This is a genomic window from Salegentibacter maritimus (assembly GCF_016236915.1).
Taxonomy (GTDB): Bacteria; Bacteroidota; Bacteroidia; order Flavobacteriales; family Flavobacteriaceae; genus Salegentibacter; species Salegentibacter maritimus.
Window position 1 is genome coordinate 1 of sequence record NZ_JAEHOK010000012.1, and the last position, 115343, is coordinate 115343.

Sequence of the window (115343 nt, forward strand, 5' to 3'; positions counted from 1 at the left end):
TAGAGGTCAGTATTTAAATACATATCTTTATTACCAGTAAATATATAAAAATATGGATATTTTTAAGGGTCAAAACCTTCTGGAGTTCTCTGATCGGTTCAAAACCGATGAGGATTGCAAGAAATACCTTGCTTCAATCAAGTCCAAAACCGGCTTTAAATGTACAAGATGTAATCACACTGCTTGCCAAGTACGGAAGGATTTTGCCAGGCAGTGCAATATTTGCCACCATATTGAATCCGCTACCGCAAACACCCTTTTTCACAAGGTTAAATTTGGTGTTCGCAAAGCATTTTTTATTTGTTTTGAGATGGCCACGACAACCAAAAGTTTATCAGCAAGTTATATGGCCGTGCGCTATGGGGTTACTGAAAAAACGGCGAGATTATTTATGTTGAAAGTTAGAGAAGCTATGGCTTCGAGTGGGAATGACCCTATGGATGGCGATGTTCACGTGGATGAATTTGTTATGGGCGGCAGGGACGAGGGGAAAATAGGAAGAAGTTATGATGGTAAGAAAAAGAAAGCAATCACGGCAGTGCAGTTGACCGAAGATGGAAAGGTAAAGCGGATGTATACCATGAAAATTGAAGATTTTTCAGCCCAGTCCCTTCAGTACATCTTTATCAACCATATAAGCCGCAAAGCTAAGGTAACCACTGATAAATGGCGTGGTTATAGGCCAATTTCCAAAGCATATGACATTACACAAATAGAAAGCAATAAGGGATTGAACTTTAAGGCAATTCACACCATGATACACCAAGTGAAATCTTGGATTAGAACCACTTATTCCTGGGTAAGCGATAAAAACCTGAACAGGTATTTTAACGAATTCTGTTTCAGGATCAACCGATCTCAGAGCAAAGCTACTATATTCAATAAGCTGATTACAAAAATGGTTCAGGGCAATGTCATATATCAATCCCAAATTATAAGTAACTAACTACTGACCTCTGTAAAAGTTTTTAAATACCAGGTTAAATTCCAAAAACTAAGAATTAGCCTTTTAAGTACTGAATATTTCTCTTTAGACCTTCAAATTTTGTTCGTTTAACAGCTGATTTCCTGAAAATCTCATTAAAGGTTTCTTTGGTTAGTTCTTCCCAGCCCTTTTTATCTTTTTCCAGCAATTGGGGGTGTGGGTTAAACAAAGGTTCGTTATGAGGTTTTGAGAATCTATTCCAGGGGCAAACATCCTGGCAAATATCGCAGCCAAACATCCAATCTTCAAACTGGTTTTTATAAGAATTGGGCAATTCGTCTTTAAGCTCTATGGTAAAATAAGAAATACATTTGCTGCCATCTACCTTATAAGGGGCTACAATAGCATCAGTAGGGCAGGCATCTATACAGGCGGTGCAACTTCCGCAATGATCGGTAACCGGGGTATCGTATTCCAACTCAATATCTACAATAAGTTCTGCGATAAAATAAAAAGAACCTGTTTGTTTAGAGAGTAAGTTAGAGTGCTTTCCTATCCAGCCCAATCCGCTTTTGGCCGCCCATACCTTATCCATAACCGGGGCAGAATCTACAAAAGCCCTTCCGTCTACCTCTCCTATTTCATCCCGCATAAACTGTAAAAGTTGCTTAAGCTTATCTTTAATCACAAAATGATAATCTCTACCGTAAGCATATTTACTTATTTTATAAGAGCCTTCTTTTTGTTTTTCTTCAGGATAATAATTAAGCAGTAACGAAATAACACTCTTAGACCCCTCCACAAGTTTGGTGGGATCCAGGCGCTTATCAAAGTTATTCTCCATCCAGCGCATTTCACCATGCCGATTTTCATTAAGGAATTCTTCTAAGCGCGGTGCTTCTTTTTCTAAAAATTCTGCTTTAGAAATCCCGCAAGATAAAAACCCGAGGCGTTTGGCCTCCTCTTTAATTAAACTCGTGTATTTAGAGCTATTTTGAATCAAATTTATCGGGATAAAAACTTTAAGAATGCATTTTTAGGCTTAAGTGTAATTAATGGTTGTATTTCAATTTCAGAAGTTTTGGGCTCAATCTTATAGCGAGAGATAAGTTCTGCAATTGCAATAATCATCTCGAACATAGCAAAATTATTTCCGATACATTTCCGGGGTCCGGCACCGAAAGGAAAGTATTGGGAGGAATATTTTCTCCCTCCTTCGGCAAATCGTTCCGGTTTAAATTCATCTGGATGTTCCCATAGGTCTGGATGGCGATGAACCTCGTAAAGGGAGAACAACAAATTTGAACCGGGTTCGAAATATTTTCCTTCGAATTTATCTTCTTCCAGGTTAACACGATCTATAAAATATGCCGGCGGATATAGTCTCATAGACTCTTCAATCACCTGCTGAATAATCTCGCATTTGCCTACATAGCTCATTAAATCCAGATCCTGTTTCTTTAAGGCAGATATTTCTTCGTAGATTTTCTCCTGCCATTTAGGATTAAATGCAAGCAATTGGGTGGTAAAGCTTAGGGCATTGGAGGTAGTCTCGTGACCGGCCGTAAAAAGAATCAGTATCTCATCGATAAGCTGTTCTTCGTCCATGTAATTACCATCATCATATTTTGCGTCCAACAGCATGTCTAAAAGATCGTCATATCCTTCTTTTGAATTCCTTCTTTCCTGAACAATTTTACTTAGAATGCTCCGGGCTTCAGCGGTAAGCTTAAGATAACTATCTATCTTCCCGCTTGCTTTAAACCACCATCCCAAATAGGGTTGTCGTAGTTCTTTTACAAGCATTTTTTGAGTTTCCTCGGTAATGTATTGAAGCCTATTGATTTCATTCTGATTGGCAGCACTACTAAACAAAGATTTGACCACAGTTTGAAAAGCAAGGTCATTAAAAACAGGAAAAATATCCAGTTCTTTATTTACTGTTATCTTTTCATATTCCAGTAATATTGCCTGTTTTATAGAATCAAGCAGATTGGCAAGTTGCTTTTTATGAAAAGCAGGTTGAATTAATTTTCGCTGTTTTTTCCAATGCTCCCCTTCTGAGGTAAGCAATCCTTTCCCAACATATTTAACCAGATCCCTAGTTTGGATCTCAGATTTTACGAAATTCTTCTGATTCTTTTGAAGTACATATTCCACCAGTCCGGCATCTCTGGAAAATATTACCGATTTTCTGAATCCTATGTTCAATCGAAAAGTATCTCCTTTCTCTTTAAAATTATTATGATGAAAAGGCAAAGGATTCTTTAAAATATTCGTAGAATGTTTCAGGAATTTCAGAAGAGAAACTTCAGGTATTTTGGCAGAATCTTTCATAAGTTTTGTTTAAAAAAGTCCGCCCTGAATATCTCCTTTTGTCCTTCCCAAATGTTTATATGCTGCCTGGGTAACTTCCCGTCCTCTTGGAGTTCTATATATAAATCCCTGTTGAATTAGAAAAGGTTCATAAACTTCTTCAATGGTTTCTGCACTTTCACTAACAGCGGTAGCCAAAGTGGTTAAGCCTACAGGGCCTCCTTTAAATTTATCGATAATAGTTTCCAGGATTTTGTTGTCCATTTCGTCCAAGCCGTGTGCATCTACATTTAAAGCCTTAAGCCCATATTTTGCAATCTCCATATCTATTTTGCCATTACCTTTAATTTGCGCAAAATCCCTAACTCTTCTTAGTAAAGCATTAGCAATTCTAGGAGTACCCCTACTTCTTCCGGCAATTTCTATTGCCGCGTCAAGATTAATAGGCACCCGAAGAATTTCTGCACTACGTTGTACAATATCTGAAAGTAACTCGGTTGAATAATATTGTAAGCGACTGGAAATACCAAAACGCGCTCGCATAGGTGCGGTAAGCAAACCTGAACGGGTAGTAGCACCAATAAGGGTAAATGGGTTTAAATTAATTTGTACGGTTCTGGCATTAGGCCCGGATTCTATCATAATATCTATTCGGTAATCTTCCATTGCCGAATAGAGGTATTCTTCTACCACCGGACTTAACCTATGAATCTCATCTATAAATAAAATATCCCTATCCTCTAGATTGGTAAGCAAACCGGCCAGATCTCCGGGTTTATCCAAAACAGGACCCGAAGTTACTTTTATCCCCACACCAAGTTCACTGGAAAGAATATGAGCTAAGGTGGTTTTACCAAGACCGGGTGGCCCATGAAAAAGGGTATGATCTAAAGCTTCTTCTCTCTGATTTGCCGCCTGTACAAATACTTTAAGATTCTCCAAAACCTGATCCTGGCCTGCAAAATCATCAAAGCTAAGGGGGCGCAAAGCTCTCTCTATATCAAACTCTTCGGGCGTGAAATTCTCTCCGGAAGGATCAAGGTTTTCATTCATAAATCATTAAAGTTATATCGCTATTTATTCAGCAAAGATAATTAAAATACCTTGGAGGAGTTTCAATAGAGGTCGTTCTATAAGCAAGGCTTCAAACAGGCCTAAAAACGAAAAACCTCTCGTGAAACGGAGAGGTTTTTTATTGATATTCTATTAAGTTCAGTGGTTCAATTCTTCCTCATGATCCTGAAGCGGAACCGTTTGAGGAACAAAATCCTGACCAGGAATCACATAATCTGTACCATCAAGATTCATCTTACTATAGTCATAAGACCAACGATAAACCGAAGGAATTGCACCAGGCCAGTTTCCGTGAATATGCTCTACCGGAGTAGTCCATTCCAAAGTAGTGGCATTCCACGGGTTTTGTGTAGCCTTCTTACCAAAGAAAATAGAGCTAAAGAAGTTATATAAAAATACAACCTGTATCCCTGCAGTTATAATTGCGAAAATGGTAATAATAACATTTACATCTGCAAGGTCATCGAAGTATGGAAATGCCGTGTTTGTATAATAACGTCTTGGTAAACCTGCAAGGCCTATAAAATGCATCGGGAAAAACACACCATAAGCACCTACAGCAGTAATCCAAAAGTGAACATAGCCCAGATTTTTATTCATCATTCTACCAAACATTTTTGGGAACCAATGATAAACACCCGCTAAAAGTCCATAGATCGCAGATATACCCATTACCAGGTGGAAGTGAGCAATTACGAAGTAAGTATCGTGAACGTTAATATCTAATGTTGAATCTCCTAAAATGATACCTGTTAAACCACCGGTAATAAATGTTGATACAAAACCAATTGAGAACAACATAGCGGGATTCATTTGCAAGTTACCCTTCCAGAGAGTGGTAATCCAGTTAAATGCTTTTACTGCAGAAGGAATAGCAATTAATAGGGTTGTAAATGTAAATACAGAACCTAAGAACGGGTTCATTCCCGAAACGAACATATGGTGCCCCCATACAATTGTTGAAAGGAATGCAATTGCCAAAATAGAAGCAACCATGGCACGGTAACCAAAAATTGGTTTACGTGCATTTGTAGCCATAACTTCAGAGACAATACCCATTGCAGGTAAAATTACAATATAAACTTCGGGGTGACCAAGGAACCAGAATAAATGTTCAAACAAAACTGGCGAACCTCCCTGGTGACTCAATACTTCACCCTGAATATAAATATCACTAAGAAAGAAAGAAGTACCAAAACTTCTATCCATAATAAGTAAAAGTGCTGCAGAAAGTAAAACCGGGAATGAAACTACTCCAATAATAGCAGTAATAAAAAACGCCCAAATAGTAAGCGGCAGCCTCATCATAGACATCCCTTTGGTTCTAAGATTCAATACAGTAACAATATAGTTAAGCGAACCTAAAAGCGATGAAGCAATAAAAATAGCCATTGAAATCAACCAAAGGGTCATACCCATTCCGGAACCTCCAATAGCCTGTGGCAAGGCACTTAGTGGCGGATATATTGTCCAACCGGCAGAAGCAGGACCAGACTCTATAAACAATGAGCTAATCATAATTACACAAGAAATAAAGAACAACCAATAAGAAAGCATGTTCATAAATCCTGAAGCCATATCCCTTGCACCAATTTGAAGCGGAATAAGCAAGTTACTAAAGGTACCACTCAAACCAGCAGTTAACACGAAGAAAACCATAATGGTTCCGTGTATAGTAACCAATGCAAGGTAAATTGAAGGAGTCATAACCCCTTCAGGAGCCCATTTATCTCCTAAAAGCCACTCAAAAATCATAAACGACTGCTCTGGCCAGGCTATTTGCAAACGGAAAAGTACGGACATCATAATCCCTACAATACCCATTAAAATACCTGTTATAAGATATTGCTTGGCAATCATCTTATGGTCTGTACTAAATATGTATTTAGTAATAAAAGTTTCTTTATGATGATGTCCGTGATCTTCGTGGTGATCGTGAGCCGGTGCTGTTGCTATTGCTGACATATCTAAATTATATTCTTTTTAGTTCTGTTATTCTTGTGATTCCATAACGGTAGCAAACTCATCCTGTTCGCTTAACCATTGGTTATATTCTTCTTCGCTTTCTACTACAATCTTCATTTGCATATTATAGTGTGCGTCCCCGCAAATCTTATTACAAAGCAAGAAGTAATCGAATTCATATGAGTCTAATGGTGCTTCGCCTTCAGCCATTAAAGCTTCGCTATTCTCTTTTCTTATCTCATTAATGGTTTTAACCTTATCTACCATATACTCTGAGTTTCTCATTTCTTCGGTAGTAATATCCGGGGTAAAGGCAAATTGTGTCACCATTCCGGGAACAACGTTCATTTGCGCCCTAAAATGTGGGAAGTAAGCAGAGTGCAATACATCTTGCGACCTAAATTTAAAAAGAACCTTCTTTCCTACAGGAAGGTGAAGCTCTGTAGTTATCTTATCATCATCTGCATAGCTATCGTTCACATTAAGACCAACCGTATTTATACCTTCGATAAAGCGAACATTGGCCTCTCCAAGCGTATTGTCTTCACCTGCATATCTAGCCTGCCAGCTAAATTGCTTTGCATATATTTCAATTACAATAGGGTCTTCATCTTCCCCAATATTCATAATATCACTCCAGGTAAACAGACCATAAATAATTAAACCTGCAAGGGTAATTACCGGAATAATGGTCCAAATAAATTCCAGTTTGTCGTTATCGGCAAAGAACAGTGCTCGATTGCCCTTTTTTCCTTGATATTTATAAGCGAACCAATGCAGTAATGCCTGTGTAATTACCTGCACTACCATAATGAGCCCAATAGATATAAACATTAAAGTATCTACCTCATTACCATGTTCAGAGGCCGATTCGGGAAGATATAATTTACTCCAGTGCCAAAAACTATATGCCATCCCAATATAAAGGAATATCATAAACCAAAGCATAAGCTTTGCTTGCTGCCTATTATCATTATCATTAGCTATCGCCGAACTTTCGGCACCAGGGCCTTTGGAAAGCTCAAAAATCTTAGACATTTGCCAACCGGTAACGGCCAATAGGGCTAGTACAATTATTACTAAAAATACGGTCATTTTATAATTTCTTCTTTAAACAATCTTTTATTAATAATGGAAATGTTCACTTTCCTTAATATATGGGTTACGTTTAGCCAGCAATGGAGCTTTGGTAAGCGCATTAAAGATTACAAAAGTAAACAATCCTCCAAAGAAAAACACTGCACTAATTTCAGGCAAACCTATAAACCAGGATTCTCCTACCGTTGCCGGCATTACCATTGTAAAAACATCTAAATAATGTCCAACAAGTATAATAATACCCGTCATTACAACAAACCAGTTCATTCTCTTGAAATCGCTGTTCATTAATACTAATAGTGGGAAAAGAAAGTTTAAAGCTACCATACCAAAAAAAGGCAAGCTATAGTTCTCAATTCTACTAATAAAGTACACTACTTCTTCAGGAATATTAGAGTACCAGATAAGCATAAATTGTGAAAACCAAAGGTAAGTCCAGAAAATACTTATTCCGAACATAAATTTAGCTAAATCGTGAATATGACTATTATTCACAAAAGGCAGATAGCCTCTAGACTTAAGGTAAATACTAACCAAAGCAATAACAGTAATTCCAGAAACAAACATACTTGAGAATACATACCATCCAAATAAAGTACTAAACCAGTGCGGATCTAAACTCATAATCCAGTCCCAGCTCATCATAGATTCAGAAACAAGGAAGAAAACAAGAAATCCTGCAGAAAGTTTGAAGTTCTTTTTGAAGTAAGCATTATCTGTAGCTTCATCAAGCTTTCGTGAATTTTTAACAAGAAAATGTCTAAACAAAAACCAACCTCCAAGGAATATAGCAGCTCTTATAAGAAAGAAAGGTACATTTAAGTAAGCCGTTTTGTTCTGAATAATTTCGTCGTGTGCCACTACTTCCGGATCCATCCAAACGAATAAATGGTTTAAGTGGAAACCTGAAAGTGCCAAAAGAACAAACATAATAATACCACCAGGAACAATATAAGCTGAGATAGCTTCCATTACCCTAAACAATACCGGAGACCAACCTGCTTGTGAAGCATACTGCAAGGCATAAAATGCCAGGGCTCCCAATGAGATCATAAAGAAAAAGAAAGCAGCTACATAAACAGCGGCCCAGGGTTTATTTTGCAATTGATGCAACTTATGCTCCAAATGTTCTGCATCGTGTGAATCGGCAGCGTGCGCATCATTTACCACCCCTTGCTCGGCATCAGCAAAATTTGCTTCAGCTTCTTCATGGTGAGATGTTTCACCGTGATGCCCTTCAGCGGCTATTATTTCCTTAACATCATCCAAATTTGATGGCGCCTGTAGAAACCCAATTACAAGTCCAATAGCACCAACAATCATAAAAATAATTGCTGTTAATTTTAATTTACTGGATAGCGTATACATATTTATAGATCTAAATGCTTTGTTCTTAATTATTGTTTTCTTCCTCTACGGTTAGCGCAGCTCCTTCGCCCTGAGCTTCCTGTGCATTTTGCTGTGCTCTATCTACCTCTACCGGATTTGCTTCAGCAACCGAGGCTTCTTTTACTTCTTCAAACGGGATTTCCTCGCCACCTTCCAGCTCATTTTTTAAGTTCATTACATAATGGGTAATTTTCCAACGTTCCTCTTCACTGGTTTGTACAGCATAAGAACCCATAGAGTTTAACCCGTAGTAAATTACATGATAAACACTTCCTTCTGTAATGGCACGTCCTACATCATCATACGAAGGAACCCCCAGAATTTTTTCACGTTCTGTTAAAATTCCTTTACCGTCACCATTATCCCCGTGGCATACGGCACAATAAATAGTGTATAACGCCTTCCCTTCGTTAAGGTTATCTTCAGTATATGGTAGAGGATTATTTAAGTTGGCTTTAGCATTAGCCAGTCCTTCTGGCGAATCCTCATAATCATAAGGCATCCATCCCCTTGGAATAGTTCCCTCTACCGGAAGTTTGGCTTCCTGGCCATTTTCAAAAATATCATACTCCCCATAAGTCTCGTATCCTACCGGCTTGTACATATCTGGCATGTATTGATAATTAGGTTTGTCGCTATCTGCACAAGACATAACAACTCCTCCCACTAAGAACAATACTATCGCTTTATAGAACAAATTTTTCATTCTGTCTATTTATTATCTATTAATTTAATTTCTGCAGCCCCGGTATCATAAAGAAATTTAGTTAATTCCTCTACATTGTTATTTGCAACATCAACTTCCATTAGGAACATATCATCAGTTGTTCTAACGTCTGGGTTCTCTGCCTTTTTAAATGGCCAAAGTTTACTTCTCATATAAAAAGTAATCACCATAAGGTGTGCTGCAAAAAACACAGTAAGCTCAAACATAATCGGCACGAAGGCAGGTAAATTTTCTAAAAAACTAAAACTAGGTTTTCCTCCAATATCCTGAGGCCAATCCTCTATCATGATAAAATTCATCATAGCAATCGATACCGCAAAACCTACAAGCCCGTAAAGGAAAGAGGTAATTGCCAATCGTGTAGGTGCCAACCCCATGGCTTTATCCAAACCGTGAACCGGCATTGGGGTGTAAATTTCACCAATATGATAACGAGCTTCTCTCACCTGCTTCACACCTTGTAAAAGCAAGTCATCATCATTATAAATAGCGTGTATAACTTTTGATGCCATCTTAATTACTTATTTTTTAGTTCAGTTGCCTGTGCTACCCAGTCTCCTCTCATAGAAGCATTAGGGAAGTTCTCTATTACTTCATCAAGCAATTCAAAATCGTCTTTGGCAAGTTTACTTACCTGAACATAGGTATAAAGCCCCAATTGATGCAAACGCTGTTCAAGGAAAGGACCTACTGCTTTTAGTTTTTGTAAGTTATCTGCAGTTTGATTCTCAGGATTAAAAGAGCCTGTTCTACCTAACATTGCATCTATTCTGTCTTTTTGTACTTCAGTAAGTACTAAAGCATCAGCATTCACGGTATCATTATGCTCAGTATTACCTTCTGCATTAGGCGAATCGCCATTTTCAATTTTCTTATCAAGCTTGGTAGCGATATTTTTCTTAGGCTCACCAATATTAACCGGAGTATAGTGCTTTACATCGTCTCCGTGCTCAGCTCTTAGTTTCTTATACTTATCTCCGGAAGATTTAAGTATGGTTTTAACCTCTGCTTGCGCAATAACCGGGAAAGATCTTGCATACAAAAGAAACAACACAAAAAAGAATCCTATTGTTCCAATAAAAATACCAATATCAACGAAAGTTGGAGAGAACATTGTCCAGGAAGATGGAAGGTAATCACGATGTAGTGAAGTAACAATAATCACAAAACGCTCAAACCACATTCCAATATTCACAACAATAGAGATAAAAAAGGAGAACATGATACTGGTTCGCAATTTCTTAAACCACATAAACTGTGGAGAAAATACATTACAGGTCATCATGGCCCAATATGCCCATGCATAAGGTCCGGTTGCCCTGTTAAGAAAAGCATATTGTTCATATTCTACACCAGAGTACCAGGCTATAACCAGCTCTGTAATATAAGCTACCCCAACAATAGAACCTGTAATCATAATTACAATGTTCATCAATTCAATATGTTGTACGGTAATATAGTCTTCAAGATTAGATACCTTTCTCATTATTATAAGAAGAGTATTCACCATAGCAAACCCGGAGAATACCGCTCCTGCAACGAAATAAGGAGGAAAGATAGTGGTATGCCAACCAGGAATTACCGATGTAGCAAAGTCAAAAGATACAATAGTATGCACCGAAAGTACTAAAGGCGTCGCCAAACCGGCAAGAACCAAAGAAACTTCCTCAAAACGCTGCCAATCTTTTGCACGTCCACTCCAACCAAAACTTAAAATACCGTAGATCTTTTTATTGAAAGGAGTAATTGCACGGTCACGAATCATTGCGAAATCAGGTAGCAATCCTGTCCACCAGAAAACTAATGAAACAGAAAGATAGGTTGAAATAGCAAATACATCCCAAAGCAGGGGTGAGTTAAAGTTTACCCACAATGAACCAAATTGATTTGGAATTGGAAGTACCCAATAAGCCAACCAGGGTCTTCCCATGTGAATTAAAGGGAACAAACCGGCCTGCATCACAGAGAAGATAGTCATCGCCTCTGCAGAACGGTTAATTGCCATTCTCCATTTTTGCCTAAACAACAATAGTACAGCAGAGATTAGCGTACCGGCGTGACCAATACCTACCCACCAAACAAAGTTGGTAATATCCCAGGCCCAGCCAACAGTTTTGTTAAGTCCCCAGGTTCCAATACCTGTGGAAATAGTATAAATTATACAACCTACACCCCAAAGAAAGGCAATAAGGGCAATTGAAAAGACAATCCACCAGGATTTATTCGCCCTTCCTTCTACCGGTGCCGCCACATCCACAGTAACATCGTGGTAGGTCTTATCCCCGGTAACTAAAGGCTTTCGTATAGGTGCTTCGTAATGAGACATATCCTTATTAATTGATTTCTTTATTAATTTATTAAGCTTCTGTGGTATTTCTAATTTTCGTCTGGTACATCACATTTGGCTTTGTACCTAAATATTCCAATAAATGATACATTCTATCATCTTCCTTCTTATCTCTAATCACAGCACCTTCATTGTTAATATCACCAAATGTCATAGCCCCCTTATCACAAGCTGCAGAACAAGCAGTTTGGAATTCACCATCTTCAACTTCACGTCCTTCGCGTTTAGCATCAAGAATGGTCTTTTGAGTTTTCTGGATACACATAGAACACTTCTCCATAACCCCTCTAGAACGCACAGTTACATCAGGATTAATAACCATTCTACCAAGATCGTTGTTCATATGATAGTCAAACTCCTCATTTTCGGCATAGTTAAACCAGTTAAAACGGCGTACCTTATAAGGGCAGTTGTTTGCACAATATCTAGTACCCACACAACGGTTATAAATCATTTGATTTTGCCCCTGTCTTCCGTGAGAAGTTGCCGCAACAGGACATACAGTTTCACACGGAGCGTGATTACAGTGTTGACACATTACAGGCTGGAATATCACCTGAGGATTATCTGCAGGCTCCTCCAACTCCCCAAATTCAGATAACGAACTACCTAAACCAGATATATTCTCTTTCTTATCTAGATCGTCTATAAAACTATCTTCAGAAGAATAATACCTATCAATACGCAACCAATGCATATCCCGGGAACGTCTAACTTCACTTTTCCCTACAACCGGAACATTATTTTCTGCATGACAGGCTATAACACACGCACCACAACCGGTACAAGCATTAAGATCTATAGAGAGGTTAAAATGATGACCAACACTACGATCAAAACTATCCCACATGTCAACTTCAGGAGAAGTTACAGGCTTTTCAACGTGATCTAACGAAACCTGCGGAACAACATTCCATTCCTTTGCATCTTTCGTATTAAAAATCTCTAAAGTAGTTTCTTTAATAATATCTCCACGCCCCATTAAAGTACTATGAAGCTGAACACAAGCAAATTCATGAATTCCAGGAGCTTTCTCAATGCTTACAGATTGAACTGCGCTTAAGTTTTTATATAAAGAATAGGCATTTACACCTACCTGCATTTCCTTTTGTATTGCAGCTTTCTTTCCATAGCCAAGAGCAAGTCCTACCGAACCTTTAGCCTGACCAGGCTGAATCATCACAGGCACATTTTTAACTACAATACCGTCTAAAGTTACATTAGCGTAACTTCCATTTAAGCCACCATTAGCTACATTCTCATTCTCAAGCCCCATTGCATCTGCATCGGCTTTTGAAACAGTAAGGTAGTTATCCCAGGAAGCCCTTGTTAACGGATCTGGCATTTCTTGCAACCACGGGTTGTTGGCTTGCTGCCCATCACCCATAGAAGGCTTAGTGTAAAGCGTTAACTCCATTCCACTAGCCTCAGAATCACTAGAAAGCTCAATTACAGCTCTAGAAATATCTACAGATTCAGATTGCAAAACCCCTGCTTCAACAGGAGAATTAGCTTTAAAAACACCATCGTGCAACGCAGTATTCCAGGAAGAAATACTACCGCTCCAGGTTTCTTTTATATACTCGTGATAAGATTTATCATTTCCAGACCATTTTAACAAACAATCCTGAAACTGCCTTGTATCAAATAATGGTCTAATAGTAGGCTGCATCAAAGCAAAATCTGAAGCAGTATACTGGATATCCTGCCAACTCTCTAAATAATGAGGAGTTGCCGCCACAAATTTACAAAGCTCAGCGGTTTCATCAGGTTTCATACTAAAAGCTAAAGAAACATCCACACCAGCTAATGCCTCAGTGAATTCCTTAGCGTTCGGCAAAGAATAAGCCGGGTTTACACCCGCCATCAATACCGCTCCAACAGCACCAGACTTCATATCTTCAACTGCCTGCATCACCTCTTCAGCATCACCCTGACGAATCATACGAGGATTATCAGTATCCATCACACGACTTCCAAGCGCCTCGTTAATAGCCAGCACTATAGCCTGAGCATTCACATCTGGAATACCAGAAACAACTACAGCCCCACTTCCAGCTTTTCTCAATTGACTGGCTGCTTTCACAACCGCATCATCTATTTTGGCCGGTAAATTACTGGTAGAAGAACTTCCAGAAACATAACCATATAAAGCCGCCAACACAGCTTTTTGCTGCGAAGGGGTAACAGGGTAACGCTTATCAGCATTCGCACCTGTTAAACTCATATTAGATTCAAATTGGATATGCCTTGACATCTTACCATTCTCAGGAATACGCCCCTTTGCATATCCAGCATCATAACCACCCCCCTGCCAATCACCAAGGAAATCAGCACCAACAGAAACAATGGTTTCCGCTTTAGAAAAATCATAATTCGGTAATGCACGCATCCCAAATTTAGCCTGATAAGCATTTAAAGCATCACTTTCAGAAACAGTATCATAAACTACATGGCGTACATTAGGATACTTTTCCGAAAATTCATTAATCAATTTTGTAGTTGAAGGACTTGCAAAAGTTTGAGTTAACAACAAGATATCTCCAGAAACATTATCAAGAGCAGATCCGACCTGGCGATCAAACTCCTCCCAAGACACATTCTTCCCTTCAATCATTGGGCGTCTAACCCTATTAGAATCATACATTGACAATACCGATGCCTGTACACGGGCATTCACCCCTCCTTTAGCTTTCGACAAGTCATTATTTTCAATTTTTATAGGCCTACCTTCCCTTGTTTTTACTAACACACTCGCAAAATCAAAACCATCTGCAATTGTAGAGGCATAGTAATTAGCAACCCCGGGAACAATACGCTCCGGCTGCACAACGTAAGGTATAGATTTAATAACAGGCCCTTCACATGCAGCCAGTGAAGCTGCTGCCGTACTAAACCCAACATATTTCAAGAAATCCCTTCGTGAGGTTTTTGAACTCTCAAGCGAATCTTTATCCCCAAGGAATTCATTAACCGGAATTTCTTCAGCAAATTCTTTTTGTTGGAGCGTCTCAACAACAGAGCTGTTTTCATTTAGCTCTTCAACACTTTTCCAGTATTTTTTGTTTGATGACATATATATCTAGATATTAACTTCTTTATTAACCCCGAACAACCGGGAAAAAATTTTTAGTAATGGCATTTAGCACATTCAAGACCTCCCATTTGAGCAACAGTAAGTTCTTCTACACCGTATTTCTTAGATAACTCTTCGTGAATTTTCTCGTAATACTCATTGCCTTCCATTCTAACTTTGGTATCACGATGACACTCTATACACCAACCCATAGTTAGCGGCGCATCCTGATAAACCACTTCCATCTCCTCGATAGGACCGTGACATTTTTGACATTGTATCCCACCAACAGTCACGTGTTGTGAGTGATTAAAGTAAGCAAAGTCTGGCAAATTATGAATTCTAACCCATTTCACAGGCTTTTCTTCCCCTGTATAATCTTGCTGGGCAGGATCCCAACCAACAGCATCATACAGCTTAGCTATTTCACCATCATAAAACTCCTTTGAATACTCAGCAGTAGCAGTCTCCGGAGAAACCTCTGAGATAGTCACATGGCAATTCATACACACATTTAAAGATGGGATTCCAGCATTTTTAGAGGTTCTAGCCGATGAATGACAATACTTACAATCAATCTGGTTATCCCCAGCATGTATCTTATGAGAATAATGAATAGGCTGAATTGGCTGATACCCCTGATCTACTCCAACCTGCATAAAGAAACCATAAGCAAACCATCCAATTACCAGCAAGCCAAAAACAGCACTCACCAGAACCAGAAATTGGTTCTCAACAAAAGACTTCCAAATTGGCTTCCCTTTTGTTTTTTCTGGAATCACAACCCCACTTGCCTGAGCAAAGTTCCTTAGCGTCTTGTTTACCAAAAACAACACAGTAAGCAACATTATCAAAACAAAAACCAGGATACCTAAAATAACATCTACCGAAACACCACCACCTGAAGACTGCCCTCCAGCACTTTCAGCACCAGCCTGCGCAGCTTTAGGCTCCGGCTTAGGCTGCTCTACATAAGCAAGTATATCATCAATATCTGCATCTGACAGTTGAGGGAACGCCGGCATAGCCGTTTGATTATACTCTTCGTATATCGCAACAGCCTCATCATCTCCAGAAGCGATTAACTCCTGACTGTTCTTAATCCACCGGTACAACCAATCCATATCCCTCTTTTCGGTAATCCCATGAAGGGCCGGACCAATAGAAGCAGAGTAAGGCTTGTGACATGCTGCACAAAGTGAATTAAACAGGGATTTCCCATTCGCGGGATCCCCAAGGTCTGACATAGCAGACGAATCTCCTGAAGATTCATCAGTTTGCTCCTGGCCTTCAGAAGAAGCCTCTTGTGTAGCTTCCTCCTGTGCAATTCCCAAAACACTGAATGAGATAAAAAATGCTACACTTAAGAGCAATAGTCGCGAAGTTGAATGGCGGTATTTCACCTTTTTCATATTATAAGTTGAATTAACGTCTTAACTTTGGTACGATTTTTAAAGGCTCAAGCCTTAATAATATTAACATTTCGCACCTTTAAATTCGGCAACAAAAGTAATACTTAAAGTCGATTTTAGGAATGTTACATAAGTGTTAATCGGTAATTTATACTAGTTCTAAATAATAAAACACATCTTGTTTAAGTTATTAAATTATACTTTTGCCATAAATAAATAACTATGAGAAAATTAAGCTTAAACAAACTTCTATTAAGTTGTTTTGTCTCAGGCATTTCTTTGCTAAATTTAACAGCACAAGAGGGCCAGGTGAATATTACTGAAGACAACAAAATAACTAAACTCTTAGAGTTAAAATCTGAAATGAGCAGTGATAATGAAATTGGAGACCGCTATAAAATCCAACTTTTCTATGGTAATAATGGCGAAGCTAATGAAGTGATTAAAGAGTATCGCAGCAAATTTGAATATCCTTCTATTATAGCCTATGAAGCCCCCAACTACAAAGTATGGGTTGGAAATTTCAGAAACAGGCTGGAGGCAGACAGAGCCCTTTTAAAGATAAAAGAAAATTTTCCCTCTGCATTTATACCAAAACCCAGACGAAAATAAGCCAACCAACCAGGTTTCAACAAAACCAGATATAAAAAAAGCGGCTCAGAGCCGCTTTTTTTATTAAAGATTAAAACCAAGTTTATCTCAGTTTCTTTTTAACCTCTACTTCTCGGAAGGATTCTACTACATCCCCTTCTTTAATATCATTGTAATTCTTAATCTGAAGACCACAATCATATCCTTTAGAAACTTCTTTCACATCATCCTTAAAGCGCTTCAAAGAAGCAAGCTCCCCGGTATAAATAACAACACCATCTCTAATTAAGCGTACACCAGAGTTTCTATAGATTTTCCCTGAAGTAACCATACATCCTGCGATGGTTCCAACCTTAGAAATTTTAAAAGTCTCTCTAATCTCTGCCGTACCCGTAATCTCTTCTTTCAGCTCTGGAGAAAGCATTCCTTCCATCGCATCTTTTAGATCATTAATAGCATCGTATATAATAGAATAAGTTCTGATATCAATTTCTTCCTTATCAGCTACCTGCCTTGCGTTTCCGGCAGGACGAACATTAAACCCAATGATTACCGCATCTGATGCCGAAGCAAGCAACACATCACTTTCTGTGATAGCCCCAACTCCCTTATGGATTATATTTACCTGAATTTCTTCAGTAGACAATTTAAGGAAACTATCGGTTAAAGCTTCTACAGAACCATCAACATCACCTTTAAGGATAATATTAAGCTCTTTAAAGTCACCTAAAGCAATCCTACGTCCAATTTCATCAAGGGTAATGTGACGCTGAGTCCTAACAGTTTGCTCACGCTGCAACTGAGTTCGTTTAGCTGCGATATCCTTAGCCTCACGCTCATCTGTCATCACCTTAAACTTATCTCCTGCCTGAGGCGCACCATCCAGACCCAAAATAGAGACTGGTGTTGAAGGTCCTGCCTCCTTCACCTCATGACCACGCTCGTCGTGCATAGCTTTCACCTTACCGCTGTGGCGACCTGCCAATACATAATCTCCAATTTTTAGAGTACCTGCCTGCACAAGAATAGTAGCTACATACCCCCTTCCTTTATCAAGGAAGGCTTCCACTACAGTACCAGTGGCTATTTTATTAGGGTTAGCTTTTAATTCAAGGATCTCAGACTCCAATAGAACCTTCTCCAAAAGATCTTCAACCCCCATTCCTGTTTTAGCTGATATATCGTGAGACTGAACTTTACCACCCCAATCTTCCACGAGCAAGTTCATACTTGCCAGCTTTTCTTTAATCTTTTCTGGATTCGCCGTAGGCAAATCGGCCTTATTAATTGCAAAAACAATAGGAACACCTGCAGCCTGGGCATGTGAAATAGCCTCTTTGGTTTGCGGCATCACATCATCATCGGCAGCAATAACAATAATTGCTATATCAGTCACCTGAGCTCCACGCGCACGCATTGCCGTAAAGGCTTCGTGCCCCGGAGTATCCAGGAAAGTCATTTTTTGACCATTCTTAAGCTTTACACCGTAAGCTCCAATATGCTGTGTTATACCACCGCTTTCCCCTGCAATAACATTTTCTTTACGAATATGATCTAACAAAGATGTCTTACCGTGGTCTACGTGCCCCATTACAGTAACAATTGGCGCCCTAGTTTCAAGATCTTCCGGATTCTCAGGAACCTCTTCTACAACCTCATCAATATCTGCTGTCACAAAGTCAACTTCATAACCAAATTCATCTGCCACAATAGAAAGGGTCTCAGCATCTAAACGCTGATTCATCGTTACCATCATTCCAAGAGACATACAAGCCGAAATTACTTTCGTTACCGGCACATCCATCATCGTAGCAACTTCACTAACGGTTACAAATTCCGTAACCTTTAAAGTTTTACTATCTGTCTCCTGCTGAGCAAGATCGTCTTCTGAACGTTGACGGTGTTGATCCCTTTTATCTCTTCTATATTTAGCTCCCTTACCCTTACCGGATTTACCCTGAAGTTTTTCAAGGGTTTCACGAACCTGCTTTTGCACTTCTTCTTCGCTAGGCTCTTCTTTAGCAATAGGTTTAGATCTTTTCCTTGGATTTTTCTTACCTCCCTGGTGAGCCCCTCCGGGCTTCACATCTTTACTAATTCTACGCCTACGTTTCTTGCGCTTATCTTTTTCCTTTTTATCCTCGGCAGCCTTCTTGTCATCTTTTTTCTTTTCCGGCTTTTTAAATTGAGAAAGGTCAATTTTCTTCCCGGTAAAATTAGGACCATCAAGCTTAGTGTAATTGGTCTTATGAGTGGTAGACTCAACCTCTTTCACTTCTTCCTTTTCAGAAGATCCGGCTTCGGTCTTCCCAGGCGCCTGAGGCTTTTGCTCTTCTTTAGGAGAGGTCTCTTCTTTTGGTTTTACAGCATCAGGCTTATCTTTCCTGACTTCTGCTTTCTTTACTTCAGGGGTTTTGGCTTCAGGCTTCTTGGCTTCCTTGGGCTGTTCAGGTTGCACTGGCTTTGGCTTTTCTTCTTCTTTTTTAGCTTTTGGCTTTGACTTAGGCTCCAAGTCAATCTTGCCTACTTTTTTCGGACCAGCCAATTTTGTTCTTGAAGAAACTTCTGTTTCTTCTTTACGCCGCTCATCTTCTTTCTTCTCCTCGGCCTTGCGCTTTTCTTCAAGCTCTTTTTCTCTTGCTAAACGCAATTCTTCCTTCTCCTTTCTCTTTTCTTCACCCACCTCTTTAGACTCAACTTTCTTGGATTTGTCGGTCTCAAATTCATCAGAAAGCACCTGATAAACTTCGGATGAGATTTTAGTAGTAGGACGTGCTTCTATATCGTGACCTTTAGAATTTAAAAATTCTACAGCCCGGTCTAACGAAATATTGAATTCACGTAATACTTTGTTTAGTCGCATTGTTTTTGCTTCAGCCATAAATTGCCCTCTAAATTAACCTCTTTTAATTATTTATATTCTAATGAATATTTTACTACTCCTCAAATTCTTCTCTTAAAACCTTCACCACTTCACGAATGGTTTCTTCTTCTAAGTCGGTAAGCCTAATAAGGTCTTCCAATTCCTGTTCCAAAACACTTTTCGCAGTGTCCAGTCCAACTCTTGAAAACTCCTTAATCACCCAACTTTCAATTTCATCAGAGAATTCTTTTAACTCTACATCTTCTTCAACTCCTTCTCTGAAAACATCTATTTCATAACCGGTTAGCTGCCCGGCCAATCTAATATTATGCCCTCCACGACCAATAGCTTTAGACACCTCTTCAGGCTTAAGCATTACCTCAGCGGTTTTATTTTCTTCATCTAGTTTAATAGATGTTATTTTCGCAGGACTTAAAGCCCTGGTAATATATAATTGGTCATTATTGGTGAAATTAATCACATCTATATTCTCATTCCCCAGTTCACGCACAATACTATGAATTCTAGATCCTTTCATCCCTACACAAGCTCCAACCGGATCTATTCTATCATCATAAGTATCTACCGCTACTTTTGCCTTTTCACCAGGGACACGAACTACATTCTGTATAGTGATTAAGCCATCAAATACCTCAGGGATTTCCTGTTCAAACAATTTCTCAAGAAAAACCGGAGCGGTACGCGAAAGTATAATGGTTGGCTTATTCCCTTTAAGCTCAACGCTTTCTATTATTCCTTTAACATTATCTCCTTTTCTGAAAAAATCTGAAGGAATTTGCCGGTCTTTTGGTAAAACAATCTCATTCCCCTCGTCGTCTAACAAGATAATCGCCCTATGTCTAATATGGTGAACCTCTGCAGTGTATATCTCACCTTCAAGCTCTTTAAAATGCTTAAAAATATTAGTGTTATCATGTTCGTGAATTTTAGAAATAAGGTTTTGCCTTAAAGCTAAAATAGCACGACGCCCTAAATCTACAAGTTTCACTTCTTCTGAAACGTCCTCTCCAACTTCAAAATCAGGCTCAATTTTCCTGGCCTCGGTAAGAGAAATTTCCTGATTAGGATCTTCTACCTCTCCATCGGCAACCACAACCCTATTTCTCCAAATCTCGAGATCTCCTTTATCTGGGTTTACAATAATATCAAAATTATCGTCTTCACCATACTTTTTCTTCAACGCACTTCTAAACACATCTTCAAGGATGGCCATAAGCGTTACACGATCTATCAATTTGTCATCCTTAAACTCCGAAAATGACTCAATCAAGGCGATATTTTCCATATCAATTTTGAGGTTAAAATGTTATCATGACTTTAGCACTGGTAATTTCAGAATAAGGCAAAACCAACTCTTTTTGAACGGTATGTTTTCCTTTTCCTACAGGTTTTGGCTCTCTGGCTTTCCAGTTAAGCTTAATCCCATTCTGATCTACTTCAGTTAAAGTCGCTTCAATTTTTTCGTTATTGGTAGTCACCTCTAGCTTTCTGCCAAGGTTTTTCCGATACTGCCGCTCCAGGTGTAAAGGCTCAGAAACTCCCGCCGAGCTAACTTCCAAAGAAAAATCTTCTTCATCCCTGTCTAGATTATGCTCAACCTTTCGGCTTACTGCTATACAATCGTTAACAGAAACGCCATTATCACCATCTATCACTACAGAAATCTTGTTGTCTTTAGAGACATTAAGGTCTATTAAAAATAATGAATTATTTTCCTGAAAAGCTTCCTTCAACAAATTTTCTACTTTATCCTGCAACATAGCTTATAAAAAGAGGGGACTTTATGTCCCCTCGCTGTACTTTTTTAGTTTCAACGCTGCAAATATAATAATAATTTCAGAGAAAGAAAACCAGACTTTAAATGAAATTTTATTCTTAACTTTAATAAAGCAATCATTTTTAATCTCTTAGAAACATTTATGAAAAAGATCCTCGTTCCAACCGACTTCTCGGATACCGCTGAATATGCCTTAAAAATTGCCGCTCAATTGGCAAAAAAGCACCATAGTGAAATCTATCTTTTACATATGCTAGAGCTACCTATGCAGCTTATAGACCCAGTAGGTAGCGGCAATAACCAAAATTTACCGGAATCGTTGTTTTTTATGAAGTTAGCCCACCAACGGTTTGCCAAGCTAATGGCTAAACCTTTTTTAAAAGATATAAAAGTTCACGAAACGGTAATGTTTCACCAGGCTTTTGATGGTATTATGGAAGTAAGCGAAGAATACAAATGTGATATTATTATAATGGGTTCCCACGGCGCAAGCGGATTTAAAGAAATGTTTATTGGGAGCAATACAGAAAAGGTGGTTCGCTCTTCTAAAATCCCTGTTCTTGTTATAAAAAACGAACACGAAAAGTTTGAAATACAAAACTTTATTTTTGCTACCGATGCAGACACTTACAGCCGAAGCACCCTGGAAGCCGCTTACGATTTTGCAACATTGGCCGAAGCTAAATTTCACATACTTTTTATAAACACTCCTAATAATTTTATTACAAGTAACGAAGTTAGGAAGCGAATAGAAAACTTCGTTTCAGGCACCAGGGTAAAGGACTACAAAATACATATTTACAACGATATAAGTGTAGAGAAAGGAATCCTAAATTTTGCTTTAAAAAAACCAAAAACCTTAATTGGAATTGGCACTCATGGCCGCAAAGGTTTGGCCCATTTTTTTAATGGCAGCATTAGCGAAGATTTGGTAAATCACGCAAACATGCCTGTGCTAACTCTCAAAATTTAGATAAAAGATTTTAAAGCACCATTTCTAATATTTTTCCACAAATAATTCCAAAAAGACCTGGTTTGATCCCGTTGGGTTTTAATATCTCTCTGCTCTTTCTCTGCTGAAGTAGCCTTGTTATTAACAATTAGGTTTGCTAAAGCAGAAAGGAGCTTATTTTTTTCTTTTCCGTCTTCCCGAAGCACCTCAACTTTAAAATCGTTGTAAATCAATTTCATGTCACCTGTGGCACTTTTATTATCTCCCGCGAAATTAAATCGCATATTGTTAATTCCCCCCTGCGCCTTTACGTTTAAAGCCGGCTGTAAAAATTTATTAATCCCTTCACTTGAGATATTATCTAACTGCCCAGAAATTGCAAATGCATCTACAGCACTGGAAATATCAAAATTCCAGTTTACAGTAAGATTAGCCTCCCCCATAAATTGAGTTTTCACATCAATAACTGTTTCAGGAAAATCATTTGCATCCATCCCCATATTGGTAATATTATAAATACTGCCATCTAAATTTTTAAAACTAACCTTGCCAGCCCCCCTTTTTGCACTTACCAATTCTTCATATTCTACATTCAAATTCCGCACTTTAACAGTATCAAGTTTTAATTTAAAAGGCAACTCCCTAATCATTTTACTATACATAGGTTTTCGCCGGGTATCATCCTCAATTCGTTTATCGCGATAAATTTTTATATCGCTATCTTCTATTACAAGTTTATCACTAAGAAGGCTTAGAGAATCATTTTTAAGGTTCCAGTTAAAAGAATGAAAAGTAAATTCATTCAAAATTAAATTGAACCTATCCTTCTCATACGGAATTTGCTGTTGAAATTCCTGCTTACTATATAGAGGCTTAATCCTTAATTTACCAAAATTAAGCGAGTCTCCCTGCATTTCTATTTTCTCTACAAAAAGGTCATGTTCTTCATTAAGATTAAAGAATAAACTATCTGAGACCAACTGAAGGGATTCATAATCAAAAGGAAGCCCCGTTTTTAAAGATTTTCTATCTACGCTCACACCACTCATTTCAAGTGATGTGATGCGAGAAAAAAACTGCTCCTTAAGCGAATTTTCCTTAGTCATTTTAAAGCTACCATCAACAATCTTCAGGGATTTAATAAGCAATTGCTGTTTTACCGAACGTCCTTCCTCCAAACTATCTTCTTCTTTCCCGCTAATTGCGTCTGTAAAAATTGTTACTTCGGGCTTTATAATTTCTAAGCTAGTAACTTCTACATTTTTATTGCTTAGGTACTCCAGAATATCCACGCCCTCTATTCGCACCTCCCTGGCAGTGATTATTACTTCTTCATCGCGATAAACCGCCTTGTTTAAGGAAACACTTCTACTCAGCATACTCGCATTCAAGTCCTTATAATTAAAGGTAGCTTTTTTAAGACTTTCTTCTAGTAATGTTTTTATTTTATGCTCTATAAATAAATTACCTCCAATAATAATGGCCAGGAACATTAAAAGAACACTACTAACACCAAGAACTATTTTAAACCTTTTCTTCAAATTATCATTTTTTTATAATTGAAATTTACAATTTCAAAACACGCAGCGTCCCTGTTTAAGAGTTTTTAACTTAAAAATTTAACCCCAAAGTTTTCTTTGCGTTAAATTTTAGTAAAAGGCCATAAACATCAAATTTTCAATGGTTTTTGATTGTATATTTGCTCTTCAATCCAGTAAAACTCATGATTTTAAAACTAAGCATCAAAGTAATATTTATAGCCGTAGAAATATTTCTGGCGGTGTACAGCTTTACGCTTAGCGATAGTCTGCTTATTAAATTTTTATTTTTTGCAGTAACAGCAGTAATTATAGCTTTTTCTCTAACTAAAATAACTAATAAATTACTCCCTTTGGATAAGGATTATATTTCTTCTGAAGAAAAAAATAATTAGAGCATTTCGGTTATTGCCGATTAAAAAGTTTTTAAATAAATTAGTTGTTTTTCAGGCCACTCCCATTACTACTAACATAAAGCTTTTGCTGAATTAGAATCTAAAGCCTGGAATTAGAATACAAATTTTAAAATCTTTCTAAACAGCTTCTTTTCATTATATTCATTTTTATGAAGCTAATTTGTATTTCAGACACCCATAACAAACACGAACAAATTTCAATTCCCGATGGCGATATATTAATTCACGCAGGAGATATTACCGAAGGTGGTACCGAAAGAGAGGTTCGTAACTTTCTGGAATGGTTTGCTTCCCAACCACATAAACATAAAATATTTATAGCTGGAAATCACGACTTTTATTTTGAAAAAACCTCAGATAAGGAAATTAAAGAAATCATACCAAAAAATGTATCTTATTTAAATGATAATACCGTAAGTATTAACAACATTAAATTTTGGGGCTCACCCATAACTCCCGGAGACGGCACCTGGGCTTTTAATAATAAACAAACGCAGAGTATAAACAAACATTGGGAACAAATTCCAGAAGACACTCAAATTCTCATCACCCACACTCCCCCCTACAAGATTAAGGATATTTTAAAGAATGGGCAGCATGCGGGTTGCGCCTCTCTTTTAAAAATCCTGCAAAAACGCCAAATAAAGATTCATATTTTTGGACATGTTCACGATTCTTACGGTGTCACTTCTATTACAGGAACCAAATTCATTAATGCATCTTGCCTGGACAATAAGGACAGGCATCTACATAAACCTATAGATATCTTAATTTAAGCAAACTACCTTGAAACAAGCTCACGGGGCATTCGTTACAAACAATGTTTAATTTCGAGGCTAGCCATGGGTTATTACACCCCTTTTCGCTGCCAAGAAACACAAAAACTTCTTTTAATCGCTATAGAGAAAGATCTTCAATTCATATGTAAGGCAATTCTTTCATTTGAAACTATTTAAGGTTTAATTAAAAGTAAAAAACCTACTTTAGTCGTTAAATATTTGCTAATCACAGGATTATTAAATGTTTTTTAACAGAGATAAAGAAATCTAAGTGTAATTTAGCCAACGCTAACACCTATAATACCAATAACTATGAAATTAAATCCTAATCCTGATACAACTCTAGATGATTTTAAGAGCTTAATTTCCCATAGTATCTTTCACCTTAAATCAGAAAAAAATTCAAATTACACAATATTGCACCGTGCCATTATTAAAAAATATTTTGACGCCAAAAATGTTCAAATTAATTATAAAAAACACACGGTAGATTTACAGATACCTGTAGGAAAAAGAAAATATACAGGAATTACTTTCGAATGCCAGGATTTAGAACGTTTTCTAAAATCCTGCCTAAAGAAAGATAAGAAAAGTATTCTATTTTATCAGGAGGCGTTAAGTCATTACAACATATACCGGGCAGCTTAGCATTATAAGCTCCCACACTCCATAAGCCGTCTAAAACGTGTATACCTGTCAAACTGAACCGAATTCAGGATGACAATTATAAAATCTTTTAGACGGCTTTTTTATTCGGTTATTATTAGCCACATAGCTTAGGCCTGTCTCACATAAATTGGTTAATTTTGAACTTTTTCAGTAAAAAGCCACAATTCAAACACTTTTGCAGCGTTAATCAGATATTATGAGCAAAAATCAACAACCTACAGATCATAAGAAGTACTTCATTTTTGAAAAAAAGAATTATAAATTTATGTTTATTGGGCTAGCAGTTATTAGCCTGGGGTTTATATTAATGGCAGGTGGCGGTAGCCAAGACCCCAATACCTTTAACCCCGATATCTATAACTTTCAACGCATTAGATTGGCACCAGCCTTAGTGCTTCTTGGCTTCGCCATAGAAGTATATGCAATTCTTTTAAATCCAAAAAAATAATACATTGAACGAATTAGACGCTGCCATTCTTGGAGTTATCCAGGGGCTAACCGAATTTTTACCTGTTTCCTCAAGCGGGCACCTGGAGCTCGGTAAAGCATTGTTAGGCGATAATAGCATACCTAGCGAATCTCTACTATTTACTGTAATTCTCCACGCCGCAACTGCTTTGAGTACCATAGTGGTATTTAGAAAAGATGTGATGGAAATTTTAAGGGGATTTCTAAAATTTAAATGGAACGAAGAGTTTCAGTTTTCGCTCAAAATTGTACTTTCTATGATTCCCGCAGCCCTGGTTGGACTTTTCTTTGAGGAGCAATTAGAAGGTTTATTTGGCGGAAATATAATTTTTGTTGGTTTCATGCTTATCGTTACGGCACTCCTACTATGGCTGGCAGACAAAGCCAAAAACACCAACAAACCGGTAAGCTACAATAATGCCTTTGTAATTGGTGTAGCCCAGGCCATTGCAATTTTACCCGGTATATCCAGAAGTGGTGCTACCATCTCCACATCGGTGCTATTAGGTAACGATAAAACCAAAGCCGCAAGATTTTCTTTTTTAATGGTGGTACCATTAATATTAGGTAAAATTGCCAAAGACCTTCTAGACGGTAATTTAATGGAAAGCACTACCTCTTTTCCGGTACTCGCAATAGGTTTTGCAACTTCATTTATAGCAGGACTTGCAGCTTGCACGTGGATGATTAGCATTGTAAGAAAAAGCAAACTTTCCTATTTTGCGATTTATTGTTTTATAGCAGGAATTGTTTCTATAGCCGTTGCATATTATAATTAGAAACCTCAAACAGCCTTTATGACTACCGCAAGTAAAAAATTTACTCCCGATGATTTTAAGAACGGCCAGATTCTCGTTTTTAATAAACCCCTGGAGTGGACTTCCTTTCAACTGGTAAATAAAGTACGTTGGTTAATTAGAAAAAGTTGCGACATAAAAAAAATTAAGGTAGGTCACGCCGGCACGTTAGATCCCCTGGCAGATGGGGTTTTGGTAATCTGCACCGGAAAATTTACAAAAAAAATTCCCGAATTACAGGGAACCGAAAAGGAATATACCGGCACTTTTACCCTGGGAGCCACCACGCCATCTTTTGATATGGAAACCGAAATTGACAAAACTTTTGAAACCAAGCATATTTCTAAAGAAAACATAGAAGCGGCTGCTCTCCAGCTAACCGGAGAAATTGAACAGGTACCTCCTGTTTTTTCAGCTTTAAAAAAGGATGGCAAACGCCTTTACGAATATGCCAGAAAGGGAGAAGAAGTTAAGGTTAATAGCCGACCTGTCACAATAAAAGAATTTGAGGTTGATGCCTCAAGGTTCCCTCAAGTAGATTTCAGGATAGTTTGCAGCAAAGGCACTTATATAAGAAGCATAGCAAACGATTTTGGCAGGGCACTTCATTCCGGTGCTTATCTTTCGGCATTAAAAAGGACCCGGGTTGGAGAGTTCAACATAAAAAGTGCTTTAGACCTTGAGTCTTTTGAAAAATTATTACCTTCAGCATAAAATAAACCAACTCAGGTTTTGTTTTATAGCAATGGATTTTTTTGAAAAACATAAAGCACTTATTCTTACCCTACTTTTTTGTTCGGTTCTAATCCTTGGACTTTATAATTTCAACCTCTCTCAAAAGAAAGATTTTGAACAACAAATGTTAGTAGACCTGGAAGAATATATTAAAACCAAAGAATCTAAAGAAGAAAACCCAAAAGAAGATCCCGAGCCAAAAACCAACCAGAAATCACCAGAAACTCATAGAGCTTTTAACGAAAATCAAAAGGCTAGAGAAGAAAATTTTAACCGGGAACTGGACAAGATTTTAGAGAAAAACAGCCGCAACCAGGAAGAAAGTTCAGAAAAAGAATCTTCATCCAACACAGAAGGAAGCATAGCTACCGGAGAAAAAAAGGAAAACAAAAAACGATCAGACGGGGATGATTCTTCCAGAAACATTTCAAGCCAATCGGGAAGTTTAAGAAATAGTTCTATCTCGTTTTCCCTTCGTGGTCGAAACGCGGTTTCTATTCCAAACCCTATATATACCTGCGATACCCCTGGGAAAATTGTAGTAAATATCACTGTAAATACCCAGGGAAGGGTAACCAGCACTGCTATAAACAAAGCAAGTTCTAACTCAAACAATGAATGCTTAACCGAAAAGGCATTATCCTATGCTAAAAATGCTGTATTTTCGAAGTTAGCGGGCCGAAATGCACAACCCGGCACAATCACCTATAATTTTAAACCCTAATAATGAAAAAACTAAACCGCTGCGGATGGTGTGAAGGCGATGCTCTTTATGAAGCATATCACGATGAGGAATGGGGCGTACCCATATATGACGATGCTACTATTTTTGAATTTCTTATACTCGAAACCTTTCAGGCCGGTTTAAGTTGGATTACCATTTTACGAAAACGCCAAAATTTCAGGAAGGCATTTGATGATTTTGATTATAAAAAAATTGCAAACTATTCCGAAGAAAAAATTCAGGAATTACTTCAAAACCCCGGAATTATACGGAATAAACTAAAGATTAGGGCTACCGTAACCAATGCTAAGGCTTTTATAGAAGTTAAAAAAGAATACGGAAGTTTCAGCAAGTATATTTGGGGGTTTGTTAATGAAAAACCTATTCAGAATACACTAGAAAATTACAAAGAAGCCCCCGCAACTACCCAAATTAGTGATAAATTAAGTAAAGATCTAAAAAAGAAGGGGTTTAAGTTTACAGGACCTACCGTAATATATGCACATATGCAGGCTACGGGAATGGTGAACGATCACGAAACCTCTTGTTTTAGGCATTCAGAGGTAAAAAAACTGGGGAAATGACTCTATATCTTTATCACTCTTATCTCAATTCGTTGGTAACAGTATAGCTATAGTCTACTAAAACAATTTCTCCTGAACCATCTGGGTAAACCGCTTCTTCATATTCTTCATCAATTTCCTGAATATCTTCAAATTCTTCCACACAGGTTCCACCTGCTACAATTACAGGGCAGTGAGCATCTTCCCCATACTCAAGAATACTCCAGGTCATTTCATCTTCCTGCCCTTTATAAGCTAAATTTACCCGAGAATAACCTTCCACATCAAAAGAAGAATTATTAGTATGGGTAACCCTATAACTTAAGGTTATTGTACCTTCGTATTCATCTCTTTTATACTCAAAATAATCTAATTCAGATATAATATTAACCTGTTCAGGTTCTTTAGGCTCATTATTAGAAGGTTCACAGGCCAATATTGTTATTAGAAATAGGCAGCCAAATATTTTTTTCATTTAGATATCTTTTTATCTATAAATTTATGAAGAAAAACCTAAATAGCTAAGAAATTCATCTCGCGGAATTTCTTCGGCACCCAGGCTTTCTAAATGCCTTGTATAAACCTGGCAGTCTATAAGTTTTATTCCCTCTTCTTTTAACTTATTAACCAATGTAATAAAGCCGTATTTAGAGGCATTGCTCACCCTGGTAAACATACTTTCACCACAAAACACATTTTTATCTTTCAGATAAATCCCATAAAGACCGCCAACTAAATCCCCGTTCTCCCAAACTTCTACAGATTGCGCTATATTAAGTTTGTGCAAACTGTTATAACTTGCTATCATCTCCCGGGTAATCCAGGTACCATGCTGACCATCACGCCTTATTTGAGCGCAGGCTTCTATTACCGCGTTAAAGTGTGTATTAAAGCTTACTGTAAACTTCTTTTTTCTAAGCAACTGTTTCATGCTTTTAGAGACTTTTAATTTTTCAGGAAAAAGCACCATTCTAGGATCCGGGCTCCACCACAGCAATGGCTGTGAGGCATCATACCAGGGAAAAATACCATGATTATATGCATAGATTAATCTTGAAATACTTAGGTCTCCCCCAATAGCCAATAAGCCCTGTTCATCTGCTTCAGTAATGGGTGGAAATTTTTCGTTTGGCTCTAAATAATGCAATTAAATGGTTTTATAGGTTTGTGAGGAAATGTACAAAAAGAAAAAGCTTAGCCCTCTTAATAGGATGCTAAGCTTTTTATAATTGGAATTGTTTTCTGCTTTGATGTTAAACCTTAAAAAATAGAATTTTTTAAGATAACCTCATTAATTTTCTTTGAAGAAAATCTCTAGAATGGAAGATCGTCATAATCTTCTTCATTTAGATTATTTGCCGGTTCAAAATTATCTGGTGGTGGCACATTTTGCCCTCCGGTTGGCTGCTCTGCCTGTAAATTCTCTATTCTCCACCCCTGAATAGAATTAAAATATTTTGTTTCTCCTTGTGGGCTCACCCATTCTCTACCTCTTAGGTTAATTCCAATTTTTACAGGCTGCCCCACCTGAAAATTGTTAAGCAAGTCTGTCTTGTCCTGTACAAACTCCACCATAAGATGTTGCGGATATTGCTCCTCGGTAGTCACTACCATTTCTCTTTTTCTAAAACCGTTATTCCCAAAGGTTTTGGTTTCCCCTATCAATTTAATTTTACCTTGTACTTCCATCTTAATCTGTTTTTGCTAATAATAATTTCCAGGCAGCATCAACATTGTTCTTTTCTAAAAACAACTGTGCCTGTGTATGAATATCTTCTTTGTTGCTAGTTTTTACCAAATCTGCCAAATCTTTATTTTCGGCTATAAAACTGTTAATTTGTTTTCTTTGAGGGAGGGCTTCTACATTACCCAGTTTCCCTAAATCGTTCCCGGTTAGTATTTTACTTTCCCTAATTTCAGCCGGGATCGCATCTACTCCTATCCCGAGGCTTGAAAGTGGTTTTGGTACCTCGAACATTCCCGGGTTGGCACGGGTATACCAGTTACCACCCATTCTTGCTACGAGATCTATTTTATGCTGATCTATAAAACCATCTTCATCTAGAATGTGTTCATTAATATGCATTTTAAGAACCTCACAAATCACCAGGTTTCCGGCACCTCCTTCCTGGCCGGTCTCAATAACCTGCTTTACTTTACATTCAAATTGCACCGGAGACTCCGCTACTCGAAATGGCCGTACCAGCTCAGACTTCAACATTGAAAAGCCAGCTTTTTCAAATTCATTTACACCTTCAGCATACTCGGTACTTGAAAGGGACATTTGCTGAACAATATCATAATTCACAATATTGATCACCACCTCATCTATATCTTTTACATTGTTGTAAGTATGCTTTACCGTATTATCACGACCTCTTCTGGCAGGAGAAAAAATTAGCGTAGGTGGATTAGATCCAAAAACATTAAAAAAACTAAATGGCGATAGGTTAGGACGGCCTTGAGCATCTATAGTACTGGCAAAGGCAATGGGCCTTGGCCCAATAGCTCCCAACAAATAACGATGAAGTTTTCCTGTACTAACCTCCTTAGGATCTATAGTAAGCATACTTATTTTTTGGCAAAGGTAACGAAACCATTAGGGAATGAAAAGCCGGGTTATGCAATAAAATTCGTTTAAAAACGCTTATCTTTAAATCTTTCAAAGCTTAAAGGCCTTTATGAACTTTACAGACGAACGTAGCTTTAATCGCTGGTTTATTATTATTTCTTGTTTTATTGTTGTGGGTCTGGTATTATGGAACACCAGTATTTTTTTTCAACGTTTAAAAGAAGACGAAAGGGCAAAAATGAGCGTGTGGGCTAAAGCACAGGAAGCCCTGGACAGGGAGCCCCCTCCTGAAGATGCCGATTTAGATCTTATTCTTGAAATTTTAAACAACAATACATCCATACCCATTATCCATACTGATGCCGATGGAAAAATTGCCTATACCACTAATATAGACCCCGGTAAGCTGGAAGATACAGCACGTGCAAAGAAATTATTAGCCGACCTGAAAGATGAAAACGAGCCCATAATTATCAATCTTGGAAATGGAGAGAAACAATATATCTACTATGGGAACTCTCCCGTTTTAAACAGCCTTAAATATTATCCCGTAGGCCTTGTACTTATAGGGTTCCTGTTTATTGGTGTAGTCTATTTCTTTTATACCACTACTAAAAGTAGCGAGCAGAATAAGCTTTGGGCCGGGATGGCAAAAGAAACGGCACACCAAATTGGCACCCCCTTATCCTCCCTTATTGGCTGGACAGAAATCCTGAAGCAGGAGAATGTAAATACTACCTACATAGTAGAAATGGAAAAAGATATTTCGCGTCTGGAAACCATTACAGAGCGATTTTCTAAAATAGGCTCTGCCCCCATTTTGGAAGAAACAAATATCATTGCAGCCACCCAACATAGTTTTGATTATTTGAAAAGCAGAAGTTCAAAACTTATAGCGTTTAGCATTGATGTTCCCGAAGGAAGCATACCTGTAATGCTAAATCAGCAGCTTTATAGTTGGACTATAGAGAACCTTGTAAAAAACGCTATAGATGCTATGCGCGGAAAAGGAAAATTAAACATCAGCATTCAGGAAGATCAAAAATGGGCACATATTTTCATTAAAGATACAGGCAAAGGGGTAGAAAAAAATAAATTCAATCTCATTTTTGAACCCGGCCATACAACCAAAAAACGAGGTTGGGGCCTTGGTTTATCTTTGGCAAAAAGAATTATTGAAAGCTACCACCACGGTAGGATTAAAGTAGCAGAAAGCGAAATCAACAAAGGCACTACTTTTAAAATTTCGCTTAGAAAAATTTAGAATCCAGAAAGCTTTTCCCGGAGATTTGTGGGAATTGCGCAACTCCTGTTTTTATTAAAATCGTAACATACCACCACATCTTTAGCCTCGGCACAAACAGCGTCTTCTTCATCTAGAATTAAATGTTTTAAGCCGAAACTGCTATTCTTAATAAAATCCAGTTTAGTTTTTACAATGGCCTTACCGGGATAATACAGCGACTTTTTAAAATCACATTGGGTTGAAACCAACATAGTCCCCATATTGGTTTCTTCATACATTTTGTAAATCCCCGACGCTTCCCAGAAATTTACCCGGCCAGATTGCAGATAACGCATAAACGAAATATTATTTACATGCTTATACATATCTAAATCGCTCCAATCTATTCTTAATTGGAGCGTTAATTTATAGTCTTCAATCTTCATTACAGGTTCACGTGAATAGAAGATGCCAATTTTTTAAACTCCTCGTCTTCCATTTTAATACTTTTAGAGAAATCCATATCGCTCATCGAGTTAAGCGGAATAAGGTGTACGTGTACGTGCGGCACTTCCAGGCCAACCACTGCCATTCCAACGCGTTTACATTCTATTGTTTTCTCTAAAGCAATAGCTACTTTTCGGGAAAAACGCATCAATTCCTGGTACACCTCTTCTTCCAGGTCAAAAATCTTATCTACCTCTTTCTTAGGAATACAAAGAACATGGCCTTTTGCATTAGGGTTTATATCCAGGAAAGCCAAAAACTGACTATCTTCTGCTACTTTATAGGCAGGGACTTCACCTTTTACAATTTTTGTAAATAAACTAGACATAATACATATTGAATTAGTTGGTTATTTTATTAAATATAAAATCCTTTTCACAAAAACCTGGTTAAAGGTATTGGAAAAGGATTTTTAAAACTGTTAAAACTGAAAATCTACTCTCTCCAGATCTCCAGAACCTTAAATTTCATGGTACCACTTGGCACGTCAATCTCTGCGATATCACCAACTTCCTTGCCCAATAAACCTTTTCCTATAGGGGAGTCTACTGAAATCTTACCCGCTTTAAGATCGGCCTCACTTTGAGCTACCAATTTATATTTTACTTCCGCACCATTGGTTTGGTTCTTTATTTTTACATGGGAATGTACCAGCACTTTCGAGGTGTCTAATTGAGACTCGTCTATAACCCTTGCATTTGCAACCACTTCTTCCATTTTAGAAATCTTCATTTCTAAAAGGCCCTGTGCTTCTTTTGCTGCATCATATTCGGCATTTTCACTCAAATCTCCTTTATCCCGGGCTTCGGCAATAGCTTCTGAAGCTCTTGGCCTTTCTACATCACGTAAATGGTTTAGTTCGTCTTTCAATTTTTTAAGCCCCTCTTTCGTATAATAAGATACTTTGCTCATAACTACATCGTTTATATAAATAGAAAAAATCCCATAACGCGACGGGATTTAATTAACAAATATAATAAATTTACACCTTGAAAACAATAATATTATTTAGCGAAATATTTATCGATCTCATGAAAAAAAGGCTTATTTTACTTCTATTTTCAATATTTTTTAGCGCGTGCTCCCCAAATGATGATAATTCGCATAACAACCCTAACCTTATCAATTTAAATTTTAGGCTTCAGCTAAATTTAGATTTCCCAGAATATAATGATCTTCAATATCCCGGTAATAGCTTTGTAACTTATAACCAGGGCATACGTGGTGTTGTGGTTTACAACATAAACAATACGCAGTACACTGCTTTCGAGCTAAGCGACCCTAATCATCCGCCAAACAATTGTTCGGCCATGACTGTTGAAGGGGTAGTTGCTACCTGTAATTGTGAAGATGCCAATGCTTATAATATAATTACGGGCGAATTACTGGAAGGTGATGGAAAGTATTCTATGAAGCCTTACCGAATTGAACGCCGCGGAAACAACATAGAGGTTTATAATTAAAAACCTCTCCCCTCCCATAAAAAAGAAGGAGAGAGGCGACAAACAAATTAAAATTTCAAGGTAATTCCACCTAAAAGGTTAGTGGTAGCTTGCGGATAATATCCGGCACCATCAAGGGTTTGCACCCCGGTAGCAGTATCTGGGTTTTCTATATTAAATGTATAGTAATAGCCGTTAGACACATATTCTTCTCCAAAAATATTATTAACCAATCCTGTAAAAACCACTTCTTTAAAGAATGGTGCATTTCTCCAGGTATACTGAATATTAAAATCGTTCACAAAATAAGCATCTAGCTTAGATGTTTCAACTTCAATATTACTCATATATTGCTCGCCTACATATTTTGAAAGAAGGCTTAATTCAAGCCCGTTTACCGGTAAATAGCTAATTCTGTTACCCCCTACTACAGAAGGAGAGAAAGAGATATCTGTATTGCCATAGTCTACGAGTTCCCCATCCCAGGTAGCTACAAAATCTTTATTTTTATTTTGACTTAATGCCAGGTTTGGCCTTAGCACTACTTTTTCTGAAAGCCTAATTACCGCATCTATTTCCAGGCCTAAACGATAGCTATTTCCACTATTTTCCCGAATAAAAGCACCTACATCATCAATACCACCGGTAAGCACCAATTGGTTTTGATAATCCATATAATATAAATTGGTATTTAATTGAACCTTCGGGCTATTATATCTCCAACCTAATTCATAATCGTTTAATTCCTCATGTTCCGGATCTCCGTTTTCATAATCGCTTCTTCTTGGCTCTCTATTGGCACGGGCATAAGAAAAGTAGAATTGATTTTGACTGTTCAATGCATAGGTTAAACCTGCCTTAGGGTTAAAGAAGGTAAAAGAATCGTCTATAAGAAATTCGGTTCCTTCAGATAACATTCCCTCAGTTTCATAGTCTATGGTCCTAATTTGCATATCTAAATATCCGGCCAACTTCTCTGAAATTGCATAGGTTGCCTTTCCGTAAAGGTTGAAATCTGTTTTTGTTCCCACGTTTTCATAATACGGCTCATAAGGGTCCTTATTTTGGGCAAAACGAGTATAGATTACTTCGCCAAAGTGATCGCCGATATATCTATTCCAGGCACCACCAAAATTAACATCCCAATCTGCATCCTTATAATTTAACCCAAAAGTGGTTCCATAGAAATCATTATCCAGCCATTTAGTCCCTACAAGGTCCGATGTACTAACCTCCTCACCATTAGCCTGAAAATTTGGAAGTCCAAATTCATTTAAAGTGGCATCTTCCTCATATTCTTCATAATAACCACGACCATAGGTATAGTGGAAAGCCAGGTTAGAAGACCAGTTACTGCTATATTCCTGGTTCCATAATAGCTGATAATGATCTTGTTTATAATTATCGGTTTGATTCTCGTAAAATTTAGTATTTCCTTCCTCATCGGTATATATTCCGGCAGGATTATAGGTTCGGTCGTTTTCAAGGGTTTCCCCATCTATACCGTACCAGGCCTGGTAAGTTCTTTCACTTCCGCCGAAAGTTATAGCCTTAACCAGTGTATTTTCGTCTACATACGTGGCTTGTAAAAAGTAGGATTTTAAATCGCTGCTGGCTCTATCTATATAGCCATCGCTCTTAATTTGTGAAGCACGGCCGGCAATTTCCCAGTGATCGTTTAATAAACCTGTACTAAATTTAAGTGTATGTTTATGGGTATTAAAAGAACCATAACTATTAGAAATTTCGGCATTTGCTTCTTCGCTATAAGCATCGGTTAAAATATTAAGACTGGCGCCAAAAGCTCCTGCACCATTGGTAGAGGTTCCTACTCCTCGCTGCAATTGTAAATTTTCTACAGAAGAAGCAAAATCTCCCAGGTTCACCCAAAAAGATCCAAGGCTTTCAGCATCATTATAAGGAATACCATTTATAGTTACGTTTGTACTCGTCGTTCCACTTCCCCGTACTCTAAGTCCGGTGTATCCAACACCGGCACCAGCATCACTGGTAGTAACCACATTGGGCATATAGTTCATAAGAATAGGAATATCCTGTCCCAGGTTTCTGTCTTCAATCTCCTCATTGCTAAGGTTACTATAAGTTATGGGGGATTGTGCGTTCACCCTTAAAGAAGATAGGAAAACCTCATCCAGAACTTCCTGTACGTCTGCAAGGTCTACATTTAGGGTTTGATCTTGATTGAGTTCTACGTTTAAACTTTTTTGGTTTCCGTAAGAAAATACAAGCTGGTAAGCACCTTCTTTAAGCTCCAGGCTATATTTCCCATTTTCGTCGGTAGCGGTTCCTTTGCCCGATTCTACGGCATAAACGGCAACACCCTCTACCGGGGTTTCCCCACGGGTAACCTTACCTTCTAAAATGTGGGTTTGAGCTAAAGCCTGCAATGAAATAAGGCATAGGCCACTAAAAAATAATAAAGATTTCATTCGTAATAAATTATTTTACGAATAAAAGGGGCTATTATTCTTTGGTTTTTGAATTAAATAAAAAATCCTGAAATTGCCCACCGGTGTTTTGGCATTTTCAGGAGTACATACTTTTTACGCTTTCTGCGTATGTCCCTTGGCAGCATTACCCGCCCAGGTTCTTTGGGTATGATCTCAGCCACACTTAAGTGGCACCCCTTTGAGATTGGCCGCAAATGTATAAAGCTTTTATGGATATACCATACGTTTTAGGTCTATAAATTTATCGTTTAAAATTAATTCTACAAGCCCAACTGAGGCCACCTTAGCTCAAAAAATTAAGAACACTCAATTGCCGGTATCGTTTCGTATAAATGGCGTAATTTTGGTGACAAGAAATTTATGCGAAATACAAAACGATCAATAACTTATAAAGTAATTAGCGGCTATCTCTTAATAGCCGCATTAGCTGCTGTTGCTGTTTGGTTGGTATGGAACCAGGTGGTTGCTTTTAGCCAGGTTTCAGAAAAAAACAACAATAACAACGAACAGCTTTTTATGTTGAGCGATATCACCACCAGCTTATATGAAACTGAAAATTTAAGCAGGCAGCTTATTCAAACCGGAAATGAAGCAGGCCTTGATAAATACCAAAGTCAAATAGACAGTATAAAACTTAATATTAATAAGTTAAAAACCGGTTATGCCGATAGTTCGATAAAAAATGAACTAGATAGCATTAAAAAACTACTTTCTGACAAGTCTACCAACCTTCAGGAATTATATGAATTAAGAGAACAACAGCGAAATCAAAACTATTACTCACAGGTTTTAACCGAATTAAAAAAAGTAGATCCTTCTTTTGATGATTATAATTACAACCAACGTTTCTCTAACCTGGAACCACACCAACGAAGGCTATTAATTAGATTGCTGGAATATTCGCGTGAAGACAATGCCGAAAAACTCACCAACCGAACAGCCGATTCTATAATAGGTTCTGTTAGAAATGTATTAAGTGAATTGGAAATTGCTACCAGGCGTTTTCAAAATACTGTAGATAAAAAAGAACAGGAATTTCTGGAAAATGATATGATTATTAACCAGCAATTGCGCCGTTTACTGGGGAAAATTGAATTGGAAGAGCGGGAAGCCTCCATACAACGGGCAAAAGTTTCCCAGGATATGATAAAAGAGAGCTCTCAAATTTTCATAATTGCGGGAATAGTAAGCTTCTTAATTATATTATTATCACTTATTTTTATCATTAAGGATATCACTAAAAGTCAGCGGTACCGTAGCCAACTGGAGGAAGCCAAAGATTTTGCAGAAACCTTATTAAAAAGGCGGGAACAATTTATGGCCGCCATTACCCACGATTTAAGATCGCCTTTAAATACGCTTATTGGCTATACAGATCTTATTGAAAAATCTTCCTTAAACACCAAGCAATCGCATTATATAGACCAGGTAAAAAAATCGTCTAGCTTTATTTTGCACCTGGTAAATGATTTATTAGATCTTTCTAAACTGGAAGCAGGAAAAATGACGGTGGAAAAACTACCGTTTAATCCGGCTAAACTCATAGAAGACACGGTTTACAATGCTCTACCGGCTCAAAGAAATGAAAATGTATCTATCGTTTTTCGGGCTTCTAAAGCATCAGATACGCAAGTTCTTAGCGATCCATTTAGAATAAAGCAAATTATTGCCAATTTAATTACCAACGCCTATAAGTTCACCAAAGAAGGTGAAATTAACATCCAAATAGACCTTAAAAAGGAAATTGAAGACAGTTACTGCCTTGTTATTTCAGTAAAAGATACCGGTATTGGTATTTCAGAAGAAAAACAAGATGAGATATTTGAAGAATTCTCACAGGAAAACACAAAAATAGAAAAAGCATACGGCGGAACAGGACTTGGACTTGCCATTACAAAAAGCTTAATTGAGTTGCTTAAAGGTGAATTAAAGCTGAAGAGTGAACAGGGTAATGGTAGCGAATTTATAGTTTTTCTCCCGGTTAGAAAATTGGCTACTGAAACTATTAAAGAGCCGGAAAAATTAGCTACACCAGAATTACCTGACCTTACCGGCAAAACAGCACTCATTGTGGACGACGAACCCTCCCAGCTTTCCTTAACACGTGAGTTACTAAAATCTATGGGAATGCAATGCGATAGTGCATTTAATGGAAATGAAGCTCTGGATAAACTGAAAACCCGAAACTATTCTTTGGTATTAACCGATATACAAATGCCAGAAATGGATGGTTTTGATTTAATTAAAAATATAAGGAAAAAGTATAAAACCGGAGAGTTACCTGTTATTGCCTTATCGGGAAGAACAGATGTTGATGTAGAAACATATAAACTGGCCGGATTCAACAAAAGCCTTTTAAAACCCTACAAGCCAAAAAAACTTCAGGAAAGTATTGCCGATATTTTTAAACTGGAACTTAAGAGCAAAATAAATAATAACCTACAACATTCTAAGAATAATCATTATAACCTTCAGGATATTTATGATTTTTCGGCTGGAGACCAGGAAGCTGTTCAAAGTATTTTAGAGGCCTTTATTGAAAGTTCCAGGTCACAAATAGAACTTATTGCACTGGCCCGCAATGAGAATGATTTTAAGGAAGTGGCCAGATTAGCGCATAAGATGGCACCTATGTTAAAGCAAATAAAGGCAACACCCTTAGCGAAAAAATTAGAGAGATTAGAACAGCATAAAGCTTTTACAGACCAGGAGTTCAAGGAGTTGAGAACCGGCATTTTAAGCCTAATGAAAGAACTCGAACAGGAAATTAAAGTTTAATATTATACTGTTTTAGTTTGTTGTAAAGTGTTTTACGATCTATAGAAAGTAACCTGGCAGCTTTACTCTTATTTCCTCCAGATTTTTCCAAAGCATCTAAAATTAACTGCTCTTCGTTTTTATTTTTAAATAGACCGTATTCGGTTTCTGTATTCGTATGGTTTGCCGTTGCAATTTCATGTGGTAGCACTTTAAGGGGTATCATCTCGTCCTGGGCAAGCAATGCTGCGCGCTTTACCATATTTTTTAATTCCCTTAAATTCCCGGGCCAGTTATAGTTTTTAAAAGCTTCTATAGCACTTTCGGTAAAACCTATCACATTTTTCTCCAATTCGGTATTGGCCTCATCCAGGAAATATTCTGCAAAAAGCATTAAATCTTCTTTACGCTCCTTTAGAGAAGGAACCTTAATTGAAAATTCATTTAACCTATGGTAAAGATCTTCCCTAAACTCACCATCTTTTACAGCTTGCGCAAGATCTTCGTTAGTAGCGGTTATTACCCGAATATCTACATGCAACTCATTATTGCTGCCTACGGGTTTAATTTTTCTTTCCTGAAGAGCCCTTAATAATTGAACCTGTAATTCATAGCTTAAATTACCAATTTCATCCAGAAACAAAGTACCACCATTTGCCGCTTCAAAATGCCCGGTTTTGTCGTTTATAGCCCCGGTAAAAGAGCCTTTTAAATGCCCAAAAAATTCACTGGAAGCCAATTCTCTTGGAATCGCACCGCAATCTACAGCGATAAATGGCTCACCGGCACGCTTACTCTGTTCATGAATACTCTTTGCCACCTGTTCTTTCCCGGTTCCACTTTCGCCCATTATTAAAACAGACATGTTTGTAGGAGCTACCAGCTGTATGTAATCACTTAATTTTAGCGCAGCTTCGCTAACTCCTTTTACAAAACTAGTTTCCTTAGGTGTAGCAGCAGGTTTTGATAATGGTTTAGCTTGTTTTTTCTCCTTCTCCGGTTTTACCTGAGTATGGGTTAGGGCATTTTCTATGGTTTGTAAAATTGATTCAGGCCTAAATGGTTTAGATACGTAATCAAAAGCTCCAATTTTCATTGCCTCTACCGCCATACTAATTTCGGCATAACTGGTCATAATAATAACCTGAGTTTCGGCATTTTCAGCCTTTACCTTTTTTAGAACATCAAGTCCGTTTGTATCAGGTAACCTAACATCAGAAAGAATTAGGTTAAAAGCGGTTTCTTTTAACTTTTTAAAAGCTTCTAGTCCACTAAAAACCAATTCAACCTCATAGTCTCGCTTAATTAGAAACGTTTTAAGCATGGTTCCAAAAGGCACATCATCTTCAACTATAAGAATTCTTGTCATTGATTTTTATTTAAACGTCTTGCAAATTTAACAATCTAAAACTCATTAAGTTTAAAATAAGCATAAAAAAAGAGACCTCGTTAAAGGTCTCTCTTCAATGACAATCTAAATTATTTATTAACCTGTCATTGGGTGGTATCCATTTTCCAATTTACAAAAAGCAGCGTTTACATAAAATCTTTCCATTCTTAAATGACTAAAAAAAGTGTTAGTTAGTAGGCCGTTAAGGCTTTTTAACCATTTAAGATTTTCTTCCTTTCATTACTTTGTTGCTCTAAAATTGGCACCGAAAGAGTTGGTTTCTCTTAATATTCGGTTGTTAAATTAAAATCTCTGTTGATCCTTTTGGTAGGGCAAAATAAGATCAACAAAGATTAGTGGTTAGTTGAACCGATAAAACTATTTATCTTCTTTTTTTATCCAGTTCCCGTCTTTATCGATATAAGCCTTTTGTTTTTCTCCATCTACATTAAGCGACAGCTTATATATTTGCTTCCCGTCTTTTTCTTTTACCCAGGCTTCTTCTGCAACAGCTCCATTTAGGTCAGTCATTATTGCATCTTTAATTGCTTGTGGAAGCACCAGTACATCTACTTTTTTATAATCCTCCTGAACTTCCTGTACCTCTTCTACATCTTCCATTTGCTCCATCTTTTCGGGATCTTCTACCTGAGCCTGAACATTTTGACTAAATAAAAACATTCCTCCTGCGGCCATTAAACTTAATCCTAGCTTTTTCATAATGATAAAATTTTAGATTTGTGGTTATATTATGCAAAGTATATAGGAATAATTATACCAAAACCTTATGTTTTCAATTAAAATATTGATTATCAGTAAATTAAAGCATCGCTGAGTTTAGAATTAGCAAAATATTATGTAGAAAAACACATCTTTTAAGAGAACATTATGTAGAAGTGTGGATTACCAAAAGTAAGCCACAAAAAAAAGAGACCCTTAGGCCTCTTTTTCTCCGAAAATCTAAATTATACAACAGTATCTTAAGCTGCTATATTTACTTTAATTTAGCATAAGTGAGATATAAAAAATCATACCACTTACCACCCAAACCCTTAATAAACTGAAAACAAATACATTGGTTAATAAAATTCCCAAATCTCTACACACAACAAACAAAAAAACAGGGGATTATTTCTACACAAGTGTAGAAATAATCCCCATTATTTTAATGGATCACCTCTTCTAGCTTTCTTTTCGGCATTTATTTTCTTGGCTTTCAGGCGCTTTAATTTTGCCGCTTTTCCGGGCTTGGTCTTCTTTCTAGCTTTAGGTTTTTTTATATTTTCCCGCAACAGATCAAAGAATTTTTCAATAACAATTATCTTATTTTTATGTTGACTTCGGCTTTCTTCACTATGCAAAATTAGAAGATGATCTTTAGTAAGTCTTGAAGCCAATTTCTTTTGTAAGCGCAATTTCTCCTCTTCCAAAAGTCCTTTAGAAGTTTCCACATTGAAATAAAGTTCAACCTTCGAAGAAGTTTTATTTACGTGCTGGCCACCGGAACCTGAGCTTCTCACGGCTTTAAAACTGAGTTCCCGTGTTATTTGCGCTTCATCCAAAACAAATTAATTAGGTTGGTGAGAAGGTTTTAAAAGATCGGCTACTGTTTTTACAGGATTAAAAGTTTCTAAAGGAACCTCCACAAAAACCGTATTCCAATATGCCATACCACCATTCCACAAACCAGGTCTCTCTAAAGCTTTTAAGGCTTTTCCATCCTTGGTTTTATGAGCAATAAAACTCATATTATCATCTACATACTGCTGAAGTTCAAAACTTTCTCCTTTATAATTTTTAAGACTACAGGCAATGTCTACAGGATTAAAATGAGTAGAATTATTAAGGATCTCCAATTGCTCTGCATTATCCTTGTCTATTTGTGCTCCTTCAATAATTTGCAACGAAATTTCACCATCTTCATTTTTAACCAAAAAAGGGCCACCTCCCGGTTCACCTTCATTTTTTACCATTCCACATACCCTTACAGGCCTGTCTAGTTTCTTACATAAATACTGCATTTTCTCCTCCCCTGTAAACTTGTTAAAAGAAGAAGTTACTTTCACAAAAAGTTCTTTTTCCAAAAACTCTGCTATTTCGTCTAATTTAGTTTCCGAAATATTTCCGGCATCTAAAAGTCGCATATAGTCAAAAATCTGATCTTGCAGGCTAAGAAGTTTTCCGCCCAGCATTTTCTTCATCTCAACAACCTCAGGAATATTCTTATTAATCACTACATTATCTATGTTTTTAATAAAAAGAACATCGGCGTCCTGCTGTTGCAAATTTTCAATTAAGGCACCATGCCCTCCCGGTCTAAAAAACAGTCGGTTATCTTCATCCCTAAAAGCTACATTATTCTCATCTACCGCTATAGTATCGGTTTTTGGATCCTGATAGGAATAGGAAATCTCAAATTTAGTATTAGTAGCTTCCTCTACCCTTTCTTTTATTCTTTCAAATTCATTTTCAAACTTTTCTTTATCCCCGTCAGAAACTGTAAAATGTAATTTAGTTACACCATCTACCGAAAGATATTTTGCCGAGCTATGTAAATGTTCCTCAAAGGCGGTAGCAGTAAAATCATTATAAGCATGAAAAGGAACCAAACCTTTTGGCCAGTCACTCAGCCCAAGTCCCGAATTAAACAAAATTGTTTTAACTAAAATGATTTGTTGCTCATCGGTGGTTTTATTAGAAAAATTCTCGGTATTATCATTTGCCTTTTTCAGGGCTTCTTCATAAAATGGAAGCTTCTCTATTTTCTCAAAAAACAATTGCAGGCCTTTGTTTTCTTTTCTATCTAAATAATCACGTAGGCCTTCTTTATCGGGTTCAAACTCATCTACAAAATTATGTAGTGCCTTAAACATTCTTGTTGCTGCACCAGATGCAGGAACGAATTTCAGCAGCTTAAGTTGTTGTTTCCTGTTTTCAAAAGTCTTTATAAATTCCTTTTGCCTTTCAACACTATAAACAAAAATCCCGTTACCAGGGGTTGCTGCCTGTTGTATATCAACTTTTATATTTCCTCTTTCAAATATTTGAATTTGTCTTTCAACCTCCTGGGTTGAAAGGCCTTTTTCTTCAATTTGCAAAATATCTATTTCGCTAAACTCCACGTCTATTTATCTTTTAAAAGTTTGTCTATTTCCTCTATAGCTACATTAAAACGATCTATAAGATCGCCCTTTAAAACTACGTAAGGCTTTTGATGATTTTTGAGCTCTTTCTCAAAGCGTTTGAACATACCTATTCTATCGTCAGGTTTATCCCGAAGATCATCTGGTGTCCAGGGAACGTCAATATACGTTAAAAAGTACAGATGGTATTGGTTGTTTAACGCATGTTTAAGAAGTTGCGAATCGCAAAAACCATCGTAATAAGCCTCTGAATAGACTTTTAGCTCTAAAAGGTTGGTATCACTAATTAGCAATTTATTAGCTTTTTCGGTAAGCGTATTTTCACGTTTCATTTGGCCTTCTGCAATAGGGATTAAATCTTTAGGTTCACAAACCTTCTTTTCCTTATCCCATTTTTCCTGAAGATATTCCCTCATAAACTCTTCTACCCAAACGGTATGATAATGATTAGCCAGCATTTCTGCCAGGCTGGTTTTTCCGGTAGATTCGGGTCCAAAAAGAACTACTTTTATGACGGACGAAGGTCGTTGCGCAAGTTTTTCTGCCATGCTTTATAGCCGTAAATAGCGATTATAGTGAATACAAAATATTGAAGGGCCGTTAAGGTAAGGCCTTTATAAAAATAGAGAGGTACCGAGATTACATCTCCAATAATCCAAAAAATCCAGTTTTCAACTTTTCTTTTGGCCATTAGCCACATACCTACAAAGAAAATTGCCGTGGTAAAAGTATCTACATAAGCCGTCCAATTGGTCCATTTATCAAAATATTCATAGACAGCAAACACAAAAAGCAGGGTAGCAATAAAAATAAACAAGCTTTGCCAATTTTCTCTTTGGGTAGTATTGGTAATAGGCGTAAAATGCTCGGCATCTACTTTCCGTGTCCAAATATACCAACCATAAATACTCATAGAGAAATAATAAGCATTTATCATCATATCGCCCAGCAATTCCCATTGCCAAAGTAGATAAACAAATATCATGGTGCTTATAATCCCGGTAGGATAAACCAAAATATTGTTTTGTTTTGAATAAATTACCGAAAGAAAGCCGAAGACTACCGCAATGGCTTCCAGTATTATAAATAAGGTGGGATATCCATAATATTGATCAAAGAAAAAATCAAAAATCGGCTGCATAGTTGCTAAGATCAGATTTTACAATTTTTATATGGATGAGACCATGGTCTATTGCTTCAAAGGCATCTTTAATTTCTGAATTCAAAACCTTCATCACCTCATCATAATCTCCGTAAACCTGGGTGCTTAGAGGATTTTCTTTTATTTGTAAGCCCGAAGCCCGCAATTTCTTAATGAAATTGATAACCCTGGTTTCAAAATCTTCCTGTAAAGGACTTAATGTGAGTTCTACTGAAATTTTCATTGTCATCTATTTTAGGCCACGAATGCACAAATAATATGTAATATATTCGCCTAGGCAAGCCAAATTTAAAGATTTGAAATTAGTATTGTTGCTACTTAAACTTACAATTTAGAAGAATTTAGTTTTACTTCATCACCTTTCAAAGAAAGGGAACGAATTTCGCTTTATAGAACGAAATAGGTGGTAACAAAACCTTAAAAACCAAAACAATAGCTATCAGGAATACCCCTCCGACTTTTATGCTAAAAAAGCGTAAACCACAGCTCCCCTTAGAAAAAATGGGAGGAGCATTTAATTTTGGCTCCATTAAGGTCCTATTCAAATCAAAAAGTATTAGTGGATTCGTAGCTAAAACTTTTTTTGAAGCTATGGCTTTACATTACAGGATAAAACTCACTTTTCAAATTGCGTTCCCATTACAATCATATCAGCACCAGCCTTATAGGCGCTATTTTGTTGTACCCTACTTCTAATCCCGCCACCAACAATTAAAGGGATGGAAATTGCCTTTTTTACTTTGGAAATAATTTCTTCGGAAACCGGAAAATCTGCACCACTACCGGCTTCCAGGTAAATCAGTTTTTTTCCGGAAAACTCTCCGGCCAAAGCGGTATCCACAATCGCTTCTACCTGAAATTGGGGAATTGGCTTTGTTTTACTTATTCGCTGCACTGCACACTCTTTACCTCCATCTATTAAAATATAGGCTGTTGGGATAATTTGCAATGAGCTGTTTCTTAAGTTTTTTACCGACTTTATTTGTTGTTCTATTAAATATTCAGGATTTCTTCCAGAAAGCAAACTTAAAAACAAGAGTGCATCTGCGGTTTCGGTAATTTGGGAATAATCGCCCGGAAATAAAATTACAGGAAGATTCGTGTGTTTTTTTATCGAGTTTACCGTTTTTTCGGTTTTACATTTTGCTACACTGCTACCCCCTACAAAAATATGTGATGTTTCTTTCGGAATTCTTTTTAAGTAAGCTTCTGCTTCGGGTTCTTTAAATTTATCGGGGTCTATTAAAATAGCGAGCAATTTCTCCCCTTTAGTTGAAGCCCGGGAAATTTCGGCATAAAAATTTGGCATTAATTTTCTCCTTTTTTAGAATCTCCCCAGCCATACACACAGGTAAAACCTTCAAATTCCAGAAATTTCATTTCGTAAAAAGATTCTTCTCCTTTAAAATTCACTTTTGCCGTGGTCTCGGCATCATCAAAGTCAAAATCGGTAACATTTATATGCTGCAAAAATCCAAGTCCGGGTTCGGCATGCATTTTATAAATAGACTCTTTAGCTCCCCAAACAATGGTGAGTTTTCTTATTAAAGCTTCTTCATTAGCCACCGTGTGATATTCACTTAAAGGAGTAAATTTATTAGCTATTTTTAAAATTTTATCCCGTCTTTTTTCAATATCTATCCCCACCTTTTTATCGCTTAAAATAATAGCGGTAAAATTAAAAGAATGCGTAATAGATATATGCTTGCCATTTTTTAAATGCGGTTTTCCCAAATTATCATAAAAAAGATCATGATCTACGTAACCCGCTTGTGCCATTAAATGACGAATACTCATAAAGCCCCTCCTATGGATTTCAGATTTCATTCCATCTACGCGATTTTGACAATGATCGGTAAGCTCTACTCCTTTACTCAAATCTTCAAAAGACTCTTCTACCTTCCAAATGAAGACTTTAGTGTGCGGATCTACTGTTATTGTTTTGTAAAGTGGCATGTAGGTTTGTTAAAGATTCCTTATTTTTGTGCTTGAAAAAAATTGCTAATTCAAATATAATAATATGTCGACTAAAACAGTGCCGTATACTGCCTATAAAGTTAAGGATATTTCCCTGGCTGATTGGGGAAGAAAAGAAATTGAACTTGCCGAATCTGAAATGCCGGGCTTAATGGCACTTCGTGAAGAATATAAAAACGAACAACCCCTAAAAGGAGCACGTATTGCAGGATGTCTTCATATGACTGTGCAAACTGCCGTACTTATTGAAACCCTGGTTTCGCTTGGTGCCGATGTTACCTGGAGCTCTTGTAATATTTTCTCTACACAAGACCACGCTGCTGCGGCAATTGCTGCTGCCGGAATTCCGGTATATGCTTGGAAAGGGATGACCGAGGAAGAGTTTAACTGGTGTATTGAACAAACCTTGTTTTTTGGTGAAGAACGCGAGCCACTAAATATGATTCTTGATGATGGTGGTGACCTTACCAATATGGTTTTCGATAAATACCCAGAGCTTGCAGAGGGTATTCGTGGGCTTTCAGAAGAAACCACTACCGGGGTTCACAGACTTTATGAAAGAATGAAGAACGGGACCTTGGTAATGCCGGCCATTAATGTAAACGATTCGGTTACCAAATCTAAATTCGACAATAAGTACGGATGTCGTGAAAGTGCTGTTGACGCTATTCGCCGTGCTACCGACGTAATGCTTGCCGGAAAACGCGTAGTTGTTTGCGGTTATGGCGATGTTGGTAAAGGTACTGCTGCTTCTTTTAAAGGAACAGGAGCCATAGTAACCGTTACAGAAATAGATCCTATTTGTGCTTTGCAAGCCGCTATGGATGGTTTTGAAGTTAAAAAGCTGGAGACCGTACTTCCAAAAGCCGATATCGTGATTACCACTACCGGAAACAAAGATATTGTTAGAGGTGAGCATTTTGAAGCGATGAAAGACAAAACCATTGTTTGTAATATTGGGCATTTTGATAACGAAATTGATGTTGCCTGGTTAAATAATAACCACGGAGATACTAAAGACGAGATCAAGCCACAGGTGGACAAATACACCATTAACGGAAAAGATATTATTCTTTTAGCCGAAGGCCGACTGGTAAACCTTGGTTGCGCCACCGGCCACCCAAGTTTTGTAATGAGTAACTCGTTTACCAACCAAACTTTGGCACAAATTGAGCTTTGGAAAAACTCTGATAAGTATAAAAATGAAGTATACATGCTACCAAAACATTTAGATGAAAAGGTTGCTAAACTTCATTTAGAGAGAATTGGAGTAGAATTAACCGAATTAAAACAAGACCAGGCCGAATATATTGGTGTTGAAGTAGAAGGTCCTTATAAGCCTGAATATTATAGATATTAATTGAGTCATTTCCGCACTTCAATTATACTCAACATAAACTAAGGCGGAAATTTCTTTAAAAATATCTCTCTAAGAATTAGACCTCACAGATTTTGTAAATCTGTGAGGTCTTTTTATTTATTAAACGTCATCCTGAACTTATTTTAGAATCTGAGCAAATTTTTAGCAAAAGCCATTCTTAATTACCACTCATAAACCACACAAAGAAAATAATAGCAACAAGCACTACAAGTGCCGCAAGCAGCACAAAAACCCATTTTCCCACCTGTGGCTTTCTTCTTTCAGAATGTGACATCTGCTGAAATGTTTTACCTGTATAAGGATTATCTAAAAGGCCACTTCTTTTAATAATTTCGGTAGCTTTTGTTCTTTCGTCTTCCTCAACTTCTATTCGCATTCCATCATTCCCTAAACCGCCAATATTGGCCGCACTATCAATAGCTTCTCCATAAGTTCTATAAGCTACTCCTTCCTCATCAAAAAGATTTTTGAGGATAGAAAGCTCGTGCCGACTGGAAGTACGAAAAACAACTATATAACTCATAATTAGAAACTTAAAGCTTTACCTAAAGATACAAAAAAACCCCTTCCAAAGCTCGGAAGGGGTTTCAATATACTCTAAAAGTCCTTTTTGCCTTTGTGAAGGCTTCAAAACTCTATGCTTCAAACGGTTCTACAGAAACGTAAGATTTATTGTCTTTTTTCTTAGTGAATTTCACAAGTCCGTCAACTTTAGCGTGTAAAGTATGATCTTTTCCTGCGTATACGTTTTCACCTGGGTTATGTGCAGTTCCTCTTTGTCTAACAATGATGTTTCCTGCCACGGCAGCCTGACCACCAAAAATCTTTACACCTAAGCGTTTCGATTCTGACTCTCTACCGTTCTTAGAACTACCGACTCCTTTTTTGTGTGCCATTTTACTTTAGTTTTAAGTAGATTAATAGTTAACTTAAAGCTTCAATTAATTCAGCTTTCTTCATAGAAGAATAGCCTTCAAGACCTTTCTCCTTAGCCATCTCTTTCAATTCAGCTACGGTGTACTGACTTAAATCTTCCGATTTCTTATCAGATTTGGTTTCTTTAGGTGCTTCCTCTTTTTTAGCTGAAGCAGCTTTTTTTCCACCTTTTACATCGATGCTTTCAATTACGATCTCGGTTAAAGCCTGGCGATGACCGTTTTTCTTCTTGTAACCTTTACGTCTTTTCTTTTTGAAAACAATAACTTTGTCTCCTTTAAGGTGACGTGTGATTTTTGCTCCTACAAGAGCACCATCTATAGCCGGGGCGCCTAGATTTATGTTGTCTCCGTCTCCGGTAAGAAGAACTTTGTCAAAAGAAACGCTATCTCCTTCTTCTCCGCTTAGACGGTTAACAAACACCTTTTGGTCTTTCGCAACTTTAAATTGCTGCCCTGCTATCTCTACAATTGCATACATAGTGTTATGATTAATTAATTTATGCTATATTTCGCTTGGCTTTTAACAAGCGGGTGCAAATATACTTCTAAATAATTAATTCACAAAGCCTAAAAAGATTTAATAGGTATGCTGTTGGCCTTCTTTGGTATTCCAGGAATCTTTAAACAACTGCATATAAGCTAAGGTAAGCACCAGGCTGGTTGCAAAGCCCATTACTGCAACCACAAATAAGACGATTCCTATATCTGTTCCATAATCTGTACGCCACATATTTATAAGGTTACCAAGAAAATCTGGACTTAACTCTGTAGCATAAAAAGCAAAGAAAACAGTAAAAACAATAGTAGCGTTAAATCCGGTAAGTAGGCTTGCCATAAAGCCTTTCTGATACTTAAACTTTGTACCTTTATCGTCTCTGTAGGCCTTTAATGCCAACCACATCCCCAACGCCATTATCACGCCGTTAAATAAACTCAATAAAGGATAGATGTGTGCATTGAAAACCGATAATATCAAAAAATAAGCAATTAACCCTACTGAAATTAAAAGCCCGTATTTAATTGGAATACTAAAATTTTTCATAGCTCTGGTAGATGTTTTTATTTATAAATTTCGAAAAAATATATCGGTTATTAACTTAATAGCTTGTTAATTTTGACACTTTTCGCACAAAATTTATATTTTCCTCATTATTCTCTATTTTTATTGTAACAATTCACCATCTTTAAACACTAACCAAACGCATTAATAAAAACCTATTCAAAAATGATTAAAAATTTAAAAATGGCTGCCATTGCACTAGCTTGTAGTGCAGCAGGAATTGCCCAGGAGGTAGAATTTACCGAATACAACCTCGATAACGGATTAGAGGTTATTTTACACCAGGATAACACTGCCCCGGTAGTTACAGTGGGAGTAATGTATCACGTTGGCGCAAAAGATGAAGAAGAAGGCCGCTCTGGTTTCGCCCATTTTTTCGAACACCTTTTATTTGAAGGCACCAAAAACATTGAACGTGGTAAATGGTTTGATATTGTTGCCGCAAATGGGGGCAGCAACAATGCAAACACCACACAAGACCGCACGTACTATTATGAAACTTTCCCCTCTAATAACCTTGAACTGGGTTTATGGATGGAATCTGAAAGAATGCTGCATCCCGTTATCAACGAAATTGGTGTAGAAACCCAAAATGAAGTGGTAAAAGAAGAAAAGCGTTCACGTATTGATAATGCCCCTTACGGAAAAATAATATACTCTACCGGTATTAACAAATATGTGTTTAACAAGCATCCTTACAAAAACTCCATTATTGGTACTATGGAAGATCTGGATGCCGCTGAACTCGAAGAATTCAAAGCTTTTTTCGATAAATATTACGGCCCAAATAATGCCACTTTAGTTGTTGCAGGCGATATAAAAATTAATGAAACCAAAAAGATGATCGAAAAGTATTTTGCTGAAATCCCCAAAGGGAATGAAGTAGAAAGAGTTTCGATTAAAGAAGAGCCTATTACTGAAACTATTACTGCTACCGAATATGATAGCAATATTCAAATTCCGGCAAAGTTATTCGTTTACCGCACCCCTTCCATGAAAGACAGAGACGCCTATGTGCTAGACATGATTTCCTCTATTCTTACCGATGGAAGAAGCTCTAGAATGTATAAGAAAATGGTAGACGAAGAGAAAACTGCCTTACAGGTTTTAGCCTTCCCAAGATCTCAGGAAGATTATGGAACCTATGTGATGGGTGCGCTTGCTTTAGGAGAAACTCCGCTAGATACTTTAGCTGCTTCCATGGATGAAGAAATTGATAAACTTCAAAATGAACTCATCTCTGAAAAAGAATACCAAAAACTTCAGAACAAATTCGAGAACCGCTTTGTAAACTCCAACAGCAGTATATCGGGTATTGCTTCTTCATTAGCAACTTACAATGTTCTTTATGGAAACACCGATCTAATTAATGAAGAGATTGAAATCTATAGGGATATTACCAGAGAAGACATCAAAAGAGTAGCCAACCAATACCTTAACGAAAATCAACGTCTAGAATTAGACTACCTTCCAGAAAGCGAAAAAGAATAACATAAAAAATAAATAGAATGAAATTTAATATACTCACATTATTTATCGCCTGTTTTTTGACCACCACGGCAATAGCACAGGTAGACCGTTCTAAACAACCCGAACCGGGACCGGCACCAAAGATTAATCTAGGGCAACCAGATGAATTTGTATTGCAAAACGGGCTAAAAGTTTTGGTAGTTGAAAACAATAAACTACCACGTGTTTCTGCATCCCTGATTATAGATAATAAACCTCACGCCGAAGAAAAACCGGCCACCTCATCTTTAGTTTCTGCCTTAATGGGCACGGGTACCCAAAACATATCTAAAGACGATTTTAACGAAGAAATAGACTTTTTGGGAGCCAGTATAAGTTTAGGGGCTGAAAATGCTTCTGCACGTTCACTTTCTAAATTTTTCCCAAGGGTTATGGAGCTTATGGCTGAAGGGGCTTTAAGGCCAAAATTTACCCAGGAAGAGTTTGAAGCCGAAAAAACCAAACAAATCGAAAGTCTAAAGTCTATCAACAAAGATGTAGGTTCTATCGCCAGCAGGGTTAGTGCAGCCTTAGCTTATGGAGCTAACCACCCTTACGGTGAATTTGCTACCGTAGAAAATACTGAAAAAGTAAGCCTGGAAGATATCGAAAATTTCTACAACACTTACTTTAAACCCGGTAACGCATATCTGGTTGTAGTTGGAGATATAAAAACTTCTGAAGTTAAAAAACTTGCCGAGAAAAATTTTGGAGACTGGGAAGCCGGAACCCCAAATGAACAGGAATTACCAAAGGTAGCTAATGTAGCCAATACACAAATCAACCTGGTAGATATGCCCAACGCGGTACAAAGCGAACTAAGGCTTCAAAACACCATAGATTTAAAAATGGCAGATGAAGATTATTTCCCGGTATTGGTGGCAAACCAAATTCTAGGAGGTAGTTTTGGAAGTTACCTAAATATGAACCTTCGGGAAGACAAAGGCTACACCTATGGTGCAAGAACAAGTACCGGAGCCGATAAATATGCCTCTAGATTTGTTGCACAGGCAAGTGTTAGAAACGCAGTAACCGATAGTGCTATTGTAGAATCTTTAAAGGAAATAAAAAGAATTAAGACCGAACCGGTAGACGCTAAAATTTTAGAAAACGCTAAAAGCAAATTTGCAGGAGACTTCGTTTTAAGACTAGAAAGACCTTCTACTATCGCCAATTATGCACTTAACATTAAAACCAACGATCTTTCAGATGATTTTTATGAAACTTTTTTAGAAAATATAAATGCAGTTACCGCCGAAGACATTCAACGTGTAGCCAACAAATATTATCAAACCGACAATATGAGAATTGTTGTGGCAGGCAAAGCTTCAGAAATTGCTGAAAATCTTGAAAAAGTTGAATTTAACGGAAAAACAATTCCGGTTAAATACTACAACAAATTTGGCGAAGAAGTTGAAAAACCACAAACTAAAGAAGTTGATGCATCGGTAACGGTAGAAAAAATTTATGCAGACTATATTGAAGCAATTGGGGGACGTGATGCTGTGGAAGATGTAGAAAGTGTAGTTATGAAAGCCGAAGCCAGTGTACAGGGAATGGCTCTAAACCTAAGTCTAAAAAGAACTATGGATGGTAAATTAAACCAGGAAGTTTCTGTTGGCGGTAACGTAATGAGCAAACAGATTTTTGATGGTGAAGCTGGATTTGTAATGGCGCAGGGTCAAAAAATCCCTTACAATGAAGATCAAATTAAAACTGCTAAATTAGATGCTAATCCATTTCCAGAACTAAAGGTTGGAGACGCAACTTTAGAAGGAATTGAAACTGTTGAAGGTAAAGATGCTTACGTTGTTGCACTTAGCGACAACTACAAAGCTTACTACAACGTAGAAAGTGGTTTAAAAATGCAAACTGTACAAACGGTATCACAAGCAGGGCAAACCATGACCATTCCTACAGGATATAGCGATTACCAGGAAGTTAAAGGAGTGAAATTCCCTTTTAAAATGACTCAGGCTGCAGGCCCACAAACATTTGAATTTGATGTTTCCGAAATCCTTGTTAACGAAGGAGTTTCAGCTGAAGATTTTGAAGAATAGTGATTTTTGTTAATGTTAGAGGGAACCGGCCAGCGATGGTCGGTTCTTTTTTTTCTAAAACTATATTTCATGAGATTTGAAACCGAAAAACATCTTTTACCGCCTTATTTTAAGATTATCTCTTTTGCAATTACTGCCCTGGCATTAATTTCTGCGATAATAAGCTTTAATGAAAAACTGAACCTGGACCCAAATATTTTCCTGCCACTTGGGAAATACTTATTCTTGTTAGCGCTCGTATTTTTTTCATTCTCGAGAGAAAAAAATGAAGAAAAAATTTTTAATCAACTTAGGTTAAAATGTCTAATTTCAGCAATAATTTTCGCTAATATCTTCTTCCTTTTTAATACTTTTATGGAGTTACCCGAATCGGTTGAGCATCGTGAATTTATGTCTGCCTTCGAAGTTTTATTGATCTTTCATATCTACTATCTGGTTTCCTTTTATTATTATAAAAACAAATAAACCAAACGACATTAAAAATTTAAATTAAGTTGCCTGTTTTCTAAACTTAGAGAACACTTTTTTAGATCGGTTTACAATAAACACTCCTATCAAGATTACAAAAGCTGAAAATAATTGCCAGACACTAAAAACTTCGCCGTCTAAAATCCCCCAACCTAAAGCAACCACTGGTATCGTATAAGTAACGGAAGTGGTGAATACCGGATCTGATATTTGCACCAGTTTATTAAAAATTATCATAGCGACCCCAGTTCCAATCACCCCCAAAACAGCAACATAACCTATAGATTGCTGTAAAACATCATTAGATAGCTCACGTTCAAAGAATCCAGAATAATATAAAATTAACAAACCAGGCAATAGTAAAACGCCAAAACTTCCCGCTGCGATTGCCAGCGGACTAATATCACTCATATGGGTCTTCAAAATATTAACATTCATAGCATAGCAAGATGCTGCCACAATAACCAAAAGTGAATAAAGGTAATTTTGGTCTGGGTTGATACTGGCACCACTTAAAATTAAGCCTGCCGTACCTAGAAGCCCCACTACAACTCCTAAAATTTTATTCTGATTGAATGCTGCCTTAAAAAATAAAGCCCCAAAAATAAGTGTCATTAAAGGAGTGGCCGCATTTAAAATTGAAGCAATAGCACTATCTATTTCGGTCTCTGCAAAAGAAAAGAGATAAACCGGAAAGAAATTTCCCAGTATACCCGATATCAGCACCCATTTCCACTGTCTTTTTCTAATGTTTAGCATTGATTTAAACCCAATAAGCAAAAGAAAAACCGCCGCAAAAATTATTCTAAAAGAACCTACTTCCAGGGCCGATAAACCAACAAGTCCCTTTTTAATAAGAATAAAGGAACTTCCCCAAACAAGAGAAAGTATAACCAGGTAAATCCATTTCAATTTTTCCAAAGGCATATTTCCAAATTTTTAAAGCTGCAAAAATCGGTATTACTTTAGAGCTAAAAAGAAATTCAACAACTAATTTTAAAATGATTTTAATGCAAAACCCGGCACAAAATTATATGCAGTTTTCTACATCCCTAGTACAATCTTTTATAGCAATTTAGCTAAATTAGGAAACAAACGGATTTTTAAAGAAGTACAAGAAGCTAAAACCAAAAAAAGCTCTTCGGAAAGAATTAATTAGAATTTGAAGTTAAATTTTCCCAACTGAAAGTTTCAATGATATGTTTCATATCTTTTTTTAAGTAATCTGCAGCGGGAATAATAGAATCGTAATTGGGTTTAGCCCTAAAGTAAGCCGAAGCGGTTACAAAATGATTTACACTATCGGTAAGATAAAATTGAGCCTGGGAAGCCGCATCTCCAGAAACCTCATAAAACATCCCATAAACATCCCGAAGCTTATTTGTATAAACATCTCCTTCAATAGCATCGGCTTTGATAGTATGCTGCAAAGGAAGTTTCTGAGCATCTGCTAACAAAGAATCCAGATTATTATTTATTCGCTGATAAGTTATAAATATAGTACCGTTAAGCTCTTTATACTCCAGGTCTATCCAACAAGGAATATTGTTTCGGGAGTCTTTGATTTTCACCAGGGTATTAATTTCAAAATTATAGGGACAGTTAAGTTGTGCAGCCCCGTATTTTGCCTCGGGATAATTTAGCGATAAAAAGGCACGAGGTTTTGGTGTTGTTGCATCTTCACCGCAAGCGGCAAACAACAAAAGCAACAAGAAAAACCCACAATATTTCATAGCCTCAAATATTTTAAACTTCTACCGGTGAGATATTTACTTTTATTTGTTTTAGCCGTTTGTTATCCAAAACCTCTACTGTAAAACTATAGTTCAAAAAGTAGATAACATCATTCTTTTTCGGAAAACCTCCTGAAGTCTCCAATAAAAAACCGGCAAGGGTATCTGCTTCCCCCTTCCTCTCTTCAAAAGCCACCGGATCCTCAATTTTCACAATGCGGTAAAAATCCTTTAACGGGGTTTTCCCTTCAAAAACATAGGTGTTTTCATCTAATTTAGAGTACACCAGGTCTTCATCATCAAATTCATCGCTAATATCACCAACAATTTCTTCAATAATATCTTCCAGGGAAATCAAGCCACTGGTCCCACCATACTCGTCTACTACAATTGCCAGGTGATTCTTTTTAGTTTTAAAATCGTTAAGTAAATCATCTAACTTTTTATTCTCGGGAACAAAATAAGGCTCCCGTAACAAGCCTGTCCACTCAAAGTCCTTTTTATCGATAAATGGCAATAAATCTTTAACATATAAAATACCTATTACATTATCTATATTTTCCCGGTAAACCGGAATTCTAGAATACCCCCTATCTATAATTTCAGGAATAATTTCTTTATAAGCCTGACTCTCATTTAAGGCAAAGATGTCCATTCTTGGGCGCATTACCTGCTTGGTATCTGTATTTCCAAACGAAACAATGCCTTGTAATATTTTTTGCTCTTCCTGGGTGGTATCTTCTTCACTAGTAAGTTCTAAAGCCTGTGATAAATGGTCTACACTTATAAAAGCACGCTGCTTCCCAAGACGGTTGTGCATAAAAATTGTAACTGCTCTCATTGGGCTACTAAGAGGCGTAAAGATGGTGTCAAGAAAGTTTAAGGGACGTGCCATAAAATTGGAAAACGCCACGTTATTACGACTTGCATATACCTTCGGTAAAATCTCACCAAATAAAAGAATGATGAAGGTAACTACCCCAACCTCAATAAGAAACTTAAAGTTAATACCGTAAAATACAGTATTCATCCCACCAAAAATTTCATCGGCAATATTATCAAATAGCAGTACCACCGCTATGTTAATAAAATTATTGGCCACCAGGATAGTAGCCAACAGCTTCTTGGGTTTATCTAATAAGTTTACCACAAGTTGCTGGGTTTTACTTCGCTTGCCGTCTTCGGTTATTACATCGGCAGGAGTTAGCGAAAAGAAAGCCACCTCTGCCCCAGAAATCAAGGCTGAACAAAGTAAAAGCAGCAATAGCACCAAATAGCCTATTAGCTGCGTAAAATCAAAAGCGGCCCATAACAAAATCAAACTGGGAGGTTCTGAATCCAAATGATGAGGTTTTAATTAAACTTAGAAAGGCAAATCGTCTTCCTCTTCTTCCTTTGCCATAGATTGACCGGCAAAATTATCATTTTTAGGCGTGTTTTGTTGGTTTTGAGAAGGAGAATTTTGTTGTTGCATATTTCCGCCACCTTCGCTCTCTCCTTTTGGCGTTAAAAAGGTAAAATCTGTACATTGTATCTCTGTAGTATAACGATCATTTCCCTGGTCGTCCTGCCACTTTCGGGTTTTAATTCTACCCTCAATATATACCTTATCGCCTTTTTTAAGATATTTCTCGCAAATTTCTGCAGCCTTATTACGCACTACAATATTATGCCACTCGGTATTGGTAACACGTTCGTTGGTGGTGCGGTTAGTATAGGTTTCGTTGGTAGCCAACGGAAATCTGCCTATTGCGCCACCCCCTTCAAAATAATGCATTTTCACGTCGTCTCCCGTATGCCCTATTAGCATTACTTTGTTTAATGTACCTGTCATCTCAATTAATTATTTTTAGCCAAAAACGGCTCTTTAATTTACACCCTAAAATACTGAAAAATTTATTGCTAATTAAAGCCAAACTCCATAAAACTTTAAACAAATTATATAGAATAGGTCTCCAGCCCGGTTTCTTCAATGAAATTAGCAATTAAAACCGGAACGGGATAATTCTTAACCTGCTTTACAGGAATTCCCTCTCCACCTACTCTCTCAGCTTTCACCCACCAAAAATGCGTATAAATATGTTGATGTGAAAGCTTATGCACCACGGGTTTTTTATTATGCAATTGCAAAGACATCTTTTGTTCTCCCAAAATCTCCTTTAAATTTTCTTCGGAAAGGAAAGCCTTATCGCTTACCGGCTTCTCAGTTTCAATTAATGGAAACTCGTATAAACCGTTCCAAATTCCTTTCCCGGTTCTTTGCTGAAGCAAAGTTTTATTTTCTTCAGAATACACTACTAAATAATTAAAGTAGCGTTTTTTAATTTTGGTTTTCTTCAACTTAACCGGCAAGTCTTCAATTTTATCCTTTTTCAAGGCCAGACAAGCCGAATTTAAAGGACAAGTCTCACAAAGCGGATTTTGCGGTTTGCATTGTAATGCACCAAATTCCATGATGGCCTGGTTAAAAGTAGCAGGGTCTTCTTTATCCAGAAGTTCTTCAGCCAAAGCCCTGAACTCTTTAATACCTGATGTAGAATTTATAGGTGTATCTACATCAAAAAAGCGAGATAAAACCCTGTAAACATTTCCATCTACTACCGCTACAGGTTCATTATAGCTAATAGAAGCAACCGCAGCCGCAGTATAATCTCCAACCCCTTTTAACTTTTTAAGTTCTTTATAAGAGCCCGGAAAAACACCATTTAGTTCATCGGCTACATATTTAGCACTTTCATGTAGATTTCTTGCGCGCGAATAATAGCCCAAACCCTGCCATAATTTTAACACCTGCTCCTGCTTTGCTTTAGCTAGATCAAAAACACTTGGAAAAGCATTTACAAAACGTAAATAATAGGGCAAACCTTGCGCTATTCTGGTTTGTTGAAGCATAATTTCACTTAACCAAATACGATAAGGATCGCTGGTTTTGCGCCAGGGCAGTTCGCGTTTATTCCTCAAATACCAATTAATCAAGACTTTAGAAAAAACCATATACAAAATAGACTTGATGCAATATTAAAAGTTTATTCCGTTATTATTTAATGAATTAGGCTTGAAATATTGCAGATTTAATTCTTATATTTGCGCCCTTGAAAAATATAGAAATCCCAATTTATAATATTAAATAGTACGAAAATGACGAAAGCAGATATTGTAGCAAACATTTCAGAAAAATTAGGAATGGAAAAAGGTGATGTCCAGGCTACTATTGAAACCTTCATGGATGAGGTTAAAACTTCATTAGAAAGTGGAGATAACGTATATTTAAGAGGATTTGGAAGCTTTGTTGTAAAAACAAGAGCCGAAAAAACCGGAAGAAATATCTCTAAGAACACAACAATTAAAATTCCCGCACACAACATTCCGGCCTTTAAACCGGCTAAAATTTTTGTAGAAGGAGTAAAAACTAACGTAGAAGTTAAGTAAATTGAAACTCTAAAATAGTTTCGCTATAAAATAATTTATTAATTAAAAAGGAACACTATGCCAAGTGGTAAAAAAAGAAAAAGACATAAGGTAGCTACGCACAAGCGTAAAAAAAGAAACAGAGCTAACCGCCACAAGAAAAAGTAGTTTTCATACTACTTTTTTTGTTTAAAACGTTCATTGAAATTGAAACCCAGCTTATTAATTCACAAGCTTAGGGTTTCTTCAGGATTAAAACCCTGTGATAAAATAATGTTTAATCCATCTGTAACTGCTTAGGCAGCTATAGATATAAATCTAATAGAGTGTGGACAAAGAATTAATTATTAGGTCCGAATCCTCTGCTGTAGATTTTGCCTTACTGAAAGATGGAAAACTTATTGAACTCAACAAAGATGAAGACGGCAACAAATTTAATGTTGGCGATATTTTTATTGCTAAAATTAGGAAGGCCGTACCCGGGTTAAATGCCGCATTTGTAAATGTTGGCTACGAGAAAGATGGTTTTTTACACTATCATGATCTCGGCCCCCAGGTTTCTTCTATGCTTAAGTTCATAAAACGTGTAAGCACAGGTAAATTAAAAGATTATTCCTTAAAGAATTTCACATTCGAAAAGGATATTGACAAAGACGGGGTAATTACCGACGTCTTAAAGTCAAATCAGTCGTTACTGGTTCAGGTTGTTAAAGAACCTATTTCTACCAAAGGCCCCAGAATAAGCTCAGAGCTTTCTATTGCGGGTCGTTATATTGTATTGGTCCCCTTTTCTAATCGCATTTCGGTTTCACAAAAAATTGAAAGCAAAGAAGAAAAAGACCGGTTAAAAAGATTGGTAAAAAGCATTAAGCCCAAAGGTTTTGGGATTATTGTTAGAACCGTAGCCGAAGGCAAAAAAGTAGCAGAACTGGACAGAGACCTTCAAAATTTAATGGGTCGCTGGACAGGAATGTGCAAAAAGATGTATAAGCCACATCATCCCTCTAAAGTATTAGGAGAATTAAACAGGGCTTCTTCCCTGTTAAGAGATATTTTTAATGACTCTTTTACTTCTATTACCGTAGATGATGAGACGCTTTATACTCAAATTAAAGACTATGTGGGCGAAATCGCCCCAAGTAAAGAATCGATTGTTAAATTATATCAATCTAATGTTCCAATTTTTGAAAAATACGGTATCGAAAGACAAATAAAAACTTCATTTGGGCGCACCGTCTCTATGAGCAAAGGCGCCTACCTGGTAATAGAACACACCGAAGCTATGCATGTAATAGACGTAAATAGCGGGAACCGTTCCAACAAATCCAGAAACCAGGAAGATACCGCATTAGAGGTGAATATGATTAGTGCCACAGAAATAGCCCGGCAATTGCGTTTACGCGATATGGGTGGTATCATCGTGGTAGACTTTATAGACATGGGCAAAGCCGAAAACCGCAAAACCCTGTTTGATCACCTTAGAAACGAAATGAGTGACGATCGTGCAAAACATAAGATTTTGCCCCCGAGTAAATTTGGGTTGATACAAATTACAAGACAACGCGTAAGGCCGGAAATGAATATTAAAACCCGTGAGGAAAATCCAAACGGTACTGGTGAAATTGAAGCACCAATTCTTTTAATAAACAAAATTAAAACCGACCTGGAAAAACTCATTAAGAAAGATCACAAAAAGATCACTTTGAGTGCGCACCCATTTATTGCAGCCTTTTTAACCAAAGGCTTTCCATCTCCCCGCTCGCAATGGTTTTTAGACCATAAGCGATGGGTGAAAATTTTACCAAGAGACGCTTACACGTATATGGAATATCATTTTCACGATAGAGAAGGAAATGAAATCCTTTAATCTTAAAAACGCCTTTCGTTAATTCGGAAGGCGTTTTTTTATGCTTGATCCTGAGAAATCAAATTTGATTCCACTACTATTAATTTTTACTTTTATAGCCTTAAATTTGATTCTTTCATTTTAAATTTTGAAAACATCCCAGGAGTCATACACAATTAAAGAAGCAACCATCAAACTGATGCAGTTTTGTGCTTACCGCGATCGTTCCCATAAAGAAGTTGAGGAAAAACTAAATAAAATGAATATGATTCCCGCCGCGCAAGAGCAAATTATTATACAGTTAATGCAGGAAGATTTTTTAAATGAAGAACGCTTTGCCCGTAGTTTTGTAAGAGGAAAGTTCAGAATTAAAAAATGGGGAAAAATTAAAATTAAACAGGAATTGAAATTCAGGGAAATTTCTTCGCCCATTATTAAAATAGCACTCACCGAAATAGAACAGGAAAAATATACCGCTACTTTATACGAACTGGCCGAAAAAAAACTCAATTTACTTAAAGAACCAGACACTTTTAAAAAAAAACGAAAATTAGCCGATTTTCTGCTTCGCAAAGGCTATGAGAGCAATCTGGTTTATGAAGTGGTAAATGAGCTCTTAGAGTAGCTCTTATCGCCCTCACTAGTTTAGAAAACTGTAAGGTTTGTAGGTATTTTAAATCTTATTCCTTTTATGGGTTCGTTTTATGGCTTGCTCATTTTTATAATCTATCCACTTCTGGCCTCTTAGCTTGCGCATATAGTTATCAAAATTACGCATAACCACCAGGTTATAAACCGCTTTAGAAAAATTGGTAAGCCTTCTGGGCGTAGCCCTTAAACTCATAGAAAAACCGGGCGTTACATAAGTCATTTGGTGCCAATAACCTTCGGGCATATATAAAGCCTCTCCGTGATTCAATTCGGTTACATAACCTTTGGCCTTTTTTAAAACCGGGAATTTCTTAAAATCAGGATTATTAAAATCGATGTCTTCACGGGATATAAGTGCGTGCGGAACCTTATACAAATATTCCCCTTCTGAAGGAGGATAAATTATACATCGTTTTTTTCCGTGGAAATGAAAATGAAGAATATTAGCAAAATCGATGTCGTAATGCATAAACACCTTAGAGTTCTCACCACCAAAAAACAATGTAGGCAACTGTTTTATAAATCGAATTCCGAGATCGGGAAATTTAAAGTCGTTTTGTAAAACCGGTACTTCTTTTAATAAATGATAAAGAAAAATACGGTAATTGGTTGGCCCAGATTTAAGCAGCTCTATATAATTTGCCATCTTCATCTCTGTATGTGGCTCGTTGAATTTTTGTTTTGAATTAATAGGCCTGTCATCATACAACGGAACCACTTTTTCGCCCGCAACCTCGCTTATATAATCTAAATCCCACTTTTGCACAGCAGGCCAATCATCTACTAGATGCTCTATAACCACGGGTTTTTGCGGACGTACATAATTTTCTAAAAAGTCTTTTTTAGAAATAGTTTTAAGCCTGGGTATGGCTTCCAGGTGTAAGCTCTCTTCCTTCTCCATCATTCAATTCCGGCACTTCTGTGCGTATTTTCAATCGCTTTTTTATTCTTGTAATCTATCCAATCCTGCCCCTTTATCTTACGCATTAAATTATCGTAATTTCGAGTAATAAGCAAATTTTTAAGCACCTCGGCAATACGTCCCGGCTTTTGAGGCAATGACCGCAGCGTCATAGATAAACTTGCGGTTTCATACTTAATATAATGCCACCATTTACTGGGAATATACAAGGCTTCTCCATGTTGTAAAGTAGCTTCAAAACCCTTTGCTTTGGCCAAAGCCGGATATTTTTCAAAATCTGGGGCATCCATATTTATAATCTCCATACTTACAATAGAGTGTGGAACGTGATATAAAAACTTAGTTTCAGAAGGAGGATATAGAATCACCCTTTTTTCGCCTACAAAATTGAAATGAAAATTATTGGCAAGATCCATATCATAATGCATCACCACACTACTGCCTTCGCCTCCCACAAATAAAACAGGCAACTTTTTAAAGAATTTCACCCCAAGATCTGGATATTGAAAATCATCAATTAATTCCGGACAATTTTGCAACAGGTTAAAGAAAAACATCCTAAGATCTGTAGGGCCTTTTTCAAGAATATCTATGTATTCGCGCATAGGGACTTTCATAGCCGGGCCATGGGAGTTTTGCCGGCCCTTTGCCGGTTTACCATCATAAAGCGGCACTACAACATCCCCGGCTTTATCCCTAAAATAATCAAAATCCCACTTTTTTGTTGCCGGCCAATTAGATGAAAGTGCTTCAAAAACAACCGGTTTTTCGGGTATAAAATATTCTTTCAAAAACTCTTCTTTTGAAAGGTTTTTAACCCGCGGTATGTCTTGCAGATTCAATCTCAAAGCTGAATATTGTTTTAAGCTTTGGCCTTAGACTTTTGTTGGGCTTCTACATTACGCTCAATAGTATGCCCGGGTCTTGACCATTTTGGTTTTTCACCTAAATTCTGATATTTAGATTCTTCAGCTGAAACACTTTTAGGCTGCTCCTTTTTCTCAAATGCTTTCTGAGGGTTCAAACCTAAAGATTTAAACAGTTCCATATCTTCATTTACATCGGGATTTGGCGTGGTAAGCAGTTTATCTCCGGCAAAGATCGAATTTGCCCCTGCAAAGAAACACATGGCCTGCCCTTCCCTACTCATTTGGGTTCTTCCTGCCGAAAGCCTAACTTGCGTTTCAGGCATTACAATCCTTGCAGTAGCAACCATTCGCACCATTTCCCAAATAGAAACGGGCTCCTGCTCTTCCATAGGGGTTCCCTCAACGGGCACCAAAGCGTTAATCGGTACAGATTCCGGCTGCGGACTTAAAGTTGAAAGAGCTACCAGCATTCCTGCCCTGTCGTCTACACTTTCCCCCATTCCTATAATTCCACCACTACAAACCGTAACGTTGGTTTTTCTAACATTCCCAATGGTATCTAACCTATCCTGGTAGCCACGGGTAGAAATCACTTCTTTATAATATTCTTCTGAAGAGTCCAGATTGTGATTGTAAGCATACAAACCGGCTTCAGCAAGACGCTGCGCCTGGTTTTCGGTAATCATTCCCAGGGTACAGCACACTTCCATATCCAGTTTATTTATGGTTCTTACCATCTCTAAAACCGAATCGAATTCTTCACCATCCTTTACGTTTCTCCAGGCAGCCCCCATACAAACCCGGGAACTTCCAGACTCCTTAGCACGTAAGGCCTGGGCTTTTACCTGGTTCACGCTCATAAGGTCGTTTCCTTCTACATTGGTATGATACCTGGCAGCCTGCGGGCAGTACCCACAATCTTCGGGGCAACCACCGGTTTTTATCGAAAGTAAAGTTGAAACCTGAACCGTATTGGGGTCGTGGTTTTTTCTATGTACAGTAGCCGCTTCATAAAGCAGCTCCATTAAAGGTTTATTGTATATTTCTAGAATTTCTTCTTTTGTCCAGTTATGTCTTGTGGCCATAAAAATAGATTTGATTCAAAAATAAATAAAACTGCGCTTTAATATAGCTTCAGTATAGAAAGATTTCTAAATATATTACTTTCTACTTATTAAAACGGAAACCGCGTTTCCGCCAAAACCAACGGCATTCACTAAAATATTTTCCAGACGTGCCGGTGTCTTGCTAATTTTAGAAAATGGAACTTCAATAAATTCCTGATGCTGAAGCATTAAAGCTGCAAGTTCTATATTAAGAATTCCTGATGCAGCAAATGTATGCCCCAGCTTCCATTTATTACTGGTTATTGCGGGCGTATTTTCACCAAAAAGGGCTTTTATAGCATTTACTTCTGAAAGGTCTCCTTTTATGGTTCCCGGCGCATGCATCACCACCGCATCAATCTTTGAAAAATCCTTTTCCCCAATGGCCATTTTCATGGCTCTTTGTAAAGATTCTCCGTTTTCAGAAATTGAAACACTATGTTTTAAAGTTTCTGTGGCATAGCCAATACCCGTAATTTTAGCGATGGCATTTTCAGAATTTTCCTTTTGAAGTGCCAAAATTCCCGAAGCCTCCCCAAGAATCATGGAATTTCGCTTTTTCCCCATATCCAGGGCACGGCAAGGGAAATCGAGGTCTTCTGAAGCATAAATTTTCATCGCTTTCATTTGGGCAATTGTAAACGCTGTTAAAGCAGCTTCACTCCCACCGGCCAGAAATTTATTCACAAAACCCGCTTGCATCCAGGCAATGGCATTTACCACCGCATGTAACCCTGTTGAACAGGTAACACTATGTGAAAATGCAGGCCCCTTCGTTTGAAGGTCTTGCGAAACCCAGGAAGAAATATTTCCTAAAGTAGTAGAAGGGGAAGCTTGTGTAGCCGCTTTTCCGGTCTCTAAAAATTCCTGATGGTATTTTTCAAATAATCCGGTAGCACCACGGGAACTACCAATATTCACACCAATGTCCTTCTCATCTTCCCAACCTGCTTCTTTAATAGCTTTTCTAGCCGAATAGATAGCAAACAAAACCGAGTCGTCCAGCTTTTTATAATTAAGTTTCTGGCCACGAAGCGATTTTATAGCTTCCTGTACTTGTTCCGGTAAAAAAGCCGCAAAAGCTTCGGTTTTTTCAAATTGATGCTTGGTAATAAAATGTTTTGGCTTTTTATAGTTCTCCCAAATTTCTGGCCTGGATTGACCTAGAGCAGAAACAGAACATAATGAAGATATATATACGGGTGATTTCAAAAGAAAATAATTTTTCAGCAAAAATACAGTCTACAGCACCAATCACTAAATGTTTCAGTACAAAATATTAATTGCAATCAAAAAACTACTTCGGGATATTACACCCTTTGGCAGTGCCAATAAATTTTGAAACATCATTTTAAAGCCCCACAAACTTAAATTATTCTTTAAATGGTATTCAACAACTTTTCAATAACCTGATAGATTTTATCCAATTCGGGTTGCGATATGGTAAAAGGCGCCAAAATATAAATGGTATTTCCAAGCGGTCTTAAAAAGACACCATTATCCATAAAATGCTTAAAAAGTTGATCTCTTAAACTACCATAACGCTCCATTTTCACATTTAAATCAAAGGCATAGATCACGCCTAGTTGACGACGATTGGTCACCCTTGGATGATCTTTTATTTTTTCATCAAAACTTTGGTGAGATTTAATAACCGATTTAATTTTTTGTTGAATTTCTTCGGAAACCAATAATTCTATTCCGGCAATGGCAGCAGCACAAGCCGGTGGATTTGCAGAATAGGTGTGCCCATGAAATAGGCCTTTTGAAATATCATTATCATAAAAAGCATCGTAGATTTTTTGCGAACAGGTGGTTAGCCCCATAGGCAGCAAACCGGCGGTTAATGCTTTAGACAGGCACATTACATCTGGTTTATTCTGCAAATAATCTGAAGCGAAATTTTTTCCGGTTTTTCCAAAGCCGGTCATCACCTCATCGGCTACACAAACAATATCATGCTCTTTGCAAATTTTCAGGATTTCATTTAAGCCTGCAGCGTCGTGCATTTTCATTGCTGCAGCTCCCTGCACCAAAGGTTCATAGATAAAACCTGCAATATTGTTTTCAGAAATAAGGTTTTTGAGTTTCGAAATTACTTCAGTATTATTTTCTCCCGTTGGCACCGGAATTCGCAAAACCTCAATAAAATGCTCTTCAAAGGCACCATTATACACCGAAAGCCCAGAAACAGACATAGCGCCAAAAGTGTCGCCATGAAAACCTTCTTCAAAAGCCAGCATCACATTACGATTATTTCCCTGGTTATGATGGTATTGCAAAGCCATTTTAATTCCAATCTCGGTAGCAGTAGAACCATTATCATTAAAAAACAGTTTCTGCTGATTGCCCGGCAAAATCTTAATAAGTTCTTCTGAAAGCTTTACTGCGGGCTCGTGGGTAAATCCGCTAAATACTACCTGATCCAGGTTTTGCATTTGCTCTGCAACCTTTGTGGTAATATATTCATTGCAATGCCCATACATGGCGGTATACCAGGAAGCAATTCCATCTATAAATTCGCTTCCATCTTCAGCATAAAGTATACTTCCTTTTGCTTTTACTATTGGCAGCGCTTTAGGAGAAATTTTGTGTTGGGTTAAAGGATGCCAAAGGTGTTTTTGATCTCGGGTAACTAAATTCATTTTATATATTCTCAGGAGGTTATCTGGAAAAGTTTTTTAAATCGTCTTTCTGAATTTATTTCAGAATCTAAGTTGTGGTATTTAGAACTTTTTAGAAGCTGAAGCAAGCCCGCCAGAAAGGACGGGAAGGTTCAGGTTGACAAAATTAGACTTTTTAAATAATCTCTACTTTTAATTTATTTCAATTTCTCTCTAAATATCTCAGCGTATTCTTTAATCACATTTTGATCGAAATAAGGTTCCTGTTCTATTCTTCCAAGAATGTTTACACCACTCATTTTCTCAATAATAGATTCGGTGGTTTTATTTTCTTCACCAGAGAATATAATTCCGAAACAGTGCAAGCCTCGCGATTTTAAAGCTTCTATAGTTAACAAAGTATGATTAATACTCCCTAAGTAATGGCGGGAAACCAGGATGATACGATCTCCGGGCAGGATTAAATCGGCTATCGTCTCTTTATCACTAATAGGTACCAATAGACCTCCGGCACCTTCAATCACAAGATTGTTTTTCGTTTCAGGCCGGGTAATATTTTCAGCATTAATTTTCACCCCATCAATTTCTGCCGCTGCGTGGGGGCTCATCGGTGTTTTTAACGCAAAGCTATTTTTATGAAAAACGGTTTTAGCATTAGAAACTAATTTTTGTACTTTATGGCTATCTGAATTATCAAGATCTCCCGCCTGAATTGGCTTCCAGTAATCGGCTTTACAGGCTTCGGTTATAATTGCAGAGGCTACTGTTTTACCAACTTCGGTGCCAATACCGGTAACAAAATAAGTATGTTTCATTATTTATAAATTCAATCTCTAATAAGGAATTCTTCTATCCTCAATAAGGTTTGGTATAAAACTAATTTTATATCAATTTTCTTGTTCGTTTAAGCTGAAATTTTCTTCACAGTTTTCGCAGTGGTAATCGTATTTATAGTGAATGGGCAATGCGAAGGTGAGAAATGAAAATAAAAAAGCCAAGAAAGAACGCACATCTTTAATATGCGTATAAACTTTTACACGAGCACTCTCACATTTTGGGCAAATCACAGGCCTCCCTTCATCATCCAAAGAGTAACTTTCTATCTCCTTTAAAATTGCCCGGGCGCGTTCCTCATCCTCAGTATAAACATTTAATTTTATGCCGCCAACAGCCTGACTAAACAAAGGATCTGTATCTATAAGAACCTGGTCTACTAAAAATACCTGTATTCCTTCAGATTGTAACTTTCCTTTTACAATTTGTGCTTCAGACGAGTATTGAAACCTGGCAATATTTACAAAAGTATTCATGTCTTTATATAGTTTATCATAAAATGAGAATCAAGCACCGGCATATAATTAATCCTGTTACAGCGAATTTCAGGATTCAATATCATACTGGTGATATCAGTAATTTAGCGAGTATTTTTAAAACCCGGTTAATTTCCTCTTCCGAATTAAAAGCATGAATACAAAATCTTAATCTTTCTTTATCTTTTGGTACGGTTGGAGAGAGTATAGGTTTTACATCAAAACCTTCTTTATTGATGTTTTGGGCTACATATTGCACCTGGTCATTTCCTGGGATTATACAACTTTGAATAGCCGATTTACTTTCAAGAAAAGCACTCTCCAAATTATTTTTTACTACTTGTTCTCTAAAATAATGAATATTGTTTTTTAAGCTTTGAATTTGTGAAATTCCACGATAAAGCTCACGGTAAACCACCAGAATAGTCGCCACCGAATGTGGTGGTAAGGCTGTGGTATAGATAAAACTTCTTGAAAAGTTAATCAGGTAATCCTTTAGGCTCTTACTTCCTAAAATTACAGCTCCGTGACAACCGGGAGCTTTGCCAAATGTGTTTATGCGGGCAAAAACTTTATGTTGAATTCCAAGCTCCTGAACCAAACCCTGCCCTTTTTCACCAAAAATACCGCTAGCGTGGGCTTCATCTACTATTAAAAAAGCATTGAATTTTTCTGCAACTTTAGCAAGCTCTTCCAAAGGTGCCATATCACCATCCATTGAAAAAACAGATTCTGTAACAATGTATATTGCGGCCCCCTCCTGCTTATCTATCTTTAAAAGCCTATTTTGAAGGCTTTCTATACTGTTATGTTGAAACTTATAGGCCTTGGCATGGCTAATTGCAATACCATCTCTAATGGAAGCATGTGCAAGCTCGTCGTAAAAAATAAAGTCTCCACGCTGTGGAACCGAAGCAAAAAAGCCAAGATTAGCATCATAGCCAGAATTAAAAACTAATGCTGCATCAGTTTGATGAAATTCTGCCAAAAGGTTTTCGGTTAACGCATACAACTTATGGTTACCGGAAAGCAACCTGGAACCGGTGGCTCCATTATATAGAATATTATGTTGCTTTAAGACGTCATGGGCCTTATGGTAAATTTTGTCGGAAGAAGCCAATCCAAGATAATCATTAGAAGAAAAATCTATAAGGGATGATGATGAGTTAAGAACTCTAAAAGCCCTTTCCTGCTTTCTATTCTCTAAACTTTTAGCTAATTTTAAAGGTAATTCCTGCATTTTGCAAAACTACAACTTTAACCAACTAATAAATATGGAACTGGCAGAATTTAGCATAAGCATTGGTCTGGCAGCCATAGCCGGACTATTTATAGGTATAGAAAGAGAATTTTCTGGGAAAAGCGCAGGATTAAAAACAAACGCCCTTGTGGCACTTGGAGCTTGTGTTTTTATATTGGTTTCGCTAGAATTTAAAGGCGATGAATTTGTAGACACCTCCAGGGTTTTGGGACAGGTAGTTACAGGAATTGGTTTTATTGGTGCCGGCACCATACTTCAGCATGGTAAGAATGTAAAAGGCTTAACTACTGCGGCTACCATTTGGTGTAGTGCCGGTGCGGGAGCACTTGCAGCATTACAAATGTATACCGAACTTTTAGTTGTATGCTTAACAATAGTGGCTATAAACCTTCTTTTTGGTTTTATTGAGCGCAAGTTAATGGCAAAGAAAAGAACACAAAAGGAAAATAAAAGCTAAAAGAATACACAGCAATAGCCTTAAAGTCTTCTTAAACTATAGAGTTCCTGTTTTAAATAGCCTATTGCGAAGCCTCATCATCCATTTTAGAATGATCTACGTTATCTTCAGGGCTATCATCTGTTTCACTCTTTAAAATATAGGAGTTTTTCTGATATTTCCCACGAAGATCATCCATAATAGAACCTTTCCACAACTTAACCCCCATAAAATAAGAAGCCCGTCCAATTAAATGTGCACTAACCGGTGCAGTTAAGAATACAAAAAGAATAATCACCAAAGCTCTGGAAGTAGTAGAAAGGTCGTTAAAGAAAACTGCTGTTCCCACTAAAATTAACCCCACTCCCAGGGTTGCAGCCTTAGTATTCACCGAAATTCGCATGTAAGTATCGGGCATTCTTATAAGTCCGATTGCCGAAAGCAAAACGAACAAGGTTCCTAAAGTAACTAAAATTACAATTATTACTGAACTCATTTCTTTCTATTTCTTTTTTCAAGGTAATAAGAAAAAGCTACTGTACTTAAAAAAGCAATCAATGCAAGAATCATTGCGGTATCTAGAAAAGTAGATCTTCCGTGTATAATACTATACACACCAATAATTCCAATCCCGGTAGTGATTAAAACATCTAGAGCAATAATCTTATCGGCAATGCTTGGTCCCTTTATAAATCGGTAAACTATAAGCAATACCGAAAAGGCCAAAATTGGTAAAATTATATAATATAAATAATCGGTTAGCGTCATCTCAATATTTCCAAAATACGTTTTTCAAATCCATTTTTTATCCCATCGATAAATTCCTGCCTATCGGTTATATACATGCTATGCACATAAAGCACCTTTTTATCGTTAGATACATCAAGGCTTAATGTACCCGGCGTAAGCGAGATCATATTTGCCAGAAAAGTTATCCCAAGGTTGCTTTGTATGGTAAGAGGAACTTTAACAATTCCCGGTTTCATTCTAAAGTTTGGGGTAACCACTTCATAAGCTACCTGCAAATTTGCTTTAAACAGTTCCCATAAAAAATAGAAAAAGAAAGCAATAACTTTAGGAAGAAGCATAAAATACCGTGCATCACTACTTCCTCGCGTAATAACCCACAGAATAAAGAAATTCACAAGGAATCCAAACAGGTAATTTTGAAAACTAAAATCTCCTGTAAGGGCTACCCATACAAAGGTGAGTAATAAGTTAGATACAAACCTGCTCTTCATTATTCGGATATTTGTGTGTTAAGTACCGCATCTATATAAAGTTGGTTATCTATTAATTCTGATGCAATTCTTGCTGCCAGGGTTTGAATATGTTCTGCACCAAAACCTACATACAAAGTCACCATACTTAAGAAAACAATAGGTACTATTATTTGAATCCTTTTTATTTTTTTAATCTTGTGGTAATACCTAAACTTAGGTTTAACCGGTATTTCCTGTGCATCTTTCCAGAAAACTTCGGCCCAAAGCTTTGCTATTACCACCAAGGTAATAAAACTTGCAAAGATAATAGCTGCCAAGCTCCAATAACTTCCTGTATCAAAACTAGCGGTAATCAACGATATTTTAGGCCAAAAACCAGATAAAGGTGGGATTCCAACCAATGAGAACAATGGGATAAACATCAACAAACTCAACTTAGGATATTGGGCATAAAACCCGCCCAATGCACGTAAGCTATTAGAGCCTTTAATGCGATAAATCAACCCACTAACCATAAATAAATTTGTCTTTACAAGGATATCGTGAACCAGGTAAAAAATTGCTCCGGCTATGGCTACTTCGGTAAACATTCCCAATCCAATAATCATATAACCAATATGGCAAATAATTAAGTATGAAAATACTTTCCTAATATTATTTTGAACCAGCGCGCCCAAAGCTCCACTAAAAAGTGTAAAAATAGCGAGCACCAGTAAGATTTGATCTAGGAACACATCTTCAACAAAAATCAGGGTAAAAACCCTAATCAAGGCATATACACCTACTTTAGTAAGCAAACCACCAAAAATAGCCGACACAGCCGAAGGCGGCGTATGATAAGAAGCCGGCAACCAGAAATACAGAGGAAAAACCGCCGATTTAATTCCGAAGCCAATTAAAAATAAAATAGCGGTAATCTCTACCAGGGCCCGGTTTTCAACTGCAGCTACTTTATTGGCAAGATCGGCCATGTTAAGGCTTCCGGTTAAACCATAAAGCACCGCAATGGCGGTTAAAAATATCATGGAGGCCAGAAAATTAAGTGTAAAATACTTTACAGCCCCTTCCAATTGAGCTTTTTCACCACCAATAGTTATTAACACAAAAGAGCTAATTATAATAATTTCAAACCAAACATATAGGTTAAAGATATCACCGGTTAAAAAAGCCCCGGTAAGTCCTAATAATAAGAAGTGAAATATGGGAAAATACCCAAATCTTAATCGGTCGCTAATTACAGAACCCGCTGAAAATATCGAAACCGCCAACCCGGCAATAGAGGTTAATAAAACCATGGTTATTGCAAAGGTATCGGCGATAAAGGTTATACCAAAAGGCGCCTCCCAACTACCTGCCTGCACGGTTTGAGTTCCATTGTTCCAAATATAGGCAAAGACACCTATGCTAACACCAAGGTGAACAATGCTACCAAGTATACTAATTACACGCTGCGCTCCAATTCTTTTCCAAAAAAACATGAGCAAAATAGCCAATAATAATTGCAGCAGTAAAGGATATAATATTAATTGTTGTGTCATGAATCTTCGTCTGTTGCGTTCATTTCGTCCAGATCATCGGTTTTAACCACCTTATGCGCTCTTTTCACAAGAATAATGGCAAAAGATTGTAAACCGAAACTAATTACGATAGCGGTTAATATTAATGCCTGCGGAACAGGATCTGCGTATGCCTCTAAAAACACTTTGGATTCTCCGGGGATAATTGGCGGTGCCCCTTCAGTAATTCTTCCAAGAAGAAATATAAGCAGGTTGGCCCCGTTTCCTAAGAGTATAATTCCAATAATGAGTTTCACCAAACTTCTGCGAAGCATCATATAAATACCCGCAGCATACAGAATCCCAATAATTATCGCTAAAAGAACTTCCATAAATTAAGCTGATTCTGAGATTGTAAATATTATTGTGAGGGTAACACCTATTACCACAAGGTATACCCCAATATCAAAAAATAAAGCTGAACCTACATTACCAATTACAGGGAAAGGTTCGGGGAACCAAAGCCCTGTCATAAAAGCCTGATCAACAAATATTGGAGACAACCCGCTAAAAAAAGCAAGAGCTAAGCCTACCGGCATCAAAAAACCGGGGTGAAATCTCAATAAGTTTTTAGTATCATCCAGGCCATTGGCGAAAGCGTGCAATACAAATGCAATTGCAGCAATTAAGCCACCCACAAAGCCACCGCCCGGCAAATAGTGCCCGCGCAATAATATAAAAATAGAGAACACCAGCAATACCGGTAAAAGGTAATTAGAAGCTGTTCTTAAAATTAGCGTACTCATCTGTATAAATTTTAGTAAGCCTAAATGGCTTTTAACATTGTCTTTACTGGGACCTATCGGTACTTTTCAGCCTTAGTTTCAACAAGCCAAAAACACCTATGGCTGCGATAGCCAATACTGAAATTTCCATAAATGTATCTATGCCCCTAAAGTCTACAAGAATAACATTTACCACGTTTTTTCCTTTAGCCATTATATAAGCATTTTTAGCATAAAAATCACCAACCTCACTATTGGTTGGTTCAGCTAAAACCTGAAGTGCCAATAGGCATATTACTGTACCTAAAGCTGCCGACAATACCCCATCCCTAATCCTCATTTTATAGTCTGAAAGAGTCAAATACTTCGGCAATCTATATAGCACCAATACAAATAAAATTACGGTTAACGTATCTATAGAAAACTGCGTCATCGCCAAATCGGGCGCACTGTAAAAAACAAAAATCAAACAAATTGCCAAACCAACAACACCCATAGCCGCCACGGCAGCAAGTCTCGATTTTGTAAAAACCGTATAGAAAACGCCGGCAATTAAAATTAAGGCTACCACCAATTCATAAGCAGTAACCTGAGATAGTTGCGTATGATCTATCACTACTCTAGAACTTCCAAACATAATGTAGCTCACCAAAACAACCAGAAACAGTACTATTGTAGTCACATAATTTCTTAAATAGCCATTTTGGAATACATTAGTCCAGAATGCAGAAAACACATTAAAATAGTGCGTTCCTTTTTCCAGAATACTTTTTGGCGAAATAAACTCTAACTTTCCAATCTTATTTTCAAGTTTCACTGAAGGTTTCACTAGAAAGTAAAGAAGAACACCCACGGCAATAGTAATAGCACTTAATAGCAAGACCGTATTGAAACCATGCCATAACGCAAGGTGATACTCTGAAGCATCAGCTCCTAAAGCTGAAACCACAGGTTTCACTAAAGCCGATTCTATTATCATTGGAAATATCCCAAATATGAGACCTAAAACAGCCAGGATAATTGCCGGCCCCCACATTAAGAAATCGGGGGCTTTTACATTTGTATACTCTTCAGAAAGCTTTCCGGTAAAAGGTTTTATTCCAGCTACAAAACCGGCCCAGAGCAATAATATTTTAGTTAAAACAATAGCTACCACGATAACTACTGTAAAAGCTTCAGCGTGCAAACTAGCTTCATAGGTAAGCTCTTTCCCTAAGAATCCAACTGTTGGCGGAATACCCGCACTTGAGATCGCTGCTAAAATACCTGCAATTGCCACAGGCATCATAATTTTTCGAAGTCCTGCCAATTTGGTTACATCCCTGGTACCCGTTTGGTGATCTATTATTCCGGTTACAAGGAATAAAGTAGCTTTATATAAGGCATGAACAATTATAAAAACCGAGGCAGCCAAAAAAGCGTCCTTACTTCCTAATCCGATTAAGAATACCAGGATTCCAAGGGCAGAAATAGTAGAATAAGCTAAAACTCCTTTAAGATCGGTTCTAAAAAGGGCGTGTACAGCAGAGTAAACCATCGTAACACCACCTACAATTATTAAAGTAGTATTCCAAAATTCCTGATCTCCTAATACCGGCGTAAAACGCATAAGTAGATAAATACCCGCTTTTACCATCGTCGCCGAGTGCAAATAAGTTGAAACAGGAGTAGGCGCCTTCATGGCACCGGGCAGCCAGAAATGAAAAGGAAATTGAGCCGATTTCGTAAATGCAGCCACAAAGATAAAAACTACCGCCAGGATATAATATTCACTACCGGCTATGGCTTCTTTCATAGAAAGCATTTCAGAAATACTATACGTACCACTAATACTGCCTAACAACAAAGCTCCTGCCAACAAAGAAAATCCCCCAAAACCGGTTATCCCCAATGCTGTTAAGGCAGATTTTCGTGAAGCCGGATTGGTATTATTAAAACCAATAAGAAAAAATGAACTTATACTGGTTAACTCCCAAAATACAAACATAGAGATTAGGTTATCAGAAAGCACCAACCCAAGCATGGCCGCCATAAAAAGGCTTAAATATCCGTAAAACCTATCTAAATATTTGTGCCCCCTAAGATATGAGGCGGTATATGCAAACACCAGGAAACCAATCCCGGTAATCATTAAGGAAAAAAGAAGCGAAAGGCCGTCCAGTTTAAAACTGAGATCTACGCCAAATGCCGGAACCCATTGGTAAGTTCTACTAATAATTTCTCCTGAACTAATCTTTGGAATAAAACTGGCAAAATAAGCAAAAAGGCCTGCCGGGATAAGCGCCGAAAGGATGGCCATTTTCCCCCTGAAGAACTTTCCTGTAAATACCAGAAACAACGCGAATAAAAAACCTAAAAGTATTGCTGTTAGCATATATTATCTCTCAAAAAGTCCGTTCCTCGCAAATATAATAGATTTATTGAAGTTTTATTACCAAAACCCCCATAAAGCTGCAGAAAGCACACCGATTTAGCAGCTTCTCATTTTTAATCATTTCCTGAAGCCTGTTTCTTAGCAAATTTCTTAAAATGCTGAAATTAATTTACCAATTATCATTAACAGAATTATTGTTTTTCAATAATTAAATATAAATTTGTTATTGTTAAACAATAACCGTCTAAAAATGAAATCTTCAGAATGGCTTAAGAATATTTTCAGCATAGCTTATTATCTTATGATTTTTGGCTGGATAATTTTACTTGGTTTTCTACTTTATGCAGTCTTTATTAATCCATGGGATATACTTAAAATATTGCGAGATGCTGAAGAGTTTAAAATCGAATCGGGAAATGCACTATACACCACTTTAACCTATGAAATATTATCAGGCGGATTTTGGATTTACATCTTCCTATTATTTAAAAACTTGATGAAAAATTTACTTGCCGGCCAATTATTTACGAGATTTCAGATTGCAAGCTTCAGATTAATTGGCCAGTTAATTATATACATTACTATTATTGACGCCCTGGCATATTTTATATTCAGGATTATATTTCAAGGACGTTTAAGGATAAGTGCAGATCTATTTGATTTTTGGTTTGTGATAGGTATAGGCTTATTTTCAATATTCCTTTCGAGTATTTTCAATAATGCTAAAATTTTAAAAGAAGAAAACGAATTAACCGTTTAGTTATGCCAATTATAATAAATCTAGATAAAATCCTGGAAGATCGGGGCGTAAAAAGCAACCAACTGGCTGAAAAAATTGGAATTACCAAAGCAAATCTTTCAATTTTAAAAACAGGAAAGGCCAAAGCCGTTAGATTTTCAACTTTAGAAGCGATTTGCGAGGCTCTTAACTGCCAGCCCGGAGATATTTTGTATTACACCCCAAAAGACTAATTAAAGCTTCCTAAGTTTTTTTCTGTTTTTAATTTTTGTTAAAAGCCTGGAGAAATTAATATTGTCAAAAACCAAACCACTTACGATAAAAACAAGCCCTACGATTGTGGACAAAAGAATAGTCTCTCCCAGCACAAAATAGATAACTATTAAAGATAGAAAAGGCACCAAATAGATAAACTTACTAACCTTTGCGGCATGAGAAGATTTCTTTAAGGCTAAAGACCAAATTACAAAAGTGATTCCCATTTCAAAAAGACCAACATAGGCAGCCGCAGCATAGCTTTCTATCGAAAAAGAAGGAAACTCTGAAAATGCAAATAGCGCAATACTAATATATATCATTCCAAACAAAAAGTTAAGGAACAACTTACTGATTTCATCTCTCTTATCTTTTATATTATATATCCAAAACAAAGCCCAGATCACGGCAGAAGCAAGCCCCAACAATGCCCCATAAGGGTTGCTAAAAGAGAAAGATAATAAATTGCCTTGTGTAGAAATTACTGCCACCCCCAAAAAGCTAATAACAATAGCTATAAAATTTTTAACGCTAATCTTTTGACCTAGAATAGGAATAGAAAGTAAGGTAATCATTATTGGCCATGTATAATTTAAAGGCTGCGCTTCCTGTGCAGGCAGTAAAGAGTAAGCTTTAAATAGGACTACATAATATATAAAAGGATTTACCAAACCAAAAACAGCCGATTTCAAATAAGCTATTTTCGGAAAGCGAAAAATCTCTTTTAATTTCTTCTGAAGAACCAGTATAAAAAACAAAGAGATTAAAGAACCTAAAACCGCAAGAAACAGCAATTGTAGATAGTCAAAATACTCTAAAGACAACTTCATGGCCGCCGCTACCGTGCTCCACAACAGTACAGCCAAAACCGCATATAGATAAGCTTTATTTTGCTCCTTAACAGACTTCACAGCATTTACATTTAGTAATTAAACAGACATAAAAAAAGCCGGACGTTTGTCCGGCTTCTCAAGTATTAAATATTCTAAAATTAATCGGCCAGAATAATAGCTTTATTATCTTTCAATTCTAAAACACCACCTTTTATCGTATAATAAAGAATATTACTACTGCCTTTATCTTTTCTGAAGTCTCCAGAAAGCTCATCGTCCAGCTCCTTGTTAGAGGCAGCAAGTTCTATTTTAACTTCACCTTCAACCAAAGTAGAAACTATAGGCGCGTGATTATTCAGCATTTGAAATTCTCCGGCATGACCGGGAACTTTTACTGCATTAATATCAGCTTTAAAAACTACAGCTTCAGGGGTTACTATTTCTAAGTACATATCTTTTAGTTTACAGCCTACAACTATTACAAGGACATCATATTTTAGTTTGTGTTACCTACAATTGCGGCTAAAAATAAATTAGTCTTCTTCAGCCAACATTTTTTCTCCGGCCTCAATGGCTTCTTCTATAGTACCTTTAAGGTTAAAAGCCGATTCCGGAAGGTGATCTAATTCACCATCCATAATCATATTAAATCCTTTAATAGTATCTTTAATATCAACCAAAACTCCTTTTAAACCGGTAAACTGCTCGGCTACATGGAAAGGCTGAGATAGGAAACGTTGTACACGTCTGGCACGTGATACAGCAAGCTTATCCTCTTCAGAAAGTTCTTCCATACCAAGAATAGCAATAATATCCTGCAATTCTTTATAACGCTGTAAAAGCTCTTTTACTCGTTGTGCACACTTATAATGATCGTCACCTAAAATATCGGCAGTAAGAATTCTTGAAGTAGACTCTAATGGATCTACCGCAGGGTAAATACCTAGCTCGGCAATTTTACGTGAAAGTACCGTAGTTGCATCCAGGTGGGCAAATGTTGTTGCCGGCGCCGGGTCGGTAAGGTCATCGGCAGGTACGTAAACAGCCTGTACAGACGTAATAGATCCGTTTTTAGTTGAAGTAATACGCTCTTGCATCGCACCCATCTCTGTTGCCAAAGTTGGCTGATAACCTACCGCAGAAGGCATACGCCCAAGAAGCGCAGACACCTCTGAACCAGCCTGTGTAAAACGGAAAATATTATCTACGAAGAAAAGAACATCTTTCCCCTGGCCATCTCCCGCTCCATCACGGAAAAATTCGGCTATTGTAAGTCCTGATAACGCCACACGAGCACGCGCCCCTGGCGGTTCGTTCATCTGTCCAAAAACGAAAGTTGCTTTAGAATCTAACATTGCAGTTTTATCGACCTTTTTAAGATCCCAACCGCCTTCTTCCATAGATTCAGAAAAAGCGTCACCATATTTTATAATACCAGATTCAAGCATTTCACGAAGAAGGTCATTTCCTTCTCGAGTACGCTCTCCTACCCCGGCAAATACAGAAAGACCACCGTGGCCTTTTGCGATATTATTAATTAATTCCTGAATCAATACAGTTTTACCTACACCGGCACCACCAAAAAGACCAATTTTACCACCTTTTGCATAAGGCTCAATAAGGTCAATTACTTTAATCCCGGTAAATAAAACCTCTGTAGAAACAGATAAGTCCTCAAATTTTGGTGCTTCCCTGTGGATAGGCATTCCATCTTTTCCAGATTTAGGAAGCTCCCCAAGACCGTCAATAGCATCTCCAACAACGTTGAATAAACGACCATATACATCTTTACCAATTGGCATTTGTATAGGTGCTCCTGTAGCAACCACTTCTACACCACGGCTTAAACCATCGGTAGAATCCATAGATACTGTTCTCACAGTTTCTTCTCCAATGTGCGATTGCACTTCTAAAACTAAAATGGAACCATCTTTTCTGGTGATTTCCAAAGAATCATAGATTTTTGGCAATTCAGCATTCTCTGAGTCGAACACAACATCAACTACAGGGCCAATAATTTGGGCAACTTTACCTGTTACTTTAGACATTATTTAATTCTTTAATGTTTTCGTATTTAAAATATCTGAAAACCCCAATATTATAATTCACAATGCGTTAAAAACGCAGAAAGGTATTTTCAGGCTGCAAAGATAGTTTTTTCTAAATAAAATCATACCTCTCTTAAAATAACTTTTTTCAAGCTTAGAAAAGCGAGCAAAATTAAGCCTTAAGCAGCCATTAAAACAAAAATCCCTCCTGAAAATTTCAAAAGGGATTTATATATTCTTACTTAAATCGAATACGCCGTTATTCTACCGTAACCGACTTAGCTAAGTTTCTGGGTTGATCTACATTTTTCCCAAGCATTACCGCAATATGGTAAGACAACAACTGAAGCGGAATGGTTGTAACAAGTGGTGTTAAAGGCTCCAGGGTTTCAGGCACTTCAATTACGTGATCGGCAAGTTCTCTTACTTCGGTATCACCTTCGGTAACAATAGCTATAATTTTACCTTTTCTAGACTTGATTTCCTGTATATTACTCACCACCTTCTCATAATGCCCTTTTTTAGTCGCTATCACTACTACCGGCATTTCTTCATCAATAAGGGCAATAGGACCGTGTTTCATTTCGGCAGCCGGATAGCCTTCAGCATGAATATAGGAAATTTCTTTAAGCTTAAGTGCCCCTTCTAATGCAACCGGAAAGTTATACCCCCTACCCAAGTAAAGGCAGTTTCTGGCATCCTTATAAATATCGGCAATCATCTTTATATGTTCATCACCCTCTAAAGCACTTTCAATTTTAGAAGGAATACGCTCCATTTCCTGCAAATAGGTCATGAACTCTGTATGAGAAATAGTCCCATTTTGTTTGGCAAGTTTTAAAGCCAATAAAGTAAGTACTGTAATTTGAGTGGTAAAAGCTTTTGTTGAAGCCACACCAATTTCGGGACCGGCATGAGTGTAAGCCCCTGCATGGGTTTCTCTTGAAATAGAAGACCCCACCACATTACAAACCCCAAAAGCAAATGCACCTTTCTCCTTGGCAAGTTTTATAGCCGCCATCGTATCGGCAGTTTCCCCACTTTGGGAAATTGCTATAATGACATCTTTTTCTGAAATAATAGGATTACGATACCTAAATTCTGAAGCATATTCCACTTCTACAGGAATCCTCGCCAGTTCTTCAAAAATATATTCGGCAACTAAACCGGCATGCCAGCTGGTACCACAGGCCACGATAAGAATTCGTTTCGCATTAGCTATACGTTCCAGATTATCGTCTACTCCTGCCATTCTAATTATACCTTCGTCGGGCAACATCCTACCCCGATAAGTATCTTTTATTGCAGTTGGTTGCTCATGAATTTCTTTAAGCATAAAGTGCTCATAACCACCTTTTTCTATCTGCTCTAGATTAAGTTGCAACTCCTGAACATAAGGAACCACTAAAGTATCGTCATGAATCTTTCGTACTTTAACCTCTTTCCCCCTGCGTACCACAGCCATTTCACCATCTTCCAGGTAAATTGCATTATTGGTATACTCAATAAAAGGCGAAGCATCTGAGGCTATAAAAAATTCATCTTCCCCAACTCCAATGGCAAGCGGACTCCCTAAACGAGCCACAACAATTTCATCTGGTTTGGTTTTATTATAAACCGCAATTGCATAAGCACCAATAGTTTGGTTTAATGCAATTTGAACGGCCTTACCAAGCTTAACACCTTCTTTTATAATTACATCTTCAATAAGATTAACCAATACTTCGGTATCGGTATCACTTTTAAAGGTGTACCCCCTGGTTTTCAATTCTTTTTTTAAAGCATCGTAATTTTCTATAATGCCATTATGAATAATAACTAAATCTCCCGAATTTGAATAATGCGGATGACTGTTTACATCGCTTGGCTCTCCATGAGTAGCCCAGCGTGTATGGCCTATCGCAACATTTCCGTTGGTAGTTATGGTATTTTCAAGTTTTTCTTTTAGAGCCGCAACCTTACCTTGTGTTTTGCAAAGCTTAAGTTCTTCTCCATCATAAAGGGCAATTCCTGCACTATCGTATCCACGATATTCCAGTCTTTGAAGCCCCTTAAGGACAACGGGATAAGCATCCCTGTGCCCAATATATCCTACAATTCCGCACATAATAGTATATTGGTATTAGTTAGTAAATTATTTAATCTCTGTGTAGTATATTCTAAGTTTTAATCGTTTCTCTTCATCGTTTGATAGGTTACCGTGCAAAACAGTGCCCTCGGGGGTTGTAATTACTTCTGATGGTATTGTCTCAATATCATCAAGCCCTCTCACACCTGATTGTAATGGGGTAATAGGACCGTCTCTTCTGTCTAAAAATACATTGTTAATATTATCAACCAACACCAATCCCAACCGAACATTCTCAGCATCATCCTCCAAAATATTGGTTACGTGCTGGGTAAGATTTATTTTATATCCAACAGGCTCATCATTAGAGGCATCTTTCAAAATTTTAGAAAAGGAAGTTAGGGAATTAAGTGGTTGGGCAGAATTAAAATCCTGAACAAAATTACGAGCAAAACTTAAATCTGCCAGCAACCTTCCATTATCAAGGTCATACAAATAAAGCCTATTATACTCATTCATCTCACTAACAAAGCTTTTATCTACGTAAAAATTAAGATTAACCTCGTTAATAAGCCAGTCTTTTTCTTTTAAAGCCTCTATTTGCTCTTCATCCTGAAAAAGCTCTATCACCGCCATACTTCCTTCCCCCCCATTCAGGAAAAGCTTTTCAGCACCTGCTTCCGCATTACTTTCTTCTATAGCCTGCAATATATCTCCCGGATACTCTCCTTTAAAACTATTTACAATAGTACTACCCAAATCAAGTTTATATTGTTTACGACGTCTTATGGTATCTGTACCGCCATCATCATTGGTGGTTTCCACCTCATTGGTATAAAACAGTTCTATTCCGGCACCAGACTCTTTATTAAGGTTAAAAAAGATCATGGTTCCATCTTCTTCTTTTGGCTCGGCTTTAATAAACATTCCGCGCAAGTAATTCTTAAAATTATTATTATTACTAAGTACGCCAGAACCTTCATTTTCTATAATTTTTTCCTGAAAATACGCAGTCGGAAGTTTAATTCTTAACGCCGGACCGGAAGCAATGGTATCTTGCTCACCCTGGTCATTTTCTTCATAGGAAACAATAGCCTGATTAGAAGGCAGAAAATTATCATTTTCGTAAATCACCTCCCCGGTAAGGTTTTGTTCAAATAAATCTTGATCATCTGAGTAATAACGTTGACTATCCTGAAAATCGGCATCTGGATCTAAATCTCTCAAATAATAATTAGATTCCTGAATAGAAATTTTAATTGGAGTGTTGCCATACACAGAGTCTAAAGCATAAGTTATATTCCCATCTTCATCTGAATCAGCTTCAGTACTAAAATAAGGAATTGTTAAAACCACACTATCAAGCTCTGGTTCTGTACCAAAAGTAGGGTTTTGTGTAGGTAGTGAAATTTGAGTAAGAATACTTGCTGTGGTTTGCCCGTAAATAGGATGATTATAAACCCCCAATAAATGGTTTCCAAGCTTATTTGTTTGTACTGAATTGATTTTTTTACTGTAGGCAGTAACTTCAACCTCCTCTAGCTCAAGATCACTGGTATTTTCAATAATCTCACCTCCAACAGTACTATACTCATCATCACAGGCCACAAAAGCAAAAACAACAACAAGTAAAGTTGCTGTTTTATACATCATTCTCATTAAATTCATTCGATAAAAATTTCTATTCAGATAAAACTTCGTTAGTATAAAAATCCTGATAAGCCTGGCTAAATTCTTCCCTATTTTTATAAGGAAGCAATGGCTTATTAATTCTGGTTAAATATGTAGCAAGTTCTTCAGGGATATTATCACCGGCTGTAATTACCGCATCTGAATGATCTGCTGCCAGCTTCATTAAATTAACAAAGTTTGGGGTTTTTAAATGTTTTATATCTTCTTTCTCCATTCCGTCATACAAGACTTTCTCCTGCATCTCTTCATCTAACGTTCCTTCGAAGTCTTGATTGTATACAGAAGTAACTATTTTTGCACCATTGAACAAAGGCTCATTCCCATAATAACATCTTAGATACAACGGAAGCAAGGATGCCAGCCAACCATGTACGTGGATAATATCGGGCGACCAATTTAATTTTTTAACGGTTTCTATTACTCCTTTAGCAAAAAAGATGGCGCGCTCGTCATTATCTTCAAATAAGTTACCATCCTCATCAGTGAGAGTAGCTTTTCTTTTAAAATAATCTTCATTATCTATAAAGTAAACCTGCATTCTTTCCTTAGGAATAGATGCCACTTTAATAATCAATGGCATATCTAGATCATTAATCACCAAATTCATCCCAGAAAGCCTTATCACTTCGTGAAGTTGGTGGCGGCGTTCATTGATATTACCAAACCGGGGCATAAAAATTCTTATTTGCCCTCCAATATTATTTACCATTTTTGCGGCTTCAAAAGACGTGGATGATATTTCGGTTTCGGGCAGGTAAGGAATAACTTCAGATGATACGTATAATATCCTCTTATCTTTCATAAATAGATGGCTTTAATTGCGATTGCGAACAAAAAACACGCAAAATTACAAAAATTTATGCAGATTGCTAGTAATATATTAAGTTTGCACGCTGTTAATTTTATAATAAAATGCAGGTTTTCAAAGAAAAAACCCTTCTAAAAGCGGCGGTTAAGGCCGCAAAATCCAATGCAAAAATCATTGGTTTAGTCCCCACCATGGGGGCATTACACCAGGGACATTTATCCCTGGTAAAACAAGCATTACAGGAATGTGATCAAGTGATTATCAGCATCTTTGTAAACCCAACCCAATTTGACAACCCTGCCGATCTTGAGAAATATCCGCGTACTTTAGAGGAAGATATAAGGCTTTTAAAACAAGCCGATCCTGAGCTTTGGATTTTCACTCCCACAGCTAAAGAATTATATGGCGAAAATATAAGTGCCGAGCAGTTTAATTTTGATGGATTAGAGCAAGTAATGGAGGGAAAACACCGAAACGGACATTTTGACGGGGTTGGAACCATCGTAAAAAGACTCTTCGAAGTAATTACGCCACACAAGGCTTTTTTTGGTGAAAAAGATTTTCAGCAATTACAAATTGTAAGAAAATTAATTGATAAAACCGGACTTCCTGTAGAAATAGTAGGCTGCCCCATTTTAAGGGAAGAAAATGGATTAGCAAGAAGTTCCCGAAATGAGAGGTTGAATACTTTTGAGCGTGAGGAAGCCTCTTTTATTTACAAAACCCTGCTTAAAGTTAACGAACTATTTGGCACAAAAAGTGCAGAATATATTCAAAACTGGGTAGAGGGGCAATTTAAAAATCATCAGGTTTTAAAACTAGAATATTTTGAGATTGCCAATACCCAAACATTAGAAAAAATTAACCGAAAAAGAAAAGGCAATACCTACCGTGCATTTATCGCGGCCTATGTTGGAGAAGTTAGGCTTATAGACAATATTGCCCTAAATAACGAAGAATAAACTATGCAAGTTCACGTAGTAAAATCTAAAATACACAGAGTAAAAGTTACAGGTGCCGATCTTAATTACATAGGCAGTATTACTATAGATGAAGATCTTATGGAAGCTGCCAATATAATTGAAGGGGAAAAAGTCCAAATTGTAAACAACAACAATGGAGAACGCCTGGAAACATATGTAATACCGGGTCCAAGAAATTCTGGCGAAATTACCTTAAATGGTGCCGCGGCCAGGAAAGTTGCCAAGGGGGATATTTTAATATTAATCGCTTATGCTATTATGGATTTTGAAGAAGCAAAATCATTTAAACCTTCACTGGTATTCCCTAATGAAGAAAACAATCTTTTGAGCTAATTCATTTGAATAAGAACCTGGTTAAAATACTTAAAATTATACTCCCACTTTTACTGGGAGTTTTTTTAGTTTGGTATTCCCTGAATACCGCCACACCAGAAGAAAGGGAAGAATTGTGGCAAAATATTTTAAACGCCAATCCCTGGTTTTTACTACTATCTATGGTTCTTGGCGGCCTCTCCCACCTTTCGCGTGCGTACCGCTGGAAGTTTATGCTAGAACCTATGGGCTACAAACCCAGGCTCCTCAATAGCTTTATGGCCGTAATGGCCGGGTACCTGGCAAATTTCGGAATTCCAAGATCGGGGGAAGTTTTGCGCGCAGCGAGTCTCTCCTCTTATGAAAAGATCCCTTTTGAAAAAGCATTCGGGACCATTATTTCTGAAAGAATTGCCGATGTTGTTATTATGCTGTCTATTACAGCATTCACATTATTGCTTCAAACCGAATATTTACTCACTTACTTTAGCAATAATAATATTAACCCCTTAACCAGTTTCGGTTTACTTATAGCTCTTTTATTACTTGGCATTATTGTACTTCAGTTTATAAAAAGATCACAACTCTCATTTTTAGTTCGCATAAAAAAAATGGCACGCGGACTTTTAGAAGGGATGCGAAGTATTTTTAAAATGGAACAAAAATGGGCATTTATCTTCCATACCCTGTTTATATGGATTATGTACATTCTAATGTTCTATGTAATTATTTTTGCCGTTCCCGGAATGGAAAAAGTTAGTTTCTCTGTAGTTATGGCTACTTTTGTTGTGGGTTCTTTTGCAGTTTCGGCTACCAATGGTGGAATTGGCGTTTACCCCGTGGCCATTGGTGCTATCTTAGTTGTTTTTGGCATTTCTAAACAAACCGGCGAAGCCTTTGGATGGATTACCTGGAGCACACAAACCCTTTTGGTACTTATCCTGGGCGGACTTTCCTTCATTTTCCTCCCAATTTTCAACCGTCGGAAATAAATTATATCTTGTGTTGGTTAAACAAAACCCAACACCTATGATTAAAAAATTACTAATTTTTGTGCTGCTGGTAGCACCGCTACTAAGTTCAGCACAAACACTTTATGAAACTATTTCTTCCCAAAAACTTGGGGAAACAAGGGAAATTAAAATTCAATTACCAAGAAATTACGAAGAAAACACCGAAAAAACCTACCCGGTAATCCTGGTATTAGATGGCGACTATCTATTTGAACCCATGGCCGGCAATGTAGATTATTATTCCTATTGGGAAGATGCCCCCGAAATGATTGTAGTTGGCGTCAACCAAAGTAAATCGCGTATGGACGATGCTTATTATGAAGATCGAAATTTTCTTCCGGCAAATAAAGGCGCAGCCTTTTTTGAATTCCTGGGAATGGAACTTTTGCAGCATATAGATAATAAATATAGGACTGCTAATTTTAGAGTAATTGCGGGCCACGATTATACGGCAAATTTCATTAATTATTACCTGTTGAAATCCAATCCTATTTTTCATGGCTATATCAATTTAAGCCCGGACCTGGCACCCCAAATGGTAGATCGTATCAGCAATGCCTTAAGGAAATCTGAAACCAAAAAATGGCTTTATTTGGCTACCGGAACCGATGATATCCCACAGCTAAAAAATGGGATCGAAGCCCTTAACGAACAACTAACAGCTTTGGAAAACGATTTGGTGACCTATGAGTTTGATAATTTTGAAAATGCTACCCACTATTCTTTGGTAGGAAAAGCAATCCCTGCCGCCCTCGAGAGCATTTTTAATGTTTACAGACCTATAAGTAAGAAAGATTACAATGAGCTTTTGCTACAAACTTCGGTTTCTTCAGTAGAGTTTTTAACCGATAAATATGAAAGCATAAACGAGCTTTTCGGTATTGAGAAAAAAATACGCTTAGAAGATTTTATGGCCATTCATAATGCGATTGAAAAAACGAAAAGATGGGAAGATTACAAAGGTTTAAGTGACCTGGCTTATGACAACTATCCCGGGACTATGCTTGGCACTTACTTTGAAGCTCGTTACGAAGAGGAAACCGGCAATCCTAGAAAAGCAATGCGAACCTACCAAAATGCATACGGACAAGAAAAAATAGCATTTTTAAACACCGATTTTATGCTGGCAAAAGCCGATGCAATTAAAAAAGATTTCGGTTATTAGCAGCAAAATTTAAAGCTAAATGGCCAAGGTTAAATCAACGTTCTATTGTCAAAATTGTGGAAGTCAATATGCGAAATGGCAGGGCAAATGCAGTTCGTGTGGCGAGTGGAATACCATTGCTGAAGAAATTGTAGAAAAACCAGATAAAAAAGACTGGAAAACCGCTACCCATAACCAGGCAAAACGAACTTCCAAACCTTTAAAAATAGCTGAAATTGAAAACAGCCCCCAAAACCGATGGAATACCGGCAACACCGAACTGGACCGGGTTTTAGGCGGCGGACTTGTACCTGGATCGCTCACCCTACTGGGCGGTGAACCGGGCATAGGAAAAAGCACATTGCTTCTTCAAATTTCACTTCAATTAAACTACAAGGTATTATACGTTTCAGGAGAAGAAAGTCAGCAACAAATAAAAATGCGGGCAGAACGTATTAATCCTGTCGCTGCCAATTGCTATATTCTTACCGAAACCAAAACCCAAAATATCTTTCGGCAAATTGAAAGCATTGAGCCCGAAGTGATTATTATAGATTCTATTCAAACCCTGCACAGCGATTATATTGAAAGTGCCCCGGGAAGCATCTCCCAAATTAGGGAATGCACAGCAGAGCTTATAAAATTTGCAAAAGAAACCAACACCCCGGTTATTCTAATAGGTCATATCACAAAAGAAGGCAGTATTGCAGGCCCAAAAGTACTGGAGCATATGGTAGATACCGTTTTGCAGTTTGAAGGCGATAGAAATCACGTATATCGAATTTTACGGGCTCATAAAAACCGATTTGGCTCTACCCACGAACTGGGTATTTACGAAATGCAGGGAAGCGGTTTACGAGAAGTAAGCAACCCTTCTGAAATCCTTATTTCCAGGAACGATGAAGATCTTAGCGGCACAGCCATTTCGGCCACTTTAGAAGGAATGCGCCCTCTTATGATAGAAATTCAGGCGCTGGTAAGTACGGCTGTGTATGGAACACCACAACGGTCGGCTACAGGTTACAATGTAAAACGACTAAACATGCTATTGGCTGTTTTAGAAAAACGAGCTGGTTTTAGGCTGGGCGCCAAAGATGTTTTTTTAAATATTACCGGTGGAATTAGTGTAGATGATCCTGCAATAGACCTGGCCGTAATTGCTGCTATTTTATCTTCAAATGAAGATATCTCTATTCCAAAAGATATTTGTTTTGCTGCTGAAGTTGGCCTTGCCGGAGAAATTAGACCGGTTACCCGGGTAGAGCAACGTATTATTGAAGCCGAAAAACTCGGCTTTGCTTCAATCCTGGTTTCCAAACAAAGCAAGGTCCCAAAAAGCAATTTCAACATCAATGTGATAAAAGTTGCTAAAATTGAAGATGTTGTAAGTCATTTATTTGGGTAACCCAGAGATTGAGGGAATAAAAAAATAGCGTCCTAACATGGCACAATTACTGCTTTAATTTGCACGGAAACGCAAGATTATGAAGCAGATAAAATTTTTAAGCCTATCCTTAATTTTAATAATTTCCGGATGTTCGCAAATTAATAAAGCATCTGATTTTATAACTAATCCTACCGCAAAAGAGCAGTATAAACGCGATTTGAATATTTCAGATGAACTATTTCAAATTTGGGAAAATTCGGCTGAAACGGTATTTCAGGATAGTGTAGGCATAAATCTGCCTTATGCCGAAACCGGTAAATTCTTTCCTAAAGGTTTTTCAGTTTATTCTTATGAAGTCAAGCTTCAACCCGGAGAGGTTTTAAATGTTGATGTGAAAACCGATTCTACCGGGCAAGTTGTTTTTATAGAGTTATTTGAAAAGATAGGCGATTCAACAAACGTATTTGAAAAGATCAAAACTTCAGGTTTCCGGAAGAAAAGATTAAGTTTTGAAGCCCATAAAAAAGCTACCTATAAATTAGTTATTCAACCCGAAATTGAAGCCCACACCCCTTTCACTTTTTAAATAGAGAAACAACCAGCTTATCTTTTTCCGGTGAGTGCCGGCTCAAATAGAAATGTACAAAGTTACTGGGGTGATAATCGCGATGGCGGTGCCAGGCGTCACGAGGGCATAGATATTTTTGCTAAAAGAGGAACCCCAGTAGTTGCTGCTACAGATGGCAGCCTTAGCTTTACCGGCGAAAAGGGACTTGGCGGCAAGCAGGTTTGGCTACGGGACCCAAAACGCAAGCAATCGCTTTATTATGCGCATTTAGATAGTATTGCCAATATCTCTGGGAATGTAAAAAGAGGAGACACCTTGGGCTTTGTGGGCAACACAGGTAATGCCAGGACCACGCCCCCACATCTACATTTCGGAATTTATAAAAGCTATCGCGGCGCCATAAACCCCTTACATTTTATATATCAAACCAACATTTTGGAAACCGAACCTAAGTTATTAGACAGCACCCCACATAAATTGCTAGTAAAAACCAACAAAGCCAATCTTAGAAATAAGCCGACAACTTCAGGCTCAAAAATTTTAAGCACCTCCAAAGCCAGGGATACCCTGCAATTTTTGGGAAAAACTAATGAATGGTACCATGTAAGAACCTCAGCAAACCAAGCTTCTTTTATACACCAAAGTTTGGTAGCACCAATAGCTCCTTAAACCCTGAAGGGCAAATAATTATTAAGGTGCAGGATTTGGATAGGTTTCGTGAACTTTATTAATCTCGCCTAAAATTTCCTCCGAAAGTTCAACCTCTATACTTCCAATATTTTCAGTCAACTGTTTTAAAGAAGTGGCACCAATAATATTACTGGTTACAAAAGGTCGCGTATTTACAAATGCCAAAGACATTTGAGCGAAATTCAGGTTATGCTTTTTAGCAATTTCGCTATAAGCTCTGGTAGCCTTTACTGCCTGTTCGTTAGAATATCGTTTATACTGCGAAAATAAGCCCAGTCTTGAATTGGGTTCTACGCCATCTAAATGCTTTCCGGTTAAAGTTCCCATTCCCAATGGAGAGTAGGGAAATAAACCTATATTTTCACGATGAAGCACTTCTGTAAGTCCAATTTCATCTTTTCTATTTAGCAAATTATACGGATTTTGTACGGTAATCATCTTGGGAAGGCCGTGTTTTCTACTTTCCTCCAAAAAACGCATTACTCCGTATGGAGTTTCATTAGACAAGCCTACCTGCCTAATTTTCCCCTCTTTTACAAAGCCGTTTAAAGTTTCCAGAACTTCCTGAAAATTTTCTTCCCAGGCTTCATTTCTATCGTGCTCGTAGCCTAATTTTCCAAAGAAATTAGTGTTTCGCTCCGGCCAGTGCAGTTGATAAAGGTCTATATAATCTGTTTGAAGTCGTTTTAAACTCTTGTGCAAGGCATCGGTAACTGCTTCTTTAGAAAAACCCAGGTTTTCCCGTATATGTTCCATAGCATTTCCCGGCCCAACTACTTTTGAAGCCAGCACTACCTCTTCCCTTCTACCCGATTTTTTAAACCAGGAACCAATAATTTCTTCTGTACTACCCTGGGTTTCGGCTTTTCCGGGAATAGAATACATTTCTGCTGTATCCAGAAAATTCACCCCTTTATCTAGCGCAAAATCTATTTGTTCGTGGCCTTCGGCTTCAGTATTTTGCTCGCCCCAGGTCATAGTACCCAGGCATATTTTACTAACTTTTATATCGGTATTGGGTAGCTTGGTATATTTCATTGGTTTTCTTCGGAAATGATTATTTATTCGTTCAGCAATTTAGTTACCTCATCTAACTTTGGTGTTAAAATTACCTCAATTCTTCTGTTTTTCGCTTTCCCTTCAGCGGTTTCATTAGTGGCAATTGGCGCATACTCCCCACGGCCGGCTGCGGTTAAATTCTGCGGATCTATATTGTTATTTTCCTTTAAAATTTGCACAATAGAAGTTGCTCTTTTAGTTGAAAGGTCCCAATTATCCTTAAGTGTACCGCTTCCCCTGTAAGGCACATTATCGGTATGGCCCTCAATTAAAACCGCGATATCCGGGTTTTGTGCCAATACTTTCCCTAATTGATTTACCGCCTGTCTACCTTCAGCATTTACGGCCCAGCTTCCCGAGCTAAACAACAACTTATTTTCCATAGAAACATAAACTTTTCCGTCGCGCTGTTCTACGGTTAAACCTTTCCCTTCAAAATTGGTAAGTGCCTTGGAAATAGCATCTTTTAGCGCATTCATTTTGGCATCCTTGGCCGCAATTAAGCTTTCCAGTTCATCTACCCTTCTAGAGCGGGCATCTAAATCTCGTTGCAATTTATCTAATCTGGCTTGCTCTGCTACCAACGCCTGTTCTTTCTCCTCTAATTCGGCTAAAAGTTCTCGATTTTGACGGGAATTTTCTGCAATAGCTGCAGAACTGTTTTCTTCCAGCGCATCGTAAGAATCTTTTAGGGCAGCATAATTTTTTCTGGCACTTTCCAACTCATCTTTTAACCGGTCTCTTTCTGCAGTAGCTTCAGCATAATCTTCTTTTAAGGCTGAATATTCTTCATCTAAATCTCTATATTTTTCGAGTTCAGACTGTGTATTTCTATTTTCCCTTTTTAAATCAGCATGCCTGCTTTCAAGTTCCTGGTATTTTTTTGAAGACACGCAGGAAGTAAACATAAAAACCCCTGAAATTGCTAAAGCCACTACTTTTTTCATCACTATATATTATTATTTTATTTAAAATTTTGATTCTAATTCTACCAACACAGGACAGTGATCGCTGTGTTTGGCCTCGGGTAATATAACGGCGCGTTTCAGTTTTTCTTGTAGGGGTGTTGCCACTAAATTATAATCTATACGCCAGCCCTTATTATTGGCCCGGGCATTGGCGCGATAACTCCACCACGAGTATTGCTCTCCCTCTTCATTAAAGTGCCTAAAAGAGTCTATAAACCCACTTTTCATAAAATTATCTATCCATTTTCGTTCTTCCGGTAGAAATCCAGATACGTTTTTAAGTCGAACAGGATCGTGAATATCAATAGCTTCGTGACAAATATTATAGTCTCCACAAATTACAAGATTTGGGAAATCCTGTTTAATTTCGTCTATATACAGCTGAAAATCGTCCATAAACTTAAATTTATGTTCCAACCGGGCGATATTGGTTCCCGAAGGTAAATACAAGCTAATGATAGAAAAATCTTCAAAATCTGCCCTTATAGTACGCCCCTCGTGATCCATATAATCTATCCCGGTACCATATTCTACATGTAAAGGTTTATGCTTGCTTAAAATTGCAACCCCGCTATAGCCTTTTTTTTGTGCAGGATACCAATAATGATACGGATACCCGGCCTCTTTAAAATCGTCCAGGTTTAATTGTTCCGGTTGGGCTTTTATCTCCTGCAGGCACACCACATCTGGATTTGCCTGTTGCACCCACTCTAAAAAGCCTTTTCTTATGGCCGCCCTAATTCCGTTTACGTTATAGGAAATAATTTTCATGAAAGTCAATTTTCCCCAAAAATAAGGCTAAATGCAAGATTTACAAGTTAGATTATTGAATTTCCAGCAGTCTTTTGGCTTGTTGAAAATGCCTTTCTTCGTGTGCTAAAATAATTTTAAACGCAGCCTCAAGTTTATAAACAATTTTTGGATTTGCCGGCGAAGATATTACCGCGTTTTTCTCTAAGAGATCTTCAGATTCTACAATTTTTTGCCTTAATTTTTCCTGATGTTCAAGAAATTTGGCTAATATTTCTTCTGAAACTTGAGTTTCAGAAGGTTTCCAAATAGAGAATGTTTTTGTTTTTTTGGTGGTTTCAGGCTGTACCGATTTTAGAATTGTTTTTCCGAAGAAATTTACCAAAAAACCAAATCTAGCGGTAAATGGCTTTTTATGACTTTTATCGCGAAGCCTGTCTATCATTGGAAAATAGGACTGGTTAATTAAAATTAGATGTTCTAAATTTTGCGCAATACTCCAGGTCGCTGCATTTGGTTTATGATGAATTTCGGCCTCATTTAGTTGCCCAAACTCTGTTTTAAACTTCAGGGTAATTTCATCTAACCTATTTAAAAATTCTTCGGTATACATTTTTCTCCTATCATTCTACAATAAAGCGTTTCACTTTTCCAACCTCCCGGGTTCCCATTCTTACAAGATAAACTCCCCTTGCCGCATAAGACATATCCAGTTCGTACACATAGCCGCTACCCGAGTTTTGCACCTGGTTTTCCAACATTTTTTGTCCTAAAATATTATGTACCGTAATTCGCAAAGTTTCCTCATAATCGGTCTCCATTACAATTCTAAACTGCTGGTTCTCTTCTGAAACAACAATAAGTTCAGCTTCGTTTAAAATAAAGTCTTCAATATCTAAGGTAGAATCGGTAATATTTACAGAATAGTCGTGGGTTGTGCCATACTCCATAACCTCGCAAGGATTATTTAGATCCCCTTCAAAATCTACATCCCCTGCCCTAATTCTCAACAAGTGTTGGCCCAATTCTGCATCAGCCGGAATACTAAAATTTGTATCGTGCCATTCTCCTGCCGTAGGAATAATTTCTGAAGTTATTAAGCGCTCCTCATCACTAAAAACCGCATCGTCATTAAAATCTATCCACATAGAAAAACGCTCGGCATTCTCAGCGGTTAATTCGCCAAATAAGGATTGTACCGAAACGGTAAACTCACTTTGGGAGCGATCTAAATTAGCAGAAAGACCAATAAAATCGGCATAGCCATTTCCGCAGGGAATACGTTCGTTAAGCACATTTTCCAACTCAAAAAAGAAAATTCCATCGCCATAACTACAATCGCCTCCTTCAGGAATACAATCTAAATTAGCAAGTGTTTTTACCGCGGTATCGTTGGTAGGGTCAAAATCGTTTGTTAAGCGCGTTCCCCCGGTAATCCTATAGCTTCCGGAAGGAGAAATATCTGAAGTTTGGTTAAACGTGTATACCTCCAAACCTCCCACCGGCAGGGTTCCGTTAAAAACTTCCCTAACCGGGGTGTTATTTCCTATTTGATAGAATACCGGAAAATTTTGTTGTGGTTCCCCTCCAAAGTTTTCTATACTTATGCTTATCTCTTCTGAAGCACTAAAATTTTCTCCGGTTTGTGGTGCATCAATTGAAGTTACCCCAACATCGTTTGGAGGTAAGTTTTTAATAGAAGTAAGCAAGCTATCATTTTCAGCATTTTCATCTCCCGCCAAATTTGTACTAAAAACAAATTCATAGGTTCTCCCAACCTCCGAAAGATCGGCTTTTGCAGCAAAAGTAAATTCTGCCGAGCTCGTGGCAGGAATACTTTCTTCAAATATTTCGGTAATCTCGGGGCCACCATCTACGCTATAGCTTACTTCAAAATTAGATTGCGCATTGCGACCGTAGTTTCTTATTTTAATGGTAATTTCTTCATTAGCACCCAAACTGGAATCTTCCGGACGTACCAAAGAAACCACGCCAAGATCGTTATCAAAATCTGGTGCAATTTTAAATACGCCTACGTGGTTTTTTCTTTCAGGACCTACAAAATACTCCCCATTATGCCAAAAAGTAAGCCCATCGGCAGGGTCTACGCTTAAATGTGCATAATCCCCATACCTGGAGTTAGGATTAGGGCTTTCGCCTTCAATAATACTTTGTTCCTCTATAGTCATAACTCCGGGCTCATCGTTTTTATATCTTCCTGTATAGCGTAAAGAGGGAAAAACCGGGTTTTGAGGATTATCGTTTAACACGGTATAACCAAGGGCAATATTACCCTCTTTATCCAAGCCAATACTGCCGCTAAACCTGTCGCTATTATCGGGGGCGTAAGTCCCCTCCTGATGAACACTCCAGGGACCACCATCGTTTTGTTGCCTAAGCTCATACCACCTTATTCCGGCGTGTTCTGCGGCACCAGGGTCTACATCTACTACAAAATTCATTACCACGGCATTATAGTCCTGGAAACGCCTATAGGTGGTCATATACATCATAGTGGCTTGCAACACATCAATTTCGGGAGTGTCGCTTCCCGGTTGCGCCAAATTTGAAAAAGAACCTCCATCAAAAGTGGCGATAAATGGTGAGACGCCCTGGGCCGAACCCAATTCCTGAGATTCAGCTATTGTGGAATTTGACGGATTATTCCAATCTACATTAATAAGCCAAAGTTTTAAATGGTCTTCGTTAACACCTGCCCAGGCATCGTCTTGAAGGTAAACAATAGGGGAATTTCCTCGCGGTGGCAACTCCTTGCCTATAGCCGAAAAACCGGCAGGGCTATAAAAACCATTGGTTTGTATTCCGGGTAAAGGAAAAGACATTATTTGCGCCGTTTGTCCCAAGAGCATTTTATCCCTTTCTAAAGCATATACAACCTGGCTGGTAGCTGCAGTTTGAGAGTTTTTATTGGTAGTAATATAATAGCCGTCTCCCCAAACCGAGATTTTAGGATAATCTGGTAAGACCCCATTGGTTGTAAACCTATAGGTATACCACCCATCATTAACAGGATCTGGGCCTTGTGATACAGCAATTAAAAAGCTTTCTGGCGTATCGCTAAATTGTGAAATTATAAACCTATCGGCAAATTCATCATAAAGTATAATGGGGTCTCCCAGGGTTTCATTGGTAAACTCGCCACCTATGCTGGCTAAAGATGCCGGTTGTCTAATTTGATTACCCGATTTATCAAAAATTGAAAAAGCAGAATTCCAACCGTTTACGTAATGATTTGGGCCTGCAGCCCCCGTGGGGTCTGTGGGTGTGGCTTGTGTAGAAGCAGCTTCAAAAGTAAAATTAGGAGCTTTTACTGATATCTCTCCCATTTTTTGCTGAATTCCGGAGGTTTTAGCCTTTGGCAAACCTTTACCTGGCACAATTTTGTTGATACCTCTATTCCTGGGATTATAAATTTTGAATTTCTTTTCGGGTGCAATTAATTTTCTCCTGGCCATCGCAGAAGAAGAAACCGCACTGGCAGAGTCTATGTAAACAGGACCCGAGCTTTCCCGCTCCTGACCAATCACTGCCATCTGAAAACCAAAAATTAAAATTAATAGGAATATAATTCTTCTCATATTGAAATAAGGCTTCTTTTACACTCTAAAAATAAGGATTCTATGCTTATCAAAAACAAAAGGAGCGATTATCTTAAACAATCGCTCCTTCTTTATAATAAAAATTCCCTTTTTTATTTATTTTTTTATCCAGCTTTTAAAATCGACTTCCTGCTGAATAATATTTTTAAGCTCTGTAATGGCAACGCGCTTTTGCTCCATAGTATCTCTATGGCGAACAGTCACTTTTTTATCTTCAAGCGAATCGTGATCTACCGTAATACAAAGCGGGGTTCCCACAGCATCCTGGCGACGATACCTACGCCCAATAGCGTCTTTTTCGTCATATTGAACTCTAAAATCCCATTTTAATTCTTCTACAATTTCCTGGGCAAGTTCTGGCAAACCATCTTTTTTAACCAAGGGAAGAACCGCTGCTTTGGTAGGAGCGAGTACAGCGGGTAATTTTAGTACCGTTCTGCTGGTACCACCCTCCAGCTCCTCTTCTTTTAAAGAGCCTGAAAAAACGGCTAAAAACATTCTATCTAAACCAATAGAAGTTTCAATTACATAAGGCACATAATTTTCTTTCATTTCAGGATCGTAAAAACGCAACTTCTTTCCAGAATGCTCTTCGTGCGCTTTTAAATCGAAATCTGTTCTTGAATGAATTCCTTCTAATTCCTTAAAGCCAAAAGGAAAATTAAATTCTATATCTGTAGCGGCATTCGCATAATGCGCCATTTTCTCGTGATCGTGGAAACGATAATTTTCCTCTCCTAAACCTAAAGAAGCATGCCAATGCTGGCGGGTTTCTTTCCAATGTTCAAACCATTTTAACTCCTCGCCCGGGCGCACAAAAAATTGCATCTCCATTTGTTCGAATTCCCTCTGGCGGAAGATAAATTGTCTGGCTACAATTTCGTTTCTAAAAGCCTTTCCTATTTGGGCGATTCCAAAAGGAATCTTCATCCTACCTGTTTTTTGCACATTAGAAAAGTTTACGAAAATTCCCTGTGCCGTTTCAGGACGTAGGTATAAATCGGTAGCAGAATCGGCTGAAGCTCCCAATTTGGTTCCAAACATCAGGTTAAACTGCTTAACATCTGTCCAGTTTTTAGAACCGGTTTCGGGGCAGGCAATACCCAATTCTTCAATTAATGCTTTTACATCGGCAAGGTCTTCATCGGTAAGTGATTTGGCCAAACGCTCCAGAATCTCCTTTTCTTCTTTTTTGTAACGAATAACCCTTGGGTTAGTAGTCACAAACTCCTCTTCATTAAATTTATCGCCAAAACGTTTCCTGGCCTTTGCTATTTCCTTTTGCGCCTTTTGATTGAGCTTTTCGGCATAATCTTCAACCAAAACATCGGCCCTATAGCGTTTTTTAGAGTCTTTATTATCAATTAAAGGATCGTTAAAGGCATCTACGTGGCCGGAAGCCTTCCAGGTGGTTGGATGCATTAAAATTGCCGCATCCAAACCAACGATGTTCTGGTGCAATTGCACCATGCTTTTCCACCAGTAATCTTTGATGTTTTTCTTTAATTCTGCTCCGTTTTGCCCGTAATCATAAACAGCACTTAAGCCGTCATAAATTTCACTCGATGCAAAAATATACCCATACTCTTTAGCATGGGATATTACATTTTTAAAAAAGTCTTCTTGTTTTGCCATAGCGCAAAAATAAAAAAACCGCCCTGATAAACAGCAGGGCGGACTTTGATTTTTAAGTTTTAATTATTTTAAGTTAAAAGAGGCTGTTCCCAATAAAGTTGCATTTGCATAAACATAGACTTTATAGGTACCTTCAAGCAATTTATCTTCCTGGGTATTGGCCAGTAAACAAACGTCAAGTTCGTTATTTTCGTAGTATACTTTTGAAGCAGCACTATAAACCATAGCCCCACCTTCGTGTTCTACTACAATTTCGTCGCCTACCAATTCATTCTCTGGATTGTAAACCTGTACATACATGTTTCTTTCGCCGGGGCCGGCAAGATCGTTGGCGGTAATGGTAAAACAGGTTCTTACCTGGTCTATTCTTCGGGTACGATCGTTTTCTACCAATTTTCCGCTATTTCTTACAATTACCCCTTCCCCGCGAAGATTTGTTATCTTTAATTGGGCTGCCCGGTCTACTTTATTTGCAAGGTCCTGGTTTGTAGTTTGCAAAGAATCAGATATACGGGTGCGTTCTTCTAAAATCACGTTGGTACTGTCTAGAGTTTGGGACATCATCTGGTTTTGGCGGTTCAAACTATCTACCACTCTAAACAAACGTTCTTTTTCGGCTTTAAGGTTTCCTATTTCACGACGATAGCGCGATATTAAAACCAGGTTGGCTTCATTTTCCTCAACCGAATCTAATAAACGCTCAATTCTATCCCTTGCGTCTACCAGATTTTGATCCATAATTTCATTTTCCTCAATGGCCTCATCGTATTTAACGATTAAATCATTAAGTTCATCTTCTATTACCTGCTTTTCCTTGGTAAGAATTGCTTTATTTTCTTTCTCTTCGTTGTAGAATTTAATTGTATAAATACCTAAGGCCAGCAAAGCCACGGCTAAAACTCCCGTTAAGATCTTAAGCGCTGTGTTATTCTTCTTTTCGGTCATCATAGTAATAATATTTGTTTGTAAATTTAGGAGATTATCAAGGCAACCTACAAGGACTTAACAAATGTTTCACGATTTAACAAACCTGTTCTATCCAAAAATATGCAATTGCTGTGACACCCAGCTTTTAAAAGCTGAAAAAGTAATTTGTACTGCTTGTTTACATCAACTTCCAACTACTAATTATCATTTAGATAACGAGAACACGACAAAAAAAGTATTTGATGCCCGTCTAAGTCTTGAAAATGCTACTTCGTTGCTATATTTTAGAAAAAAAGGGTTGGTACAAAAGCTTATTCATAATTTAAAATACAGGAAACAGGAAGATGTCGGGTATTTTCTTGGCAACTGGCTTGGAGACCAATTGGCTTCCCATCCAGGGTTTAGCAATGTTGATTGTGTGCTTCCGGTACCGCTTCATCACAAAAAATTAAAGAAAAGGGGATTTAATCAGGTAGCTGCTTTTAGCAAAGTACTCGCCAACAAGTTAAACGCAAAGTATATAGACGATGTACTGGTAAAGAAATCTGGTTCCCGAACTCAAACATTAAAAAAACGACTGGGAAGATGGGGAGTTATAGATGCCACTTTTATGATAGAAAACCAAAAAAAGCTAGAAAACAAACACTTGCTTCTGGTAGACGACCTCGTTACTACCGGTGCAACCCTGGAAGCTTGCGGAAACAAACTCCTTCAAATTAAAAATACTAAATTAAGTATTGCCACAATGGCAATTACAGACTGATACACACGTTAAAACCTAAAATAATTGTTTCTTTGCTATTAGATTTCATTTTTTTATTATGCTGAAGAGAATTCCTGGAATTTTAATAGTTGCCGTATTGGTTTTGTTGTGCGTGCAATGCGCAAAAAAAGGAATGCCGGAAGGTGGACCTAAAGATGAAGAGCCCCCAAAATTTATTCGAGCAACTCCCGAAAACTATAATACTAATTTCAATGCAGATGAAATTAGGATATTTTTTAATGAGTACATAAAACTGGAAGACGCTAGGCAACAAGTAGTTATTTCACCGCCTATAGAACCACGCCCGGCCATGGTGCCTATGGGTTCGGCTCGTAAAGATGTGCGCATACAAAACCTGGACTCCCTACAGCCAAACACCACTTACACCATTAATTTTGGAAAAAGCATTGTAGATAACAACGAAGGCAATCCCCTTCCTTACTTTAAATACGTATTCTCTACGGGAGATTACCTGGATTCTTTAAAAGTTTCAGGAAGTATAAAAGATGCCAACCTAAAGGCTCCGTCAGAATTTATTTCTATTTTTTTATACGAGGTAGATTCTACTTTTTCTGATTCGTTGGTATATAAAGAAACACCAAGGTATATTACCTATACGCTAGACAGTACTGTAAACTTTGAGCTGGAAAACCTTAAAGAGGGAACTTACCAAATACTTGCTGTAGAAGACAAAAACGATAATTATAATTTTAACCCCAAAACCGAGAAAATAGGATTTATAGAGAACTATATCACCCTCCCAACAGATTCTACCTACGAGATTAGCATTTTTAAAGAAAATCTGGAGTTTGAAGCCGAACGTCCCAAATTATTAAAAGGCAATCAAATACTTTTTGGTTATCAGGGTTCTAAAGGTGTAGACAGTGTTAAGATTAATCTATTAACCCCTAAACCGCAAGGTTTTCAATCTAGAATTGTAAAAGATCGCGAAACCGATACTCTTTACTACTGGTACAATATTAGACCTGAAAATGACAGTCTTTCTTTTGAGGTGGTGAGCCCAACACGACGTGACACCTTATTTACAAAAATAGCTGAAGCCGAAAGGGATTCCTTAAAGTTAAACGCAAACCCGACAGGTACAATTGCATTCCAGGAAAATTACCGATTACAGGCAAACACACCTATTACAGAGTTTAATAAAGAATTAATTAGCATTATGGATGCTGATTCCAGTCTGGTAAACTTTGATGCCGAAATACGAAACCTTGAAAACGAAATTATAATCTCATTCGATAAAGAAGAAAGCAGTAAATATGAGGTAACGACATTGCCCGGTGCAGTAACCGACCTCTTTGGTGATACCAACGATACCATTAAAAGTAGCCTTAGCACCAAATCTTACGCAGATTATGGAAGTATTATTTTAACACTTCAAAATGTAAATCGGTATCCAATTATAGTACAGCTCACTAACGAAAAAGGCGAAGTACAGCACGAACATTACGCCACCGGAGGAAATAATTTTCATTTCCGTTTTCTAAAACCGGGAAAAAACCTAATCAGGGTAATTTTTGACGATAATGAAAACCAGAAATGGGATACCGGAAATTATCTTAAGAGAATCCAACCCGAAGAAATCCAATATTATAGGGATACGGTAGAGGTAAGGTCTAACTGGGATATTTCAGAGACTTTTATTTTAAAATAAATGTATCCCGATCCTGAAGGAATTTAAAATGACTTCGGGTTTCCATTAATTGTTGTTTATCCAGGCTAACTTCCTTTACAAAGGCTTCTTCCCTGTTTAACTCGGTTAGATTTTGGCCTAATCCGTCATAAACTGCGCTATGCCCATTGTATTCGGCTTTATTCCCATCGTTTCCGGTTCGGTTTACCCCAATGCAGTAACTCATATTCTCTATGGCCCTTGCCTTTAAAAGTGTATCCCAGGCAAAAACCCGTTTCTTTGGCCAGTTGGCAACATAAATTAGCAAATCGTAATCTTCGGTGTTCCTTGAAAAAACAGGGAACCTTAGGTCATAACAAACCAGTGGGCAAATCTTCCAGCCTTTATACTCAACCACCAACCTATTTTTTCCGGCGGTATAGGTTTTATGTTCGTTGGCCAAAGTAAAGGTGTGACGTTTATCATAGGTTTTATAAGTTCCGTCAGGAAAAACGAAGAAAAGCCTATTAAAATAATTATCATTTTCGGTAATGATTAGGCTTCCGGTTACCGCAGCATCTTTCAGTTTTGCAATTTCGCGCATCCACTGTAAACTTAAACCATCGGTCTTTTCTGCCAGTTTTTCGGCATTCATACTAAAGCCTGTGGTAAACATTTCGGGTAGTACAATTAGATCTACATCTTCAGAAATCGCTTTAATTTCTTCTGAAAACAAACTACGATTAGCTTGCGGATCTTCCCATTTTAAATTAGCCTGTATTATTGCAGTATTTAGTTTTTGTGCCATACCCAAAATTACCAATTTTTAAATTCCTGCTGCTAAATCATTGTTAAACAATTGTAGAAAACTCACATTATAAATAGTTTTAAGATGTAAAAATTGAAATCATGAAAGTACAAGATTTATTACAGAAAGATTCTTATTCTAAAGCGGCAGGCAGAGGTTTACTGGCAGGCGTTATTGGCGGATTGGCTGGTACGGCAGTAAAAAGCCTTGTAGAGCATTTTTTGCCCGTGCGGAAAGTTGAACAACGCTCAGCCCAAATACAAATTGTAGACGATCTTTCTACCAAAATAACCGGCTCTCCGGTTAGTGTTCAAAACGAAGAACTTGCCGAGCAACTTGTAAACTTCCCAATTGGAGCCACTGTTGGCGCTGCATACGGTTTTGGCAAAAAAGACAATAAAGAATTAAATATTAAAGATGGGATTATTTTAGGTGGTTCTACCTGGGTTTCTACCCATGAAACCTCGCTTCCTCTAATGGGCCTGGAACCAAAACCAACCGATGTTCCTTTAAAAATGCAGTTTAATGAACTATTTGCACACGTTCTTTTTGGCATTACAACCGAAGTTGTTCGTAGCACCGTACTACATAGATTAAACGAAAGGGATTAGTTTTCGAGGCTTTTTAGCATTCTTTTAATTCTATCTTCCAATTTTTCTGAAGATAATTTTTCCCTCAATCTGTCAGTAATAATAGGAAAAGAGAAAGGAGTTGGTTTTTGGCAGTTTTTCCAAACAATCTCCTGTTTTTGTATACGCTCTAAAGCCATTCTTAATCGACCTTCTTCCAACTGATGCTCAAAAGTTTCCCTAAAGGATTGCAAGTACAATAAATTATCGTTTTCGTAATCTCTAAAAACGCTAAAAAGCAATTGCGAGCTACTTTGCAAATGCTTGCTTTTTATCAATTTGTTTGGGTAACCGGTAAATACCATTCCGGCTATAACAGCGATATCCCTAAATTTTCGCCGGGCCATTTCGGTAGCGTTCAAACTTTTGTAAAGATCGTCCATAAGGAATTCTGCCGAAAATAAATCGTTGTCTAAAACCTGTTGCATATCAATTTCCTGGTCTGAGAGTAGTTCAAACCCATAGTCATTAAAAGCAATACTAAATGAAATGGGCGAGAGCAAACTAATGCGATATGCCAGCAAACTTCCCAGCGCCTCGTGAACAAAACGGCCTTCAAACGGATAAAAAATGGCGTGATAACCTTCCCGGGTTTTAAAGGTTTCGACTAAAAATTCATCTTTGTTTGGAATAATAGATTCTTTCTGCTGCCTTTCCAGAATTGGTTGCAAAGCTTTTAATTCCGATGACTTTCGGACTGCGCTCGAAGTGATATCTACATAGGTTGAAGCAGCATACATTTCTTCCCGAAGCAGTTCACTCATTTGTGCCGAAAATGCCATCCTACCGCCCATCCAACTAGGCACTTTAGAAGTTTTTTTCTTCGATTTTCGTACTAAAACCTGCATACTTTTAATACGCACCAACTCCAGGTTTCTCCCAGCAAAAGTAAACACATCGCCGGGTGCAAGTTTAGAAATAAACCACTCCTCAATCGTGCCTATATAACCGCCCTTAAGGTATTTTACGCTTAAAACCGCATCGCTCACAATTGTCCCAATTTGTAAGCGGTGGCGCATCGCGACTCCGCGGTTATTTACTTTAAAAAGACCGTCTTCTTCAATTTCAATTTTCTTGTATTCATCATAAGCCTGTAAACTTTGGCTGCCATTGGTAACAAAATTAAGGATCCACAGCCATTCGTCTTCAGTAATTCCCTGAAAACAGAAAGTCGATTTTACCTCGGGCCAGATTTCCTTCGGAAAAAAACCATTGGAAACCGCCAAAGTGGTTAAGTATTGCACCAGGACATCAAAACTCAACAAGTACGGGATGCGATCTTCTACCGCGTTCTTTTTTACCGCCTTTTGTAAAGCTGAAGCTTCAAAAAGCTCTATAGCATGGGTGGGTGAAAAATGGATAACACTTTCTTCACCGGGACGATGGCCGCTTCTCCCCGCCCTTTGTAAAAATCTAGCCACCCCTTTTGGGCCGCCAATTTGAATAATGGTTTCAACCGGTGCAAAATCTACTCCCAAATCAAGACTGGAGGTACAAACCACTGCCTTTAAGGTTTCATTTCTAATGGCCTGCTCAACCCAAAGTCGGGTTTCTTTATTAATACTCCCGTGGTGCATGGCTACCTCCCCCGCAAATTCAGGATATTTTTCCATTAACTTCTGAAACCATAATTCGCATTGAGACCGGGTATTGGTAAAAAGCAGTGTAGTTCTGGAATTCTTTATAATTGGTACTACCTCATCAATTAAATGCAATCCCAAATGCCCACGCCAGGGGAATTTTTCCATTTTCGGTGGAATAATAGATTTTACAGTTATCTTCTTCTTTAAATTCGCTCTAATTAAAGTTGAATTTTGAAAGGCTTCGGAATCAGGACCGAGCAAAACTTCCCTGGCCTGCTCTAAATTCCCAATCGTTGCCGAGATTCCCCAGATTCGTAAATCTTTTGAAACCGTTTTTAAACGAGATAGGGCCAGTTCCATCTGCACACCTCGTTTTGTGCCCAGTAATTCGTGCCATTCATCAACCACCACGGCACTTAGATCTTTAAACGTTTTATCGTAATTTTTGGAAGAAAGTAGTAATTGCAAGCTTTCGGGGGTGGTAATTAGTAAGTCGGGCATGGATTTTTTTTGCGCTGCACGAATTTTTTGTGGAGTATCTCCCGTTCGTATACCTACTGTTAATCCGCTCTCAATATCGTCGGCAAATCGCTGTGCAGCCTGTTCAATTTCTACCGAAAGTGCTCTTAAAGGTGTAATCCAAATAGCTTTTAATCCTTTTTTATGTTTGATTTTATAACCGGGGTTTTGCTTTAAATAATCCAGTACTATCGGTACCCAAAGCGCATAGGTCTTTCCACTACCCGTAGGTGCGTTTAAGAGGCCGTTCTTTTTCTGCAAAAAGGCCGTCCAGGTTTGTTTCTGAAAAGCAAAAGCTTTCCAGCCCTGGTTGGAAAACCAGGTTTCTGCTATTTCAGTAAGTTGATTTCTATTCATGTTACAACCCTTCCGTCTTATTCAGCTACCGCTGAATAATCCACCTTCCCTTCAAAAGGGAAGGAGCTATTTTTATTTTTAATTAGCACCTCACCTTGCTCCCCTACTTTCTAAAAAGGGGTGCCCGATAGGGCGGGGTGGTCCACTTTTTAAAATTGAATAAGTTGATTTCTATTCATGCTTCAACCCTTCCGTCTTATTCAGCTACCGCCGAATAATCCACCTTCCCTTCAAAAGGGAAGGAACTATTTTTATTTTTAATTATCACTTCACCTTGTTCCCCTACTTTCTAAAAACGGGTGCCCGATAGGGCGGGGCGGTTCACTTTTTAAATTTTGAGTAAGTTGATTTCTATTCATGTTTTAACCCTTCCGTCTTATTCAGCTACCACTGAATAATTCACCTTCCCTTTAAAAGGGAAGGTGCTATTTTTATTTTTAATAAGCACCTCACCTTGCTCTCCTACTTTCTAAGGAGGGGTGCCCGATAGGGCGGGGTGGTCCACTTTTTTAAAATTGAATAAGTTGATTTCTATTCATGCTTCAACCCTTCTGTCTTATTCAGCTACCGCCGAATAATCCACCTTCCCTTCAAAAGGTAAGGAACTATTTTTATTTTTAATTAGCACCTCACCTTGTTCCCCTACTTTCTAAGGAGGGGTGCCCGATAGGGCGGGATGGTCCACTTTTTAAAATTGAATAAGTTGATTTCTATTCATGCTTCAACCCTTCCGTCTTATTCAGCTACCACTGAATAACCCACCTTCCCTTCAAAAGGGAAGGAGCCATTTTTATTTTTAATTAGCACCTCACCTTGCTCCCCTACTTTCTAAGGAGGGGTGCCCGACAGGGCGGGGTGGTTTATTTCTTCTTAAAATTATCTTCAATCTCCTTCAAAACCGAAGGTAGAAAGTCAAAAACCATTCTATTTTCAAACCGTATTACTTTAAATCCAAAATCTTCCAGTTTTTTAGTCCGTTTTTCATCTTTTTCTTCAGAGAGTGGAGTTTTATGTACCTCTCCATCTAACTCTATGATTAGTTGCTCTTCCGCGCAATAAAAATCCACTATAAAATTTTCTATACTATGTTGCCTTCTGAATTTTCTTCCTTTAAATTTTCTTCGTTGTAATTGTTTCCACAAAAATGCCTCGGCAGGAGTTAAGTTATTCCTTAATGCTTTTCGGAAAGGCTGTAAGAACTTTTTGTTATGACCTGGTTTTTTCATTGGTTTTAAGCTTTATCCTTTACCCTTCCGTCTTATTCAGCTACCGCCGAATAATCCACCTTCCCTTCAAAAGGGAAGGTGCCATTTTTATTTTTAATTACTACCTCACCCTGTCCCCCTACTTTCTAAGGAGGGGTGCCCGATAGGGCGGGGTGGTTAATCCGGGATTAAATCCCGCAACTCACCCAGCGTATTTGCTTCATATATATTTTTATCGGTTCGCCAGCGTACCATTCTCGGAAAACGCGTTGCTACTCCACTTTTATGCCGTTTGGATTCGGCGATCCCTTCAAAAGCAATTTCAAACACATGATGTGGCGTTACACTTCTAACAGGACCAAAACGCTCTAAGGTGTTTTTTTTAATCCACGCGTCAAGTTTTCTAAATTCAGCATCGGTTAAACCGGAATAGGCCTTCGCAAAAGTGACCAGTTCTTTTTTTTCATCATCCCATAAACCAAAAGTATAATCGGTAAATAGATTGCTACGTCTTCCATGACCGCGCATGGCATAAGTGAGCACCGCATCTACCGTAAGCGGATCTACCTTCCATTTCCACCAATCGCCTTTTTTTCTTCCCACTAAATATGGCGAATCCAATCTTTTCAACATCAAGCCTTCCGATTTTTCTTCCCGGGCCCGTTCACGTTCTTTAGCCACTTCAGCCCAATTTTTAAAAGATATACGCTTTGATAAATGCAATGGAATTTCTTCCGTAGAAAGCTTATTATAAAGTTTCTCCAGAATTTTTCTTCTTTCTTGAAAAGCTTTGTCCCTAATATCTTCTCCCTGCCATTCTAAAATATCGTATGCTTTTAAAATAACAGGCGTTTTACTAAGCAGATTTTTAGTAATATTCTTTCTTCCTATTCGGGTTTGCAGATCTTTAAAGCTTCCTATACTACCTTTGGGAAACGGCAATATTTCGCCATCCAGGACAGTTCCATTAGGAATTTTATCTATAAAGCTTTGAAATTCGGGGTATTTATCCGTTACTAGTTCCTCACCACGACTCCACACAAAAAGCTCATTATTTCTCACGATTACCTGGGCGCGAATACCATCCCATTTATGCTCGGCACTCCATTGGGCTACATCCCCAAGCTCTTCAACTTCCCCATCTATTGCGTAAGCCAGGTAAAACGGATAGGGCTTAGACAAATAATCTTCTTCGTTTTCTTCTAAAATTAGTTTTTTAAAGGTGGTTTTTTCAGGTTTCCAATTGCCCATCATTTTATAAGCGAGAATATCCTCATCAATATTAGTAGCTTTTGAAAGGGCACGGGTCATTAATTTTTGACTCACGCCAATGCGAAAACTCCCGGTAATGAGCTTGGTAAACACAAAACGTTCATAATAATTAAGCGCAAGCCAATTTGTATGCAGGTATTCCTTTTTTGTCGCTTCATCTTTAGGTTTCAGTTCAATGATCTCCTGCAGAAATTGGTTGAGGCTTTTTTCGGTATTTTCTTTGGCAGGGGGTATCACAAGGGCAATTGTCTCGGCCAAATCGCCTACAATATGATAAGACTCTTCAAATAACCACAGGGGAATGTTAGCGAGCTCTGAAGCCCATTCCCGCATTAAGGTAGTATTTACCGGTCGTGGTGGGCGCCTATGTGACAAAATAGCTATGGTCCACACCTTATCCCTATCATCGGCATTTTTAAAATAATGGGTTAAAGCCTCCACTTTCAGCGTGGTTTTATTAGTGCTATCAAGGGTTTTTATAAGCTCTGCAAAGTGCTTCATTTTAGTTTAGTTTATTTACATCCCGACTGCAGGTGAAGTGACAAAACATTTAAATTTCTTTTTCGTTTTTTTGACTCTTCTTCTCCTGTTTCACCTTCATATTGTGTGTCTTCAGTCCTGGCATCATAACCTAGTTCACGTAAATAACGAGAGAAAATATCGGTATACCCGTGGGTGCAAATCACTTTTTCGGCATCCGTAGCTTCTATAGACTTTAGCAAGCCCTGCCAATCGCAATGATCTGAGAGTACAAAACCGCGGTCTATGGCACGTCTTCTTCGAGCTCCACGAAAAGTCATCCAACCGCTGGCCGAAGCTGTCACATAAGGTACCATCTTTTTTATCCATGGACTGCCATGAGCACTAGGTGGAGCCACTACAATATTTCCTTTAAATTCATCTTTTTTGGTATCGCGGCTAATTCTTGTGGTTTTTGGCATTTCAGCTAAAGGGCGAACTACATCTGTCATATTCTCTATTGCACCGTGGGTGTAAATTTTGCCGATTGAAGTATCGAGATGTCTTAACAGGCGTTGAGCTTTTCCAAGGGAATATCCAAAGATTACCGAAGTTCTTCCATCTTCTTTATTTTGCTGCCACCATTTATTGATTTCGGTAAAGACCTCCGCCTGTGGTTGCCATTTAAAGGCTGGTAAACCAAAAGTACATTCGGTGATAAAAGTATGGCATTTAATAGGCTCATAAGGCACTGCTACCCCATCAGGTTCATCTTTATAATCGCCGGTAAATACCCAAACTTCGCCTTTATACTCTACTCTAATTTGGGACGAACCAATAATATGGCCTGCCGGATGCAGGGAGAACTTAACACCATTAATGGTAAAGGTCTCGTTCCATGCTTTCCCCGAAACTTCTATTTCCCCCAGTCTATGTTTAATAATAGGAACATTACTGTGGTGGGTTATATATTTTTTATGTCCCCAGCGGGAATGATCGGCGTGACCGTGCGAAATAATAGCCTTATTTACAGGTTTCCAGGGGTCCAGGTAAGTATCTGCTGCCTCGCAGTAAATACCTTTTTCATTAAAGGCGAGTAAAGGTGGATTCATTTATAAGAGATACTTTAATTTGAAAATACCCAAAATGCCACGCTAAAAAAAAGGATTAAGAAAAGATTAGCGATTGATGAAGCATCAAACATTTTAGAGTTTTTTTGATAAGATATACTTGAAGCTTTAAGTATATTTGTCTATATATAAAAATTAATAAAATGTCATTTTCAGATTTATTTGGTTCAGGAGAACACCTCCGCAACATCAATCATTTTGCTTCTATTGTAAATCTTGCAAGTGTAGATGGGGATATTAACGAAAAAGAACGTGTTCTCTTAGAACGTTTTGCTCGCAAACTTGATATTAGTGAGCAAGAATATAAAATGCTAATTAAGAATCCGCAAGAATTTCCTATTAGCGCCTATAACAGTGTAGAAAAGCGTTTAGAGCGTTTACACGATTTATTTAAAATTATTTTTGCCGATCATGAGATAGACCATGAAGAAGAAGCGCTTATTAAACGATATGCCATAGGTCTTGGTTTTTCTAACGAAAACGCCGAAAACATTATAAAAAGGTCTATTCAGATTTTTAGCGGACAATTGAATTTTGAAGATTACAAATATCTATTGGGTAAGTAATCGGGAATATTAAAATAACATTTTAGCTAAATTTAAAAAAGGCTATCTCAAAAGTGCTGGGATTCGTCATTGCGAGACCCCATTCAAAAAAAATTGCCACCAATACACTAATATTATTTATGATTAGTGGATTCGTGGCTTTTTTTATTTTTAATCGTTGGATTTTAATTGCCAATAAATCCGCAGCTTACAAAATTCCGTCAATGATAGGAACGAAGCAATCTATAACTTTTTGAAAAACAACAAGAAGGTTACTTCACTTCGTTCGTAATGACGTAAACATCTTCTCCTTTTAGATAGTAAAATTTCATATATAGTTATATTTTTCAACTATACTTCTGCATAAATTCTTCTGCTTTATCTACCATATTTTTACTTCCGCAGAAAAAAGGCGCACGCTCATGTAATTCTTTAGGCTGAATATCCATAATTCGGGTAAAACCGTTGGTAGCTTTTCCTCCGGCTTGTTCTACAATAAAAGCCATTGGGTTGCATTCGTATAACAACCTTAGTTTACCGTTATTGGCTTTTGAGCTTTTGGGATAGATAAAAATTCCGCCCTTAATCATATTTCTATGAATGTCTGAAACCATAGAGCCAATATAACGAGAGGTATAGGGCCTGTCCTCTTTCTCTTCCTGGCAATATTTAATATATTTTTTCACTCCCTCGGGGAAATGCACATAATTTCCCTCGTTCATAGAATAAATTCTTCCGTTTTCGGGAAACTTCATATCGGGGTGTGATAAATACCAGGAACCTAAAGCCGGATTCAAAGTAAATCCGTTTACACCACAACCTGTAGTATACACCAACATAGTGGAAGTTCCATAAATAATATAACCGGCCGCCACCTGCTTATTTCCCGGTTGCAGAAAATCTTCTTTAGTTACCGGGGTTCCAATGGGGGTAACGCGCCTGTAAATTGAAAAAATGGTACCAACCGATACGTTTACGTCAATATTAGAGCTGCCATCCAGTGGGTCCATAAGTACCACATATTTATTCTTATTGTCATTGTTCTTACCGGAAATGGTTATAAAATCGTCGTTCTCTTCTGAAGCTATACCACAAACAATTTCGCGATTTATTAAAGTTTGAATAAAAGTTTCATTGGCATAAACATCTAATTTTTGCTGGTCTTCCCCCTGAATATTTGTATCGCCGTGCAACCCCAGAATATCTACCAAACCTGCTTTATTCACTTCGTGATTTACAACCTTAGCCGCAAGCCGTAAAGATCTAATTAAGCGGGAAAGCTCGCCCGAAGAATAAGGAAAAGCTGCCTGATTTTCTATAATGAATTCGCCTAAAGTTTGATTTTTTTTAACCATTTTGAATCAATATCGTTATTTGTTTCAAAATTATTCATTTTTCTTAATTACTAAAACGTTATCGTAATAAAGTATAGAAAATTCTAAAAAGTGTAATTAAACCAAATTAAAAGGAATTATTTATATTCTTTAGGAGGAAGCATACAGAATAACCCATTTTGGCAATTCATTTTTTACTTTTGTACGCAAAGCAAACAACATACAATGAAATTTAAAATTAGAGAAGCGAAACCAGAGGATATGCCGGCAGTTTTAGAACTTATACAAGAACTGGCTGAATTTGAAAAAGAACCCGAGGCGGTAATTATCTCGGCAGAAGACCTTAAAAAAGACGGCTTTGGAGAAAACCCGGCTTTTACTTGTTTTGTAGCCGAGGCTAATGGGAAAATTGAAGGTATGGCCCTATGTTATTTTAGATATTCAACCTGGAAAGGAAAAACAGTGCACCTGGAAGATCTTGTAGTAAGGGAAAGCATGCGAGGCGAAGGTTTGGGAAATGCCCTGTATACCCGGGTAATTGAATTTGCCAAAGAACAGGGTGTAAAGCGAACTGAATGGGTTGTTTTAGATTGGAATACACACGCACGCGAATTTTACAGCCGTAGCGGCGCCACTGTCTTTACCGATTGGTGTACCGTACAAATGGATGAGAGTGCCATGAATAACTTTCTTAAAAAACAATCACGTTAATAATAAATTAAGCCTCTTTAATTAGGCCCGGGTCTTAAAATCTATTCCTATTTTTGTATAGAAATATCAATGTTATGGAATACAAAATACGTGAAGCCAGGAGAGAAGATATGCCCGCAGCTTTTGAGCTTATAAAAGAGCTTGCGGCTTATGAAAATGCTCCCGAGGAGGTTGAAATTCAGATAGAAGACCTGGAACAGGAAGGCTTTGATGACAAAAATTTTAAATGCTTTGTAGCCGAAGTAAATGGTAAAATAGAAGGGATGGCGCTCGTTTATTTTAGGTTTTCAACCTGGAAAGGACGTACACTACACCTGGAAGATCTAATTGTTAGAGAAAGTATGCGAGGCACAGGGCTTGGTGGTGCACTTTACAAAAGGGTTGTAAAATACGGCTACGATAATAACGTTAAACGAGTAGAATGGGTGGTTTCTGAAGCTAATAAAAACGCACAGGAATTTTATAAAAATACCGGTGCAGATATCAAAAAAGATTGGTATACCGTGCATATGGATGAAACCGGAATCCAGAAAAATATCGATTAAAATTTTATGAAGGTTTTTAAATTTGGAGGGGCATCGGTTAAAGATGCAGCCGGAGTAAGGAATGTTCAAAATGTATTGGAGAAAACCGGAAACGGCCCAAAAGTAATTGTTATCTCGGCCATGGGTAAAACTACCAATGCGCTAGAAGTTGTTATTAAAGATTATCTTTTTGAAAAAGATGTACCTAAAAGCCTTCAGGCAGTAGAAGAAGCTCATTTTGAAATTTTAAATGATCTTTTTAAAGGTTCTCAAACTACAATTTTTAATAAGGTTCATGAACTTTTTACCGAGCTTAGAAATTTTCTTCAACATAATAAATCTGAACAATACGATTTTGTCTACGACCAGGTAATTTGCTACGGAGAGTTAATTTCCACAACTATAGTGAGTGCCTACCTTAACAGTCAACATATTGAAAACAATTGGATTGATGCCAGGGAAGTTATAAAAACAGATAGTGTTTACCGGGATGCCGGTGTAAATTGGGAAGAAACCCAGGAAGCTATAAGGCAACACCTAAATTTAAATAAAGTAAACATTACACAGGGCTTTATAGGTTCAGACTACAATAATTTCACCACTACGCTTGGGAGGGAAGGAAGTGATTATACCGCAGCGATTTTTGCCTATTGTTTAAATGCGGAAAATGTTACTATTTGGAAAGATGTTCCCGGGGTTTTAAATGCCGATCCCAGGGTTTTTAAGAACCCTGAACTGCTACAGCATATTTCCTATGAAGAAGCCATAGAACTTGCTTTTTATGGAGCTTCGGTAATACATCCAAAAACGCTACAGCCCCTTCAACAAAAGGAGATCCCTCTTTTTGTAAAACCTTTTTTAGCCCCCGAAAGCAAAGGTACCAAAGTAGGAAAAGGCAGCATGATTTTTCCTGAGATCCCATGTTTTATAGTAAAAAGAGACCTGGTTTTAATTTCGCTCTCTACCCTGGATTTTTCTTTTATGGTAGAAGAAAATATAAGTGAAATTTTTAGGCTTTTTCATCAGTACCAGATGAAAGTTGATTTA

At 37.6% G+C, this 115343-nt stretch carries 112 protein-coding genes (1 of these 112 running past the window's edge); 37 read left to right on the forward strand and 75 right to left on the reverse strand.

The window, feature by feature from the left end; all coding sequences use genetic code 11:
- Positions 1–52: 52 nt before the first annotated feature.
- Positions 53–946, forward strand: a complete 894-nt coding sequence (locus tag I6U49_RS10260) for an IS1595 family transposase (RefSeq protein WP_198627338.1) — start codon at positions 53–55, stop codon at positions 944–946.
- Between the two features lie 55 nt (positions 947–1001).
- Here the strand turns inward: I6U49_RS10260 and queG are convergent, their stop codons facing one another.
- The 11 genes from queG to I6U49_RS10315 form a co-directional block, all read right to left on the reverse strand.
- Positions 1002–1928 (reverse strand): tRNA epoxyqueuosine(34) reductase QueG, encoded by a 927-nt coding sequence (gene queG / locus I6U49_RS10265; RefSeq protein WP_232804691.1) that lies wholly within the window; start codon positions 1926–1928, stop codon positions 1002–1004.
- A 2-nt stretch (positions 1929–1930) separates the two neighbouring features.
- A complete protein-coding gene (locus I6U49_RS10270; RefSeq protein ID WP_198628608.1) occupies positions 1931–3262 on the reverse strand; it encodes a cytochrome P450 in 1332 nt (443 codons plus the stop codon).
- 9 nt (positions 3263–3271) lie between these two features.
- The gene (gene ruvB / locus I6U49_RS10275) at positions 3272–4294 is read right to left on the reverse strand and encodes a Holliday junction branch migration DNA helicase RuvB (RefSeq protein ID WP_193711386.1); all 1023 of its coding nucleotides are present in this window, start codon (positions 4292–4294) and stop codon (positions 3272–3274) included.
- A 159-nt stretch (positions 4295–4453) separates the two neighbouring features.
- Positions 4454–6280 (reverse strand): cytochrome c oxidase subunit I, encoded by a 1827-nt coding sequence (locus tag I6U49_RS10280; protein WP_193711387.1) that lies wholly within the window; start codon positions 6278–6280, stop codon positions 4454–4456.
- 27 nt (positions 6281–6307) lie between these two features.
- Positions 6308–7375 (reverse strand): cytochrome c oxidase subunit II, encoded by a 1068-nt coding sequence (locus tag I6U49_RS10285; protein WP_193711388.1) that lies wholly within the window; start codon positions 7373–7375, stop codon positions 6308–6310.
- Between the two features lie 30 nt (positions 7376–7405).
- Positions 7406–8746: a quinol:cytochrome C oxidoreductase gene (locus tag I6U49_RS10290; protein ID WP_198628609.1), complete on the reverse strand. Its 1341-nt coding sequence runs from the start codon at positions 8744–8746 to the stop codon at positions 7406–7408.
- 25 nt (positions 8747–8771) lie between these two features.
- Positions 8772–9473 carry a c-type cytochrome gene (locus tag I6U49_RS10295; RefSeq protein ID WP_193711390.1) on the reverse strand — a complete coding sequence of 234 codons (702 nt, stop codon included), beginning with the start codon at positions 9471–9473 and terminating at the stop codon, positions 8772–8774.
- A 5-nt stretch (positions 9474–9478) separates the two neighbouring features.
- Entirely contained in the window at positions 9479–10006 is a 528-nt protein-coding gene (locus I6U49_RS10300) for a DUF3341 domain-containing protein (RefSeq protein WP_193711391.1), read from the reverse strand.
- A gap of 5 nt (positions 10007–10011) precedes the next feature.
- Positions 10012–11820, reverse strand: a complete 1809-nt coding sequence (gene nrfD / locus I6U49_RS10305; protein ID WP_198628610.1) for an NrfD/PsrC family molybdoenzyme membrane anchor subunit — start codon at positions 11818–11820, stop codon at positions 10012–10014.
- A 31-nt stretch (positions 11821–11851) separates the two neighbouring features.
- Positions 11852–14917 carry a TAT-variant-translocated molybdopterin oxidoreductase gene (locus tag I6U49_RS10310; protein ID WP_198628611.1) on the reverse strand — a complete coding sequence of 1022 codons (3066 nt, stop codon included), beginning with the start codon at positions 14915–14917 and terminating at the stop codon, positions 11852–11854.
- 53 nt (positions 14918–14970) lie between these two features.
- On the reverse strand, positions 14971–16329 hold the full coding sequence (locus I6U49_RS10315; protein WP_198628612.1) for a cytochrome c3 family protein: 1359 nt from the start codon (positions 16327–16329) through the stop codon (positions 14971–14973).
- A gap of 222 nt (positions 16330–16551) precedes the next feature.
- Here I6U49_RS10315 and I6U49_RS10320 point away from each other — a divergent pair, with 222 nt between their 5' ends.
- Complete coding sequence (locus I6U49_RS10320) at positions 16552–16941, forward strand: SPOR domain-containing protein (RefSeq protein WP_198628613.1); 390 nt, start codon at positions 16552–16554, stop codon at positions 16939–16941.
- 82 nt (positions 16942–17023) lie between these two features.
- Here the strand turns inward: I6U49_RS10320 and infB are convergent, their stop codons facing one another.
- The 3 genes from infB to rimP are packed head-to-tail and all read right to left on the reverse strand — an operon-like array spanning position 17024 to position 21564.
- Positions 17024–19801 carry a translation initiation factor IF-2 gene (infB, locus tag I6U49_RS10325; RefSeq protein ID WP_198628614.1) on the reverse strand — a complete coding sequence of 926 codons (2778 nt, stop codon included), beginning with the start codon at positions 19799–19801 and terminating at the stop codon, positions 17024–17026.
- A gap of 55 nt (positions 19802–19856) precedes the next feature.
- Positions 19857–21089 (reverse strand): transcription termination factor NusA, encoded by a 1233-nt coding sequence (nusA, locus tag I6U49_RS10330; RefSeq protein ID WP_198628615.1) that lies wholly within the window; start codon positions 21087–21089, stop codon positions 19857–19859.
- Positions 21090–21102: 13 nt separating this feature from the next.
- Complete coding sequence (gene rimP, locus I6U49_RS10335; protein ID WP_193711398.1) at positions 21103–21564, reverse strand: ribosome assembly cofactor RimP; 462 nt, start codon at positions 21562–21564, stop codon at positions 21103–21105.
- 159 nt (positions 21565–21723) lie between these two features.
- Here rimP and I6U49_RS10340 point away from each other — a divergent pair, with 159 nt between their 5' ends.
- Entirely contained in the window at positions 21724–22554 is an 831-nt protein-coding gene (locus I6U49_RS10340; protein WP_198628616.1) for a universal stress protein, read from the forward strand.
- Here I6U49_RS10340 and I6U49_RS10345 read toward each other — a convergent pair.
- Positions 22551–24074 carry an AsmA family protein gene (locus I6U49_RS10345; protein ID WP_198628617.1) on the reverse strand — a complete coding sequence of 508 codons (1524 nt, stop codon included), beginning with the start codon at positions 24072–24074 and terminating at the stop codon, positions 22551–22553. The two genes, I6U49_RS10340 and I6U49_RS10345, sit on opposite strands and share 4 nt — an antisense overlap.
- A gap of 182 nt (positions 24075–24256) precedes the next feature.
- On the opposite strand from I6U49_RS10345, the gene I6U49_RS10350 reads away from it, so the two are divergent.
- From I6U49_RS10350 to I6U49_RS10385, 8 genes are all read left to right on the forward strand, one after another.
- Positions 24257–24466: a hypothetical protein gene (locus I6U49_RS10350; RefSeq protein ID WP_193711401.1), complete on the forward strand. Its 210-nt coding sequence runs from the start codon at positions 24257–24259 to the stop codon at positions 24464–24466.
- A 170-nt stretch (positions 24467–24636) separates the two neighbouring features.
- Complete coding sequence (locus I6U49_RS10355; protein ID WP_198628618.1) at positions 24637–25263, forward strand: metallophosphatase domain-containing protein; 627 nt, start codon at positions 24637–24639, stop codon at positions 25261–25263.
- A 315-nt stretch (positions 25264–25578) separates the two neighbouring features.
- Positions 25579–25914 carry a hypothetical protein gene (locus tag I6U49_RS10360; protein ID WP_193711403.1) on the forward strand — a complete coding sequence of 112 codons (336 nt, stop codon included), beginning with the start codon at positions 25579–25581 and terminating at the stop codon, positions 25912–25914.
- A 217-nt stretch (positions 25915–26131) separates the two neighbouring features.
- The gene (locus I6U49_RS10365) at positions 26132–26383 is read left to right on the forward strand and encodes a DUF3098 domain-containing protein (protein ID WP_198628619.1); all 252 of its coding nucleotides are present in this window, start codon (positions 26132–26134) and stop codon (positions 26381–26383) included.
- 4 nt (positions 26384–26387) lie between these two features.
- Positions 26388–27182, forward strand: coding sequence for an undecaprenyl-diphosphate phosphatase (locus tag I6U49_RS10370; RefSeq protein ID WP_193711405.1), 795 nt, complete (start codon positions 26388–26390; stop codon positions 27180–27182).
- 18 nt (positions 27183–27200) lie between these two features.
- Positions 27201–27914 carry a tRNA pseudouridine(55) synthase TruB gene (gene truB, locus I6U49_RS10375; protein ID WP_198628620.1) on the forward strand — a complete coding sequence of 238 codons (714 nt, stop codon included), beginning with the start codon at positions 27201–27203 and terminating at the stop codon, positions 27912–27914.
- Between the two features lie 31 nt (positions 27915–27945).
- A complete protein-coding gene (locus I6U49_RS10380) occupies positions 27946–28659 on the forward strand; it encodes an energy transducer TonB family protein (RefSeq protein WP_193711407.1) in 714 nt (237 codons plus the stop codon).
- Positions 28660–28661: 2 nt separating this feature from the next.
- Positions 28662–29243 (forward strand): DNA-3-methyladenine glycosylase I, encoded by a 582-nt coding sequence (locus I6U49_RS10385; protein ID WP_193711408.1) that lies wholly within the window; start codon positions 28662–28664, stop codon positions 29241–29243.
- A gap of 19 nt (positions 29244–29262) precedes the next feature.
- Here the strand turns inward: I6U49_RS10385 and I6U49_RS10390 are convergent, their stop codons facing one another.
- The 4 genes from I6U49_RS10390 to I6U49_RS10405 form a co-directional block, all read right to left on the reverse strand.
- Positions 29263–29697, reverse strand: coding sequence for a hypothetical protein (locus I6U49_RS10390; protein WP_198628621.1), 435 nt, complete (start codon positions 29695–29697; stop codon positions 29263–29265).
- 24 nt (positions 29698–29721) lie between these two features.
- Entirely contained in the window at positions 29722–30369 is a 648-nt protein-coding gene (gene aat / locus I6U49_RS10395; protein WP_198628622.1) for a leucyl/phenylalanyl-tRNA--protein transferase, read from the reverse strand.
- Between the two features lie 167 nt (positions 30370–30536).
- Positions 30537–30911, reverse strand: a complete 375-nt coding sequence (locus I6U49_RS10400; RefSeq protein WP_193711411.1) for a DUF3127 domain-containing protein — start codon at positions 30909–30911, stop codon at positions 30537–30539.
- A gap of 1 nt (position 30912) precedes the next feature.
- Positions 30913–31791, reverse strand: coding sequence for a flavin reductase family protein (locus I6U49_RS10405; protein ID WP_198628623.1), 879 nt, complete (start codon positions 31789–31791; stop codon positions 30913–30915).
- Positions 31792–31903: 112 nt separating this feature from the next.
- Between I6U49_RS10405 and I6U49_RS10410 the strand changes: the two genes are divergently transcribed.
- Complete coding sequence (locus I6U49_RS10410) at positions 31904–33058, forward strand: sensor histidine kinase (RefSeq protein ID WP_193711413.1); 1155 nt, start codon at positions 31904–31906, stop codon at positions 33056–33058.
- On the opposite strand, the gene I6U49_RS10415 is transcribed toward I6U49_RS10410, so the two are convergent.
- From I6U49_RS10415 to greA, 3 genes are all read right to left on the reverse strand, one after another.
- Positions 33055–33465, reverse strand: coding sequence for an acyl-CoA thioesterase (locus I6U49_RS10415; protein ID WP_198628624.1), 411 nt, complete (start codon positions 33463–33465; stop codon positions 33055–33057). The genes I6U49_RS10410 and I6U49_RS10415 overlap by 4 nt on opposite strands.
- Entirely contained in the window at positions 33465–33854 is a 390-nt protein-coding gene (locus I6U49_RS10420; RefSeq protein ID WP_193711415.1) for an HIT family protein, read from the reverse strand. The genes I6U49_RS10415 and I6U49_RS10420 overlap by 1 nt, the downstream gene beginning before the upstream one ends.
- Positions 33855–33961: 107 nt before the next feature.
- Positions 33962–34438, reverse strand: coding sequence for a transcription elongation factor GreA (greA, locus tag I6U49_RS10425; RefSeq protein WP_193711416.1), 477 nt, complete (start codon positions 34436–34438; stop codon positions 33962–33964).
- 119 nt (positions 34439–34557) lie between these two features.
- On the opposite strand from greA, the gene I6U49_RS10430 reads away from it, so the two are divergent.
- On the forward strand, positions 34558–34989 hold the full coding sequence (locus I6U49_RS10430) for a Rieske (2Fe-2S) protein (protein ID WP_193711417.1): 432 nt from the start codon (positions 34558–34560) through the stop codon (positions 34987–34989).
- Between the two features lie 47 nt (positions 34990–35036).
- Here the strand turns inward: I6U49_RS10430 and I6U49_RS10435 are convergent, their stop codons facing one another.
- On the reverse strand, positions 35037–37418 hold the full coding sequence (locus I6U49_RS10435) for a TonB-dependent receptor (protein WP_198628625.1): 2382 nt from the start codon (positions 37416–37418) through the stop codon (positions 35037–35039).
- A gap of 381 nt (positions 37419–37799) precedes the next feature.
- Between I6U49_RS10435 and I6U49_RS10440 the strand changes: the two genes are divergently transcribed.
- Positions 37800–40217 (forward strand): hybrid sensor histidine kinase/response regulator, encoded by a 2418-nt coding sequence (locus I6U49_RS10440; protein WP_198628626.1) that lies wholly within the window; start codon positions 37800–37802, stop codon positions 40215–40217.
- Here the strand turns inward: I6U49_RS10440 and I6U49_RS10445 are convergent.
- The 9 genes from I6U49_RS10445 to I6U49_RS10485 form a co-directional block, all read right to left on the reverse strand.
- On the reverse strand, positions 40207–41565 hold the full coding sequence (locus I6U49_RS10445) for a sigma-54-dependent transcriptional regulator (RefSeq protein WP_198628627.1): 1359 nt from the start codon (positions 41563–41565) through the stop codon (positions 40207–40209). The two genes, I6U49_RS10440 and I6U49_RS10445, sit on opposite strands and share 11 nt — an antisense overlap.
- 399 nt (positions 41566–41964) lie before the next feature.
- On the reverse strand, positions 41965–42306 hold the full coding sequence (locus I6U49_RS10450) for a hypothetical protein (RefSeq protein WP_193711421.1): 342 nt from the start codon (positions 42304–42306) through the stop codon (positions 41965–41967).
- Between the two features lie 440 nt (positions 42307–42746).
- Positions 42747–43148 carry an alternative ribosome rescue aminoacyl-tRNA hydrolase ArfB gene (arfB, locus tag I6U49_RS10455; protein ID WP_193711422.1) on the reverse strand — a complete coding sequence of 134 codons (402 nt, stop codon included), beginning with the start codon at positions 43146–43148 and terminating at the stop codon, positions 42747–42749.
- A gap of 6 nt (positions 43149–43154) precedes the next feature.
- Complete coding sequence (locus I6U49_RS10460; RefSeq protein WP_198628628.1) at positions 43155–44708, reverse strand: DUF4301 family protein; 1554 nt, start codon at positions 44706–44708, stop codon at positions 43155–43157.
- A 2-nt stretch (positions 44709–44710) separates the two neighbouring features.
- Positions 44711–45277 carry an AAA family ATPase gene (locus I6U49_RS10465; protein WP_198628629.1) on the reverse strand — a complete coding sequence of 189 codons (567 nt, stop codon included), beginning with the start codon at positions 45275–45277 and terminating at the stop codon, positions 44711–44713.
- The gene (pnuC, locus tag I6U49_RS10470) at positions 45238–45870 is read right to left on the reverse strand and encodes a nicotinamide riboside transporter PnuC (protein ID WP_198628630.1); all 633 of its coding nucleotides are present in this window, start codon (positions 45868–45870) and stop codon (positions 45238–45240) included. Before pnuC ends, I6U49_RS10465 begins: the two co-directional genes overlap by 40 nt.
- Positions 45854–46114 (reverse strand): YkoF family thiamine/hydroxymethylpyrimidine-binding protein, encoded by a 261-nt coding sequence (locus I6U49_RS10475; protein ID WP_198628631.1) that lies wholly within the window; start codon positions 46112–46114, stop codon positions 45854–45856. Before I6U49_RS10475 ends, pnuC begins: the two co-directional genes overlap by 17 nt.
- A 393-nt stretch (positions 46115–46507) precedes the next feature.
- Positions 46508–47200, reverse strand: coding sequence for a phosphoglycerol geranylgeranyltransferase (locus tag I6U49_RS10480; RefSeq protein WP_198628632.1), 693 nt, complete (start codon positions 47198–47200; stop codon positions 46508–46510).
- Positions 47200–47847, reverse strand: a complete 648-nt coding sequence (locus tag I6U49_RS10485; protein WP_193711428.1) for a 4'-phosphopantetheinyl transferase family protein — start codon at positions 47845–47847, stop codon at positions 47200–47202. The genes I6U49_RS10480 and I6U49_RS10485 overlap by 1 nt, the downstream gene beginning before the upstream one ends.
- 64 nt (positions 47848–47911) lie before the next feature.
- Here I6U49_RS10485 and ahcY point away from each other — a divergent pair, with 64 nt between their 5' ends.
- Positions 47912–49228 (forward strand): adenosylhomocysteinase, encoded by a 1317-nt coding sequence (ahcY, locus tag I6U49_RS10490; protein WP_193711429.1) that lies wholly within the window; start codon positions 47912–47914, stop codon positions 49226–49228.
- A gap of 178 nt (positions 49229–49406) precedes the next feature.
- Here ahcY and I6U49_RS10495 read toward each other — a convergent pair whose 3' ends face one another.
- From I6U49_RS10495 to I6U49_RS10510, 4 genes are all read right to left on the reverse strand, one after another.
- On the reverse strand, positions 49407–49772 hold the full coding sequence (locus I6U49_RS10495) for a putative signal transducing protein (protein ID WP_198628633.1): 366 nt from the start codon (positions 49770–49772) through the stop codon (positions 49407–49409).
- A 112-nt stretch (positions 49773–49884) separates the two neighbouring features.
- Positions 49885–50145, reverse strand: coding sequence for a 50S ribosomal protein L27 (gene rpmA, locus I6U49_RS10500; protein ID WP_193711431.1), 261 nt, complete (start codon positions 50143–50145; stop codon positions 49885–49887).
- A 28-nt stretch (positions 50146–50173) separates the two neighbouring features.
- A complete protein-coding gene (gene rplU, locus I6U49_RS10505) occupies positions 50174–50665 on the reverse strand; it encodes a 50S ribosomal protein L21 (protein ID WP_193711432.1) in 492 nt (163 codons plus the stop codon).
- A gap of 99 nt (positions 50666–50764) precedes the next feature.
- Positions 50765–51229, reverse strand: a complete 465-nt coding sequence (locus tag I6U49_RS10510) for a DUF4199 domain-containing protein (protein WP_198628634.1) — start codon at positions 51227–51229, stop codon at positions 50765–50767.
- Positions 51230–51412: 183 nt separating this feature from the next.
- Between I6U49_RS10510 and I6U49_RS10515 the strand changes: the two genes are divergently transcribed.
- Positions 51413–52738 (forward strand): M16 family metallopeptidase, encoded by a 1326-nt coding sequence (locus tag I6U49_RS10515; RefSeq protein ID WP_232804692.1) that lies wholly within the window; start codon positions 51413–51415, stop codon positions 52736–52738.
- Positions 52739–52755: 17 nt separating this feature from the next.
- The gene (locus I6U49_RS10520) at positions 52756–54816 is read left to right on the forward strand and encodes a M16 family metallopeptidase (protein WP_198628635.1); all 2061 of its coding nucleotides are present in this window, start codon (positions 52756–52758) and stop codon (positions 54814–54816) included.
- A 489-nt stretch (positions 54817–55305) separates the two neighbouring features.
- Here the strand turns inward: I6U49_RS10520 and I6U49_RS10525 are convergent, their stop codons facing one another.
- The 5 genes from I6U49_RS10525 to mutY all read right to left on the reverse strand — a co-directional run bounded on the left by I6U49_RS10525 (position 55306) and on the right by mutY (position 60011).
- Entirely contained in the window at positions 55306–56211 is a 906-nt protein-coding gene (locus I6U49_RS10525; protein ID WP_198628636.1) for a DMT family transporter, read from the reverse strand.
- A 224-nt stretch (positions 56212–56435) separates the two neighbouring features.
- Positions 56436–57017 (reverse strand): gliding motility lipoprotein GldD, encoded by a 582-nt coding sequence (gldD, locus tag I6U49_RS10530; protein WP_198628637.1) that lies wholly within the window; start codon positions 57015–57017, stop codon positions 56436–56438.
- A gap of 13 nt (positions 57018–57030) precedes the next feature.
- Positions 57031–58359: a gliding motility-associated protein GldE gene (locus tag I6U49_RS10535; protein ID WP_198628638.1), complete on the reverse strand. Its 1329-nt coding sequence runs from the start codon at positions 58357–58359 to the stop codon at positions 57031–57033.
- Between the two features lie 21 nt (positions 58360–58380).
- A complete protein-coding gene (locus tag I6U49_RS10540) occupies positions 58381–58851 on the reverse strand; it encodes a single-stranded DNA-binding protein (protein ID WP_198628639.1) in 471 nt (156 codons plus the stop codon).
- Positions 58852–58955: 104 nt separating this feature from the next.
- A complete protein-coding gene (gene mutY, locus I6U49_RS10545) occupies positions 58956–60011 on the reverse strand; it encodes an A/G-specific adenine glycosylase (RefSeq protein WP_198628640.1) in 1056 nt (351 codons plus the stop codon).
- 126 nt (positions 60012–60137) lie between these two features.
- On the opposite strand from mutY, the gene I6U49_RS10550 reads away from it, so the two are divergent.
- The 3 genes from I6U49_RS10550 to I6U49_RS10560 all read left to right on the forward strand — a co-directional run bounded on the left by I6U49_RS10550 (position 60138) and on the right by I6U49_RS10560 (position 62896).
- Complete coding sequence (locus I6U49_RS10550; protein WP_255351554.1) at positions 60138–60446, forward strand: HU family DNA-binding protein; 309 nt, start codon at positions 60138–60140, stop codon at positions 60444–60446.
- A gap of 307 nt (positions 60447–60753) precedes the next feature.
- Positions 60754–62292, forward strand: coding sequence for an Rne/Rng family ribonuclease (locus I6U49_RS10555; RefSeq protein WP_193711441.1), 1539 nt, complete (start codon positions 60754–60756; stop codon positions 62290–62292).
- Between the two features lie 124 nt (positions 62293–62416).
- Positions 62417–62896, forward strand: coding sequence for a regulatory protein RecX (locus I6U49_RS10560; protein WP_394370306.1), 480 nt, complete (start codon positions 62417–62419; stop codon positions 62894–62896).
- 48 nt (positions 62897–62944) lie between these two features.
- Here the strand turns inward: I6U49_RS10560 and I6U49_RS10565 are convergent, their stop codons facing one another.
- The 8 genes from I6U49_RS10565 to I6U49_RS10600 form a co-directional block, all read right to left on the reverse strand.
- Entirely contained in the window at positions 62945–63826 is an 882-nt protein-coding gene (locus tag I6U49_RS10565) for a cupin-like domain-containing protein (RefSeq protein ID WP_198628641.1), read from the reverse strand.
- Positions 63823–64692 (reverse strand): cupin-like domain-containing protein, encoded by an 870-nt coding sequence (locus I6U49_RS10570; protein ID WP_198628642.1) that lies wholly within the window; start codon positions 64690–64692, stop codon positions 63823–63825. Before I6U49_RS10570 ends, I6U49_RS10565 begins: the two co-directional genes overlap by 4 nt.
- 14 nt (positions 64693–64706) lie before the next feature.
- Entirely contained in the window at positions 64707–65798 is a 1092-nt protein-coding gene (bioB, locus tag I6U49_RS10575; protein ID WP_198628643.1) for a biotin synthase BioB, read from the reverse strand.
- 75 nt (positions 65799–65873) lie between these two features.
- Positions 65874–67031, reverse strand: coding sequence for a beta-ketoacyl synthase N-terminal-like domain-containing protein (locus tag I6U49_RS10580; RefSeq protein WP_198628644.1), 1158 nt, complete (start codon positions 67029–67031; stop codon positions 65874–65876).
- 167 nt (positions 67032–67198) lie between these two features.
- The gene (bioA, locus tag I6U49_RS10585; protein WP_198628645.1) at positions 67199–68464 is read right to left on the reverse strand and encodes an adenosylmethionine--8-amino-7-oxononanoate transaminase; all 1266 of its coding nucleotides are present in this window, start codon (positions 68462–68464) and stop codon (positions 67199–67201) included.
- A gap of 176 nt (positions 68465–68640) precedes the next feature.
- Positions 68641–69258 (reverse strand): dethiobiotin synthase, encoded by a 618-nt coding sequence (gene bioD, locus I6U49_RS10590; RefSeq protein ID WP_198628646.1) that lies wholly within the window; start codon positions 69256–69258, stop codon positions 68641–68643.
- Between the two features lie 72 nt (positions 69259–69330).
- Positions 69331–69753, reverse strand: a complete 423-nt coding sequence (locus I6U49_RS10595; protein ID WP_198628647.1) for a putative signal transducing protein — start codon at positions 69751–69753, stop codon at positions 69331–69333.
- 82 nt (positions 69754–69835) lie between these two features.
- Positions 69836–70993: an aminotransferase class I/II-fold pyridoxal phosphate-dependent enzyme gene (locus I6U49_RS10600; protein ID WP_198628648.1), complete on the reverse strand. Its 1158-nt coding sequence runs from the start codon at positions 70991–70993 to the stop codon at positions 69836–69838.
- A 34-nt stretch (positions 70994–71027) separates the two neighbouring features.
- On the opposite strand from I6U49_RS10600, the gene I6U49_RS10605 reads away from it, so the two are divergent.
- The gene (locus tag I6U49_RS10605; protein WP_198628649.1) at positions 71028–71471 is read left to right on the forward strand and encodes an MgtC/SapB family protein; all 444 of its coding nucleotides are present in this window, start codon (positions 71028–71030) and stop codon (positions 71469–71471) included.
- 61 nt (positions 71472–71532) lie between these two features.
- Here the strand turns inward: I6U49_RS10605 and mnhG are convergent, their stop codons facing one another.
- Genes mnhG through I6U49_RS10640 form a run of 7 tightly spaced genes read right to left on the reverse strand, consistent with a single transcriptional unit; the run spans position 71533 to position 77328 of the window.
- Positions 71533–71946, reverse strand: coding sequence for a monovalent cation/H(+) antiporter subunit G (gene mnhG, locus I6U49_RS10610; protein WP_193711451.1), 414 nt, complete (start codon positions 71944–71946; stop codon positions 71533–71535).
- Positions 71943–72218, reverse strand: coding sequence for a cation:proton antiporter (locus I6U49_RS10615; RefSeq protein WP_075325587.1), 276 nt, complete (start codon positions 72216–72218; stop codon positions 71943–71945). The genes mnhG and I6U49_RS10615 overlap by 4 nt, the downstream gene beginning before the upstream one ends.
- Positions 72215–72691, reverse strand: a complete 477-nt coding sequence (locus I6U49_RS10620) for a Na+/H+ antiporter subunit E (RefSeq protein WP_193711452.1) — start codon at positions 72689–72691, stop codon at positions 72215–72217. Before I6U49_RS10620 ends, I6U49_RS10615 begins: the two co-directional genes overlap by 4 nt.
- The gene (locus tag I6U49_RS10625; protein WP_193711453.1) at positions 72691–74211 is read right to left on the reverse strand and encodes a proton-conducting transporter transmembrane domain-containing protein; all 1521 of its coding nucleotides are present in this window, start codon (positions 74209–74211) and stop codon (positions 72691–72693) included. Before I6U49_RS10625 ends, I6U49_RS10620 begins: the two co-directional genes overlap by 1 nt.
- Positions 74208–74561: a Na+/H+ antiporter subunit C gene (locus I6U49_RS10630; RefSeq protein ID WP_079719904.1), complete on the reverse strand. Its 354-nt coding sequence runs from the start codon at positions 74559–74561 to the stop codon at positions 74208–74210. The genes I6U49_RS10625 and I6U49_RS10630 overlap by 4 nt, the downstream gene beginning before the upstream one ends.
- 3 nt (positions 74562–74564) lie before the next feature.
- Positions 74565–74975 (reverse strand): Na+/H+ antiporter subunit B, encoded by a 411-nt coding sequence (locus I6U49_RS10635; RefSeq protein WP_193711454.1) that lies wholly within the window; start codon positions 74973–74975, stop codon positions 74565–74567.
- A 43-nt stretch (positions 74976–75018) separates the two neighbouring features.
- Entirely contained in the window at positions 75019–77328 is a 2310-nt protein-coding gene (locus tag I6U49_RS10640) for a putative monovalent cation/H+ antiporter subunit A (protein WP_198628650.1), read from the reverse strand.
- A gap of 250 nt (positions 77329–77578) precedes the next feature.
- Here I6U49_RS10640 and I6U49_RS10645 point away from each other — a divergent pair, with 250 nt between their 5' ends.
- Together I6U49_RS10645 and I6U49_RS10650 are read left to right on the forward strand one after the other, a co-directional pair.
- Positions 77579–78088 (forward strand): DUF2975 domain-containing protein, encoded by a 510-nt coding sequence (locus tag I6U49_RS10645; RefSeq protein WP_198628651.1) that lies wholly within the window; start codon positions 77579–77581, stop codon positions 78086–78088.
- A gap of 2 nt (positions 78089–78090) precedes the next feature.
- Positions 78091–78300 (forward strand): helix-turn-helix domain-containing protein, encoded by a 210-nt coding sequence (locus I6U49_RS10650; RefSeq protein ID WP_198628652.1) that lies wholly within the window; start codon positions 78091–78093, stop codon positions 78298–78300.
- Here I6U49_RS10650 and I6U49_RS17200 read toward each other — a convergent pair whose 3' ends face one another.
- The 6 genes from I6U49_RS17200 to I6U49_RS10680 form a co-directional block, all read right to left on the reverse strand.
- On the reverse strand, positions 78301–79233 hold the full coding sequence (locus I6U49_RS17200) for a DMT family transporter (protein WP_198628653.1): 933 nt from the start codon (positions 79231–79233) through the stop codon (positions 78301–78303).
- A gap of 80 nt (positions 79234–79313) precedes the next feature.
- On the reverse strand, positions 79314–79607 hold the full coding sequence (locus I6U49_RS10660) for a hypothetical protein (protein WP_193711458.1): 294 nt from the start codon (positions 79605–79607) through the stop codon (positions 79314–79316).
- Positions 79608–79688: 81 nt separating this feature from the next.
- A complete protein-coding gene (gene atpD, locus I6U49_RS10665) occupies positions 79689–81203 on the reverse strand; it encodes a F0F1 ATP synthase subunit beta (RefSeq protein WP_193711459.1) in 1515 nt (504 codons plus the stop codon).
- Positions 81204–81462: 259 nt separating this feature from the next.
- Positions 81463–83310 carry a glutamine--fructose-6-phosphate transaminase (isomerizing) gene (glmS, locus tag I6U49_RS10670; RefSeq protein ID WP_193711460.1) on the reverse strand — a complete coding sequence of 616 codons (1848 nt, stop codon included), beginning with the start codon at positions 83308–83310 and terminating at the stop codon, positions 81463–81465.
- 27 nt (positions 83311–83337) lie between these two features.
- Positions 83338–84939: a DUF4270 domain-containing protein gene (locus I6U49_RS10675; protein ID WP_198628654.1), complete on the reverse strand. Its 1602-nt coding sequence runs from the start codon at positions 84937–84939 to the stop codon at positions 83338–83340.
- Positions 84940–84952: 13 nt separating this feature from the next.
- Complete coding sequence (locus I6U49_RS10680) at positions 84953–85765, reverse strand: glycogen/starch synthase (protein ID WP_193711462.1); 813 nt, start codon at positions 85763–85765, stop codon at positions 84953–84955.
- 110 nt (positions 85766–85875) lie between these two features.
- Between I6U49_RS10680 and panC the strand changes: the two genes are divergently transcribed.
- From panC to I6U49_RS17205, 7 genes are all read left to right on the forward strand, one after another.
- On the forward strand, positions 85876–86733 hold the full coding sequence (panC, locus tag I6U49_RS10685) for a pantoate--beta-alanine ligase (protein WP_198628655.1): 858 nt from the start codon (positions 85876–85878) through the stop codon (positions 86731–86733).
- A gap of 3 nt (positions 86734–86736) precedes the next feature.
- Positions 86737–87087, forward strand: coding sequence for an aspartate 1-decarboxylase (panD, locus tag I6U49_RS10690; protein WP_193711464.1), 351 nt, complete (start codon positions 86737–86739; stop codon positions 87085–87087).
- Positions 87088–87092: 5 nt separating this feature from the next.
- Positions 87093–88058, forward strand: coding sequence for a lysylphosphatidylglycerol synthase transmembrane domain-containing protein (locus I6U49_RS10695; protein WP_198628656.1), 966 nt, complete (start codon positions 87093–87095; stop codon positions 88056–88058).
- A gap of 37 nt (positions 88059–88095) precedes the next feature.
- Complete coding sequence (locus I6U49_RS10700; protein ID WP_198628657.1) at positions 88096–89244, forward strand: alpha/beta hydrolase; 1149 nt, start codon at positions 88096–88098, stop codon at positions 89242–89244.
- Positions 89245–89263: 19 nt separating this feature from the next.
- On the forward strand, positions 89264–90628 hold the full coding sequence (gene radA, locus I6U49_RS10705; RefSeq protein WP_193711467.1) for a DNA repair protein RadA: 1365 nt from the start codon (positions 89264–89266) through the stop codon (positions 90626–90628).
- A gap of 79 nt (positions 90629–90707) precedes the next feature.
- Positions 90708–91196: a hypothetical protein gene (locus I6U49_RS17000; protein ID WP_232804694.1), complete on the forward strand. Its 489-nt coding sequence runs from the start codon at positions 90708–90710 to the stop codon at positions 91194–91196.
- Between the two features lie 30 nt (positions 91197–91226).
- Positions 91227–91847 (forward strand): M23 family metallopeptidase, encoded by a 621-nt coding sequence (locus I6U49_RS17205; RefSeq protein ID WP_317191861.1) that lies wholly within the window; start codon positions 91227–91229, stop codon positions 91845–91847.
- Between the two features lie 21 nt (positions 91848–91868).
- Here the strand turns inward: I6U49_RS17205 and I6U49_RS10715 are convergent, their stop codons facing one another.
- The 7 genes from I6U49_RS10715 to I6U49_RS10745 all read right to left on the reverse strand — a co-directional run bounded on the left by I6U49_RS10715 (position 91869) and on the right by I6U49_RS10745 (position 100848).
- Positions 91869–92906 carry an NADP(H)-dependent aldo-keto reductase gene (locus I6U49_RS10715; RefSeq protein ID WP_198628658.1) on the reverse strand — a complete coding sequence of 346 codons (1038 nt, stop codon included), beginning with the start codon at positions 92904–92906 and terminating at the stop codon, positions 91869–91871.
- 23 nt (positions 92907–92929) lie between these two features.
- Positions 92930–93874, reverse strand: coding sequence for an OmpA family protein (locus I6U49_RS10720; RefSeq protein ID WP_198628659.1), 945 nt, complete (start codon positions 93872–93874; stop codon positions 92930–92932).
- 21 nt (positions 93875–93895) lie between these two features.
- Complete coding sequence (locus tag I6U49_RS10725; RefSeq protein WP_198628660.1) at positions 93896–94666, reverse strand: exodeoxyribonuclease III; 771 nt, start codon at positions 94664–94666, stop codon at positions 93896–93898.
- Positions 94667–94718: 52 nt separating this feature from the next.
- Entirely contained in the window at positions 94719–95258 is a 540-nt protein-coding gene (locus tag I6U49_RS10730) for a DinB family protein (protein WP_198628661.1), read from the reverse strand.
- A gap of 10 nt (positions 95259–95268) precedes the next feature.
- Positions 95269–98244: a T9SS type A sorting domain-containing protein gene (locus I6U49_RS10735; protein WP_198628662.1), complete on the reverse strand. Its 2976-nt coding sequence runs from the start codon at positions 98242–98244 to the stop codon at positions 95269–95271.
- A gap of 117 nt (positions 98245–98361) precedes the next feature.
- Positions 98362–99900, reverse strand: coding sequence for a glycine--tRNA ligase (locus I6U49_RS10740; RefSeq protein WP_193711474.1), 1539 nt, complete (start codon positions 99898–99900; stop codon positions 98362–98364).
- A 63-nt stretch (positions 99901–99963) separates the two neighbouring features.
- A complete protein-coding gene (locus tag I6U49_RS10745) occupies positions 99964–100848 on the reverse strand; it encodes a hypothetical protein (RefSeq protein WP_193711475.1) in 885 nt (294 codons plus the stop codon).
- Positions 100849–100909: 61 nt separating this feature from the next.
- Between I6U49_RS10745 and I6U49_RS10750 the strand changes: the two genes are divergently transcribed.
- Together I6U49_RS10750 and I6U49_RS10755 are read left to right on the forward strand one after the other, a co-directional pair.
- Positions 100910–101590, forward strand: a complete 681-nt coding sequence (locus I6U49_RS10750; protein ID WP_193711476.1) for a ComF family protein — start codon at positions 100910–100912, stop codon at positions 101588–101590.
- A gap of 58 nt (positions 101591–101648) precedes the next feature.
- Positions 101649–103262, forward strand: a complete 1614-nt coding sequence (locus tag I6U49_RS10755) for an Ig-like domain-containing protein (RefSeq protein WP_198628663.1) — start codon at positions 101649–101651, stop codon at positions 103260–103262.
- On the opposite strand, the gene I6U49_RS10760 is transcribed toward I6U49_RS10755, so the two are convergent.
- Positions 103249–104028 carry an amidohydrolase gene (locus I6U49_RS10760; protein ID WP_198628664.1) on the reverse strand — a complete coding sequence of 260 codons (780 nt, stop codon included), beginning with the start codon at positions 104026–104028 and terminating at the stop codon, positions 103249–103251. The genes I6U49_RS10755 and I6U49_RS10760 overlap by 14 nt on opposite strands.
- 101 nt (positions 104029–104129) lie before the next feature.
- On the opposite strand from I6U49_RS10760, the gene I6U49_RS10765 reads away from it, so the two are divergent.
- Positions 104130–104639: a DUF1440 domain-containing protein gene (locus I6U49_RS10765; protein WP_198628665.1), complete on the forward strand. Its 510-nt coding sequence runs from the start codon at positions 104130–104132 to the stop codon at positions 104637–104639.
- On the opposite strand, the gene I6U49_RS10770 is transcribed toward I6U49_RS10765, so the two are convergent.
- From I6U49_RS10770 to I6U49_RS10785, 4 genes are all read right to left on the reverse strand, one after another.
- A complete protein-coding gene (locus I6U49_RS10770) occupies positions 104636–107116 on the reverse strand; it encodes a ligase-associated DNA damage response DEXH box helicase (RefSeq protein WP_198628666.1) in 2481 nt (826 codons plus the stop codon). The genes I6U49_RS10765 and I6U49_RS10770 overlap by 4 nt on opposite strands.
- A gap of 860 nt (positions 107117–107976) precedes the next feature.
- Positions 107977–108342, reverse strand: a complete 366-nt coding sequence (locus tag I6U49_RS10775; protein ID WP_193711481.1) for an endonuclease domain-containing protein — start codon at positions 108340–108342, stop codon at positions 107977–107979.
- A 156-nt stretch (positions 108343–108498) separates the two neighbouring features.
- Positions 108499–110094 (reverse strand): ATP-dependent DNA ligase, encoded by a 1596-nt coding sequence (locus I6U49_RS10780; RefSeq protein ID WP_198628667.1) that lies wholly within the window; start codon positions 110092–110094, stop codon positions 108499–108501.
- Between the two features lie 11 nt (positions 110095–110105).
- Positions 110106–111164 carry a ligase-associated DNA damage response exonuclease gene (locus I6U49_RS10785; RefSeq protein WP_198628668.1) on the reverse strand — a complete coding sequence of 353 codons (1059 nt, stop codon included), beginning with the start codon at positions 111162–111164 and terminating at the stop codon, positions 110106–110108.
- Between the two features lie 161 nt (positions 111165–111325).
- On the opposite strand from I6U49_RS10785, the gene I6U49_RS10790 reads away from it, so the two are divergent.
- A complete protein-coding gene (locus tag I6U49_RS10790; protein WP_193711484.1) occupies positions 111326–111748 on the forward strand; it encodes a TerB family tellurite resistance protein in 423 nt (140 codons plus the stop codon).
- A 326-nt stretch (positions 111749–112074) separates the two neighbouring features.
- On the opposite strand, the gene fbp is transcribed toward I6U49_RS10790, so the two are convergent.
- Entirely contained in the window at positions 112075–113082 is a 1008-nt protein-coding gene (gene fbp / locus I6U49_RS10795; RefSeq protein ID WP_193711485.1) for a class 1 fructose-bisphosphatase, read from the reverse strand.
- A gap of 204 nt (positions 113083–113286) precedes the next feature.
- Between fbp and I6U49_RS10800 the strand changes: the two genes are divergently transcribed.
- The 3 genes from I6U49_RS10800 to I6U49_RS10810 all read left to right on the forward strand — a co-directional run.
- Positions 113287–113772: a GNAT family N-acetyltransferase gene (locus I6U49_RS10800; RefSeq protein ID WP_193711486.1), complete on the forward strand. Its 486-nt coding sequence runs from the start codon at positions 113287–113289 to the stop codon at positions 113770–113772.
- Between the two features lie 74 nt (positions 113773–113846).
- Positions 113847–114317 carry a GNAT family N-acetyltransferase gene (locus I6U49_RS10805; RefSeq protein WP_198628669.1) on the forward strand — a complete coding sequence of 157 codons (471 nt, stop codon included), beginning with the start codon at positions 113847–113849 and terminating at the stop codon, positions 114315–114317.
- Between the two features lie 6 nt (positions 114318–114323).
- On the forward strand, positions 114324–115343 hold the 5' portion of the coding sequence (locus I6U49_RS10810) for an aspartate kinase (RefSeq protein WP_193711488.1). Its footprint extends 231 nt past the window's final position; the window shows 1020 of its 1251 coding nt (coding positions 1–1020); the start codon lies at positions 114324–114326; the stop codon falls past the right edge of the window.

What these genes read in the sequence shown, in the direction of transcription:
- I6U49_RS10260 (WP_198627338.1), top strand. Translation starts at nt 53, where the DNA reads ATGGATATTTTTAAGGGTCAAAACCTTCTGGAGTTCTCTGATCGGTTC.
- I6U49_RS10270 (WP_198628608.1), bottom strand. Translation starts at nt 3,262, where the DNA reads ATGAAAGATTCTGCCAAAATACCTGAAGTTTCTCTTCTGAAATTCCTG.
- ruvB (WP_193711386.1), bottom strand. Translation starts at nt 4,294, where the DNA reads ATGAATGAAAACCTTGATCCTTCCGGAGAGAATTTCACGCCCGAAGAG.
- I6U49_RS10280 (WP_193711387.1), bottom strand. Translation starts at nt 6,280, where the DNA reads ATGTCAGCAATAGCAACAGCACCGGCTCACGATCACCACGAAGATCAC.
- I6U49_RS10285 (WP_193711388.1), bottom strand. Translation starts at nt 7,375, where the DNA reads ATGACCGTATTTTTAGTAATAATTGTACTAGCCCTATTGGCCGTTACC.
- I6U49_RS10290 (WP_198628609.1), bottom strand. Translation starts at nt 8,746, where the DNA reads ATGTATACGCTATCCAGTAAATTAAAATTAACAGCAATTATTTTTATG.
- I6U49_RS10295 (WP_193711390.1), bottom strand. Translation starts at nt 9,473, where the DNA reads ATGAAAAATTTGTTCTATAAAGCGATAGTATTGTTCTTAGTGGGAGGA.
- I6U49_RS10300 (WP_193711391.1), bottom strand. Translation starts at nt 10,006, where the DNA reads ATGGCATCAAAAGTTATACACGCTATTTATAATGATGATGACTTGCTT.
- nrfD (WP_198628610.1), bottom strand. Translation starts at nt 11,820, where the DNA reads ATGTCTCATTACGAAGCACCTATACGAAAGCCTTTAGTTACCGGGGAT.
- I6U49_RS10310 (WP_198628611.1), bottom strand. Translation starts at nt 14,917, where the DNA reads ATGTCATCAAACAAAAAATACTGGAAAAGTGTTGAAGAGCTAAATGAA.
- I6U49_RS10315 (WP_198628612.1), bottom strand. Translation starts at nt 16,329, where the DNA reads ATGAAAAAGGTGAAATACCGCCATTCAACTTCGCGACTATTGCTCTTA.
- I6U49_RS10320 (WP_198628613.1), top strand. Translation starts at nt 16,552, where the DNA reads ATGAGAAAATTAAGCTTAAACAAACTTCTATTAAGTTGTTTTGTCTCA.
- infB (WP_198628614.1), bottom strand. Translation starts at nt 19,801, where the DNA reads ATGGCTGAAGCAAAAACAATGCGACTAAACAAAGTATTACGTGAATTC.
- nusA (WP_198628615.1), bottom strand. Translation starts at nt 21,089, where the DNA reads ATGGAAAATATCGCCTTGATTGAGTCATTTTCGGAGTTTAAGGATGAC.
- rimP (WP_193711398.1), bottom strand. Translation starts at nt 21,564, where the DNA reads ATGTTGCAGGATAAAGTAGAAAATTTGTTGAAGGAAGCTTTTCAGGAA.
- I6U49_RS10340 (WP_198628616.1), top strand. Translation starts at nt 21,724, where the DNA reads ATGAAAAAGATCCTCGTTCCAACCGACTTCTCGGATACCGCTGAATAT.
- I6U49_RS10350 (WP_193711401.1), top strand. Translation starts at nt 24,257, where the DNA reads ATGATTTTAAAACTAAGCATCAAAGTAATATTTATAGCCGTAGAAATA.
- I6U49_RS10355 (WP_198628618.1), top strand. Translation starts at nt 24,637, where the DNA reads ATGAAGCTAATTTGTATTTCAGACACCCATAACAAACACGAACAAATT.
- I6U49_RS10360 (WP_193711403.1), top strand. Translation starts at nt 25,579, where the DNA reads ATGAAATTAAATCCTAATCCTGATACAACTCTAGATGATTTTAAGAGC.
- I6U49_RS10365 (WP_198628619.1), top strand. Translation starts at nt 26,132, where the DNA reads ATGAGCAAAAATCAACAACCTACAGATCATAAGAAGTACTTCATTTTT.
- truB (WP_198628620.1), top strand. Translation starts at nt 27,201, where the DNA reads ATGACTACCGCAAGTAAAAAATTTACTCCCGATGATTTTAAGAACGGC.
- I6U49_RS10380 (WP_193711407.1), top strand. Translation starts at nt 27,946, where the DNA reads ATGGATTTTTTTGAAAAACATAAAGCACTTATTCTTACCCTACTTTTT.
- I6U49_RS10385 (WP_193711408.1), top strand. Translation starts at nt 28,662, where the DNA reads ATGAAAAAACTAAACCGCTGCGGATGGTGTGAAGGCGATGCTCTTTAT.
- I6U49_RS10390 (WP_198628621.1), bottom strand. Translation starts at nt 29,697, where the DNA reads ATGAAAAAAATATTTGGCTGCCTATTTCTAATAACAATATTGGCCTGT.
- I6U49_RS10400 (WP_193711411.1), bottom strand. Translation starts at nt 30,911, where the DNA reads ATGGAAGTACAAGGTAAAATTAAATTGATAGGGGAAACCAAAACCTTT.
- I6U49_RS10405 (WP_198628623.1), bottom strand. Translation starts at nt 31,791, where the DNA reads ATGCTTACTATAGATCCTAAGGAGGTTAGTACAGGAAAACTTCATCGT.
- I6U49_RS10410 (WP_193711413.1), top strand. Translation starts at nt 31,904, where the DNA reads ATGAACTTTACAGACGAACGTAGCTTTAATCGCTGGTTTATTATTATT.
- I6U49_RS10415 (WP_198628624.1), bottom strand. Translation starts at nt 33,465, where the DNA reads ATGAAGATTGAAGACTATAAATTAACGCTCCAATTAAGAATAGATTGG.
- I6U49_RS10420 (WP_193711415.1), bottom strand. Translation starts at nt 33,854, where the DNA reads ATGTCTAGTTTATTTACAAAAATTGTAAAAGGTGAAGTCCCTGCCTAT.
- greA (WP_193711416.1), bottom strand. Translation starts at nt 34,438, where the DNA reads ATGAGCAAAGTATCTTATTATACGAAAGAGGGGCTTAAAAAATTGAAA.
- I6U49_RS10430 (WP_193711417.1), top strand. Translation starts at nt 34,558, where the DNA reads ATGAAAAAAAGGCTTATTTTACTTCTATTTTCAATATTTTTTAGCGCG.
- I6U49_RS10435 (WP_198628625.1), bottom strand. Translation starts at nt 37,418, where the DNA reads ATGAAATCTTTATTATTTTTTAGTGGCCTATGCCTTATTTCATTGCAG.
- I6U49_RS10440 (WP_198628626.1), top strand. Translation starts at nt 37,800, where the DNA reads ATGCGAAATACAAAACGATCAATAACTTATAAAGTAATTAGCGGCTAT.
- I6U49_RS10445 (WP_198628627.1), bottom strand. Translation starts at nt 41,565, where the DNA reads ATGACAAGAATTCTTATAGTTGAAGATGATGTGCCTTTTGGAACCATG.
- I6U49_RS10450 (WP_193711421.1), bottom strand. Translation starts at nt 42,306, where the DNA reads ATGAAAAAGCTAGGATTAAGTTTAATGGCCGCAGGAGGAATGTTTTTA.
- I6U49_RS10465 (WP_198628629.1), bottom strand. Translation starts at nt 45,277, where the DNA reads ATGGCAGAAAAACTTGCGCAACGACCTTCGTCCGTCATAAAAGTAGTT.
- pnuC (WP_198628630.1), bottom strand. Translation starts at nt 45,870, where the DNA reads ATGCAGCCGATTTTTGATTTTTTCTTTGATCAATATTATGGATATCCC.
- I6U49_RS10475 (WP_198628631.1), bottom strand. Translation starts at nt 46,114, where the DNA reads ATGAAAATTTCAGTAGAACTCACATTAAGTCCTTTACAGGAAGATTTT.
- I6U49_RS10480 (WP_198628632.1), bottom strand. Translation starts at nt 47,200, where the DNA reads ATGCCAAATTTTTATGCCGAAATTTCCCGGGCTTCAACTAAAGGGGAG.
- I6U49_RS10485 (WP_193711428.1), bottom strand. Translation starts at nt 47,847, where the DNA reads ATGCCACTTTACAAAACAATAACAGTAGATCCGCACACTAAAGTCTTC.
- ahcY (WP_193711429.1), top strand. Translation starts at nt 47,912, where the DNA reads ATGTCGACTAAAACAGTGCCGTATACTGCCTATAAAGTTAAGGATATT.
- I6U49_RS10495 (WP_198628633.1), bottom strand. Translation starts at nt 49,772, where the DNA reads ATGAGTTATATAGTTGTTTTTCGTACTTCCAGTCGGCACGAGCTTTCT.
- rpmA (WP_193711431.1), bottom strand. Translation starts at nt 50,145, where the DNA reads ATGGCACACAAAAAAGGAGTCGGTAGTTCTAAGAACGGTAGAGAGTCA.
- rplU (WP_193711432.1), bottom strand. Translation starts at nt 50,665, where the DNA reads ATGTATGCAATTGTAGAGATAGCAGGGCAGCAATTTAAAGTTGCGAAA.
- I6U49_RS10510 (WP_198628634.1), bottom strand. Translation starts at nt 51,229, where the DNA reads ATGAAAAATTTTAGTATTCCAATTAAATACGGGCTTTTAATTTCAGTA.
- I6U49_RS10515 (WP_232804692.1), top strand. Translation starts at nt 51,413, where the DNA reads ATGATTAAAAATTTAAAAATGGCTGCCATTGCACTAGCTTGTAGTGCA.
- I6U49_RS10520 (WP_198628635.1), top strand. Translation starts at nt 52,756, where the DNA reads ATGAAATTTAATATACTCACATTATTTATCGCCTGTTTTTTGACCACC.
- I6U49_RS10525 (WP_198628636.1), bottom strand. Translation starts at nt 56,211, where the DNA reads ATGCCTTTGGAAAAATTGAAATGGATTTACCTGGTTATACTTTCTCTT.
- gldD (WP_198628637.1), bottom strand. Translation starts at nt 57,017, where the DNA reads ATGAAATATTGTGGGTTTTTCTTGTTGCTTTTGTTGTTTGCCGCTTGC.
- I6U49_RS10540 (WP_198628639.1), bottom strand. Translation starts at nt 58,851, where the DNA reads ATGACAGGTACATTAAACAAAGTAATGCTAATAGGGCATACGGGAGAC.
- mutY (WP_198628640.1), bottom strand. Translation starts at nt 60,011, where the DNA reads ATGGTTTTTTCTAAAGTCTTGATTAATTGGTATTTGAGGAATAAACGC.
- I6U49_RS10565 (WP_198628641.1), bottom strand. Translation starts at nt 63,826, where the DNA reads ATGATGGAGAAGGAAGAGAGCTTACACCTGGAAGCCATACCCAGGCTT.
- bioB (WP_198628643.1), bottom strand. Translation starts at nt 65,798, where the DNA reads ATGGCCACAAGACATAACTGGACAAAAGAAGAAATTCTAGAAATATAC.
- bioA (WP_198628645.1), bottom strand. Translation starts at nt 68,464, where the DNA reads ATGAATTTAGTTACCCGAGATCAAAAACACCTTTGGCATCCTTTAACC.
- bioD (WP_198628646.1), bottom strand. Translation starts at nt 69,258, where the DNA reads ATGAAACATACTTATTTTGTTACCGGTATTGGCACCGAAGTTGGTAAA.
- I6U49_RS10595 (WP_198628647.1), bottom strand. Translation starts at nt 69,753, where the DNA reads ATGAATACTTTTGTAAATATTGCCAGGTTTCAATACTCGTCTGAAGCA.
- I6U49_RS10600 (WP_198628648.1), bottom strand. Translation starts at nt 70,993, where the DNA reads ATGCAGGAATTACCTTTAAAATTAGCTAAAAGTTTAGAGAATAGAAAG.
- I6U49_RS10605 (WP_198628649.1), top strand. Translation starts at nt 71,028, where the DNA reads ATGGAACTGGCAGAATTTAGCATAAGCATTGGTCTGGCAGCCATAGCC.
- mnhG (WP_193711451.1), bottom strand. Translation starts at nt 71,946, where the DNA reads ATGAGTTCAGTAATAATTGTAATTTTAGTTACTTTAGGAACCTTGTTC.
- I6U49_RS10615 (WP_075325587.1), bottom strand. Translation starts at nt 72,218, where the DNA reads ATGACGCTAACCGATTATTTATATTATATAATTTTACCAATTTTGGCC.
- I6U49_RS10620 (WP_193711452.1), bottom strand. Translation starts at nt 72,691, where the DNA reads ATGAAGAGCAGGTTTGTATCTAACTTATTACTCACCTTTGTATGGGTA.
- I6U49_RS10625 (WP_193711453.1), bottom strand. Translation starts at nt 74,211, where the DNA reads ATGACACAACAATTAATATTATATCCTTTACTGCTGCAATTATTATTG.
- I6U49_RS10630 (WP_079719904.1), bottom strand. Translation starts at nt 74,561, where the DNA reads ATGGAAGTTCTTTTAGCGATAATTATTGGGATTCTGTATGCTGCGGGT.
- I6U49_RS10635 (WP_193711454.1), bottom strand. Translation starts at nt 74,975, where the DNA reads ATGAGTACGCTAATTTTAAGAACAGCTTCTAATTACCTTTTACCGGTA.
- I6U49_RS10640 (WP_198628650.1), bottom strand. Translation starts at nt 77,328, where the DNA reads ATGCTAACAGCAATACTTTTAGGTTTTTTATTCGCGTTGTTTCTGGTA.
- I6U49_RS10645 (WP_198628651.1), top strand. Translation starts at nt 77,579, where the DNA reads ATGAAATCTTCAGAATGGCTTAAGAATATTTTCAGCATAGCTTATTAT.
- I6U49_RS10650 (WP_198628652.1), top strand. Translation starts at nt 78,091, where the DNA reads ATGCCAATTATAATAAATCTAGATAAAATCCTGGAAGATCGGGGCGTA.
- I6U49_RS10660 (WP_193711458.1), bottom strand. Translation starts at nt 79,607, where the DNA reads ATGTACTTAGAAATAGTAACCCCTGAAGCTGTAGTTTTTAAAGCTGAT.
- atpD (WP_193711459.1), bottom strand. Translation starts at nt 81,203, where the DNA reads ATGTCTAAAGTAACAGGTAAAGTTGCCCAAATTATTGGCCCTGTAGTT.
- glmS (WP_193711460.1), bottom strand. Translation starts at nt 83,310, where the DNA reads ATGTGCGGAATTGTAGGATATATTGGGCACAGGGATGCTTATCCCGTT.
- I6U49_RS10675 (WP_198628654.1), bottom strand. Translation starts at nt 84,939, where the DNA reads ATGAATTTAATGAGAATGATGTATAAAACAGCAACTTTACTTGTTGTT.
- I6U49_RS10680 (WP_193711462.1), bottom strand. Translation starts at nt 85,765, where the DNA reads ATGAAAGATAAGAGGATATTATACGTATCATCTGAAGTTATTCCTTAC.
- panC (WP_198628655.1), top strand. Translation starts at nt 85,876, where the DNA reads ATGCAGGTTTTCAAAGAAAAAACCCTTCTAAAAGCGGCGGTTAAGGCC.
- panD (WP_193711464.1), top strand. Translation starts at nt 86,737, where the DNA reads ATGCAAGTTCACGTAGTAAAATCTAAAATACACAGAGTAAAAGTTACA.
- I6U49_RS10700 (WP_198628657.1), top strand. Translation starts at nt 88,096, where the DNA reads ATGATTAAAAAATTACTAATTTTTGTGCTGCTGGTAGCACCGCTACTA.
- radA (WP_193711467.1), top strand. Translation starts at nt 89,264, where the DNA reads ATGGCCAAGGTTAAATCAACGTTCTATTGTCAAAATTGTGGAAGTCAA.
- I6U49_RS17000 (WP_232804694.1), top strand. Translation starts at nt 90,708, where the DNA reads ATGAAGCAGATAAAATTTTTAAGCCTATCCTTAATTTTAATAATTTCC.
- I6U49_RS10715 (WP_198628658.1), bottom strand. Translation starts at nt 92,906, where the DNA reads ATGAAATATACCAAGCTACCCAATACCGATATAAAAGTTAGTAAAATA.
- I6U49_RS10720 (WP_198628659.1), bottom strand. Translation starts at nt 93,874, where the DNA reads ATGAAAAAAGTAGTGGCTTTAGCAATTTCAGGGGTTTTTATGTTTACT.
- I6U49_RS10725 (WP_198628660.1), bottom strand. Translation starts at nt 94,666, where the DNA reads ATGAAAATTATTTCCTATAACGTAAACGGAATTAGGGCGGCCATAAGA.
- I6U49_RS10730 (WP_198628661.1), bottom strand. Translation starts at nt 95,258, where the DNA reads ATGTATACCGAAGAATTTTTAAATAGGTTAGATGAAATTACCCTGAAG.
- I6U49_RS10735 (WP_198628662.1), bottom strand. Translation starts at nt 98,244, where the DNA reads ATGAGAAGAATTATATTCCTATTAATTTTAATTTTTGGTTTTCAGATG.
- I6U49_RS10740 (WP_193711474.1), bottom strand. Translation starts at nt 99,900, where the DNA reads ATGGCAAAACAAGAAGACTTTTTTAAAAATGTAATATCCCATGCTAAA.
- I6U49_RS10745 (WP_193711475.1), bottom strand. Translation starts at nt 100,848, where the DNA reads ATGATGACCGAAAAGAAGAATAACACAGCGCTTAAGATCTTAACGGGA.
- I6U49_RS10750 (WP_193711476.1), top strand. Translation starts at nt 100,910, where the DNA reads ATGTTTCACGATTTAACAAACCTGTTCTATCCAAAAATATGCAATTGC.
- I6U49_RS10755 (WP_198628663.1), top strand. Translation starts at nt 101,649, where the DNA reads ATGCTGAAGAGAATTCCTGGAATTTTAATAGTTGCCGTATTGGTTTTG.
- I6U49_RS10760 (WP_198628664.1), bottom strand. Translation starts at nt 104,028, where the DNA reads ATGGCACAAAAACTAAATACTGCAATAATACAGGCTAATTTAAAATGG.
- I6U49_RS10765 (WP_198628665.1), top strand. Translation starts at nt 104,130, where the DNA reads ATGAAAGTACAAGATTTATTACAGAAAGATTCTTATTCTAAAGCGGCA.
- I6U49_RS10770 (WP_198628666.1), bottom strand. Translation starts at nt 107,116, where the DNA reads ATGAATAGAAATCAACTTACTGAAATAGCAGAAACCTGGTTTTCCAAC.
- I6U49_RS10775 (WP_193711481.1), bottom strand. Translation starts at nt 108,342, where the DNA reads ATGAAAAAACCAGGTCATAACAAAAAGTTCTTACAGCCTTTCCGAAAA.
- I6U49_RS10780 (WP_198628667.1), bottom strand. Translation starts at nt 110,094, where the DNA reads ATGAAGCACTTTGCAGAGCTTATAAAAACCCTTGATAGCACTAATAAA.
- I6U49_RS10785 (WP_198628668.1), bottom strand. Translation starts at nt 111,164, where the DNA reads ATGAATCCACCTTTACTCGCCTTTAATGAAAAAGGTATTTACTGCGAG.
- I6U49_RS10790 (WP_193711484.1), top strand. Translation starts at nt 111,326, where the DNA reads ATGTCATTTTCAGATTTATTTGGTTCAGGAGAACACCTCCGCAACATC.
- fbp (WP_193711485.1), bottom strand. Translation starts at nt 113,082, where the DNA reads ATGGTTAAAAAAAATCAAACTTTAGGCGAATTCATTATAGAAAATCAG.
- I6U49_RS10800 (WP_193711486.1), top strand. Translation starts at nt 113,287, where the DNA reads ATGAAATTTAAAATTAGAGAAGCGAAACCAGAGGATATGCCGGCAGTT.
- I6U49_RS10805 (WP_198628669.1), top strand. Translation starts at nt 113,847, where the DNA reads ATGGAATACAAAATACGTGAAGCCAGGAGAGAAGATATGCCCGCAGCT.